The sequence below is a fragment of the Paenibacillus eucommiae genome, from assembly GCF_017874215.1.
GTDB classification, from domain to species: Bacteria; Bacillota; Bacilli; order Paenibacillales; family NBRC-103111; genus Paenibacillus_AI; species Paenibacillus_AI eucommiae.
Map to the genome: position 1 here is coordinate 229,975 of NZ_JAGGLB010000002.1, position 115,343 is coordinate 345,317.

General features: G+C 46.1%; 90 protein-coding genes, 1 tRNA gene and 1 other annotated feature (1 of these 92 running past the window's edge). Of the genes, 30 read left to right on the forward strand and 61 right to left on the reverse strand.

Going from position 1 to position 115,343, the window contains the following annotated elements; genetic code table 11:
* The 5 genes from alr to J2Z66_RS03500 all read left to right on the forward strand — a co-directional run.
* Positions 1-450, forward strand: partial view of an alanine racemase gene (gene alr / locus J2Z66_RS03480; RefSeq protein ID WP_209969964.1) — the end only. 720 nt of this gene lie to the left of the window's left edge; the window shows 450 of its 1,170 coding nt (coding positions 721-1,170); the start codon falls outside the window, past its left edge; it ends in the stop codon at positions 448-450.
* Positions 451-574: 124 nt separating this feature from the next.
* Positions 575-1,702 carry an alanine dehydrogenase gene (ald, locus tag J2Z66_RS03485; protein WP_209969965.1) on the forward strand — a complete coding sequence of 376 codons (1,128 nt, stop codon included), beginning with the start codon at positions 575-577 and terminating at the stop codon, positions 1,700-1,702.
* Between the two features lie 662 nt (positions 1,703-2,364).
* Positions 2,365-2,535, forward strand: a complete 171-nt coding sequence (locus tag J2Z66_RS03490; RefSeq protein WP_209969966.1) for a hypothetical protein — start codon at positions 2,365-2,367, stop codon at positions 2,533-2,535.
* Between the two features lie 266 nt (positions 2,536-2,801).
* Positions 2,802-3,374 carry a glycerol-3-phosphate acyltransferase gene (locus tag J2Z66_RS03495; protein WP_209969967.1) on the forward strand — a complete coding sequence of 191 codons (573 nt, stop codon included), beginning with the start codon at positions 2,802-2,804 and terminating at the stop codon, positions 3,372-3,374.
* On the forward strand, positions 3,371-4,954 hold the full coding sequence (locus J2Z66_RS03500; protein ID WP_209969968.1) for an aminotransferase class V-fold PLP-dependent enzyme: 1,584 nt from the start codon (positions 3,371-3,373) through the stop codon (positions 4,952-4,954). The genes J2Z66_RS03495 and J2Z66_RS03500 overlap by 4 nt, the downstream gene beginning before the upstream one ends.
* Positions 4,955-5,040: 86 nt before the next feature.
* Here J2Z66_RS03500 and J2Z66_RS03505 read toward each other — a convergent pair whose 3' ends face one another.
* The 14 genes from J2Z66_RS03505 to J2Z66_RS03570 all read right to left on the reverse strand — a co-directional run bounded on the left by J2Z66_RS03505 (position 5,041) and on the right by J2Z66_RS03570 (position 24,208).
* The gene (locus J2Z66_RS03505) at positions 5,041-5,727 is read right to left on the reverse strand and encodes a GntR family transcriptional regulator (RefSeq protein WP_209969969.1); all 687 of its coding nucleotides are present in this window, start codon (positions 5,725-5,727) and stop codon (positions 5,041-5,043) included.
* Between the two features lie 90 nt (positions 5,728-5,817).
* Positions 5,818-7,092, reverse strand: coding sequence for a nickel pincer cofactor-dependent isomerase, group 22 (locus J2Z66_RS03510; protein ID WP_209969970.1), 1,275 nt, complete (start codon positions 7,090-7,092; stop codon positions 5,818-5,820).
* Positions 7,089-8,411, reverse strand: a complete 1,323-nt coding sequence (locus J2Z66_RS03515) for an AGE family epimerase/isomerase (protein ID WP_209969971.1) — start codon at positions 8,409-8,411, stop codon at positions 7,089-7,091. Before J2Z66_RS03515 ends, J2Z66_RS03510 begins: the two co-directional genes overlap by 4 nt.
* Positions 8,412-8,423: 12 nt before the next feature.
* Positions 8,424-9,335: an NAD(P)-dependent oxidoreductase gene (locus J2Z66_RS03520; protein ID WP_281068786.1), complete on the reverse strand. Its 912-nt coding sequence runs from the start codon at positions 9,333-9,335 to the stop codon at positions 8,424-8,426.
* A gap of 27 nt (positions 9,336-9,362) precedes the next feature.
* On the reverse strand, positions 9,363-10,694 hold the full coding sequence (locus J2Z66_RS03525; protein ID WP_209969973.1) for an ABC transporter substrate-binding protein: 1,332 nt from the start codon (positions 10,692-10,694) through the stop codon (positions 9,363-9,365).
* 88 nt (positions 10,695-10,782) lie between these two features.
* Positions 10,783-11,646, reverse strand: a complete 864-nt coding sequence (locus tag J2Z66_RS03530) for a carbohydrate ABC transporter permease (protein ID WP_245375252.1) — start codon at positions 11,644-11,646, stop codon at positions 10,783-10,785.
* The gene (locus J2Z66_RS03535; protein WP_209969974.1) at positions 11,643-12,524 is read right to left on the reverse strand and encodes a carbohydrate ABC transporter permease; all 882 of its coding nucleotides are present in this window, start codon (positions 12,522-12,524) and stop codon (positions 11,643-11,645) included. Before J2Z66_RS03535 ends, J2Z66_RS03530 begins: the two co-directional genes overlap by 4 nt.
* Positions 12,525-13,274: 750 nt before the next feature.
* Positions 13,275-15,572 carry an NHL repeat-containing protein gene (locus J2Z66_RS03540; RefSeq protein WP_209969975.1) on the reverse strand — a complete coding sequence of 766 codons (2,298 nt, stop codon included), beginning with the start codon at positions 15,570-15,572 and terminating at the stop codon, positions 13,275-13,277.
* On the reverse strand, positions 15,569-17,947 hold the full coding sequence (locus J2Z66_RS03545) for an FAD-dependent oxidoreductase (RefSeq protein ID WP_245375253.1): 2,379 nt from the start codon (positions 17,945-17,947) through the stop codon (positions 15,569-15,571). The genes J2Z66_RS03540 and J2Z66_RS03545 overlap by 4 nt, the downstream gene beginning before the upstream one ends.
* 14 nt (positions 17,948-17,961) lie before the next feature.
* Entirely contained in the window at positions 17,962-19,491 is a 1,530-nt protein-coding gene (locus J2Z66_RS03550; RefSeq protein ID WP_209969977.1) for an extracellular solute-binding protein, read from the reverse strand.
* 35 nt (positions 19,492-19,526) lie between these two features.
* The gene (locus J2Z66_RS03555; protein ID WP_209969978.1) at positions 19,527-20,393 is read right to left on the reverse strand and encodes a carbohydrate ABC transporter permease; all 867 of its coding nucleotides are present in this window, start codon (positions 20,391-20,393) and stop codon (positions 19,527-19,529) included.
* On the reverse strand, positions 20,387-21,247 hold the full coding sequence (locus tag J2Z66_RS03560; RefSeq protein ID WP_209970318.1) for an ABC transporter permease: 861 nt from the start codon (positions 21,245-21,247) through the stop codon (positions 20,387-20,389). The genes J2Z66_RS03555 and J2Z66_RS03560 overlap by 7 nt, the downstream gene beginning before the upstream one ends.
* Positions 21,248-21,741: 494 nt before the next feature.
* Positions 21,742-23,493 (reverse strand): cache domain-containing sensor histidine kinase, encoded by a 1,752-nt coding sequence (locus tag J2Z66_RS03565; RefSeq protein ID WP_209969979.1) that lies wholly within the window; start codon positions 23,491-23,493, stop codon positions 21,742-21,744.
* Positions 23,486-24,208: a response regulator transcription factor gene (locus J2Z66_RS03570; RefSeq protein ID WP_209969980.1), complete on the reverse strand. Its 723-nt coding sequence runs from the start codon at positions 24,206-24,208 to the stop codon at positions 23,486-23,488. The genes J2Z66_RS03565 and J2Z66_RS03570 overlap by 8 nt, the downstream gene beginning before the upstream one ends.
* A 158-nt stretch (positions 24,209-24,366) precedes the next feature.
* Here J2Z66_RS03570 and J2Z66_RS03575 point away from each other — a divergent pair, with 158 nt between their 5' ends.
* Positions 24,367-24,702 (forward strand): right-handed parallel beta-helix repeat-containing protein, encoded by a 336-nt coding sequence (locus J2Z66_RS03575; RefSeq protein ID WP_209969981.1) that lies wholly within the window; start codon positions 24,367-24,369, stop codon positions 24,700-24,702.
* Positions 24,703-24,946: 244 nt separating this feature from the next.
* On the opposite strand, the gene J2Z66_RS03580 is transcribed toward J2Z66_RS03575, so the two are convergent.
* Complete coding sequence (locus tag J2Z66_RS03580; protein WP_209969982.1) at positions 24,947-25,165, reverse strand: ABC transporter substrate-binding protein; 219 nt, start codon at positions 25,163-25,165, stop codon at positions 24,947-24,949.
* Positions 25,166-25,344: 179 nt separating this feature from the next.
* Positions 25,345-25,605: a binding site (T-box leader), on the forward strand.
* A gap of 79 nt (positions 25,606-25,684) precedes the next feature.
* On the opposite strand from J2Z66_RS03580, the gene metG reads away from it, so the two are divergent.
* From metG to J2Z66_RS03595, 3 genes are all read left to right on the forward strand, one after another.
* Positions 25,685-27,310, forward strand: a complete 1,626-nt coding sequence (gene metG / locus J2Z66_RS03585) for a methionine--tRNA ligase (RefSeq protein ID WP_209969983.1) — start codon at positions 25,685-25,687, stop codon at positions 27,308-27,310.
* A 133-nt stretch (positions 27,311-27,443) separates the two neighbouring features.
* Positions 27,444-28,973 carry a MutS-related protein gene (locus J2Z66_RS03590; RefSeq protein WP_209969984.1) on the forward strand — a complete coding sequence of 510 codons (1,530 nt, stop codon included), beginning with the start codon at positions 27,444-27,446 and terminating at the stop codon, positions 28,971-28,973.
* Entirely contained in the window at positions 28,970-30,463 is a 1,494-nt protein-coding gene (locus J2Z66_RS03595) for a MutS-related protein (RefSeq protein WP_209969985.1), read from the forward strand. The genes J2Z66_RS03590 and J2Z66_RS03595 overlap by 4 nt, the downstream gene beginning before the upstream one ends.
* A 172-nt stretch (positions 30,464-30,635) precedes the next feature.
* Here J2Z66_RS03595 and J2Z66_RS03600 read toward each other — a convergent pair whose 3' ends face one another.
* The 6 genes from J2Z66_RS03600 to lipM form a co-directional block, all read right to left on the reverse strand.
* Positions 30,636-31,106, reverse strand: a complete 471-nt coding sequence (locus J2Z66_RS03600) for a GNAT family N-acetyltransferase (RefSeq protein WP_209969986.1) — start codon at positions 31,104-31,106, stop codon at positions 30,636-30,638.
* A 324-nt stretch (positions 31,107-31,430) separates the two neighbouring features.
* Entirely contained in the window at positions 31,431-32,333 is a 903-nt protein-coding gene (locus tag J2Z66_RS03605) for a peptidylprolyl isomerase (protein ID WP_209969987.1), read from the reverse strand.
* Between the two features lie 140 nt (positions 32,334-32,473).
* Entirely contained in the window at positions 32,474-34,390 is a 1,917-nt protein-coding gene (locus J2Z66_RS03610) for an SGNH/GDSL hydrolase family protein (protein WP_209969988.1), read from the reverse strand.
* 432 nt (positions 34,391-34,822) lie between these two features.
* Positions 34,823-42,301: an S-layer homology domain-containing protein gene (locus J2Z66_RS03615; RefSeq protein ID WP_209969989.1), complete on the reverse strand. Its 7,479-nt coding sequence runs from the start codon at positions 42,299-42,301 to the stop codon at positions 34,823-34,825.
* 560 nt (positions 42,302-42,861) lie between these two features.
* Complete coding sequence (locus J2Z66_RS03620; RefSeq protein WP_209969990.1) at positions 42,862-45,582, reverse strand: adenosylcobalamin-dependent ribonucleoside-diphosphate reductase; 2,721 nt, start codon at positions 45,580-45,582, stop codon at positions 42,862-42,864.
* 278 nt (positions 45,583-45,860) lie between these two features.
* Positions 45,861-46,700: an octanoyltransferase LipM gene (lipM, locus tag J2Z66_RS03625; RefSeq protein ID WP_209969991.1), complete on the reverse strand. Its 840-nt coding sequence runs from the start codon at positions 46,698-46,700 to the stop codon at positions 45,861-45,863.
* Positions 46,701-46,930: 230 nt separating this feature from the next.
* On the opposite strand from lipM, the gene J2Z66_RS03630 reads away from it, so the two are divergent.
* The 3 genes from J2Z66_RS03630 (at position 46,931) to J2Z66_RS03640 (ending at position 50,815) form a co-directional block, all read left to right on the forward strand.
* Positions 46,931-48,706, forward strand: a complete 1,776-nt coding sequence (locus tag J2Z66_RS03630) for a DEAD/DEAH box helicase (protein ID WP_209969992.1) — start codon at positions 46,931-46,933, stop codon at positions 48,704-48,706.
* A complete protein-coding gene (locus tag J2Z66_RS03635) occupies positions 48,703-49,788 on the forward strand; it encodes a YqhG family protein (protein ID WP_209969993.1) in 1,086 nt (361 codons plus the stop codon). Before J2Z66_RS03630 ends, J2Z66_RS03635 begins: the two co-directional genes overlap by 4 nt.
* A gap of 130 nt (positions 49,789-49,918) precedes the next feature.
* Positions 49,919-50,815: a hypothetical protein gene (locus J2Z66_RS03640; RefSeq protein WP_209969994.1), complete on the forward strand. Its 897-nt coding sequence runs from the start codon at positions 49,919-49,921 to the stop codon at positions 50,813-50,815.
* Between the two features lie 152 nt (positions 50,816-50,967).
* On the opposite strand, the gene J2Z66_RS03645 is transcribed toward J2Z66_RS03640, so the two are convergent.
* From J2Z66_RS03645 to J2Z66_RS03665, 5 genes are all read right to left on the reverse strand, one after another.
* Positions 50,968-51,981, reverse strand: coding sequence for a DUF3231 family protein (locus J2Z66_RS03645; protein ID WP_209969995.1), 1,014 nt, complete (start codon positions 51,979-51,981; stop codon positions 50,968-50,970).
* Positions 51,982-52,643: 662 nt separating this feature from the next.
* Positions 52,644-52,850: a YqzE family protein gene (locus J2Z66_RS03650; protein ID WP_209969996.1), complete on the reverse strand. Its 207-nt coding sequence runs from the start codon at positions 52,848-52,850 to the stop codon at positions 52,644-52,646.
* A 102-nt stretch (positions 52,851-52,952) separates the two neighbouring features.
* Positions 52,953-53,231, reverse strand: coding sequence for a hypothetical protein (locus J2Z66_RS03655; protein ID WP_209969997.1), 279 nt, complete (start codon positions 53,229-53,231; stop codon positions 52,953-52,955).
* 98 nt (positions 53,232-53,329) lie between these two features.
* Complete coding sequence (locus J2Z66_RS03660) at positions 53,330-54,766, reverse strand: PAS domain-containing sensor histidine kinase (RefSeq protein WP_209969998.1); 1,437 nt, start codon at positions 54,764-54,766, stop codon at positions 53,330-53,332.
* 163 nt (positions 54,767-54,929) lie between these two features.
* Entirely contained in the window at positions 54,930-55,802 is an 873-nt protein-coding gene (locus J2Z66_RS03665) for a DUF695 domain-containing protein (RefSeq protein ID WP_209969999.1), read from the reverse strand.
* 231 nt (positions 55,803-56,033) lie between these two features.
* Here J2Z66_RS03665 and J2Z66_RS03670 point away from each other — a divergent pair, with 231 nt between their 5' ends.
* Together J2Z66_RS03670 and J2Z66_RS03675 are read left to right on the forward strand one after the other, a co-directional pair.
* Positions 56,034-56,564 carry a C40 family peptidase gene (locus J2Z66_RS03670; RefSeq protein ID WP_209970000.1) on the forward strand — a complete coding sequence of 177 codons (531 nt, stop codon included), beginning with the start codon at positions 56,034-56,036 and terminating at the stop codon, positions 56,562-56,564.
* Between the two features lie 52 nt (positions 56,565-56,616).
* Positions 56,617-57,543: a S66 peptidase family protein gene (locus J2Z66_RS03675; protein ID WP_209970001.1), complete on the forward strand. Its 927-nt coding sequence runs from the start codon at positions 56,617-56,619 to the stop codon at positions 57,541-57,543.
* Here the strand turns inward: J2Z66_RS03675 and J2Z66_RS03680 are convergent.
* The 6 genes from J2Z66_RS03680 to J2Z66_RS03705 form a co-directional block, all read right to left on the reverse strand.
* Positions 57,540-59,054, reverse strand: coding sequence for a hypothetical protein (locus J2Z66_RS03680; RefSeq protein ID WP_209970002.1), 1,515 nt, complete (start codon positions 59,052-59,054; stop codon positions 57,540-57,542). The genes J2Z66_RS03675 and J2Z66_RS03680 overlap by 4 nt on opposite strands.
* On the reverse strand, positions 59,051-59,374 hold the full coding sequence (locus J2Z66_RS03685; protein WP_209970003.1) for a hypothetical protein: 324 nt from the start codon (positions 59,372-59,374) through the stop codon (positions 59,051-59,053). Before J2Z66_RS03685 ends, J2Z66_RS03680 begins: the two co-directional genes overlap by 4 nt.
* Positions 59,367-59,909, reverse strand: a complete 543-nt coding sequence (locus J2Z66_RS03690; protein ID WP_209970004.1) for an RNA polymerase sigma factor — start codon at positions 59,907-59,909, stop codon at positions 59,367-59,369. Before J2Z66_RS03690 ends, J2Z66_RS03685 begins: the two co-directional genes overlap by 8 nt.
* A gap of 1,158 nt (positions 59,910-61,067) precedes the next feature.
* A complete protein-coding gene (locus J2Z66_RS03695) occupies positions 61,068-62,615 on the reverse strand; it encodes an S-layer homology domain-containing protein (protein ID WP_209970005.1) in 1,548 nt (515 codons plus the stop codon).
* 74 nt (positions 62,616-62,689) lie between these two features.
* Positions 62,690-63,436 carry a stalk domain-containing protein gene (locus tag J2Z66_RS03700; protein ID WP_209970006.1) on the reverse strand — a complete coding sequence of 249 codons (747 nt, stop codon included), beginning with the start codon at positions 63,434-63,436 and terminating at the stop codon, positions 62,690-62,692.
* A gap of 217 nt (positions 63,437-63,653) precedes the next feature.
* Entirely contained in the window at positions 63,654-65,696 is a 2,043-nt protein-coding gene (locus J2Z66_RS03705; RefSeq protein WP_209970007.1) for a helix-turn-helix transcriptional regulator, read from the reverse strand.
* 292 nt (positions 65,697-65,988) lie between these two features.
* Between J2Z66_RS03705 and J2Z66_RS03710 the strand changes: the two genes are divergently transcribed.
* Positions 65,989-67,344: a YheC/YheD family endospore coat-associated protein gene (locus tag J2Z66_RS03710; protein ID WP_209970008.1), complete on the forward strand. Its 1,356-nt coding sequence runs from the start codon at positions 65,989-65,991 to the stop codon at positions 67,342-67,344.
* A gap of 7 nt (positions 67,345-67,351) precedes the next feature.
* Complete coding sequence (locus J2Z66_RS03715; protein WP_209970009.1) at positions 67,352-68,704, forward strand: YheC/YheD family endospore coat-associated protein; 1,353 nt, start codon at positions 67,352-67,354, stop codon at positions 68,702-68,704.
* A gap of 118 nt (positions 68,705-68,822) precedes the next feature.
* On the opposite strand, the gene J2Z66_RS03720 is transcribed toward J2Z66_RS03715, so the two are convergent.
* A complete protein-coding gene (locus J2Z66_RS03720; protein ID WP_209970010.1) occupies positions 68,823-69,914 on the reverse strand; it encodes a UDP-N-acetylmuramoyl-tripeptide--D-alanyl-D-alanine ligase in 1,092 nt (363 codons plus the stop codon).
* A gap of 190 nt (positions 69,915-70,104) precedes the next feature.
* Between J2Z66_RS03720 and J2Z66_RS03725 the strand changes: the two genes are divergently transcribed.
* Positions 70,105-70,605: a cell wall hydrolase gene (locus tag J2Z66_RS03725; protein WP_209970011.1), complete on the forward strand. Its 501-nt coding sequence runs from the start codon at positions 70,105-70,107 to the stop codon at positions 70,603-70,605.
* A 14-nt stretch (positions 70,606-70,619) separates the two neighbouring features.
* On the opposite strand, the gene J2Z66_RS03730 is transcribed toward J2Z66_RS03725, so the two are convergent.
* From J2Z66_RS03730 to J2Z66_RS03755, 6 genes are read right to left on the reverse strand one after another with little or no spacing between them, the layout of a single operon-like run.
* Positions 70,620-71,333: a glycosyltransferase family 2 protein gene (locus tag J2Z66_RS03730; RefSeq protein WP_209970012.1), complete on the reverse strand. Its 714-nt coding sequence runs from the start codon at positions 71,331-71,333 to the stop codon at positions 70,620-70,622.
* 22 nt (positions 71,334-71,355) lie between these two features.
* A complete protein-coding gene (locus tag J2Z66_RS03735; RefSeq protein WP_209970013.1) occupies positions 71,356-72,000 on the reverse strand; it encodes a polysaccharide deacetylase family protein in 645 nt (214 codons plus the stop codon).
* A 40-nt stretch (positions 72,001-72,040) separates the two neighbouring features.
* Positions 72,041-73,018 (reverse strand): CgeB family protein, encoded by a 978-nt coding sequence (locus J2Z66_RS03740; protein ID WP_209970014.1) that lies wholly within the window; start codon positions 73,016-73,018, stop codon positions 72,041-72,043.
* Between the two features lie 13 nt (positions 73,019-73,031).
* Entirely contained in the window at positions 73,032-73,685 is a 654-nt protein-coding gene (locus J2Z66_RS03745; RefSeq protein ID WP_209970015.1) for a polysaccharide deacetylase family protein, read from the reverse strand.
* A 13-nt stretch (positions 73,686-73,698) separates the two neighbouring features.
* Entirely contained in the window at positions 73,699-74,694 is a 996-nt protein-coding gene (locus J2Z66_RS03750; RefSeq protein WP_209970016.1) for a CgeB family protein, read from the reverse strand.
* Positions 74,691-75,692, reverse strand: a complete 1,002-nt coding sequence (locus J2Z66_RS03755) for a CgeB family protein (protein ID WP_209970017.1) — start codon at positions 75,690-75,692, stop codon at positions 74,691-74,693. The genes J2Z66_RS03750 and J2Z66_RS03755 overlap by 4 nt, the downstream gene beginning before the upstream one ends.
* An 89-nt stretch (positions 75,693-75,781) precedes the next feature.
* On the opposite strand from J2Z66_RS03755, the gene J2Z66_RS03760 reads away from it, so the two are divergent.
* On the forward strand, positions 75,782-76,402 hold the full coding sequence (locus tag J2Z66_RS03760) for a polysaccharide deacetylase family protein (protein WP_209970018.1): 621 nt from the start codon (positions 75,782-75,784) through the stop codon (positions 76,400-76,402).
* 538 nt (positions 76,403-76,940) lie between these two features.
* Here the strand turns inward: J2Z66_RS03760 and J2Z66_RS03765 are convergent.
* Both J2Z66_RS03765 and J2Z66_RS03770 read right to left on the reverse strand, forming a co-directional pair.
* Positions 76,941-78,074: an SGNH/GDSL hydrolase family protein gene (locus J2Z66_RS03765; RefSeq protein WP_209970019.1), complete on the reverse strand. Its 1,134-nt coding sequence runs from the start codon at positions 78,072-78,074 to the stop codon at positions 76,941-76,943.
* Positions 78,075-78,275: 201 nt separating this feature from the next.
* The gene (locus tag J2Z66_RS03770; RefSeq protein WP_209970020.1) at positions 78,276-79,703 is read right to left on the reverse strand and encodes an MFS transporter; all 1,428 of its coding nucleotides are present in this window, start codon (positions 79,701-79,703) and stop codon (positions 78,276-78,278) included.
* Between the two features lie 124 nt (positions 79,704-79,827).
* Between J2Z66_RS03770 and J2Z66_RS03775 the strand changes: the two genes are divergently transcribed.
* Both J2Z66_RS03775 and J2Z66_RS03780 read left to right on the forward strand, forming a co-directional pair.
* Positions 79,828-80,712, forward strand: a complete 885-nt coding sequence (locus J2Z66_RS03775; protein WP_209970021.1) for a LysR family transcriptional regulator — start codon at positions 79,828-79,830, stop codon at positions 80,710-80,712.
* A 238-nt stretch (positions 80,713-80,950) separates the two neighbouring features.
* Positions 80,951-81,880, forward strand: a complete 930-nt coding sequence (locus J2Z66_RS03780; protein WP_376774359.1) for an MBL fold metallo-hydrolase — start codon at positions 80,951-80,953, stop codon at positions 81,878-81,880.
* A gap of 126 nt (positions 81,881-82,006) precedes the next feature.
* On the opposite strand, the gene J2Z66_RS03785 is transcribed toward J2Z66_RS03780, so the two are convergent.
* Positions 82,007-88,546 carry an Ig-like domain-containing protein gene (locus tag J2Z66_RS03785; RefSeq protein ID WP_209970023.1) on the reverse strand — a complete coding sequence of 2,180 codons (6,540 nt, stop codon included), beginning with the start codon at positions 88,544-88,546 and terminating at the stop codon, positions 82,007-82,009.
* A gap of 38 nt (positions 88,547-88,584) precedes the next feature.
* Positions 88,585-89,589 (reverse strand): Gfo/Idh/MocA family protein, encoded by a 1,005-nt coding sequence (locus J2Z66_RS03790; protein WP_209970024.1) that lies wholly within the window; start codon positions 89,587-89,589, stop codon positions 88,585-88,587.
* A 684-nt stretch (positions 89,590-90,273) separates the two neighbouring features.
* Here J2Z66_RS03790 and J2Z66_RS03795 point away from each other — a divergent pair.
* Both J2Z66_RS03795 and J2Z66_RS03800 read left to right on the forward strand, forming a co-directional pair.
* On the forward strand, positions 90,274-90,636 hold the full coding sequence (locus J2Z66_RS03795; RefSeq protein ID WP_209970025.1) for a hypothetical protein: 363 nt from the start codon (positions 90,274-90,276) through the stop codon (positions 90,634-90,636).
* Positions 90,637-91,013: 377 nt separating this feature from the next.
* Positions 91,014-91,337 (forward strand): hypothetical protein, encoded by a 324-nt coding sequence (locus J2Z66_RS03800; protein WP_209970026.1) that lies wholly within the window; start codon positions 91,014-91,016, stop codon positions 91,335-91,337.
* 831 nt (positions 91,338-92,168) lie between these two features.
* On the opposite strand, the gene J2Z66_RS03805 is transcribed toward J2Z66_RS03800, so the two are convergent.
* The 4 genes from J2Z66_RS03805 to J2Z66_RS03820 all read right to left on the reverse strand — a co-directional run bounded on the left by J2Z66_RS03805 (position 92,169) and on the right by J2Z66_RS03820 (position 94,469).
* The gene (locus tag J2Z66_RS03805) at positions 92,169-92,435 is read right to left on the reverse strand and encodes a hypothetical protein (RefSeq protein WP_209970027.1); all 267 of its coding nucleotides are present in this window, start codon (positions 92,433-92,435) and stop codon (positions 92,169-92,171) included.
* A 382-nt stretch (positions 92,436-92,817) separates the two neighbouring features.
* A complete protein-coding gene (locus tag J2Z66_RS03810; protein ID WP_209970028.1) occupies positions 92,818-93,321 on the reverse strand; it encodes a MarR family transcriptional regulator in 504 nt (167 codons plus the stop codon).
* A 48-nt stretch (positions 93,322-93,369) separates the two neighbouring features.
* On the reverse strand, positions 93,370-93,849 hold the full coding sequence (locus J2Z66_RS03815) for a nitroreductase family protein (protein ID WP_209970029.1): 480 nt from the start codon (positions 93,847-93,849) through the stop codon (positions 93,370-93,372).
* A 47-nt stretch (positions 93,850-93,896) separates the two neighbouring features.
* Positions 93,897-94,469 carry a nitroreductase family protein gene (locus tag J2Z66_RS03820; protein WP_209970030.1) on the reverse strand — a complete coding sequence of 191 codons (573 nt, stop codon included), beginning with the start codon at positions 94,467-94,469 and terminating at the stop codon, positions 93,897-93,899.
* A 291-nt stretch (positions 94,470-94,760) separates the two neighbouring features.
* On the opposite strand from J2Z66_RS03820, the gene J2Z66_RS03825 reads away from it, so the two are divergent.
* Positions 94,761-96,251, forward strand: a complete 1,491-nt coding sequence (locus J2Z66_RS03825) for an MDR family MFS transporter (protein WP_209970031.1) — start codon at positions 94,761-94,763, stop codon at positions 96,249-96,251.
* Between the two features lie 235 nt (positions 96,252-96,486).
* Here the strand turns inward: J2Z66_RS03825 and J2Z66_RS03830 are convergent, their stop codons facing one another.
* Positions 96,487-96,726 (reverse strand): hypothetical protein, encoded by a 240-nt coding sequence (locus J2Z66_RS03830; RefSeq protein WP_209970340.1) that lies wholly within the window; start codon positions 96,724-96,726, stop codon positions 96,487-96,489.
* Between J2Z66_RS03830 and J2Z66_RS43980 the strand changes: the two genes are divergently transcribed.
* Together J2Z66_RS43980 and J2Z66_RS03840 are read left to right on the forward strand one after the other, a co-directional pair.
* A complete protein-coding gene (locus J2Z66_RS43980) occupies positions 96,619-96,936 on the forward strand; it encodes a tyrosine-type recombinase/integrase (RefSeq protein WP_376774360.1) in 318 nt (105 codons plus the stop codon). The two genes, J2Z66_RS03830 and J2Z66_RS43980, sit on opposite strands and share 108 nt — an antisense overlap.
* On the forward strand, positions 96,933-97,265 hold the full coding sequence (locus J2Z66_RS03840) for a hypothetical protein (protein ID WP_209970033.1): 333 nt from the start codon (positions 96,933-96,935) through the stop codon (positions 97,263-97,265). The genes J2Z66_RS43980 and J2Z66_RS03840 overlap by 4 nt, the downstream gene beginning before the upstream one ends.
* 8 nt (positions 97,266-97,273) lie before the next feature.
* On the opposite strand, the gene J2Z66_RS03845 is transcribed toward J2Z66_RS03840, so the two are convergent.
* The 3 genes from J2Z66_RS03845 to J2Z66_RS03855 all read right to left on the reverse strand — a co-directional run bounded on the left by J2Z66_RS03845 (position 97,274) and on the right by J2Z66_RS03855 (position 98,916).
* A tRNA-Leu gene (locus J2Z66_RS03845) sits at positions 97,274-97,357 on the reverse strand.
* 238 nt (positions 97,358-97,595) lie between these two features.
* On the reverse strand, positions 97,596-98,519 hold the full coding sequence (locus J2Z66_RS03850) for an AEC family transporter (protein WP_209970034.1): 924 nt from the start codon (positions 98,517-98,519) through the stop codon (positions 97,596-97,598).
* Between the two features lie 157 nt (positions 98,520-98,676).
* Entirely contained in the window at positions 98,677-98,916 is a 240-nt protein-coding gene (locus J2Z66_RS03855) for a hypothetical protein (RefSeq protein WP_209970035.1), read from the reverse strand.
* A 163-nt stretch (positions 98,917-99,079) separates the two neighbouring features.
* Here J2Z66_RS03855 and J2Z66_RS03860 point away from each other — a divergent pair, with 163 nt between their 5' ends.
* Positions 99,080-99,397, forward strand: a complete 318-nt coding sequence (locus tag J2Z66_RS03860) for a hypothetical protein (protein ID WP_209970036.1) — start codon at positions 99,080-99,082, stop codon at positions 99,395-99,397.
* A 117-nt stretch (positions 99,398-99,514) separates the two neighbouring features.
* Here the strand turns inward: J2Z66_RS03860 and J2Z66_RS03865 are convergent, their stop codons facing one another.
* Together J2Z66_RS03865 and J2Z66_RS03870 are read right to left on the reverse strand one after the other, a co-directional pair.
* The gene (locus tag J2Z66_RS03865) at positions 99,515-99,841 is read right to left on the reverse strand and encodes a hypothetical protein (RefSeq protein WP_209970037.1); all 327 of its coding nucleotides are present in this window, start codon (positions 99,839-99,841) and stop codon (positions 99,515-99,517) included.
* An 89-nt stretch (positions 99,842-99,930) separates the two neighbouring features.
* On the reverse strand, positions 99,931-100,500 hold the full coding sequence (locus tag J2Z66_RS03870; protein ID WP_209970038.1) for a xanthine phosphoribosyltransferase: 570 nt from the start codon (positions 100,498-100,500) through the stop codon (positions 99,931-99,933).
* A 373-nt stretch (positions 100,501-100,873) separates the two neighbouring features.
* Between J2Z66_RS03870 and J2Z66_RS03875 the strand changes: the two genes are divergently transcribed.
* Entirely contained in the window at positions 100,874-101,599 is a 726-nt protein-coding gene (locus J2Z66_RS03875; protein WP_209970039.1) for an SPOR domain-containing protein, read from the forward strand.
* Between the two features lie 35 nt (positions 101,600-101,634).
* Here the strand turns inward: J2Z66_RS03875 and J2Z66_RS03880 are convergent, their stop codons facing one another.
* Positions 101,635-102,240, reverse strand: a complete 606-nt coding sequence (locus J2Z66_RS03880; RefSeq protein ID WP_245375254.1) for a DedA family protein — start codon at positions 102,238-102,240, stop codon at positions 101,635-101,637.
* Between the two features lie 145 nt (positions 102,241-102,385).
* On the opposite strand from J2Z66_RS03880, the gene J2Z66_RS03885 reads away from it, so the two are divergent.
* A complete protein-coding gene (locus tag J2Z66_RS03885; RefSeq protein WP_209970040.1) occupies positions 102,386-103,420 on the forward strand; it encodes a YkvI family membrane protein in 1,035 nt (344 codons plus the stop codon).
* On the opposite strand, the gene J2Z66_RS03890 is transcribed toward J2Z66_RS03885, so the two are convergent.
* Genes J2Z66_RS03890 through J2Z66_RS03910 form a run of 5 tightly spaced genes read right to left on the reverse strand, consistent with a single transcriptional unit; the run spans position 103,358 to position 109,935 of the window.
* Positions 103,358-103,807, reverse strand: a complete 450-nt coding sequence (locus J2Z66_RS03890) for a hypothetical protein (protein WP_209970041.1) — start codon at positions 103,805-103,807, stop codon at positions 103,358-103,360. The genes J2Z66_RS03885 and J2Z66_RS03890 overlap by 63 nt on opposite strands.
* Positions 103,808-103,849: 42 nt before the next feature.
* Positions 103,850-104,128, reverse strand: a complete 279-nt coding sequence (locus J2Z66_RS03895) for a hypothetical protein (protein ID WP_209970042.1) — start codon at positions 104,126-104,128, stop codon at positions 103,850-103,852.
* Between the two features lie 48 nt (positions 104,129-104,176).
* Positions 104,177-107,470, reverse strand: coding sequence for an AAA family ATPase (locus J2Z66_RS03900; protein ID WP_209970043.1), 3,294 nt, complete (start codon positions 107,468-107,470; stop codon positions 104,177-104,179).
* On the reverse strand, positions 107,467-108,789 hold the full coding sequence (locus J2Z66_RS03905) for a metallophosphoesterase family protein (RefSeq protein WP_209970044.1): 1,323 nt from the start codon (positions 108,787-108,789) through the stop codon (positions 107,467-107,469). The genes J2Z66_RS03900 and J2Z66_RS03905 overlap by 4 nt, the downstream gene beginning before the upstream one ends.
* Positions 108,790-108,801: 12 nt before the next feature.
* Entirely contained in the window at positions 108,802-109,935 is a 1,134-nt protein-coding gene (locus J2Z66_RS03910) for a glycosyltransferase family 4 protein (protein ID WP_209970045.1), read from the reverse strand.
* A gap of 140 nt (positions 109,936-110,075) precedes the next feature.
* Here J2Z66_RS03910 and J2Z66_RS03915 point away from each other — a divergent pair, with 140 nt between their 5' ends.
* Complete coding sequence (locus J2Z66_RS03915; protein WP_209970046.1) at positions 110,076-111,218, forward strand: GGDEF domain-containing protein; 1,143 nt, start codon at positions 110,076-110,078, stop codon at positions 111,216-111,218.
* A gap of 52 nt (positions 111,219-111,270) precedes the next feature.
* On the opposite strand, the gene J2Z66_RS03920 is transcribed toward J2Z66_RS03915, so the two are convergent.
* Positions 111,271-112,161, reverse strand: coding sequence for an AraC family transcriptional regulator (locus tag J2Z66_RS03920; RefSeq protein ID WP_209970047.1), 891 nt, complete (start codon positions 112,159-112,161; stop codon positions 111,271-111,273).
* Positions 112,162-112,291: 130 nt separating this feature from the next.
* On the opposite strand from J2Z66_RS03920, the gene J2Z66_RS03925 reads away from it, so the two are divergent.
* Positions 112,292-114,982 (forward strand): family 78 glycoside hydrolase catalytic domain, encoded by a 2,691-nt coding sequence (locus J2Z66_RS03925; protein WP_209970048.1) that lies wholly within the window; start codon positions 112,292-112,294, stop codon positions 114,980-114,982.
* Positions 114,983-115,095: 113 nt separating this feature from the next.
* On the opposite strand, the gene J2Z66_RS03930 is transcribed toward J2Z66_RS03925, so the two are convergent.
* The gene (locus J2Z66_RS03930) at positions 115,096-115,305 is read right to left on the reverse strand and encodes a helix-turn-helix domain-containing protein (RefSeq protein WP_209970049.1); all 210 of its coding nucleotides are present in this window, start codon (positions 115,303-115,305) and stop codon (positions 115,096-115,098) included.
* Between the last annotated feature and the right edge of the window lie 38 nt (positions 115,306-115,343).

The following is a 115,343-nucleotide window of genomic DNA, read 5'->3' on the forward strand; positions in this document are numbered from 1 at the left end:
CCAGCTTATCCGCTCCAACCCGCAATGAGCTTGAAATCGGAGATTTCTTCTATTAGAAGTGTTGCAAAGCAGCAATCTGTCAGCTACGGCCGTACCTTTCAGACTATGAAAACCAGCCAGATTGCCACCCTGCCTATCGGCTATGCTGATGGAGTCCCACGCCTGCTTTCCAACATCGGCTCTGTTCTGATTCGTGGACAAAGGGTACCGATTGCCGGCAGAATTTGTATGGATCAAATGATGCTTGATGTAACCGGGCTCCCCGACGTACAGATAGGTGATGAAGTTACATTAATCGGCCGCTGCGGTGAGCTATCTATCTCCAGCAATGAAATTGCTGCGTTAACTCATTCCATCAACTATGAAGTTGTTTGTTCTATTGGTAAAAGGGTGCCCCGGGTCTACACTCAAAATGGACATCCCATGAAAATCAAAGGGCATCTCATTTAAGGCTGATCGTATTTGTTCAAATCCACAAAAACAATGTCGTTTTTTCTCAATTCCTAACAAACCAAACTTCCGTTTAATTCCTTATACTTGGTAAAGAGTATAAATTGAAGGAGAATGATCTGCTATGTTAATCGGAATACCAAAAGAGATAAAGAACAATGAAAACCGTGTTGCCCTTACTCCTGCTGGCGTCGTATCCTTTGTGAAGGCTGGTCATCAGGTCATATTGGAAAATCAGGCCGGAATCGGCAGCGGATTTACGAATGAAGATTATCTGCAGGCTGGAGCGCAAATATTGGACCGTGCTGCTGATGTTTGGTCACGTGCGGATTTAATTATGAAGGTCAAAGAACCTGTAGCATCGGAATATCCTTTTTTCCGCAAAGACCTAATTTTGTTTATGTATTTGCACTTAGCGGCAGAACCTGAGTTAACCCGTGCTCTTAAAGAACAAGGTGTAACTGCCATTGCCTATGAAACTGTAGAATTAAACCGTTCCCTACCATTGCTTACCCCTATGAGCGAGGTAGCTGGACGGATGAGCGTACAGATTGGTGCGCAATTATTGGAAAAGCCTCATGGTGGAAAGGGGATTCTGCTTGGCGGGGTCCCGGGGGTAAAGCGTGGAAAGGTCACTATTATCGGCGGTGGAGTAGTAGGTACGAATGCGGCTAAGATTGCTCTTGGACTTGGCGCTGATGTTACTATTATTGACTCCAATGCAGATCGTCTTCGCCAGTTGGATGATATTTTCGGTGCAGCGCTTCAAACCTTGATGTCTAACCCGTTTGATATTGCTGCTGCCGTCGCTGAATCAGATTTAGCGATAGGAGCCGTACTAATTCCAGGAGCAAAAGCGCCAAAATTAGTCAGTGAGGACATGGTTAAAGCCATGAAACCAGGCTCTGTGGTCATTGATGTTGCAATTGACCAGGGTGGCATATTTGCTACAGCAGACCGGATTACTACCCATGATAATCCTACCTATGTCAAGCACGGCGTCGTCCACTATGCAGTTGCTAATATGCCTGGTGCCGTACCACGCACCTCTACTCTTGCTTTGACAAATGTAACTCTGCCCTATGCCTTGCAAATTGCAAATAAGGGCTTGAGACAAGCCATTCAAGATAATCCTTCGCTTAGACTTGGTGTGAATGTAGCTGCAGGTTCAATCACCTATGAAGCGGTGGCCAAAGCTCTTGGTGAGGAATACGTCCCTGTTGAGCAAGCTTTCCTTGCAGTTCGGGCTTAAGTTGAGCTTAAGTCAGGCTTTTGTCGGGCATGAGCATACTTCGGTTATGAACCTCTTCAAGGTTGTTATGGCTGTCTGTCCTTGTCGTATATGATCCGAACCATAGTAACAATAATAGCAACAAACAATGATAATCCTATAAGTGTCCATGTTAAACCTAACATAACCATCGTCCTTTCTTGAAAAGCCGGGCCGCCTCATATGGTTCTTTAGACCCGGGTTTGCAACCTGTATTCTTGACCAGTTTGCGCTATTCAGATTAAGGAAATGTGTCTTTATAACTATTTATATCATAAAATTTTTCCATATATTTGTCAACAAAATACGACATTTTATTTCTTTTATTTTACTGTTTCTCAGTAAGACGATTTTCTTTTATAAACCAAACCAGGGCTGCGCTTTAGCAAAGCTCTGGTTTTTTGCTTTTTCATTTCATCTTTGCGATTAGCAATTGCGATAAATAGTCCTGAAACTCAGTGATCAAACCTGGATTTCAGCCCAGTAAAAAAAATGGGATCAAACGTTCTATTTTTTATTGATCTTGTCATTGATCCTTGGTATAATTAGACATAAGGGAAAATTGAGAGAGTCATTAAACATGGTTCATAAACCGTTAAATCAACGATAACTATACTCAGACAAACACAGTGGAGATGGGTTAAATGAACGATAATTTCTATGAAGAGCTGCACAACCTGAAGCATGAGGACGAAATGAGACCTAAAGTTCTTATGCAAGGCATCAAACGCATACTTGAAGAAAAGAAGGAAGAAAGCTTGCTCAAAAGATGGCTTCAGAGAAAGAAGAAGATTGAGCCCAGCCGCTGGAAGTAGCGAAGCCATCCATTTTTAATTGACTCTCTATTGTTTTTCTCTCTTATCCAAGTATTGAACCGGCTTCCCTCAGTGGTCCTCTAACCCGTCTTATGATTATTTGAATCGAACCCTCCATTCATGTAAATAAACTCAAATACAATATTAACTATCCAATTCATATACTTAGGTAGCGGTACTACCTAAACATAGTACTAGTTTTAATCGCAAACAGCTTTATAATCAAACATAAACAAGATTATTCCTGAATGGGGTGAGGTTATTCCATGCTCCAGACAGCTGTTCTCATCCTGGCTTATATAGTCGGCTGCTTTTCAACCGCTTATTTCCTCGTCAAGCTTCAATATGGTCAAGATATCCGTACGCTTGGAAGCAGGAATGTTGGAGCCAGGAATGCAGGGAGAATGTACGGCTCGAAAGCTTTTCTTATTACTTTTATAGGCGACACTTCCAAAGCTGCATTGGTGGTTTATGCAGCCGGGAAGGTCACATCATCCTTGACTTACCTGCTGCTAGCTCTGCTGGCAGTCATTATTGGACACATTTATCCAGTGTTTTTAGGCTTCAAGGGCGGCAAAGGAATGTCCCCTTTTGCTGGTGGCGCGCTTATCCTGGATTGGAGAATTTTTCTTCTTATGCTTGCCCTCGCTCTGGTGTTTCTGATACTTTCCCGACGATTTTCACCAGCTGGTCTTACTGCTATTCTCACCTTTCCTCTGCTTATTTTCCATTTCCAGCATTCATGGACTAACGCTCTAATCGGACTACTTGCCGTATTTCTTATCCTCTATGCGCACAGGAGCAACATCATGGAAATTGTTAGGAGTTGGACTACATGAGTTTAGTTTATAAAATTGCTTCGACCTCTATGGAGATGGAACAAATTCATAGACTGAATTATATGACGTTTGTTGAAGAAATTCCGCAGCATGCACCGAATGATACAGGAAAGCGGGTTGACCGTTTTCATAATGAAAATATTTATTTAATCGGCAAGAAACGTGAGAAGCTTGTCGCCATGCTAGCTATACGAAATCAACGCCCATTTTCATTAGACGAGAAGCTTCCGCCGCTTGATGCCTATTTGCCCTTTGTTCCCCAGCACATGGTAGAAATCAGACTGTTATCTGTAGAAAAGGAACATCGGACAGGTCAGGTTTTTTATGGATTGGCGAAGTATTTGAAACGATACCTATGGGACAATAACGTAGAATTAGCCATTATGTCTGGAACGACCCGTCAGCTTAAGCTTTATCGCAGGCTTGGCTTCATTCCATTTGCCCATCTCGTCGGTAATAAAGACGCAGTCTTCCAGCCTATGTATATGACCAAGCAATCCTTCGAAAGCTCAGATGCGGCTAAGCTGTTTGAACCGCCTGCATCCCAAACTGAGCCCGTAACCTTTTATGCTGGACCCGTACCTATTGAAGAAGATGTTGCCAATGTGATGAAGCAACAGCCCCTATCGCATCGCTCTTCGGCCTTTATGGATACAATGAGTAACGTGCAAATGCTGTTAAAAGAAATGACACAAGCCAATCATGTAAAGGTTCTCTTGGGCTCAGGGACATTGGCGAATGATGCAATTGCGGGTCAGCTATCCCTATTGGATGGAAGGGGTCTCATTCTAGTAAACGGAGAGTTCGGACATCGGCTGGTGGATCATGCAGAGCGCATGGAATTAAAGTTTGATGTTCTGGAGGAGACTTGGGGGAAACCGTTTAGTTTCGAAGACATTGAGCCTTACATGCGGGAAGGCTCTTATAGTTGGTTATGGGTTGTACATGGCGAAACCTCGACAGGCATGTTAAACGATGTTGAGGGTATACAGCAGCTTTGTCACGCATATCAAATCAAGCTATGTTTAGACTGTGTGAGCTCAATTGGTGCAGTTCGTGTGAATCTGGCACATGTTTATTTGGCCAGCGGTGTTAGTGGGAAAGCCATTGGCGGCTATACCGGACTTACTTTTGTCTTTCATCAGGAAGAACTTGAGCCTTCTTCCAAGCTGCCGCGTTATCTCGATCTGGGCATGTACGCAGCAAAGAACAGTGTTCCCTTCTCACACTCATCAAATTTACTCGATGCATGTTCCCAGGCGCTTCAGAAATATTGTACTGACGATCCGTATGAACGGTTAATAGAAGTGTATGAATTATTAATTACAGAATTACAGCGTGCAGGCCTAACTACTATGACTGAAAAGAAGCATGCTGCCCCTTTTATAGTGACGATTCCATTGGCAAAACCGCTTTCTTCCCAAACAATTGGGGATACTCTGGCGAAGGAAGGCTTTTTTGTCCAATATGAAAGCGACTATTTGCTGCACAATAATGTGTTTCAAATTGCGACGATAGGCATTACGGCTGCCAATGTGCTGGATTTAATCCGCTGCCTGGAAGCCTGTTTGTCCTCCTAAAATATCAAAAGAAAGCCGGGTCGAAGTCAGAACGTTGTCTGAATTCGGCTCGGCTTTGTATGGAAACCTCTTTCGTATTCTTCTATTTATCCTCTCTGCTGAAGAAAGAAATTGGGATATTTTTGAAGAAGGGCATCTTTCTCAAAACGGGATTTCACATGTACTCTGAGTTCCTTCTCGGCTAATTCAAAGTTATGTTCACGAATATATTGGACGATCCAGGTATGCTGCTGTATAATGATTTCCCAATCAAAATAAACGGCTAACAGCAGGTTTCTAAACCGTTTATAGTGGGAAAGCATTTGCTGAATAAGGACCCAGATTCTATTTTTACCACATTTAATGAAAATTGTTCTATGGAACTCTTCATCAAGCTCGTGCAGCTTTTCGTAATTTTTGTGCTCGCTGTAAATTTTTTGCTGTGAAATAAGCACTTCCAAATCGATTAAGTCATTTTCGGTAAATATGTCACAGGCTATTTTAAGGATGGCAACCTCCATAGTCTCTCTTACAAACCTGGCCTCTTCCACCTGATCCATATCAATCAAAGAAACGAAGGATCCCTTCTGCGGGTAAATCACGATCAGGCCTTCTTCGGCCAATTTAATAAAGGCTTCCCGGGTAGGTGTACGGCTGACCTCCAGCTTTTCGGCTATGTCCTTCTCGGAAATCATGATGCCAGGCTCGAACTTTAAGGTCAGTATATTTTGTTTGACAATGTCATATACATAATCGCGATTCAACCCTTTTCCCAGCTTACTTTGCTTTTGCAACTTCCATCTTCTCCCTACCAACATTATATTAATATACTAGTTATACTAGCATAAGACCCAAAAACTTACAACTAATATCTATATTCCTGCTTACTTCTTGCTGAGATTTCCGTTCTCGTCAAAAATGAATGAATAAGGATCGGATAAAAGCTCAATATCGGAGTGGCTTCGCGCCTCTTCCAGCATACTAAGCGAAATTTCTATCTCTCCCAGATGCAGCGTGTCTCTAATACGCACTAGTCTGCACTGGTTGTAGTCTAATATATTGCATGTTTTAACCGCAGCCTTTATGGCATAGAAATCATTGTCCAATGTTGTGGAAATGTTGCAAGGCAAGCATACGGTTGAGGTCAGTCCATTGGCATAGGTGGCATCGGCGTTCATTTTTTCCACCAGGAGCCGGGTAGTGAAGTCGGATAATCCGATTCCCGCTGCATTTCCTTTCGATTCCTTGGTCAAATCCAGTGCAACAATTTTAGTTACTTCTGGTCCCCCATATGCATACGGAGTCGGAAAGCGGCCTGTTACGTTCGGGTCCATGCCATCACCGCTAATGTTTTTACCAATGTAATCAATTACGAGCACATCAAACTCAGGCATTAAAAATTTCGGCAGACGCTCCTTCGCTTCCACCAGCAGCCCAATCTCCCGCTGTTCGATTTGTTCCGTCGGGATCGCCTCAATCCGGTACGTTTGATCATAGGCATTCTCGACAATCGCCACGCCAAAAAGAATCGGCAGCTTTCGGATCATGCAGCGGGCAGCGGCGGGCATATTGTCCGCCATGTGCTTAAAGCCAAGCTGATGAATCGCCTCAGCACCCTTTTGTTTGCCAAGACCGATGGCAATCATCTTTAACAAACCGCTTTCGTAAGGTCCGCGGAAAGCCGTGTGCGGCTTAATCCGGTTAATAACTACGATAGCATCTGCTTCCAACGCATATTTGTCGACATATACGGCTACTCCATTGTCCAATCTGTCTAACTCCACCACTTCCATCGATGCCAGAATCGGCGTATCCATGGCAGCTTCCGTTATGCCAAGCTGCTTCAGTATTTCAAGCTGCCCTTCCGCAGTTGCTCCCCCATGACTGCCCATGCAGGGTACAATAAAAGGATGCGCGCCAACCGCTTTGATTTCATCAAGCAAAGCTCTCGTCATGATGGCCAAGTTGTTAATCCCTCTGCTGCCAACCGCTACAGCTACGCGCTGTCCTTCCCGAATGCGGTCGAGTGTTCCAGGCGTTGTAAGCTCCTGCTTCATCTTGGCTGGAATATCCTTGATATGGCTGCTGTCAAACTTTTGCCTGATGCGCACAACAGGTGGAATCGGAATGGGCTCAAGCAGCTTTTTGACCATACTCATAGGAGTCCCTCCTTCATACCGTGCTGCTCCATAGACAAACCGTCAAGCAATTCGATAACATAGATGAAATTCCGGATAATATGAAAGGGATCCTTGACCGGAAGAGCAACCACCTTATGAATCGGTTCCCCATTACGCTTGCGGATCTGAATCCATTCCCCAATTTCCTTATCCGGATTCGGAAAGGTTAGGAACGTATAGTCATGAACCTTGCCATACATATCCATAAAAGCTTCATCCTGAGTCAGCTTATAACAAAGCAGTGAAGTGTACAAAGCTTCCGAATGAGGCCACCACAGCTTGTTATCCCAGTTTTGCTCTATTTGCTGCACCATGGGCGTTAGCTCATGGCCGTTCTTATCCCCTGTAGGCTTGCCGCCCTCTCGATCAACAAACAGCAGCAATCCGCCATACTCAGAGTCCCATCCCAGCTCAAACATTTTTTTAGTAATTTTTGCAGCAGGCTTTACATAGGTTTGATCCTTGATTTTGAGTGAAGCATGAATCACAAACCACATATCCTCAATGACATGCCCAGGGTTGCAATACCGGCCCAGTAAGGAATCTAGCCGGCTGTTATCCATCCCGATCATTTCATTCAAGACACCTTGATCATCTGCAAAATGTACCATAATTTCATCCATAAGCTGCTTGAGATTTTTCCGGTAGTGCCCCGTTTCCGCATCCCCAGCCCCTAGAGCCTCTTCCGCCTCCAGCAGTTCCTGGGTCAGATTGAGCATTATCATCGGAATATTATGAGATTTATAGCCTTCTGGTGTTGGATAAGGGGCCATATGATAGCTGCCCTTTTGATACCTCTTAAGGATAGAATCATAGATCTTTCTGGCAAAATCTAAGCTATCTGCATCCTTCGCCACAGCAGCATACTTCGCGAGCCCGGCAGCAGCAAAACAATCCGCAAAAATACTGGAATCATAGGGAACCTCATCCGATGCTCTCTTGGGATTACCTTTCTTGTCCATCAGAAACGTACAGTTCCCATTCTCTAACAGACTATGGTCCATCAGAAAGCGGGCGCCATGAGCTGCTAAATTCAGAAACTGCTTCTGCTCCCCTTCAGCAAAAACGCCACCCTCAAGCGATGCGAGCTTAGCATAGATCCAAACAAATCTGCCTTGTGACCAAGTATACTTATCATCACTAACAAGTGTGCTGCCTGAATTATCGTAACAGTTATAATAGCCTCCATCTTCCCAGTCAACCGAACGAAGCCAGAAAGGTAGTAACACGGTTTGCAAATGATCGATATAAAATTCCCGCAATGATTGCAATGATTGACTACTGCTTGGACGGTTCATCCTGCTTAGCTCCTATTCATGCTCCATAAGTTCTCTGGTCACCCGGGCCATTTCCGACAAGTCATTAGATCCATAGCCTTTGAGATGTCCAAGACGAAGCAGGTTTAATCCTCCATCCAGAACGAAGGAAGGCATTTGCTGCTCATCAAACAGCCTTTTCACATACGTAATATCTTTGAGTGCAAAATCCAGGGAAAAAGAAGGATCATACGTTTTATTCACAATTTTGGCTCCATTGCTCTGATACATCGGGCAGCTCACCCCGCTTTGTCCGATAATTTCGAACAGCTTCTGCGTATCAAAACCCAGCTTCTCAGCCAGCGGAAATATTTCAGCATACAGCGCAACATACATAATGGACAAATAGTTATTGGCAAGCTTGGCGATATTCCCTGCCCCTGGGCCTCCAATATAATGAACACCTCTAGAAGCAAACGTGCTGATTATGGGCAAACAATCCTCGTAGGTTTCCATGTCTCCACCAACTGTGACGATTAATGCCCCTTGTTCTGCATGTGTGGGAGTTCCCGTTAAAGAGGCATCAGCGAAAAACCCTCCTGCAGCTGTAACTTTATGATAAAGCTCTTTCGAAGATAACGGATAGCTTGTGCTTAAATCGATAATAGTTTTACCTGAAATTCCATAGGAAATAAATTCATGCACCGTTTCTTCCACTTGAACAGATCCGGGCAAAGACAGAAAAATCACATCGCTGCTTTCCAGAAGCTCCTTTTTATCCGCGGCAATTGTCGCAATCTGGGCAAAAGCTTGAAGATTCGTTGCGTTGATGTCAAATACAGCAGTTGAATACCCTTTGGATATTAATTGATGGCAAATTCCACTGCCCATACGGCCGAGTCCGATAAAACCTATTCTTTTCATATGATGTTCCTTCTCTCCAGTTTGTAGGGGGAAGAGCAACATAGTTGCACTGCTGCCCTCCCGCTTTTTTTATTGAGCTTGCTTCTCTTTGTCAATCAGTGCCTGGAAATCCTTCTGAGCTTTGTCGGCAGCAGCTTGAATATCTTTACCTTCAATCGCAGCACTCATCGGTCCGCTAATAATATCTCTCGCCTCGGCTACACCTATAACTTGCGGACGGTCGATCCCCACACCAATTTTAGTCGTTTCATTAATAACCGTTACCAAATCAGCCGGATAATCCTTGGTGGACTCCGCATTGCTCCAAACCGATTGTCTCGCACCCGGGTTACCGGCTGTTTGAGTTTTCAATACAGTCTCCTTGCTGGTCGCCCACTTCACAAACTCAGCAGCCGCTTCTTTGTTTTTGGAGAATTGGCTGATAGCCAGCGCACCGGAGCTGACATTATAAGGCTTGGCTCCTGCCGGACCTGCCGGGAACATGGCATAACCGACCTTGTCGCTTACCGTAGATTTGGATGGATCCGCGACGTTCAGATAAATTGCGTCCGCATCCGTGAATAGTGCTACTTTACCTTGAGCAAACGCTGCAGCCGCTTCGGTCCAATGCATATTAATCGCTCCCGGAGGACCAAATTTATTGAGCATATCTCCGTAATATTTAAAAGCAGCCAATGCCTCTGGTGTATTTATTGTCGCTTGATCGCCATCGTGGAACTGTCCGCCGAAGCTGTAAAGGAACCCGGAAAACTGGGTAACAGCAACCACTTTTCTGCCCCGGGCAACAAACCCGTACATCCCTTTATCAGGATCATGAAGCTTTTCCGCTGCTTGCATCAATTCATCCATCGTAGTTGGAACAGCAATATTGTTTTGCTCCAGCAAGTCTTTCCGGTAGTACAGAATTTCCCGCTCTGTCGTTATGGGAATACCAATTAATTGATTATCATAAGTAGAAGTATCCAATGAGGACTGAATGAAATCCTTTACATCGTATTCTTGATCATTGTCCACATACTTTCCAAGCGGCTCTACCCAGCCATTTTTGGAGAAAAGCTTCGTTTCATCCAGCGGACGAATAAACATTACATCCAGTGAAGAAGTTTTGGCATTTAGTTCCACAGCCATTTTGTTGCTTGTCTGCTCTTGACTGAAGGATTCCACTTTCACTTTAATACCGGTTTTTTGCTCAAATTCTGGCAGCATCGTCTTAATTGCATCCAGCCAAGGATGCACGGCCATCACGAACCGGATCTCTGTTCCGGCATAAGGCTTGTCACTCGGCGTTGAAGCTCCGCCATCTGGCGTTGCGGCACCTTCATTATTGTTGGAACCACAACCTGTTAAAATCATCACAGATGCAAGCAGCAAGAGAGAAGACTTTTTCCAAAAGCTTTTCATTTTTTTAAACCCTCCCATAATCGATGTTTTCTTTAAGCTTTGATTACTCTAAATAATGTAAGCGGATTTAGGATTCCCCCTTTCATAGTCACCCCTTTACGGCCCCGGCTGTCAGACCCTGCATAATAAATCGTTGAGACGTTAATGACAGGATCAGAATCGGGATGGTGATCAAGACCGCGGCAGCCATCAAAGCGCCCCAATCAATAGCTGCATACGAAATAAAATTGAAAATGGCTAGCGGAAGTGTTTGCGTCTTCCCTCCGGCAAGTGCCATTGAAAACACGAGATTATTCCAGGAAAAAATAAAAGAAAGCAGGGACGCGGTAATAATGCCAGGAACAGAAAGCGGCACGATAATCCGCAGAAACAGCCCGACAATCGAGGAGCCGTCAACAATAGCAGCCTCTTCCAGCTCTTTGGGCAAGGAATCAAAATAAGGAATCATGATCCAGATAATGAAGGGCAAATTAATAAGCAGATGGCTCAACGACAGCGCGAAATGTGTATCCACAAGCCCCATTTTGGAAAAAATAATGTACCATGGAATTAAAAAAGTAATGCCGGGAATAAAACGAACCATCAATATAATAAGACCCAGCATGTTTTGTTTGTATCGGGAAATCGCATAGGCTGCAGGCAGCCCCAGCAATATAGCCAGGAGCGTGGATGCAACACCGATGATCAGACTGTTCATAATCGGTTTGACAAATTCATATTGACCGAATACGGTTTGATAATTATTCAGGATCGGACTGAACACAAACAATTGATCCATGGACATAATTTGCACCTGTGTTTTTAACGAAGCCAGGATCATCCAAAGGAAGGGAAAGCAAATGACCCCTAGAATAAGCAGCAGTCCTACATAGAATGTGACCGAGCTGATAGCTTTGCGTGAAAACCTCGCTGATTTCGGCTTCGCCTGATTCGGGTAAGCTGCATGCATCATTGATCAACCCCTGCCTTTTTTCTTACGTAGACAAAAAACAAACTAACCATCGCTACAAGCAGCAAAAACAGCATAATTAGAGCTGAAGCTAGTCCCACCTTGAAAAAACTGAATCCGAGCACATACCCATAAGTATTCAAGGTCTCGGAAGAATTCCCAGGGCCGCCTTGCGTGGTCGCATAAATTAAATCAAACGTTTTCAAAGCATCGATCATTCTCAGCAGCATAGCGACTACGATCGTTGGAAGCAGCAATGGAAAAGTAATTTTCCAAAATATTTGCCATCTGTTCGCTCCATCGACTACTGCCGATTCATAAGGTTCCGACTGCAGGGTTGTCATCCCGCCAAGCACGATGAGCGTGATCATAGGCGTCCATTCCCAAATATCCACAAGCATCAAAGAATGAAGCACCGTGCTGGAGGAAGCCAGCCATAACTGCGGATCAATGCCGAACTTCCCGAGCAGAAAGTTGGCAAAGCCGACTGTTGGCTCATAGATCAGCATCCATACCATGGCGATCGCAACTGGAGTTGAGACCATAGGAAGCAGGAAAAGCGTCTTGACCAAATTTTTAAATTTAAAGCTCCGGTTGAGCAGCAGCGCAATAAGTACGCCAAGCAAAGTTTCTGCAACCACTACACCGAAAGAGAAATACAGTGTCCGTCCGGTAGCTTCCCAGAACCTCGTATCTTTGATGAGAGCAAGATAGTTTTCCAGTCCTACCCATTTGGGAGCTTCAGTTCCTGACATGCTCCATTCGTGAAAGCTAAGCCAACCCGTATAAGCAAGTGGGAAAACTACCATTAGAGCAACAAACAACACAGCCGGAAGTGAAAATATATAGCGGACATTTTTGTCAACCCATTTAGAAACCACAACGTCACCTTTCCTTGTTTTCAACTTGATACAGATGACAATACGTTACATAACCCTCTTCACTTGAAGCAATTGAAGCAATTGAAGCACTTGAAACCCATTGAACCCCAATGAACCCCTTCTGATTAATATTCACCTAAGATGGAACACATATTCGCCAATGAAATCGCTTCCTTCATATCTAGCACTCAAACCCCACCTTCACTCCTTTAATTGTTTCTTTCATTCATATTCAACTACCATACTAGTTATACTACCATTTCATGTTTTAAAAATCAATAGGAAAAAACACCTTGCGTTTTTCCTTTAAGGAGGGTGCTCATACGTTAGTGCAAGGAGAAAGGAACGGACTGTGGGCTCCAACCGCTGTTAAAGATTTGTTCCCTTGAATGGAATGGATGTGGAGGTTGGAACAAATCTTTAAATGCGGACGCTATCGCTTTTCCACCCACAGCCCTTCCCTCTCTCAGCTACAAAGTGCCGAACACGCCACGCTCAAACGGACTGCCAGCAGACGTCTCTTTCCTGACCGAAAGGACAAATACTTTTAGTGATATAAAACATCACTAAAGAGCCGGCCGTACGCGAAAAGCTGCCTTTAGCAATGAAAAACATCGTTAAAATTCAAAAAATCAGCCAAAAGAGGCCCTCCCTAAGTCATTGGTTGACTTTCGGAATAGCCTCTTCTCATTTTCCCTCACTTTTGCTTACAATAACGCTAACGCTTTGCTATAATTTTCTACAACCCAATTAGCTTGGGGTAACCGCGTTTTTGTATCTAATAACGGTGTCATAGCCTTCGGCCGAAGCTGCACATAGCAGATCGCTTTCTGCACAATAAGCCAGACAGGAAATATGCAGTATGCTTGCCCATTCTGAATCAATGTTAACTAATTGGCTGTTGTCCTTAATCACTCTCGGACGGCCCAGATCAACGAAGCCTTTTTCCTCCGAAAAATAAAACACATGCCCGGCATCCATGGCATCGCCATATACGCCTACGATCGCATTACCCTTAAAGGAGACGAAATCCCGCAAGCCTCCTGTAGAATACAGTCTGCCGTAACTTTTGATCTTTACAAGATCTGGAGTTATATGAGCGAACAGACCGTCTTTGGTACCTATAGCGATGGAGCCGTCGTTCATAACGATACCGCCAGTTACAGCAGCTTGAAATGCTCTGCCTCTGACCGAAGGCGCAGTAATACTCAGCACATCCGTCTCCTGCGTTGCAATATGGTAAACCAGCAGCTGATCGCCACTTCCCGATAACAAAAGACGTCCATGATCCAGGGCGATAACGTGGGCATTGGCTGACGCTAAACAAATATCCGGCAGCAAGGACAGGCTCCCACCTTCTGCGATTCGAAGCTTTGATAATCTGTCATCCGTATCACTAATCAAAAGGGTCTTGTCATCCAGTTTGCATACGATCCGCTCAGCCTGAATATTTTGCAGCTTAATTGCAGCTTGAATTGTAGTATCTATAAGATTGGCTACAAGAAGGACATTGTCAGATGTCAGAATCGCCGTCTCATGGTGAGTCAGAGAGATACTGGACAAAGGCTTACCGTGCTCGTGCAGGACTACAAGCGTCTCAAGACCTTCACTATCTTCTTCGGCAATGATAAGGTAGACAGCGTCACTTCCTGTAATGCATCTGACCTTTCCTTCCGATACACGCATATAGTTAACAGCAGAATTTTTCCAATCTATGTGTCTATGCAGCGCCAATGTGCGGATTCTCTCAGCTTCAATATGCATAAAATAGTGTTTATTTTCATTCATATGCATGCTCTGTTCGATAGAAAGCGCACTCTCAAGCACAGGTAAATGAGACAGCGGCATTTCTTGCTCAGCTACCCCATTATTCTCCTCAGGTGCAGGCGGCTGCAGCTTCTTAACATCAGCAACCAGAATGTAAGGGGAATACTCGCCACACACATCTACGATATGCAGCAAGCCGTCGTCATCAAATAACATTTCGCATACATAATGGGATTGCTTTCCGCCAGGAGCTATAAGACCCAGATTTTCAGGTTCTCCTCCATTTAGAATATCCCATCTGACCAGCCGCATAATATCCTTGCCGTGATAGGTTTCCAAGCCATAATACAACACGAAATTCTCGTCAGCTGCAAGGCCTCCAATAGCGTAGCCGACAATCGGGTTCCTCGGCTGCTCCGGACGTAGATGTATAAATCCATGCCTCGTCACTTCAAGGGTTTCCGGATTAAGCTCGATCATCTCTCCATCCACATTATTGGTTAGAAACAATGTCCCCCTGGAAGATTTCAAGCCATAAATGAACTGCCTGCGGTATTTCGTTCCATGAGGCGATTCGAAGTAAATTTTCAGATCCTCAATCTCGTCCTTGGCAGGGTCCAGCCTCCACAGACTTCCCGTATAGGAACCGCCATATAGGATTCCTTTGTCATCTTTGATCAACCGGCAGCTGGAATATTCCGACACCTTGCCATAATCCTTCAGTTCATTTGTTGTCAAGTCCAATCTGTAGAAATGACCCTTCATATAGCCCAGAAAATAATAATAATTTGGATCATTCCCTAGCATGCCGCCATAAATACTTTCCCTCGGAACAGGAATGCCTCTTACATTTACATCATTGGTATCTGGATCAACAATAATCAGAATCGATCCTGGATAGCCTTCCCAAGTGTGCTCATAATGCTGCTCGTAAGACCATCGTTTATGTCCAGGGGCAGGAGCGGTATTATGCGTTGTCATGATCAATTTACCGTCAGGCAAAAAATCGATGCTCGTATGAATTTTACTAGGAGGCATCTGAGTCGGTGTTACGATCCAGGATTTTTCCAAATCAAAAATAAGCCTTGTATCTCCGGTCTTCGGATCATATTCGTACAAAAGCGCCGACAATGGCTTCTCGTCTTCACCGCAAATACTCAAATAAAACCGGCCATCCGGGGATCGTATGAAATCCCATACGGAGTTATGGCCTTTCTCATTAGGCAGCGGTACAAATCTGGTATGTTCTTCGGCCATCGGCGCTAACAAATTATGCTTCATTTCCCTACCTCCAACATATTCTTGCTTGCCTGGGAATAACAGCGGATTTCGTAGATGGCTGCTGCCGGATCACCGTTTGTGGCTTGCACTGTAACGCGAATCCTGCCTGTACGAATGGATTTTTCTGTTTCGGCCGTTTCGCTTATATCGCCTGGATGGTCCTTATGCTCACATTGACCCGTAAACTCCGGAACGATAGACCGTCGGCGTTGGTAATTGCCTTCAATCGAACCGATTCCCACCCAGTTTCCTTCTACGAAAGCTTCGACAGTAATGTCCTTCGGACACTGCGGGTCATGGTACAAAGCAGGATACGAACGATAGTCCCGCAGCAGATGACCTGGAAACGTCAGTTCAATCAGACCTATCTCAACAGGCTGCTCCCATGATAGCTCCAGCCACTGCGGCATCGGCTGCGCCTGGTCGGAACGCCATAGATTGGTAGACCGATATGGTCGGGTAACACCGCTAATCACCTGGTCCGCCCCATAGCAAGATTGGGCAGGCTCGACGCGAAAGCTCTGTGTCACGCCAGTGCCAAGCCGCCGCATCCGTCCTGTCCCCAGATCATAAGCGCTGACATGGCCCGGTTCGACGGCTTCTGCCTGGCGCCATCGTACATGCGGCTGCTCGCATAGATCCAGCCTCACATATTTCCCTTTATATGCCGATACGTCGAGTCCAAGCTGCCATTCCACCCATTGCTCGCAGCCCGGCTCTACAGTCAGCATGGCCGTAGCGAGAGCTGAACCAGGTTCGACTCTATAATCCCAAATATGATCCACTGCATACAGCCTTGCTTCAACGAATTGTACGCTTTCCATTTCGCTGCTGAGACACACAGACAGCTTCTCTAAGCGATCGCTACCAACGGCGATCCATTGCCCTCGTCTTTGCCTCAACAGCTCATTTGGCGATGCTGCCCCAGAGGTGCAGTCGGCGGGCTCCGCTCCGCTCAGCTTCGCTTCACTGCTTGCACGGATGGCAGCTGACTGAGCCAGATCATCCGCGTCTTCGTTCACCGCATTAGGCAGAAAGCATCCGTCACGAAGCAGCGCCTGCTGCACATTCCGTACGCTCTGTTCCGATAATTCTAGCATGGAGCTGCCTTCACGAACGGCAAAAGCTGCCGCTGTCCCTGCGGCCTGGCCCATTACAGCCGTTGTGCCCATGACACGGACCGTGCCAAGTGCAGCATGGGTGACGCTGACGTTCCTGCCAGCCATCAGCAGATTGTTCATATTGTGTGCTATTAAAATCCGCAGCGGAATTCCATAAGGTCCGACATAGCTTTTGGCCGTATAGGCGCTGTCATGACCCTCGATGGCAGATCTCTCGCTGAAAGGAGCAAGCAGCCCTCCCGGCTCGTGCAGATCAATAAACCAGCCGCCATAAGCGATTTCATCCGGAAACACCGTACGTTCCAGCGGATCATGCTCCGTCATGAAATATTGACCGAGGATTCGCCGGCTTTCCCGCTTTCCAGGCACCTGACCCATCCAATCTATCGCATAATTGGCGGCAGCTTCCTTCAGCTCAGGGTCCCTGTTTTTAATCCAGTCCCAGACGCCTAGAACATGACGGGTTAATTCATGGCGCAGCCGTTCGTTATCATATATGGTATGCCAGGGGACGGACAATTCAATCCACCAGTAACCGCCGCGCAGCTCGCCTGGCCATCTCCCCTGTTTATAGAAAAAATCAGGATTCTCATAAGTAACGGCCCAGGCAGGAGCCTTGAATGGCACAGGACGTCCGGTATCCTTCGCTTTGAAATGGATGGAGCTGCCCATAACAGCTTCACTCCCCTGAACAGGAGCATGAGGTTCGCCGAACTCGTCCCTTCCTTCCGTACCCATTCGCCACTCGCAGCCGGCAAGAGCAGCCACCATGCCATCTCCGGTACAATCGATAAACATATCTGCACACAGCTTCAGTTCCGTCTCCGCGTGATTCACTAGACCGATAACAGCCTCCACTGTCTTATCATCCGCCAGCAGCACTTCCGTAATAGCAGTGTTCAAGTGGAACGACAGGTTAGGCGTAGCCATAACCAAATCGTATTGCACCATATCCCAAACACTGTTAATCCAGCCATTGTCATGTGTCGGCTCCTCATGATTGCGCGCCCGCTCCTCGATCAGCAGCTCGGACACAATGCCTGTTTCCCTGGCATAAGCATGAAAACTCGCAGCCCCCTGAGGGGGCACGCGAATTTCCGACGAGCTGTTGCCGCCAAACACCGGCCGGTCCTGCACAAGGCATACCTTCGCCCCGTGCCGGGCCGCGGAGACAGCGGCACAGAGTCCCGCTAGTCCCCCACCGCACACGACGACGTCGTAACGCTCTTCAATCTGACGCCAATTCGTCCTCATGCTGCTTACTCCACTCATTTCACATAACCTAATGCTTTCAGCTCTGATTCAGCTTTCTGTGTGCGTTCAGGTAAATAGAAGGTCGAATTCAGCTTCTCCACATAGGCGTCAAATTCTGCAAGCGGTCTTTTATCATACATAAACTTAATAAGCTCTTCATATTCATAGCGCTCATCGGCAATAACTTGTTCAGGAAGGGAAACAAAGGAACTGTACACATTAATGCGCGGTAAATTCTTGGCGAAATCAATCTCAGTCTCCTGATCCGGGAATTTAGCTTTCAAATAATCCATCTCATTGCGGCCAGTCAGCTGTACTTGCCAAGCATAGGCTGTTTCCGTAATCGCTGGCAGTACTTTGACTTTACCGTCTACCATTTCAAAATGCTTGCCTTCAATACCGTAGTTGACAGTCAATTGTCCCTTGCCCGGATCGGTAATGTAGTTCAGGTATTCGAGCACTTTATCGAGTTTTTCCGGTTCTTTCTCCAGTGCTTTGGACAGTACAATCATCGGGCCGCTGCTGCCGACATCCCAAATACTGAAATACTTGCCGCCTGGACCGGTCAAAGCGTCAAGCTGTATCCACTCAGCGTTCGCATTAATATCCTTATAAGTCTTCTTCGCTGCTTCTGTAGCAATGGCAGACCAATTGATTGCGATCACGCCTGCCTGACCTTTGAATGCCTTATCCAGCGGATTTTGGTTCGTTACAATTTCAGGATCCACAACCCCTGATTTGATCAGACCGGCAATAAAGCCAAGCGCGTCTTTCGTAATCGGATCTGTCGTAGAATAAACGACTTTATTGTCTCTAATCATCCAATGTCCGGGAGGGGCAATGCCAAATGTAGAGAAAATCCCGTTGAATGCCGGGAGATCTGCACCCGTCAGCCCGTAAGTATCCTTCTTGTTGTTTCCGTCCGGATCCTTTTCCGTAAATGCGACGAGTACCTCTTTAAACTCTTCCAGCGTTGTTGGCACTTTCATGTCCAGCTTTTTTAACCAATCAGCGCGAATCCAATAGGAGTCCATCGGAATCGAAGGCCGTTTCGCTAAAGCATACATTTTTCCATTAAACATCCCTTTTTTCAGATCTGTCTCGGTATATGCGTTTTTAATGTTCGGGAGCTTATCGAGATAATTGCCAATATCCAGCAAAAGATCCTGTTCCACAAACGTCTTCAGCGTGCCTTGGGTAACCCCAAACACATCAGGTGGCGTACCCCCGGCAATTCTTGCTGTAAGCACTTGATGATACTCCGTAATCCCGATATTAAAGTCCATTTCCATGTTCAAATCCTTGTTCAGCTGCTGCAAAATCGGATCTTCCTCCTGTGGAGGATTTCCGCCGCTGCCGGCAATAAATACGCTAAATTTGACAGGCTCCGCTGGTTTTGCCGTTTCCTTAGCACCTTGATCAGTCTGTTCAGGGGTTGGGGATGTGCTTCCAGCTGGTTCTTTTTTCTTGTCTGCCGCGCAAGCAGTGAGTACTAATCCAACACATAATAACAGCACGATGAAGCCACTTTTCCAATTTTGCATATAAACGACCGCCTCTCTCTTCATATCATTGAATGTCAGCCCTTAACTGAACCCAGAAGAACACCTTTGGTGAAATACTTTTGAATAAACGGATACACCATCACGATGGGCAGTGCCGTTAGCACAACCGCGGCCATTTGCAGAGATACCGTAGGCAGCGTTTCCTCCACGTTGAGTTCCGCCGAGCCTTGCGTAGATCTCAATATGGTCTGCAAAATAACCTGCAGGGGATGCAGCTTGCGATCACTAATGTAAATAATAGCGGAGAAAAACTCATTCCAGTGCCCTACCGCATAAAAAAGTCCAACAGTTGCCATGATCGGCAGTGACAAAGGAAGCACAATACGAATCATAATATTCGTTTCTCCCGCACCATCGATTCGGGCCGCCTCATCCAAGCTTTCCGGCAAATTTTCATAGAACGCTTTCATTACCAAAAGATTGAATGAGCCTATCGCACTGGGAATAATCATAGCCCAAACTGAATCGAGCAGGCCAGTCGCTTTTACAATTAAATAGGTTGGAATCATGCCCCCGCCGAATAATGTAGTAAATACAATCAGCAGCAGGAAGAAATTGCGTCCGGGTAAATACTTTTTAGTCAGCGGGTAGGCCATCATAGACGTTAGCAACAGATTAATAAATGTACCTACAACCGTGATAAAAATAGTAACGGAATAAGCATGTGGTATCATACTGTCACTTAGAAATGCCCGGTACGCTGCCAGTGTTATTTTTTTCGGAAAAACCAGAAAGCCCCCTTGCTTCAATACTTCACTGTAAGGGGTAAGCGAGACGCTGACCACATACATAAGCGGAAAAAGAATAATGATGCAAAGAGCTGCCAGGGAAGCGTATACAAAGAACATATATATTTTATCTTTCCATGATTCTGTTACCATATGGACCCCTCCCAACGTCTGGCCAGCTTATTGGCACCAACGACCAGAACAATGCCGATCAGGGTTTTAAACAAGCCTACAGCAGTTGCCAAACTGAAATCCATCTGCTCAAGCCCAACGCGAAATACCCAAGTATCAATAATATCTGCGACTGGATATACATGTACATTATAGAAAATGTAAATCTGTTCAAAACCGGCGTCTAGAATATGTCCCAGTCTTAGAACCAGCAGCAAAAGAATCACATTGCGGATGCCTGGAAGCGTGATATGCCAAATCATTCGAAACCTGCCTGCCCCATCAGATCGTGCCGCTTCATACAGCGATGGGTCAATCCCCGATATGGCCGCCAAATAAATGATTGCGCTCCAGCCCACGTTCTGCCAAAGTCCTGATGCTACCAGCATGCTGCGGAACCAGTCCGTTGAAGTCAGGAAAGGGATCGTTGGACCGCCAAAAGCTTTGATCCACTGGTTAATCAATCCGTCGGTTTGTGATAATAAAGCAATTAATAAGCCGTAAATGATGACCGTAGATAAAAAATGCGGTAAGTAGCTGATGGTTTGAACGACGCGCTTGAATGCCTTATTGCGCACTTCATTTAGCATAATAGCCAGTATAATGCCAGGCGGCATCCCCCAGACCAATTTGTACAAACTAATCAAGAGCGTGTTTCTTAAAATTTGAAAAAAGTACGGTGAATCATAAAACGCTTTGAAATGTTTGTACCATGGATCTGCGAATGGACTTGCCGTTATCCCCTTAATGAAGTTGTAATCTTTAAAAGCAATAATGACACCATACATTGGACCGTATACGTAAATCGCATAGTAGAGCAGACCAGGTATGAGCATCAAGTAGAGCGCACGGTACTTCCACAGCTTGTTCCACCATTTTTTTCTTTGGCGCGGTACGGACAATTTCCCGACGTTTGGAGATGTCTGTACGTCCACCAAGCTTCCCCCCTTTATGTATCAAGCTGTTTACAAGCTTTATTATAACGGGGATTCTATGGGTAAAATATGCAGATCAGACACGAAAATGTCAGTAGATTAACGAGAAGGACGCCTGGCGGCGTCCTTTGAGGTGCATGTTCATGACGTTGGTGCGGGGGAGAGAGTCAGCTATGGGATTCCACCGCTGTTCAAGATGTGTTCCCTTCAATCGATCAGGGGGTAGGAACACATCTTGAAAGGCGGACGCTAGCGCTCTCCATCCCATAGCTGACTCTCTCTGGCACACGCAGTGCGCATGAACACCTAGGCCTCAAACGGACAGCCATCCAGGGTTCCTTCCTGAGACTAAGGGATAATGAACATATAAATTTCGCGCTTCACATAGGCTCAGCTTACGGAAGTGGAAGCGAAATGACGACCTCTGTCCAGAGGCCAGGCTCGGAACGAATTTCCAGGCCATACTCCTGGCCGTAATGAATGCGAATGCGCTCCTGCACATTGGACAAGCCTATTCCCTGACGCACTCCGGCGGGCAGATTCGAAAGATCCGTTTGCTCTGAAGGCGCAAGCGCCATAAGTGTCTGCTTAATCTGCGTGTCCGTCATGCCTTGACCATCATCTCTAACTGTAAGTAGAAGCTTGCCTTCCTCGGCTCTTGCTCGAATCCAGACAGTGCCTTCGCCTTTGACGGCCAATCCATGAAATATAGAGTTTTCCAGCAGCGGCTGCAGAATCAGCTTGGGCACAGTAATCTGAGCGAACTCTGCTCCCAGTTCCTCCACATAGTTAAAAGCTTCACCATATCTAATCTTTTGAATTTGTACATAAGAACGAAGCGCCAGGAACTCCTCTTCCAAGGTGGCATTATCCGTTTTGCCAATGCTGTAGGAAAGAAGCTGGATCAAGGAACGTATGGTTTCCTCTACTTCCTGGACCCTGTGCTGCTTCGCCAAGCTTCCAATGCAGGCTAACGTATTATAAAGAAAATGAGGACGAATTTGATTGATCAGCAGCAGCAGTTCGATTTCTTTTTTACGTTCTTCATTTTCCTTTACTGTCTGCAGCAATTCTTGAATGCGTCCCATCATGGTGTAGAAGCTAAGCGAAAGCCTGCCTATTTCATCCTTGCGTTCGATTTGCCGCGGTGGAACGGCTAGGCGTTCACCACGAACCCGGTCCATTTGCAGGGCAAGACGATTGATGGGGATCGTAAAATAACGGCTGATACCAAGCGTCAATACAATGAGCAAAGAAAACCAAAGCGCTCCGATCGTAAGAAAACGAACGACGAGGCTTTGCCCTGCTTCATTGAATTTACGTTCATCGGTGAGCGTGACCAAATACCAGCCTAGCTCATAACGCTTGCTTTTCACAGCCATAAGCGGGCCATCCGCACCTTCAATGCGGCTTACGCCATTAGGTAGTTGGGTCAGCGCGTTGGTGAAGCTGTCCTCCATTTCAGGAGGCAATGTTGCGTGTTTGTAGGGTACTATGCTGCTATAGGGGTTGTAGGAAACGATATGACCTTGATTCGTAAACAAAGTGAATCCCTGCCCGGAGCTGTACAGCATCTCATTAAGCCGTTTAGTCAACTGATTTGTATTAATCTCAACCAGAAGGATGCCATCGCCACCCTTAAGCGCCAGTGCAAAAGCTATCGTCTGCCCTACCTGGAGCGGTGTATAATAGGGCTCACTCCAGTTGACAAGCCCGCGGTTCTCATGAGCGATACGGGCAATTTTGGGCAGCTCCGGGTGACCGACTACATCATATATCAGCTGGTTGCTGGAAACGACCGAACCGTCCTCCCGCAATACGAACATATGTGAGATGATGGAACTGTTCTGTTCGATATTTCCTCTTAGCATGTTCTCGAGCTTCTTGGGATCCTTCAGTAAGGTATCGTCAATATCAGCTGATGCATTGATTAATATATTGCGGATGTTCTGCAAATAAAGCTCCAGATATTGCCCCGTCCGCTCGATAAAAATAGTCATATCTGCCGATTTTTGCTTACTGAGTGCTTCCCGTGAACTGCTAAGCGCACTATATAGCAGGCCAGAGAAAACAAGCAGACTCGCCAATGCAAGGGTTAGAAAAAGCCTCACGAACATACTGTTGAACACTTTGCGCGAATTAATCATCCGATCCTCTATATTGCCTCGGACATTTGCCATACTGCCGGCGAAATACGTCCGTAAAATAACGATAATTGGGAAACCCCGTCTCCGCGGCAACCTCGTAAACCTTCATTGGACTGTGACGCAGCAAATAACCAGCCTTCTCAAGTCTGATTCTTTTCACATAGTCTTGAAAGGCTTCTCCTGTTTCGTTGCGAAACAGAGCACCGAAATAACTCGTGCTAAGGCCAACATGCTTTGCAACTTCCGGAATGCCAAAGGACTCCTTTAAATGCTCATTTACGTAAGAAACCGCACTTCGAATTTCATAGCGCTTTTCAGGCACATCACTCTCTTTTTTGGACATAAGCCCCTTTGCCTTATTCAAAGACGCGAGCAGCTCATGGTCCCGATAAGTGCCTTTCAATAAATAGTCACAAGCGCCCAGCACCAATGCCTCTCTGGCGTAGCTAAAGTCACTGTGACAAGTCAGTAAAATAACCTGAACCTCTGGTCTCCATTCTTTGATATGACGGGTTAGACTCAGGCCATCCATGACAGGCATAACTATATCCGTCAAGATGATATCAGGCTCCCTACTTCGACATAATGCCAAAGCCTCCTGTCCATGACGTGCCTCACCTACCAGAGCAAAATTATGCTGAGCCCAGGAAAACATACGCAGATTCTCACGAATTGGCACTTCATCATCAACGACCAGTACCTTGGTTAGATCCACCAAAGCCCCCTCCATCCTGTTACAAACATCTATGATTTCCTCTTATTATATAATGAGCTGAGCACCGGAAATAGGCACTCAAATCGGCGAAATGTCAGAAAATTAACGATTTTGCGAAGCGCTTACATGATGTTTACTGCTAAATCGATGATTTAACCATGTTTATTGTACCACATAAGCAAAAATTCCCGCAGGACTTAATAAAGCGCCCCACTGAATCATTTTGTCCCAAATTGGGAAATGCTTCAGCCATCCATATCAATGCCGCCAAAAAAGCAACGATCGAAAACAACACCATAACGGCCAATAATATCACTAGTGCCAGCACAGAAATTATCAAATTCAATAGCATTTGGGACAAGGATAAACCCTTTGATATCTACAGCACTTCTGTCATTGGAAATAACATTACAACCAACATGGCAGCAAAAGGAATCTCAACGCTATACGCAGGCATAGGCGCTCCAAAATATGAGATTAAAACAACAAATTAATCAATGCAACCTTACAATTAAAAGCAGGCGAAACCCAAATTAACAACCAGGAGTTAACAAAATAAATCCAAAACATAGTCTGAGCTGCTGTCTCCTTTGGGCATCCTCTCATTCCAATTGTTCCTTTTTCCTCAAGATGAAAGAACCCGGAGATGATTCAGATCAAGGCTTGGCCTTGGTAGGATCATTTCCGGGTTCTTTGCTTAAGGTCATATATTCAGCTGCGGATTTTCAATGCTAATATTTACTTCACGATAGCTTGCAAGACATCATCGATCTTCTTCGTATTGGCTATTGCTCCGCTTGCCATCCAATAGTTGCTTGGCACTTTAAACACTTGTCCGGCTTGGACCGCAGGAAGGTTTCTCCACAATGCGCTCTGCTGGAACTCTTCCATAAGCGGCCTCGAAGCTTCACCCTGAATCAATACAAAGATATAATCGGCAGCAGGATGTAGAGTCAAGAGTCATCACCTTATTTAAAAAAAATTATTGATAATCATTTTCATTAATTGTAATGGAAAACCGTCCCCGCTTCAACAAGTTATGAATGAGTATACAATACATAAAACAAAAAAATATTTTCCTCAGATCTTGAATTCCAGGTATTTCCTGTTTATAATTGGATATTAAATGAAATATACAACAAGCAATGATGAGAAAGAGTAATTAGACAAAAGCTTTGTACAGAGAACTCCGGTAGCTGAGAAGGAGTAAAGAAACGTCTAATGAACATGGTCTCAGAGCTGTACATCGAACCCTCATTAGGAAGTAGAATGTACCGGGTGCTCCCGTTATTGAGCTAGGGTATAACCACTTATTGGTGGCGTACCTGAAGAGGTCAATGTTGTGAGATATTGATAAAATTAGGTGGTAACACGTGAGTATAGCTCTCGTCCTTTATGGGATGGGAGTTTTTTTGTTGTCTGTATGTTATTTCTAGGCTTTTTTTGAAAAAAAAAACACAGAAGGGATGGATACAAATGAGCATTTTTATTGGTGGTGCATGGCCCTATGCTAACGGCTCCTTGCATTTAGGGCGCGTAGCCAGCTTGCTGCCTGGAGATATTTTGTCTCGATATTTCAGGCTGAAGGGTGAAGATGTCCTCTACGTTTCGGGAAGTGATTGCCATGGAACACCCATTTCAATTCAAGCTAACCAAGAAGGAGTAACACCTAGGGAGATTGCAGAACGTTATCACAACGAATTTGTTGAATGCTTCCAGAAGCTCGGATTTTCGTATGATTTATACACCCGAACAGATGATGCTTTTCATCATAAGGTAGTACAACACTTGTTTCTTAAATTACTGGAGAATGACTATATGTACAAAAAAAGTGTGGAACAAACATATTGCCTAGCTTGCGATCAGTTCCTGCCAGACCGTTATGTTGAAGGAACATGTCCGCATTGTCGTCAAATTGCCAGGGGGGATCAATGCGATTTTTGCTCTGCATTGCTGGACCCATCAGAGCTGCTTGATGTCAAATGTAAATTATGTAAAAGCATCCCTTCCGTTCGCTACACTGATCACTATTTCCTTGCCCTGTCTAAATTTCAAGCTGAGCTGGAAACATACGTCGGGCGAGCGACTGGGTGGAGAGAAAACGCGATTCAACTAACGAAGAGATATTTGAAGGAAGGCCTTCATGACCGCGCTGCAACGAGAGATTTACCCTGGGGTGTCAATGTGCCCATTCAAGGATTTGAGGGCAAAAAAATATACGTTTGGATCGAAGCGGTATGCGGATATTTGTCCGCGAGTATGAAGTGGGCTGAGATTCATCAGACCCAATGGGAACCCTTTTGGTCTGATGACACGAAGGCTTATTACGTACACGGAAAGGATAATATCCCCTTTCACTCTCTGATCCTCCCTGCCATATTGCTTGGAACAGGCGATCTGCATTTGCCTGATGCCATCATTTCGAGTGAGTATTTAACTTTAGAGGGCAAGAAATTTTCGACAAGTAAGAACTGGGCAGTATGGGTGCCTTATATGCTAGAGCATTATAACCCGGACTCACTCAGATATTTCTTGATCATTAACGGTCCGGAAAACAGAGATACTGATTTTTCCTGGAGAGAATTTATTTATAGTCATAACGGTGAGCTTATTGGCGCTTTCGGAAACTTCGTTAACCGGAATTTGATGTTTATTGTGAAGTCATTTGAAGGTGCTGTACCTGAATCGCAAATGGACGAAAGCATAAAGGAGCAAATCTTGGAGCTTTATGATCAAGCTGGGGAGCTAATAGAAGCAGGTAAGTTCAAAGCGGCGCTTGAGGCCATCTTTACCTTTATCCGCAGTTCAAATAAATTTTTTGATGAGCGAAAGCCGTGGGCGCAATGGAAAGAAAATCCGGAGGCATGTAAAGCTACTTTATATACCTGCGTGCAAATCATAGCCAATTTATCCAATTTGCTTGAACCCTTTTTACCTTTTGCTTGTAACAAAATCAGGACCTTCCTGGCTATTTCACAGCCTGCTTGGAGTTATTCGGAAGTAAAGCCAGGGCAATCGCTCCAGGCTCCTGAAATTCTGTTTGAACGGATTGACATCAGCAGGATTCAAGAAGAAGAAAGCAAGCTGCTTGGTTCGCCTTAAGCTGCCAGCAGGCCGGGGGTAGCATTCTAATTAGATTTTCCGCCCCCTCTTCTCTATTGTTGGATTGGAATATATTTGTAATAATATTAGTAACTCCAGCCAAAATATTTGTGAAAGGAGTCTCGAACTACACATGGAATATACAAGTATCTTATTCGAACCCTGTTCTCCGTCGAAAACGATGAAGGAGAGCTCCAGACCTGATTTTTTTCATGATATTCATATGGACAGCATTATCCGGGAGCTGTTAACGGGAAAAGAAGAATATGAGCTCACAGCTCTTTTTTATGAAAAGCTGCCCAATAGAAACGCCATTCAATATCGCATCGCAGTGATGAAAGATATGGAATACGGTCGTTTAATAGAACCTTTGGCCGTTTTCTCGCAAAACATGCGGAAGACGCGTCAATATGCTGCCTACAGTGAGTCTTTTAAAGACAAGGAGCAGCAGGACAAATGGCTGGCAGACGGGGCCCTGCTTTATTGTCAATCCATTAGGGACTTACATCATATCTTGACTTCTGCCAAGCTGCATTCGGCGGGGATGCGCTTTGTTTACAACTGGTTAACAGCATTTATAGATGGTGCCTATTTCTCTGCACTTTATGAGGAAGTCAATGAGCTGCAGCAAAGTTTTGAACGCATTCAGTACAGCATGCTCATTGCTGACAGGAAGATTACGATCTTTCCTCATGATAATGAAATGGACTATTGCCAATCGTTAAGCGAAACCTTCCAGACTGAAAAGAACATGGACGAAGATTTTACGATTCGCTTTTTTACAGGACTTCAGCTTTCAGGGCTAGAAGCAGATGTATTGAACATTCTCAGAAAGCAGCAGCCTGAACCCTTCCGCGCACTCAAAACCTTTGGCTCCAAGTATAAGGGATTTATCGATCCGGCGATCCTTACCTTTGCAAGGGAATTACAATTTTATCTGGCTTGTCTCCAGTATTTTCAAGGCTTACAGCGGCAGGGCCTGCATTACTGCTATCCTACTCTTTCCGATTCCAAAGAATTGCATATCATGGCCGGCTACGATCTTTCCTTAGCTTCCTCCCTTCTGAATACAGGAAAACAGGTGATCTGCAATGATTTTGATGTACATACCCATGAAAGCATTTTTGTATTGACAGGCCCCAATCAGGGGGGCAAGACCACTTTTGCCAGATCACTCGGTCAAATTCTGCATCTGGCTTCGATCGGCTGTCCGGTACCCTGCCAGCAGGCAGAGCTCTTTGCGTTAGATCAGCTTTTTACGCATTTCCCCTCCAAGGAGCATCTGGAAGCAAATACAGGACAATTACAAGATGAGCTTCTTAGACTTAAGCCTATTTTGAATAAGGCCACGGGGTATAGTGTTATTATTTTGAATGAAATTTTTGCCACAACATCAACCTTAGACGCCCATACGATGAGCAAGAAACTCTTAGATAAGCTAAGGCTTCAAGGTACAATCTGTTTATTCGTCACCCACCTCTTGGAAATCGCCACTTCACATAAAAATACGGTTAGTCTTGTCGCTGCTGCTGATCCTAATGATCCGGCTAAACGGACCTTCCTGATCTCAAGAAAAGTAGCCGATGGTCTGGTGTACGCCTCCTCAATCGCCTCTAAATACGGCCTGACACCGGCTAGAATGAAGGAGAGGATCCAGGCATGAAACCAGCCTTGCTATATGATCATCAGGATCCTTACTATCTTCCCCTGGTTTATGACCAGGAACTAATCCAGGACTTGCAGCTGCCTCCGCTCCTGGAGAGGATGGCCCGTCAGGACACTTATATGTACAACAGCTCGAAGCAGGTTATTATGCACAGTGAAATGTCCGTAGACACGCTTAAGTACAGACAGCAAATCTTAAAGGATGGTATGAATCATCCTGCCCTTATCAAAAGCATATACGCTGCTGCAGCTGACATCGCCGAACAAGCGGATGCTTACAGGTCGCAAATGAAACCTAATTACTCGAGAAATATACCTGTCAGAGAAAAATTGAAAACAGCCGTATCGCTGCTGGAAGTTATCCTTATCAACCTCAAGAAGCTGCGGGACTTAGGACTGTTGCACAAAGCGCACTATCGTTCGGGCGGATTGGCCGCTTTCTTCAACAGGCTTGATCTTAGATACCCCGATAGCTTTTTGTCTGGAGCGAATCAGCATCTCAGACTTCTTCAGCAAGCGATCCGGGGAACCCGGCTGGTGATCGGAGCAAGAATTGGTGAAGGTTTAAAGGGAATCCGGTATACCCTCCGGGAGGTATATGCCGAACAGTCGTTTTTATCGGCAAAAAAAATAGGGAAAGCTTCGACGCTTGTTCATTTTGAACATAACTTTAGTGAAATCGAAGAAACTGTCCAGAATCATATCCTAAAAATATTAAAGCGGTTTATCGACGAGACTTTAAGCTTTGCAGATTTGCTGCGTTTTGAGAGCAGCTTCTATGTAGGATGCTTACATTTGCATGAGGAGCTTGTAAATCTCGGCTGTGAAATATCCTTTCCCTTGCCCCTTGGCCCCGGTTCGAGGAGCCTCACCTTTCGAGGCTTGTACGAGCCGGTTTTAGCCATGATCAGCAGGCAGCAGCCGGTCACGAATGGTTTGCGGGCAGAGGACAAAACCGTATTCATCGTTACAGGGGCAAATCAAGGAGGCAAAACGACCTTTTTGCGAAGTATTGGGTTGGCACAGCTTATGATGCAGTGCGGCATGTTCGTTCCAGCCGCTTTCTATGAGTCGAATCTCTGTGACCGCATTTTTTCTCATTTCACTCGTGAAGAGGATCGAACTTTGAACAGCGGCAAGCTGGATGAAGAGCTTTCAAGGCTAAATGCATTCATCGATCATCTGACTCCGGGTTCGCTGCTATTAATGAACGAGCCATTTGCTTCCACAACAGAAAAGGAAGGCTCGCTTATCGCCAAAGATCTGCTTTCCGTCTGCCATGAATTGAAGCTTAAGGTATTTATCGTTACGCATTTCTATGAATTGGCGGAATGGGCATACACGGGAGGGCTAGAACAGGCGGTGTTTTTAGCGCCGGAACGAAACGATAGGGGAACAAGGTCCTTTAAATTAAGCGCCGGGGTCCCTCAGCCTACAAGCTATGGTGAAGATTTGTACCGTGCTATCATTGAACATACCGGACATTGAGTTGGGCTTTGAGCTTGAAGCGGCCCCCTTTCGGCACGAAGCCATTACCCATGCAGGTAACGGCCTCAGACAACTACTTATTCCTTTGGCTATGTTAAACTTGCCTGTTGATTTTCATACAAAAGTTAACCGCCCACTGAAAGGCGGTTAACTTAATCCAAGGGCTATTCATCTATAAATGCTTTTCATAAAATACCATTGTCATTTTGTCGTTTATTACTTTTGTTGCACCCGTTTTTTTATAGCCTATCTTTTCATACAAATAACAGTTTCCTTTCTCTTGTAAGATGGTACCCAATTTCCATGACTTTGCATTATCGTATATCTGCTCAACCATTGTAAAGACTTTTTGAGCAATTCCTTTTCCTTGATGTTCTGGCAGTATAAAAATTGGGCTAATACTATAAATTTGATTATCTTTTTTCACAACTCTAATTCCACCAACAGCAACCTCAAGATGATGAATTATGAAATAATCTGTAAAAGATTGATTGATTTGAATAATAATTCTTTCTACGGTTTCATTGGCGGGGCTTGTTTCAAAATCCTGATATTTTTCCAATATGGGCATAAACGCTTTGACTTTCATTTCATGAATGGTCACTGCATCTTTTAAATCTGCTTTACATAATGAAACCTCCATTAAATATGTACCTCCTATTGAGACGCTTTCTAAAAATACGATTTATAGTACATGCTCTGTTAACTTAGTACCAAGAAAGATGTTCGTCTAAGTTTAAAACCTAGCCCGCGTATCAAATTCTACGCAAAAGGACCTCCATTCCACTACTCAAGTGGTGATGGAGGCCAATGTGTAAAGCCAGGATATATGCCATTTGCTCCCAGGCTCTGCACATAATCCGAACGACATAATCAGAGAAGCAAAATGTTCTTCACAACTTGATTTATAGGCTGAAAGCAGCAGCTGCGCGGCGGTTCAACAAGTCAAAAGGCGGAATCTATATTATTATCCTTCCAATAAATTCACGATGGTAGCTTTGGATTGCTGCTCCTCCATCCATGTCTGGGATAAAGCAGAGATTTTCTCGGTCGTTAAAGACGCCCGAATTTCTTCCTTCTTCTCCTCTAATGCTGGAGTAATAGCATCTTTACGGTCTGTTAGCTTATAAATATGGAATCCGTCAGTGGCCTGGACGACTCCGCTTAGTTCACCAACCTTCAGTCCGAAAACAGCAGTTTCTATTGCGGCTTCTTTATCTCCTTTGGCAAATAGCTCTAGCTCTCCCCCACTATCCTTGGTTGCCGCGTCCGTTGATTTCTCTTTAGCCTTAGCAGCAAAATCATCACCATTTTTCAGTCCTGCCAAGACAGCCTCAGCTTCTTCTTTCGTTGCGACCAGGATATGGGACGTTTTAACTTGCTCAGGTATGATAAAAGTATCTTTTTTCTCGTTATAATAAGCCGTGATATCTTCATCAGTAATCGTTACTTGAGGTTCTAAAATCTTGCGAAGCTGCGCTTGTATGACCATATCCTTCTTCAATCCTTCGACGGTCATTCCGTACATGGCTAGCGTTGACTGGAACTCTTCGTCCGTTGCATAATCTTTGCGAATGCCATCCAATTCCTTCTCGAGATCTGCATCCGTTACGGCTATACCTTCCTTTTCTGCAGCTTGACGAACAAGCTCATTGGCAATCAATTTTTCCATGGTTTGCTGTCCACCCGCTTCATAGAGCGCATCGTAAAGCTTGTCCTTACTAATATTGACCCCGTTCACAGTTGCGACCGAGATACTATCTGCCTTCGCTTGCTTACCCGGTGGGTAGACTACGATATAAACAATAAGAATAGCAGCTAAAACAACTGAAATGTACACCCACAACCGACCTTGAACTGATTTTGACAATCAAATAACACCCCTTCATTTTGCTGATCTAAGATCTTTCAGCTTTAGTTTATATCGCAAGTATGAAGGGGAAACCTGAAATTAGATTGAAGATAACATTAAAACTAGCTGAAATTTGCCCATAAATTGTGTAATATTAATTAAGCGTATGACGGCTTAACAACACCAAATGGTACTTTGATCATCGCCGCTACATAGCTGGGTCTGGCTGATGACGATGCGTTTGCATAAACAGTCAAGCTCCCGGTAGGAGAGACCGTTATTATATCCGATTTTCCCGAAGCATCAGGCAGAGATACGAAATTACCGGACAAAAGCGTGATACCATTGTTCGCAAGGTACGGAATATAAGCAATTATAGTCCCAGAAGCAACCGTGTTTATGTTGACAAGTATTTCAACTGAATCACCGTAAACACGATATTTACTAATGCCTTCAAAGCTATTCAGCATATTAACGGCAGGGGATTCGAGAACTAAAGGTTTCCATCTGGGATTGTTGGATATGTTGTCTCTTTTGAATGCCTCGACCCCCAGCGCTTCACCTAATGCTTCAGCCACTATCCGGTGCCCTATTGCACTGAGGTGTACCCCATCATAAGTAAAGTTTATCGTGTTAATAAGATAATTGGAATCTTTAACTTGTCCATCAATGCTCGCCAAATTGGGGAATGGGATATACGTGGCTCCTGGTACTGTTTTAACAAGCCTTTTCAATTCCGCTCTAATGGGGTGATCATCAACGTTCAGAAAAAGAAAATCAGGCACTATAAGTCTTGTCCCATACAAATTGCAGTAGTATATTAACCAATCTATACGCTGTTTGTATGCCGCTAAGTCAGCTCCGGTTGAACTCCTATCATTTGCGGCAAGCGCCCAGATTAAAGACAAGCATCCCTGAGCCATTTCTTTTATCACATTCTCGGTAACAAACCGCCCTCCTCGCCCATCACGCGAAAAGTTATTAAATTGAAACTCTAATCCTGTGGCATCATTAAGATAACTAATCCCTGTGACACGTACCTTTCCGCTTAGGACATGCACCCTAATTTCAGTAGCACCTATTTGGGTAGGGATACAGGCAAACGCTGAAGTTGACTCAAGCCCTGTGCCACCCCCATTTGTAGTGATAGTCTCAACATCCGTTGAGCCGTTCAGTACAACCTTAAACGAACCCGTTACGCTCCCGTCGTACCATATTTTAATGAGCTTAGATACCGCACCTTGTGGAATAAAATTAAACCACGCGCCTGCTACTACAGATTCTACGGCATAGCCGGCTGGGGTATGTCCGGCTGCCGCGTCTGTCAGATGGTTCCAAGAACCAGTCGTGGTAATGCTATGGATCTCTCTCCCGGTTCCATTGTTATCGTAAGGGGAAACGAAGCCGTATGAATCCGTGCTAAATTGCTTATTAAGTGCATTAGAGAGGATTCTGACATAAGAGTTTTCAGGGATTCCTGCTCCTACAGTCATCCCTGCACCCGCCCCATAGGATATACTATCCCCTAGAAGATTTATTTTTCTCCCCTTGATTTGTCCTTCATTTGCACGCCAAGAATTTATAGTGTTTAGTGTCACGGGAGACTTTACTGCAATTTTGTTTATGTCATTTTGAATCCTTTGATACACACTGAAACCTGAAGCACTGATCCAATTATTCTCCCCTATCGGGGTAGGTTGGCTTTCGGCTGTTACAACAAGACCGCCTCCAGGAATTGCACCACCCCACACATAACATTGTGCTCCGTCTTTATGCCAAATAGCATCACTGGAGTTAGTGATAGTGCCGCCCTCTTCAAAACTGCCGTTAACAAGACTTAAACCAGCCTCGGCCAGGCTGCGCTTCCACAGTTCACGGGTGTTGTTCAAAGTTCCTGGGTTATCGTCCATTTTGCCATACACTTTGGTCACTGCACCGTTAACAATCCCCGTTGTAGCAAGCGCAGCCCCTGCCATTCCCAGAGACGCAAGCATCTTCCTTCTGCTAATGAAGCTTTTCCCCTTTCCCTGATCCTGCTGGTCTTGCTCACCTTCTTGGCTTTCCGACAGTTCCAACTCTTTTCACCCCCTGCAGATTTTAAAGCGCTTTCACATTCATTGTAACAAGCCCCTACTTGCGAGGAAATGGTACAATTTCACTGTTTGGTACCATGAAATCTACCATTTTTGCTTCTCAACAGATAAGAACACAGGCACTCATCACCGTGATATCATTGTAGTCACACACGCAGATTGCCCAAATAAGCACTTTTTAGTTTTTTTGCCCGCTCCTTATGTAAATTAGCCTTGCTGAGTGCAAAATTTGAACAATTCATCCTCTATTTCTATGCCATAGCTCTGATAGTTTGTCCGAGAAAGGGCTAACGATAATCTATGCTCTAACCCCAGTTTAGTGACTGTCTCTCTAGGAAACCGTCAGGTGCTGTTATAAAGTTCAGGTCCCCGGCACAAGTACCGGGGACCTGACTTTAAAGAGCGGATGAAGCTTTAATTGCCGGCAAGCTCGAGCACTCTAAGCAGAATGACTGCCGCTTGCGCCCTCGTTGCCGTTTGGTTCGGCGCAAATTTGTTATCACCGACGCCCTGAACGATGCCTTTCTCGACCGTTGCCGATACTGCCGCTTCCGCCCACGCCGGGATGTCGGCATGATCCGCAAAAGCAGTTGCCGCATTGGCTTCTGCGGTCAGACCCTGCGCATTCGCGATCATCGTCACCATCTCGGCGCGGCTGATCATCGCGTTCGGCCTGAAGCTGCCGTCGCTGTACCCTTTCACGAAGCCGGCTTGCAAGGCCTGTGCGATGCCTTGCTTCGCCCAGTCGCCGATGCTTTCCTTATCTGTAAACGTCAGTGCAGCTCCATTGCCTTCCAGCTTCAGAGCACGGGCCAGCATCACCGCGAATTGGGCGCGGGTTATTTCGCCGTTCGGCTTGAATGTGCCGTCAGCATAACCGTCTACGATGGCTTTCGCAGCCGCTTTCTTGATGCTTGCTTCCGCCCAGTGGCCTGTTACGTCGCTGAACGTTGCGCCTGCACCTGTGTTTTCTTCAAGCTCGTTCTCCGGTTTTTCCTCCGGTTTTTCTTCCGCTTTCTTCGCTACGGCGAATATCGCAAACTTCGTGAAGTGATCGACTTCCGCCGTAATCCGGTTGCCGCTAACCGTCCCACCGATTTCCAACCAAACCTTCTTCACCTCATCGTAATAGAAGAGAGAAGCGATTTGATTCGCACCGACTGTTGCCGAATCGAACGTTAACGTGATCGTAATCGGTTTCGAGAAGTTTTCTGTAAAGTTTTTCAGAATCTCATAGACCGGGCTAAGAAGAATGTCCTTGTTCGTTACGAGCTGCGAGGTTTGGAGCACCTTCTCCACCGTAATCGTCAATTGCTTCTCCGATGCTCCGGCAGGAACTGTAATGGTGACGGCATTTTTTTCGAACTGGACCGTCCCCCCGGTGCCGGCAGGCAGTGTTTGTTTGCTATCAGTTGCTGGTGCGGTCGTTCCTCCTCCGCCTGTCGAGGCGGCGGCACGTTGTACGGTAATCGTGTATACTTTCTTCGTCGCTCCGTCTTCTGCCGTTACGGTTACCGTTACGGCGTTGTCGCCGACAACGAGGCTGTTGCCGCCTGCGACAGCAACAGTTGCCTTCGAGTCAGATGCATATACCGCTACCGTTACGGAAGTTTGACCGTTTGGCACATTCAGCGTGTAGTTCAACGTATTGGCGTTAAATCCGTTTATTGTCGTGCCGTCCACTTTCAAATCGCTCAGTTCGGCATTGGAAGATAGCCCCGCTGCCTCGCGTTTTACGATTACGGTATAGACCTTCGTTGTTTCTCCGTCTTCCGCCGTAACGGTAACCGTTATCGTGTTGTCTCCAACAACCAGGTTGCTGCCGCCTGCGACAGCGACAGTTGCCTTCGAGTCAGATGCATATACCGCTACCGTCACGGAAGTTTTTACGTTCGGCACATTCAGCGTGTAGTTCAGCGTATTCGCATTAAATCCACTTATTGTCGTGCCGTCCACCGTAAGATCACTCAAATCCGCGCTTGTCATCGGTACATTTTCAAATTCTGCCGTCAATGAAACCGGGTTTGCCGGCATCGTAAATGTCAGTGGATTTGTGGTATTGCTTTCATATGCAAGCCCTGTCGCAGTCCATTTTACAAAGCGTTGTCCGCTTGGAACAGCCGCAGCTACTTTAACCATCGAGCCTTCCTCAACCTGTGCAGAACTTCCTGCGGCTGCTCCGTCTACTTCAACCGTACCACCGGCAACAGTTAGAGCAGAGATTGTTCCTTCTCCTCCGCCGCCTTCCCCGTCTTCCACTAACACAGGCATAGTGGCAACAGTGTTGCTCATGTCTGCAAAGATGATTTCCAGAAGATAATTTCCTGGAACTAACTTAGCATATTCGTCCGTTTTATTCTCAAGGTCGTCATAACAAATTTCAAGCACATTTTCGGCTAAGCCATAGCCTGAACCTGGGAACCAGAAGCTTGCAACGGCATCAAGGACCAATGTGCCATCCAGCTTCTTGAATTTGACGCTTTTTACCGCATCTTCCCGGTCTTGCATTGGAATTCCGAGTGCTCCGTTTCCGAAATCCACCTCTACATGAATATGCTTTTTCGCAGATTTGTTATAATACGCGATTGTTGAAATTATGCTTGGAGCTTTACCAGAGACGTCTTCTGAAAGCTTGAAGGTGATTTCAATCGTGTGTACGGCGGTAACATTATTAAAGGTATACTCTCTTGCCGCCGCAGCCTCTGCGTTCTCCACTCCGTCAATTGTAACCGTGTTGACTTCATAATAGTTATTTGGAGTAAACGTAAACTTCTGGCTCAGTCCGCGCTCGACCAAAACATTGCCAGTTGGAGAAATTATCCCGCCCGCTCCTGCAGATGCAATAATGGTTACGAAGTTATCTTCTTCTTCTTCACCAAGATCAAGCGCTCGAGGCACCGGAATGTTGTTCGATGCATCCCAATCCCATACGTTCGTGAAGTCCCATCCCAAAGTTTCGAAGGTTGCTTGCTGCGCAAAATCAGCAGCCGACTTAGATACAAATGCTGGGATAATCACTGAAGGCAATCCATTAGTGCTTAAACGCGCGCCGTCATAGTAATTGATTTTATTGGAGTCTACGATTGGCCTGCTGCTGGACCAATATCCCCCGATTGGACCAGGAGCAGTCCCATTAATTGCATTGGCTACCACATTGCCATTTAAGGTTTGGAGCAGATTGCCTGCAGAACCGCCCATATCCCCAACCAGGGCACCGGAGTATGTGCCAAGCTTATTAAACGTTCCACCTACATAGTTATTCAGAATTACGGTTGGCGAAGACTCATATCGAACGGGAATAGGCGAACCTGCACCGTTCCAATTTGTACCGCCAATCAAGCCTCCAACTGTAGTTCCACTCACTTCTGCAGATACGAAGGAATTTAGCAAAGTGGCTGCATGGAGTGTACCTACAATACCGCCAGTATTGCTTCCACCGGTTACTTTACCATACACATAGCTGTTTTCAATCGTGCCCATGGAAGTTCCTGCAATGGCTCCTGTGCTATTACCACCGGTGATATCAACATTCGCCAATTTCAGATTGACGACTTTGCCTCCATTGCCGATGTATGCAAAGAAGCCTGTACTGTTGCTGTTGCTCGAAATTTTCAGATTACTTATCGTATAACTTTTTCCGTTGAACGTGCCTATAAATGGATTTGAAGTGTCGTTTCCACCAATCGCTGCAAACTCCACATCCTTCATATCGATATTCGCCGATAGCACGTAGTTTCCATCAATCGGATATTCAGGCGTGCCAAATTTCTGCGACAATGCAACCAAATCGCTTGCTGTTTTGATTTTTATTTTTGCTGAGCCGCCGCCAAGATCAAGAACGCGAGGCACGGGTACGTTTTTCGTTGCATCCCATTTCCAACTGACCGTAAAGTCCCATCCCAAAGCCACGTAAGTTGCTTGCTGTGCAAAATCAGCTGCCGACTTCGCTACAAAAACAGGGACGGTTCCCGAAGGTATGCCGCTTGTGTTTAACTTGGCGCTGTCATAGTAGTTCACTTGATTGGAGTCGACGATCGGCCTGCTGCCTGACCAATAGCCTGCGAGCAGCTTTGTAGGATTTCCAATAATTTCGGATGAGACTGCATTACCATTAAAGGTTTGAAGCACGCTACCCGAACCGCCACCCATATCACCAACGATACCACCGGTATATTGAGTTTCACCGATCCTTGTAACCGTACCTCTCACATCATTATTCATAATTACATTTCCAACTGTTTGTTGAATAAGTGACCAACCAGAACCGTTGTAATTGGTGCCTCCAATTAAGCCACCTACTGTGGTCCCGCTAACATCTGCGTTCATGACAGTGTTTTGCAAAGTACCCGCATATAACAACCCTACTATACCGCCTGTATAACCGGTGCCGGTTACTTTGCCGTCCACATAGCTGTTTTCAATCGTGCCACTGGATACCCCTGCAATGACCCCAGTTCTATTCAACCCGGATATGTCTACATTTTCCAAATTGAGATTTACGACTTTGCCGCCAGTTCCGATATAAGCAAAGAAGCCTGTGCTGGTATCTGTGGACGAAATTTTGAGATTGTGTATTGTATAACCATTTCCGTTAAATGTTCCAATAAATTGTTGCGGAACTATAGCTCTACCGATCGATGTAAACTCCACATCTTTCATATCCATATTCGACGTTAGCTCATAATTTCCATCTATCGGATATTCTGTTGAGCCAAATTTCTGCGACAGTGCAACCAAATCGCTTGCTGTTTTGATTTTTATTTTTGCTGAGCCGCTGCCGGCAAGCGGAGTGACCTTAGCTGTGGCGGTGCTAGTTACGACACCGTTATAAAAACCTGTACCCGTTGCAACGGCTCGAAAATATGAACCTACGTCCGCCGCTTTGATCACATAACTAGCAGAAGTTGCTCCTGCAATAGCCGTCCACGCCGTACCGTCCTTCGAGCTTTCCCACTTGAAGGTTGCAGTAGCGCTCGCTGGCGTAATCGAGGCATTCAAGGTTTGTCCTTCTTTGGCAATCCCGTTAACGGCAATATTCGTGATCGTAAACTCATTGACTTCCTGCGGAACCGCTGGATAAGTCCAGGCCTGCAAATCATAAGTGCGCGGCTTGTTGGTAACCAGCACGTCGACATCTCCGGTTTGCAGTTCATCGTTCTTATCGAAACCTTTGCTTGTCACTCTAATTTGATCAGGCGAAATGGAAATATTGGCAAATCCACGTCCGACTTCTCTTATATCGATGTACGCAATGGCAGGATTCCCGGGGTCTGTTTTGTATAACGCTCCGCGGTTGTCCTTATTTGCAGAGTAGTTCGTCAGATAGGTTGTTCCGTCGCCGTACTCCGCAACGACTTTGCCGCTCGCGAAAAGCTTGGTGCGGGCATAAATATGGTCATGTCCCATCAGCACCACATCAATTCCCGCTTCATCAAAAGCGTCCGTCCAGGAAGCAACAGGAGTGGCCATCCGATATCCGAACAGCGTTTTGTGGAACATTCCAACACGCCATTTGGTCGGATTTTGCTTCACGACGGCTTTCATCCAGTCTTGCTGTGCTTTGATCTGTGCGGCGGTGCTTTGATCCTGGTAATCCATTACCAAGAACAACGTGTCGCCATATACAAAATAGTAGTTGCTGGACTCGATCTGCAATTTCGTCAAACCTGAAACCATGCGTTCAGTGCCGTCGCCGCCGCCGTAGAAGGATGCGCCATTTTTAGGCGGATTGTGGCGGCCCAAAAAGTTCTGAAGCGTGGGGTCCACAGGCGTCCAGCTGTTGTTTGCCCAGCTGTTACCCGCTCCGTCAAACTCATGATTACCCGTCGCCATGTAGAGCGGCACTCTCGAGAACAAATCCTGGTTGGCCTCGAAGAAAGCATCCCATTCCCATGTGTCGAAGCCAAAGTTGACCTGGTCGCCCGAGCTCAGGACGAACGCCGCATCCGGAAAATCTGTAAAGGCTTGTGTTAGCGCTTTTTTGCTCATTTTATTATAACTATCGAGCGTTGCTGCATAACCTTTAGTATCGTTTGCTTGGGCGTCGGAAATCCAGTTGAAGTTAAACGAATTGATATTGCTGGCAGGTGTCTTGAAGCTGGCCGGCGCTGTAACGCTCGTCACGTTTTGGACGCCGTCGCCTACGCTGTACACATATTCAGTACCCGGCTCGAGAATGGCCGTTTCTGCCTTATGGCTTTGGACCGGATCAACAGAGTATTGCGTCCCTGCGCCCGTATACTTCGCATTCTCAATGTTGCTCCTCAAGTCTACCGTGAAATTGGTTCCCACTACGAAATCGGTGAACTTGCCATTTTTGTCAAATTCTGATTTTTTTGCATAAAAGAGTTGTGTCGACTTCGTTGTTATTGGAGTTACCCAGTTAAAGCGGGCAATGTACTTGTCTTTTTCCGGCTTTCGTGTTTGTTCATTAAAGCTGTCGAACATGAATGTCACCGAGGTAGGCTCTTTACCGCCACCTGTCGGCTGGGTGATGCTGCTCCCCGATTTGGTAATGGTGAATTCATCGATGACTCGGAACGGTTTGTCAGAGCCTGTCGCTTTATAATACGTTTTATAAATGATTGCATTGCTTGTAACCTCAGCTCTGCTGTATACACCTGGTGAATAGATGGATCCGCCACCTGGATTTGTTTTGTTGATACGAAGGTCATAGAAGAAGTCGTTCCACGAAGTGTCTTTGGTAGCATTCAAGCTGTACGCATAATTGTACACTGATCCGCCGATGACATAGGTGGGCGCTTCGCCAAACTTCGCTTTTTGAATGCTTCCTGTGCCCGACGCAGTTGAGGTTGTCTTTAATGTGGTTCTGGCATAGGCATGCTCGTGACCCGCGAGAACTAAATCGATGCCGGCATCGGTAAACTTTTTACCGATCACGTTGTCGACTGCGTAGTGGCTTGAACCCGGGTCATAAGGCGAAGCATGAAGATTTACGACCTTCCACTTTTTAGTCGATGCTGCCGCCTCATCAGCCAGGAATTTCCACTGAATGGCGTCATCACTGGAATTAAGACCAAAAGAATTAAGAGAGATAAACAAAGCGTCTCCATATTCAAAGGAATATACGGTTCCAACAGTAGCCGAAGACAGACCGCTTGGTCTCTTCAAAGATGAATAATTAAATCTGTTCGTATACTGAATGGAATCTTTGTCATAGATTGAATTGTCATGATTACCAGGGGTAGCCATGATCGGCATCGTACTTGAAAGGTTTTGAGCGGCATCAAAGAAATACTGCCAGTGGTCTGAAAAACTCGCATCCTCTACTACGTCGCCATTATGGACGAGAAATGCAGCATCCGGATGGTTTGCTTTGATATAATCGTATAAATCCGCAGTGTTTTGATATGTGCTTGGTGATGTTCCCTGCGTATCAGGAGTAATTACGAAAGAAAACGGTTTCTTGGCCGCTGGATCTGCAGGTGCGGTAAAGCTGGAGATCGCGGAATAACCGTTTGTCGCGTTTCCTACTTTGTAATAGTACTTGGCTTCTGGTGTCAGATCCTGAACTACTACACGATATGTACGTAGCTCTTTAACATTAACCAGCTTGTTGTCCGGAATGCTGCCAGTCACAGTTGAAGCATTGACTGTGGCAACTCCGGCGCTTTTTGTTGTACTGCCGGCCAGGTCAGCAGAAGTGCCGTATACGATTTCTGATGTGTTAACCGTCGTATCAGCAACCCAGTTGAAAGACATAGCCGTTTTACCATCGGCTGCGCCTCCGCCTATAGCCAACGTGATTTGCGACGGAATGGCCGCGGGCGGAGCTGCTTGAGCCGGCATAGGCGTTGCAATTCCGGTGGCAGCTACCAGCAAAACCAACATTGCCGCCATCCACCTTGACATTTTTTTTCGTACTTTACTCATTCAAATCAAATCCCCTTTCGACAAATTATGTTTACTATAACAAAGAGTTGTTAAATCTAATCGCGTGCTTCTTTAATCTTTCGTAAAGAGTAAACATGACTTATGCAGTTCGTTCCATTTGATTGGAAACCCATAGATTCGAAAAATTGTTAAATAAATGGGCGATAAACGCTTGACTTTTCCAAATTTCCGAAAAAAATCCTCTAAGATATACCTTGCATAAAGGGTATATCTTAGAGGATTTTTTAGGTGATTCTTGTGAAGGAAACACTTGAACAACCGTGGTTTCGCAAACTAAATAAGGGTCATGTTGGGGCTGCTCCCATTTAAAGATATTTTTATTTTTTTATTCAAAACTCTAACCCCCATTTGATTGGAAATTAACATAAAAAAAGACAGACGATTTAACATTATCGTCTGTCTTTTTGTGTCTTTATTCATAATTATGCATAAATACTAAAATCTAAGGAATTCTGCAACAAATCGTCTAACGAATTGTGGAACAATTCTAATTAATTATGGAATTTCACAGACACTTGCGATTTGACATGAATCTGCCCTTAACTACACTTACTATAACCACAATTCACGCAAGTCTTACAACCCTCGCTATTAATCAAGGAAGCTGAGCCGCAAGATGGACAAAGATCCTTCGATGCAACACCAACTGGTGGCGTAGTATGTCCAGAATCATCCACTAGACTAGATGACTTCGAAGGCACAGCTGCTGCTGACCCCAAAGAGCTCACAGATGCTTCTACGACCTCACTCGTAGCGGTTATGAAATCTTCCGCATCGCTAATGTCACTCATGACCTCTGCATGCTGCTCCAGAGCTTTAGCCACAGCATCGGCGATTGACTCAACCCGATTGCTGCCGAAGCCGATGGCGCCTGAGCCGCCAATGCCCTTAAGGTGCTTGACCAGTAGGCGGACCTTGTCTCCATGATCGCCATAGCGCAGGAACAAAGAACAAACCCGGCCAAGCGCTTCCGACATGGCGAATACATCGGAGCCTGCTTTTCCAACGTTCAGGAATATCTCGCTAGGCGTGCCATCCATATCATTTATGGTAATGTAGGCCATGCCAAATGGCGTATTTACTTTGTAAGTTGCGCCGCGGAGTATTTGCGGACGGCGTTTGTACTGTTTATCGAAGACCTGCTCAGCTTCGGCTTTAATTAACTTCTCAGAGTTAACTGTCGCTACTGGAGCAGAACGAACCGTATCTGCCTTCGTAACAGCTTTTTCTGCACTTGCTTTTTCTGCATTATTTTCAGCATTAGCTTCTTCCGTACTAACTGGTTCAGCAGCAGCCGTCACATCGGCCTCTTCCTTCTTCGCATCCTTGTTCTCAGTGCTCAGCACCTGCACATCACGGCTGCCATCACGGTATATCGTTACACCTTTGCAGCCTAGATCGAAGGCAAGCTCGTACAGATTTTTCGTCTCTTCGACTGTGAAATCTGCCGGGCAGTTGGCTGTTTTGGAAATGGAACTGTCCACCCAGGTCTGGATAGCCGCCTGCGCCCTAATATGATCCTCTGCACTCAAGGACATCGAGGTCACAAAGTAATCCGGCAGCTCCTCATTCGGGTGCTTGTCCTTATAGTCTTGGGCAATTGGGACGTATTGCTTGTCATAACCAAGCCGGCTTTGACGATAATATTCGAAAGCAAAGTACGGTTCAATCCCCGTTGAAGTGCCAACCATTGTCCCCGTGCTTCCTGTTGGAGCCTGTGTGATGACGGTCACATTACGCATCCCTTTTTGCTGAATGGCCGTACCCACCTCTGGAAATACGCTCGTCATATTTTTCATAAAACCGCTTTGCAGGAACTTGTCGGCAATAAAATGCTCGAACGAGCCCTTCTCCGCAGCAATATCCGCTGATGCCAAATAAGCTTCTCTAGCCATAAAAGCATAAATTTTATCCAAAAACTCAAGTGATTCTGGACTTCCATAGCGAATTTTCAGCTTGATCATAAGCTCTGCAAGACCCATTGAGCCTAACCCAACTCTGCGTTCACCCTGCTGATTGATGCGGTTTTCCTCGAAATGATAAGGTGTCTTATCAATGACATTATCGAGAAAACGGGTCGAATAACGGACAACCATCCCAAGCTCGTCCCAAGCCACATCATGCGACTGCTCATCGTAAAATTTGGAGAGGTTAATAGCTGAAAGATTACATACACCCCATGCAGGAAGACCTTGTTCACCGCAAGGATTCGTGCAAATAATTGGGTTGAAGTACCAGCTGTTCGACATTTGGTTGTAGTATTCCATGAACACGACACCTGGTTCTGCGGATTTCCATGCCGACTCGATAATCGTATGCCACACATCACGAGCTCTCACGGTGCGATAGGGCTTTACCACTTTACCAAGCTGCTTCCAAGCCTCCAGATTGCCATCCCATTTATCGTTATAATCAGGGTCAGTCGTATCCGGGAACACAAGCTCCCAGTCCAGATCTTCCTTTACGGCTTTCATAAATCCATTGCTTACACACACGGAAAGATTTGCGTTGGTAATTTGGCCCATCGTCGATTTAACTGTAATGAAATCCAGCAAATCGGGATGCCAATCGTTGATCATCAGCATAAGCGCTCCGCGGCGGCTGCCTCCCTGCTCAATCAGGCCGGTTGTATAACTGAACAAACCACCCCAGGATACAGCACCGCTGGAAGAACCGTTAACGCCCTTCACTACCGCGCGGCGCGGACGAAGAGACGATAAATTAATGCCTACGCCGCCGCCGCGGGCCATGATTTCGGTCATTTCACTTAAAGTGGACATAATGCCGCCACGGCTATCTCGAGGAGACGGAACTACATAGCAATTGAAAAGCGTCAATTCATCGCTTGCATCCGCTCCCGCAGCAATCCGTCCACCGGGAACGAGCTTCCAGTCGTCTAGAATATATCTGAATTTGTCTGTCCATTCTTTCTTTTTTTCGGGTGTTGCTTCAACAGAGGCCATTGCTGCAGCAAGACGATCCCACATTTCTTCGGGTGTTTTTTCTATATTGAGTGTCAGCTTCTCCACCAAGGAATCGACAACTTCTCCGCTGCGGGTTCTAACCGTAACGGTTTCACCTTCACGGCTGATAATTTCGCCTACTTCTTTGGCCGGAAATTTCGGATCATCCTTAGTAAGGACCAGTACGGTATCTCCCACCTTGGCCCCACTCGTATCGGCATTTTTCAGCGCGTATCGATCCAAAAAAATCTTCTCGCTTAAACCATCCAGCTTCTGTTTTGACTGCAAAGTTTTCAAGCTCCAACACCCTCTCAAATAAGCTGCATTAACCGAACTAAAAGTGAATTAATCATGTAATAATTTCGTTTGAATCTTTATTATACCTTACTGAATATGGGTCAACTACTAACGCGATGGCAGAATTCAGCAATTAGTATAGGTAGATATCGTCTAAACTATTATTTTCATGCAATCTCTATCTTTCTTAACGATGTTATTCATCACTAAAAGAGGTAATCCAAGATATACCAGCGTTTTAGTGATGTTTTGTATTGTTAAAGGTCATTCTTTCCTCATTATCTGCGAAAATTCCAAGCTTCACTACCATACTTCTCAAGGACAAGCTGCCGGGTTAGCTCATTCTCATAAGCAGTAAGCTCCGCCTCTTCAAACTGAACGCCCAGACTTAAAGCAATCTCCCTGCGAAACGCTTCCTCCACCTGTCCGATGCCAACCTCCGCTTTCCCCTGAAAACGCAGCAGCTCGTTAATCGCCACCGCTTTTTTCGTAAAGCTTTGCTTCATCCGTTCCCCCACCCTCTCATTGGAGAACTTCAGCATGCGGAAGAGCTGCTCTGTATCCATATCAAGAAGAATCGAGCCGTGTTGAAGCACCACATCCTTCTGCCGAACCTGAGCGCTGCCTGCAACCTTACGACCTTCTACGACAAGCTCGTACCAGGACGGAGAATCGAAGCAAGCTGCAGAGCCGGCAGATGCGTACTTCTCCTTCTCCTCATCAGAAGCAAGCTGTACCATCTCAGCTGCAAGCCCAAGCGCCCGGAAGCCCTGCAGGAGCCCCTCGCTGAGTACACGATATGCCTCTGTCACGTTGCGCGGAATGCCTGGATAAGTCTCTGAGACAATGATGCTGTAGGTTAGCTCCTTGTCATGCAGAACCGCTCTTCCTCCCGTCGGTCTACGGACGAAGCCAATGCCTTCCCGCTGCAGCGCTTCCCCGTCTACCTCCTGTGCCTTTTGAAAATAGCCGATCGATAGCGTCGCCGGATTCCAGCCATAAAAGCGAACCGTAGGGGGTACCAGTCCCTCGCTGTGGGCTGTCAGGATCGCTTCATCTATAGCCATATTTTCTGCGGGTGAACGGGCACCTGTATGGATAAATCGCCAAGCTGTCATTATGATGTCATCTCCTCAAAATTTTGCCTAAGCTAAACTCATTTCGTAAGTATAAGCACTTGCACGTTTCGTTGGAAGCTTCCTTCGCAAGCCTTACCGAACAGTTCATCCCATTAGCTTATCATACCTCAATTCAGAGGAAAAGTTATGAAAGCTGTTACTTTAGAGCATACTGTAGATTACTTCTATCTCTCAACCGTCTCAACAAACAATAGCCTAGAGGAGGCACTATGCAACCACAGCGGCCCCAACAATTTATTCGACCTATTCATGAACATTTGCATATGCATTTCGACAGAGAGTGGCTGGCCGATTTCGACGCCCGTCTGAGCGGTGGCGGACCCTGGGACGATTGGACTCTGTATCAGCTCGCCTATGAAGCGGAACAATCCCGCTTGGTTCCTAGCTTTGAAGAGCTGCAATGCCTGAATCATCTTGAACAGCTTGCACCCATGCCCCATCAAATAGACACCGCCAAAAAAGTGCTCAATGAAATGCGCGGACGCGCTATTCTTGCCGATGAAGTGGGACTCGGAAAAACGATTGAAGCGGGCCTGATCCTTAAGGAGTATATGGTAAGAGGACTTGTCCGCAAAACATTGATCCTTGTGCCTGCCTCCCTGGTCCTGCAATGGGTACGGGAGCTTAACCAAAAATTCGGCATTCAGGCGGCAGCTCAGAAAAAAGCCTACATGTGGAAAAGCACCGACGTGATCGTCGCTTCCATGGACACCGCCAAACGCGATCCACATCGCGAAATCGTCATGGGACAGGAATACGATATGGTGATCGTCGATGAGGCCCACAAGCTGAAAAATAAAAAAACTACCAACTACCAATTCGTTAACGAGCTTCGTAAAAAATACTGTCTGCTGCTAACCGCCACACCTGTTCAGAATGATCTCAAAGAGCTTTATAACCTGATAACCTTACTGAAACCAGGACAGCTCGGCGGTCAAAGTCAATTTAAAGCCAACTTCGTTATGGGCAAAAGAACACCAAAAAACGAAGGCAAGCTTCAGCATGAGCTATCTAAGGTAATGATCCGCAACCGCCGCGGCGATGGAGGCCTCGAATTTACCAAGCGCGTGGTCAAAAACATTCCGATCACCCTCTCTCCGGAGGAGCAGGCGCTGTATGAGGGTGTAACCAGCTTTGTACGCACCCGTTATGAAGAGAGCAAAGGCGATCTCTCCAGTATGCTATCGCTGATCACCTTGCAGCGTGAGGTATGCAGCTCCCGTGATGCCGTCTTTATTACGCTGGTCAATTTATTCAAAAAAACCGCTGAGGACTCTCCGGTCAGACCGCGGATCTGGGAGCTGGTCGAGCTAATTCGCAGCATTGGAGCGAACACTAAGGCAGATAAGGCTATAGAGCTCGTGCAGCAAATAGGTGAGAAGGTGATCATTTTCACCGAATACCGCGCGTCGCAGGAATATTTATTAACTTATTTGAAACAGCATAAAATCAGTGCCGTTCCTTATCGGGGAGGCATGAATCGCGGCAAAAAGGACTGGATGATGGATTTATTCCGCAACCGGGCGCAGGTGCTTGTCGCTACAGAGGCTGGCGGAGAAGGAATCAATCTGCAGTTTTGTCACAATATGATCAATTTCGATCTTCCTTGGAATCCCATGCGTGTAGAACAGAGAATTGGGCGCGTGCACAGACTGGGGCAAACCCATGATGTGAATATATATAACTTTTCCACAAGAAATACGATCGAAGAGCATATCCTATCCCTGCTGCATGAAAAAATCAATATGTTCGAGCGGGTAATCGGGCAGTTAGACACTATTTTGGAACGGTTTGAGAAAAAGAAATCGCTTGAAACCTCCCTATTCAGGCTCGTTATGGAATCGGGCTCCGAAGCAGAGATTCGCAGCAAGCTAGATGAGTTCGGAAATGCCTTCTCCGACATTCAGTCGGAAGTGGAAACGACGAATCCCCTAAATGCTATTCTGGATGCAGTAGAAGGCGAAAGGATTGAATTGATACCATGAACAAGCGCCATATTCAAGCATTTGTCATGCGCTTCCTGGAAGTGTTTGGCTGCAGCATCATTGAGAAAACACCCGAATATGTCACAGTCAAGCTTTCACCTGATGCCGATAAGGAATTGACCGGGCGCTCCTATTATTGGAGCTTTGTAGAGCGTACGGGAGCTCCTGCAGAGACGATGACCTACACCTTCGTCTTTGATCCCGAGCGCATTAAAGCCGAGCTCAAGCAAGGCCAGCAAACCATCGCCCGTTCGAACCCTGGCGCACAGCAAGCTCTATCACCACCTGCTCAGTCACAACAAAGATCAAATGCACATGCACCAAATGCAACACATGCAACACATGGGCCACAAACAGGTCAAACAACTCCAGCTGGAAGGGGACCCGCTCCCGCTGTTAACAACCAAGCATCTGACGTCCCGCAGGATAACAGCATTCTTGGCCGTTATTTTGGCTTCGTGCCGACAACTGTTGTGAGCCGCATTCCAAGAGATGAAATCAACTATGGGAGCCGCAGGCTTGAGCAGCTATTCGATATCGTTCAGAACAAAGGACGCTTCGTTTACTTATTTGAGGAGCCCTTCTCTATTCAACCCGTTCAGCAGGCTCAACGGATTTACGATACATGGTTTACTATCAACTATAAAGTCGAGCTTGTCTGTGATATGAAACGCAGCGAAATCCATTCATTGGCCATCAAGCTGAATTCTGGAGAAATCCGTGACCAATTTCATAAAAAACTGCTAACCAAAAACCTGTCACCCCGTCTACCAGCAAACCTGCACATTCTTCCTGCCACGATTCCGCTGCCTAAAGCTATGAACGCTTTGGAGCTGGCGCTGGAGCATACGGTAAGCCGTTACGATCACCGCTGGGCGGATGAAGCGAATGAGCGTCATCATGACGAGGCACATAGGATCGACGATTATTATCTAGGTCTGATCGGGTCTGCGGAAGCTGAGCAGAAAGCCGATGTAGAAGCTCAGTATGTGAACCGCCGCGCAGAAATAGATTGGCAGTATAAGCCGCGCATCCTTGTTTCCGTCATCAATTGCGGAATATTTCATTTAAGCGCGGAATAACGGTAGGAAATTGACTGCAATCGATAAAAGCTATCAATTAATGCCGCGCATTCCAACAATATTTTTAAGGCATTAAGCTTACAATGTAAGCATAAGCTAGTAGGTTAAAGATATAGGCGGTGAAGCAAATTTGAAAAAATATGTCATAGGGCTGCTTGTTACCTTATTTTTAGGAGTCCAGCTATCGGCCCCTCCCCCTTCTTCAGCCGGGCAGACAAACAAGATAGCAAGCTCAACAGCCCCCTTACTGGAAGAAGCAGTGGAAACCTGGAAACAGCTTCTTGCCAAGAAACAAGGCTTTGAAAGCTGGCAGAAAGCTTCCTCCATCATTGAGCCATTAGGTCCCGGCACACATGGTTGGGTAGTCATCCTCACGAAAGATGGACAAGAAGTCGGTTACATGATCGTTCACGCAGTGGAAGATGGAAGCTTTCGCCTCACGGAGTATGGGACTGGCAGTAACCCGCTTTATAGCATGAGCACGCTGTATCAATCCTTGATACGGCTCGAACTTTTACCGGACACATATTCTTTATCCGATTTGATGAAAGATCAGAGCATTTCTATACAAAGATGGTACACTGACGCCCTGCATGCGGTTTGGAAAATCAAGCTGAATCAAACAACCTTGATCATGGACGCCAAAACCGGCGAACAGCTGCCCATTGAGGAAGCGGAGCTGGGGACAACTCTATTTGCAAAACTGCCTGCCTCGACTACACTAACAGGAAAGCTCGATGAGAAGCAGATTTCCGCCTTTGACCCCTATGAAACCATGCCTTGGGTCACTGGCATCCCCTTGCAGATTCAGAGCCTGACGGATCTGAAAGCCTCCATGCAAAAGTATAACAAACTTACTTATACGGCAGAGCTATACAACAGTAAAGCGAGCTTCGCTTTTGCCGTTCTAGGCTACAGCAAATGGGGAAATGATGATGCCTACTTGATTGTGGATCAGAACGGTCCTAAATATTTGCTGTTGGAACTGGCGGTTCAACAAGGGCATTTTTTCAAAACTCGTACTTAATGACAATGAAAATAGTTAAAATAAAAAGGAAAAGGACCTTAGGGATATTCCCTGATGGTCCTTTTTATTTTGGAAATCATTACTCCACCTGTCTCCACCCTGAGTGGTGGATTCAATTTTACTACTTTATCACTTTATTCTTTATTACTCTATTACTTTATCGCGTTAGCAAGTGCTTTTCGATCCGGAGCATGGGGCGGCTCCTCCATCCACTGGCGCTCGATCAGCATCTCCATGCCCTGCTTGCCATTCTGAAGAATTTCCAACAAAATTTGCATATATTCAGCTGCCAAATCAACTCTTGACGCCATTGAAATAGCATGACCTGTATATAAAATGCCTTGAGTGTTAGTCAAACTAATCAATCCAAGGATTAACCTGTCTGAAAAAGGTGAGACCGTAGAAGCTGTTACAGCTGTATTCACCATGATATTCCCTAATAAATCTTCCTCACTTAACGTTTTATTCATAAATTCAATCTGTTTTTCAGCGAGTTTTTTTCCTTTTAATAAATATTGCTTGATTTCATTGTCTTTAACGACCTGAATAAAACCCGTTAACAAAATAACTCCAAAGTAGTTTCGTTCAATGTTAAAGAACATATCGGATAACTCCAGAACATTAAGCGAACGCTGCGGCTCGAACCATTTGGATATGAAGGTTTCTTTTTTCTTCAGAAACTCGATATGCTCCGGGTAAGGGATGTAAGCAGGACGATCATAGATTCCTTTTGACAGCATCAATTCGACGCATTGGTTGTACAGCTTAAGTGAAGACGTTAGACATTTCGAGAAAAAAGCTCTCAAATCTTCACGGGCTACACTAGATGTAAGCAAGCCATATGATACCATCCCCAGACGACTTAGTCCGTACGCATAGCTTAAAGGAAAAAGATTAAAAAACAACGGAGGTGCCGACAGATTTATATCTTCATCTGTATACCCCCTAGGTATAGGAAACTCTTCCTGTGTGAAAAGCCGGGTAATTTCCTTCACAAAGCCTTCAGATTCAGTTAAAGACTCCGATAACAAAGCCTTTACCTCTTGGTCATCTGTATTTGTCAGTAGAACCTTAGTTAAACAAACAGTCATGCTCTCACTCATATATGTCGACCATAAAGCAGCAACTTCTGTTGATGTTAGTCCAACCGATCGCTTGTGATTCATTGCATGTTTTCCCCTTCCAAAAAAAACTCCACCTTTATTATGCACGATCCATTTGGTTGCTATACATATTATGAGAAAGAAACCTTGTGGTGTCCTTTGAGGAGCGTGTTCGTGACGCTTGTGCTTGGGGGAGGAAAGGGGTATGGGATCCAGCCGCTGTTAAAGATTTGTTCTCTGAATTGAATGTAAAGGTTGGAACAAAAATCTTTAAATGCGGACGCTATCACTCTTCCACCCACACCCCTTTCCTCTCTCAGCTACAATCGCCCGAACATCCCACGCTCAAACGGACAACCAGCAAGGTTTTTTCTCTTGACTGGAGGAGATTTCCTAGCGGGCAAAGGGGCTGGGGAAGAAGAATACCCGCCTCCCGCACCAGTGCAAGCAGTTGAAAAGGATCTGCTACTTTAACGATGAAAATCATCATTAAAGTGGATGATTAACCTGGTAACACTTATTTTAACGATGATTTTCATCGTTAAGTGAAGCACTCGCTCATTTCGGGGGAGACAAGCTGTTTAACATCGCACATCCGGAATGCCAGCAGAGGTTGCTCTCCTGAGGGAACGGGATAGTGGCGATATGGAATAAAGGAGCTTCCTTTCCGCTCCTGGAGTATTAATTGTAAATCAAAATAATAAAAAAACACCTCCTGCAGGCATTTAGCCTTTGGGAGATGTCGCTTTGCTTCGGACCTGCTTCGTCAGCATTCGAATAGCTAATGGCACCATGCCAAACCAGCGCACCTGCCAATCCTCTTTCTCCTGCTTGTGAATTTGCTTAATTTGCTTTCGAACTTCTTTGGGTGTATCCATGTAGGTAACAACCTGCTCTGTGATGTACCTGACCAAATCGTCTCCACTAGCCATAAGCATCCACCGCCCTCTACTTCCAGTGTTGCCTGCTAACCCTGCCCCTATACGAAGGAATACTAGGAATACGAAGGACATCGTAGACATCGCTATACATTGTTACACTTTTCCGCCGCTCTCTATAATGATTTTATCAGCGAATGACTTGATAGTCGGACAGCCCACCAGCATGGGCTTAGATTCACACTGCAGCAACAGGATCGCACGTTTCACATCCCAGGCATACTGAAAAGCAACATTAAATCCAGCTACAGTGATATTGAACCTGCCTGAAGCAGCATTGGGTATTGAGAAGCCTTGTTTTCTGCCTAAGTTTTGCAGAGCCTTAAATACTGGTGCCGTTATATGATGATAAGTCCACGTTGAACAAGCTGCCATAAATGAACGCCTCCAATGCACATATTTTCAATATTTGTATGTGCGTGGAGGGGGATTAGTTCCCGTTAATCAAGCCTATGTATTGGTTTTCCCTAATTTTAGGTGAGCGGCAGGATCACACTTACTGTTGTTCCTTTGTTTACTTTACTTTTAATATCCAGGCGCCCCTTGTGTGCTTCAATGATTCTTTGCGTTACCATAAGACCTAAGCCTGTACCTTTTTCCTTCGTTGAATAAAAAGGCTCTCCGATCTTGCTCACGAAATTTTCCGGAATCCCACAGCCTTCGTCAAAAACTTGAATTCGCACATGCTGCTGGTCCTTTTTAATCGAAACTCTGATGATGCCCCCGCTGGACATGGCTTCAATGCCATTTTTAATAATATTAATAAATACCTGCTTCAATTGATTTTCCTCGCAATGCAACAGCGGAATGCCTTCATCGAAAGCAGCGATAATCTGAACCGAATTAATATTTGCCTGCGACTCCAACAGTGAAATAACATCACTCATAATAAAGCAGACGTCCTTTTGCTGAAAAACCGTCATCTGCGGCTTAGCCAGAACCAGGAGCTCACTGGAAATCAATTCAATTCTCGACAGTTCACTCAGCATGATTTCGATATAGTGAGATTTGGCTTCGGGATAAGTATGCTTAAGCAGCTGTATAAATCCTTTTAAAGAAGTTAATGGATTGCGGATTTCATGGGCAACAGCAGCAGCAAGCTGACCGACCGCAGATAGCTTGTCTGACTTTCGGAGCAGCTCCTCAGTTCTTTGCAAATCGGTAATATCTTTTACCGTCCCGAATATCTCTACCAGCTGTCCATTGATGTAAATTGGTATGTTATGTATTCTCACTTCAACCCGGTGCCCCTGCTTATGGCGAATTCCTGTATCAAACGAATGTGAGGCTTGGGTTTCATTGATCATTATCCACTCTTTGCTAAGCTGTTCCCTGTCATCCTCAAATGTAAGGTCCTTCATGGCTATAGTTAGCAGCTCTTCTTTCGAATAGCCGGTGATTTGTTCATATGCAGGATTAACTTCCGTAAAATTCCCATTTAAATCTATAGCCCTTACCCCGTCCGGGTTATATGTGATAAAGGATTCATATCTTTGATAGATTTCAATAAGAGACTGCTCCAGCTTCTTTCTTTCACCCTGCTCTTGAATGATCGCTGGTTTTTCTGTATTTTTTTGCGCGGTTATGTCTTTGGCAATGATGAATGATCCTACAGCGTTCCCCTCAGCATCAGCATCTATTGCTATATGTTGGACCTGCAGTTCTGTAACAAAGCCTAGCATATTACAAATACTAATTTCATAATCCTGTTTATCTGCCACAACTAGAAGCGAATACAGATCTATGGCAGAAAGCTCTTCGGACGTGCAGCCCAGTAATCTCTCAGCAGCAGGATTGGCATGGGTAAGCTTACCTTTTAGATCAAAAAAACATACAGCATCAGGATTTTGCAAAAAAAACGATCTGAAGATCAGCTCGTTGCCAGTCTTATTGATTTGATTGGGGTCCATCCGCCCATCTCCCTTAAGAGCTTTATTTGATCTAATTACCTAACATTATAGGATATGGCCGCTGCAATGTAAAAATACCCAATTCCAAGTGAAAGAGGGACAACCCTGCGGTTTTCCCTCGCAAATTAATCTTTAAATTGGGGATACAATCCAAAAACAATCTTCATATAAACCGCCAAACAACAGCCCCAATCACGAGCAACGTTAAGATGCCTAAAGTCAGCCTCACATAGAGCGGCCTTTTGATCAGACGGTTGAATGTAAAACGGAGTTTTGCGGGAAATTTCAGCTTTAAGCGGGTGCCCCAGCCATCATAAGTCCCCCCTGCTTCCGCCGCTAATGTAAACAGCTCCTTCGTCACGATATTGACAGTCGCCAGGTCCAGTGCGTGCTTCTTGCGAAGCTGCAGTACATAGGGATTGACGGGACGCGAAGCATCCAACTCCGCCTGCATAATCATATAACCAAGCAAACCAGCCTTCCCCTTCACTTCATCCATACTGATTTTACTGGCAAAATGCAGCCAATGCTCTACTTCTCTCACAATTTCCGCTTTATCTCCATGCCGGTTGAGAGCATAGGAAATCTTGGCGTTGCGCATCCACTGTTCTTCCAGCGCCGTAGGGTACATCTCTTGCAAATAAAAGGACCAATCCTCATCCTGTCTAATCGAAGAATAATAGCGAAAAGAAGGAAAGTCCGCCATAATTTGTGCTGCCTTGGATTCCCATTCCTCCGATTCAGCTGCATAGAAGTAAAGCTCCATCTTATTTTGCACAGAAATTCTTCCGACATAAATAGCCTGCTCGGATTCCTGCATACGCTGCATCAGCTTATCTTCAAGGGTATAAAATAAATCCTGGGCACGTTTGCTGGAGCTTCCTGCTGAGTCCCACAGACTGTACATATTAAAAATAACAGAGACTAACCGGCTTAGTCCCTGAATGGGGGCCTTTTCCTTTAAATCTGTATTCATAAATATCATCATCGGCTCCGTGCCGCTGTTTCGTTCGAATAAGTTCCAATCTTCAGGCATGGTTACGGCCTCCTTGTATGCGCTGCGAGGCATCTATATGATCCAACTCTCTATACTTCGATTATAGCGGTGTTTTTATAACTTTCAACCTTTTATTACCACATAAACAAGTTTATCTTGACTATAGATCCAAATAGTTCCATTTATTGGACATATTTGATGGTTACTCTCCTAAGAGCAAAAATGATATACTACCCCTGAAAGACAAATAACAACAACTAGGAGGATTTTATGTCCAAGCACAATGTTTGTAAACAAACAATCATCGGGTTAGGTTGTCTCTCGCTTCTTTGGAGCTCTGCCCTGTTAACACAGCCGACTACAACCGCTGCCGCTGCCAGCCAAACGCAAGTTCAAGCTCAGGCTTCCAGTCTATCATCCGCTCAAAAGGCCACTAAAATCGTCAATTTAGCCCAATCCCTTAAAGGCAAAGTTACATATAAGTACGGCGTCAATAATAGCGTTAAATATATATTTGACTGCTCCTCTTTCACCAAATATTTATTTGCTTCACAAGGGATTACGCTCAAATGGGGATCTAACTTACAAAGCAAACAAGGGACTTATGTGGCCAAGAAAAATTTAAAAAAAGGCGATCTGGTTTTCTTCGGCACCAGCTTATCCAACCTTACACATGTGGGCGTTTATATGGGGAACGGGAAATACATTCACAACACCATCGGTAAAAATATTAACGGCGTCCTCATCAGTGATCTGAGTGCCAGCAAGAAATATATTACGGCTAGAAGAGTTCTTAATTAGCCTCTCGTGAGCATACACTTCAGAGTAGACTGAAGTTTCGGGAGGAATGACCATGCCCACCTATCCGCGTATTTTAAGACGTGGGGATACTATTGGAATTGTGACATTAGGAAGCCCGCTTCCTGCTCCCACTATCAATAATGGTATCGCTTTTTTGCAAAAACTGGGCTTTAAAGTTGTTTTGGGCAAATATGTATATGATGAGGATGGCTTTCTTGCAGCTACCGCCGCTGAAAGAGCGTCCGATCTGATGAATATGTTTACGGATCCAAATGTCAGGATGATCCTGCCTACTAGAGGCGGTGTGGGAGTTGCCGGAATTCTCCCTTACCTTGATTATCAAGTCATTGCCAAAAATCCAAAAATTCTTTCCGGATACAGCGATATATCCGTACTCATGAATGTGTTATATCAACGAAGCAGGCTGGTGACATTCTCCAGCTTGCTTTTGATTGATTTCAGGGCGGATACGCCAGCGTATAATTTTAATCAATTTTTTGAAGCTACTTCTACGATTCATGCTCCAAGGCCTATAACAAACCCACCAGGAACCCTGCTTATCAGTAAGGTTCCTGGTGATGTGACTGGGCCTGTTGTCGGCGGAAATCTGACTTCAATTATCGACACACTGGGTACCCCCTTCGAAATCGATACGAAGGGGAACATTTTATTCCTCGAAGAAACCCATGAACACATTAACAAAGTATATCGGATGCTTAATCATCTTAAACTTGCCGGTAAATTCAATGATTGCATTGGCATCGTAATGGGACAATGTACACTTTGTCAAACCTCATACGGTAAGACATACGATGATTTAATTGATGAATTCATCATTCCTCTAGGCAAGCCTCTTATAACCAATCTCTCGGCTGCACATGGCATGTACAAAGCAGCCGTACCGATTGGAGCCTCCATCAATCTTGACGCTTCCAACAATCTGATTACTGTTCTAGAGCCTACAGTTACGGTGGATTAGGGCTCTTTGCGTATTCGCTTAGCCTCATCATGATCTCCAAGCGCCTCATAGGCTGATGCCATCATCTGCAGATCGAAGCTGGATGGATACGCTAGCTTTTTATAATAATAGAGTGCTTTGGCCTTGTCCCCCTCATCGTCCTTACTGCTGCCATTCAGCCACAGCAGGGCAAGTGCACGCAATGCGTAAGGCTCATCCAGTTGCTGCTCATAAGCTTGCTTCGCGCCTTCATAATCATACTCCATCACCAGCCGATCCCCTTCCAACTGGTTTTCACCGTCTAAAGAGAAGAACGGAACCATGCTATCTATCTTCGTATAGTATCCTTTCGAACTGCTGATTCGTTTCCCCTTCTCATCAAAAGCATCTACACTCCAAACGAAGTCACCACCTGGATAAACAATCCCCAGAATCCCCGGTGTAGACAGCCAAAATTGAGTATCCGAAAAAGATTTACCCACACCACGCGGATAATTGCGCAGCTCCTCCACGGAATAACCGGCTTTTGTATCCGTCCACTTCTCGTCAAGCCAACTGCTGAAGGTTCCGCTAGGAAGCCCTTTGGCATCATGCTCCATTGCCGTGATAGTCAATTGATAGTAAGCTGCTCCAGGGTAGGGCTCCCACGAGAATTGAAGCTCTTCACCCGAAATTTTGGTCATGTCAATGGGGCTGAGCACTTTCACCTGCTGTACAAAGTGGATGTCTGAAGTCGCAGACTTTCCGTCCAGGACCGTGACTTCACTTCCCTCAACTTCTGATCTATACATGCCTTGCAGTCTATCAGCGGAAATGCCTACGCCAACCTCGTATTGATCCGGATTCACCTTATATAGGCGATATACGCCGTCCTGGTCCGTAATTGCCATCGGATAGTTGCCTACAGGCTGCCCTTGCCATGTATGATCATTTTTGCGGTGCAACATCACAAGCACATTTTCGGCGGGCTTGCCGTCGATCATAACCCTTCCTGTGACTGAAGCCTGTTGATCCGGCTGAGCTGAACGCGTTGCGAGAAGTTCAAGAAAGCTTTTGGCTTCTTTGCCATACTGTAAATATTGATTTTTCCGTTTGGAAAGTTCAGGCGAAGGTTCGGCAAGCTCTCTGAAATACCGTTCCGCCTCTGTCCAGCGGTTAGCTTGAAAATAATAATGGGCAAGCTTCCAACGTGCTTCCCCAGCAAAACGATAATCAGGATAATTCGTTAAGAGCTCTTCTAGCTTGCCTATTGCATAGTCTACAACCTTTGTGCTGCCTCTGGCTGACGTAATGGTCGACGACGGGAAAATATAAATGAGATCATTCGAATCAGATAAAAGATCAGGAAAGGAATCCTCTGCCGCCCAATAAAGTGCATCTGCTGCAACGCGGCTTTTTGGAAAATAAGTATCAATCTCATCATATCGCTTCATCTTATATAGAATATCTGGAAGAGCAACGTATAGAGCGGCTGCGGCAATGATGAATATGCATATGGCAGCTGCTAGAGTTTTGACTTTCACAGTAATCATCGTTCAACCTCCTCAAGAAGTCGGTCTACCCTAAAGACACTGTTATCCAGCACTATATAATCAGATTGGGCAGGCATAGACGAGTCTTCTGGCCAAACCATAAACAATCCAATGCCAATGAGCAACACCAATGGAAGAAATGCCAGGGTCAGGGGGATCCGGACTTCTCTTTCCCATATAGACGGTTTGGCCTGCTCCTGTACACGCCTTCTGATCTTCTCGTCCAAAGTGAGAGGTTCCAACTCCTTATCCAACTCCCGCTTGATCAGCTTATTGAACTTATCCTCATTCTGATTGGGATCATTCAATGGATTACTCATGCTGCCATCCCCCCTTCGTCAATTGTTCCTTCAGTATCGCTCTTCCCCTTAGCAGCTTGCTTTTCACCGTATTTACCTTATCACCCAACAGCGCACTAATTTCAAGCACAGACAAATCCTGATAATAATGAAGAACCAATACTTCCCTGTACTTGTAAGGCAGGTTTCCGATATACTCACTTAGCGCTTCACGATCGGCCGCTTGCTCGAGTCCTGGCTCTGTAACCGAAAGCTCATGTTCTTTAATTTCACGCACAAACATTCTTTTCCATGAAGCCCGCCTCATATTAGACCTGCATGCATTCACCGTAATGCGAAGCAGCCAGCCCCGCAAGCTGCCCTCACCACGAAACTGGAGGATTTTGCGAAAAGCGATCAAAAAAACGTCTTGGCTCAAATCCTCAGCCAAATGGCGATCCTTCAGCAGCAGGAAGGCGGTTCTGTAGATTTGGTCCCCGTAACACCGCATCAATGGCTCCAAAGCTGATCCGTCGCCTTGCTGCAGCCGGGCTACCCACTCCTGCTCATCATACATGCCTTGTTTCACCCCTCTATGTAAGGATACACCTTCCCCCCTTGCAGGTTGCATTTTAACATAAAAAAAATGCCTTGTGGTGTCCTTTGAGGCGCATGTTCGTGACGTAGGTGGTTGTGGAGGGAGTGGCTGTGGGCTCCAGCCGCTGTTAAAGATTTGTTCCCTTGAATGGAAATGAATGTAGGGTGGAACAAATCTTTAAATGCGGACGCTATCGCTCTTCCACCCACAGCCACTCCCTCTCCTAGCTACAATCGCACGAATCATACGAACACCAGGAACGGACAGCCAGCAAGGTTTTTCTCTCCTTCATGGAATAATTTCCCTGGAAGTCACGTTCGCTGGGTGATGAAGAGCTGTGAAGAGTTGGGATCTGCCGCTTAGCGATGTTTTCGAGGCTGTCGATTAAACTACTGCAATCGATCAAAACTCGCCTCTCAGCAGCCTTGGAGGCCAAAGCCTTGGACTCTGCCCATAGTAAATCCTGCAAAAGTGCAGGATTTTTCACCTGAAATCGGGTATTGGCCGGGAATTCCTGCAAAAGCGAAAGTGCAGGAAAATAGTCACTTGGAGCGCTCAAACGGACAAGAGACACCTAAAATCCTGCAGATTTGCAGTAATTTCCTTTTATAGGTGCATTCGGGTCCAAAAATGATGTTCTTATGCATCTTTGTCCCCTATGGTTGGTTCTTATTGGAATGTACTCTATAGGTAGGGAAAGAGAGTAGTGGAAAGAGAGTAGTGGAAATAAACATGTATGTTAGTCAACAGGGCTTGGCACATCTTTTTTGTCCACAGTTAATCGACCGCCACATTTCATCGTTAAAAGCATCAGTTCCTCTCCACGTCCTTACTTTAAACCACCCAGAGAGGCTATCCGTCCTCTTTTAACAATAAAAAACATCATTAACTTGACGAATGACCTGAAAACACTTGCTTTAACGATCAAAAACACCGTTAAGTGATGCACACGAACACGCTCCATTCTTGGTAAGCGGGCAACCACTGGGCTGCTTCCAGGATACTACCAGGACACTACCAAGCAGCTACCTGGCTGCTCTAATAATAAAACCAAAAAAAACTGCTGTCACCCTCCCGCTTCTAATTCCGGTTGGGTGACAGCAGCTTCAAATGAAGCTTTTTGTATGATCATTCGTACTACTTAAATGCCTCGTAGGCTCGCTTCACGAGCACGATTGCTTGCTCCCGCGTCGTCTTGCCTAGCGGATCGATACGATTCTCGCCAATGCCATTCATGACTTTGTAATTTGATGCGAAGCGCACCGCCTCAATCGCCCATGGCGCGACCATATCTTCATCTGCCATATCCGATTTCTTGCTCGAATCGAGCATTGTGGCAGGCTTCGCCGATTTTATCGCCCGCATGAGCATCACGGCTATTTCCTGCCTGGTGATCGTGGCGTCTGGAGCGAATTTGTCCGCTGCAATTCCGGTTACAATTCCCGCATTACTCGCTTTCAGCACATCATCGCTAGTTGTATCTTTGAACGGGTTCGGCGATATTTTCTCTGCTTTTGTACCACTTAGCGATTCGTACAGTTTAACGGCAATCCCGGCAAAATGCTCCCGTGTAATAGACTGCTGATAACTGCCGATAACCGAGCCTGTTGTTAGCAGCAGCGTGATCGCTTGCTTCAGCTCAGGCTTAGCCCAGTCGCTGGAGCCCTTCACAAGCTCTTCCAAAAGCGCGTCATTCATCGGAGTGCCTTCTTTTGGCGCTTCACCTCCTGCTGCCGAACCTCCATTCGAACCTGCATTCGAACCGCCAGCATCTCCATTAGTACCTGCAGCAGCTCCCCCGCCACCACCCTCCAATCCCGGAATCTTCAATTTAGGTGAAATGACCTTCTCAGGGTCAATTAGATCAGGCAATGTTTTCAGAATTGAACCTTTATCGACTTTGATGTAGCTCGTCGGCAGTTTCGCTGCAATACTATCAATGATGTCAGACTTTTTCAGCATATCTTTAATTTTCAAAATACCTGATTTTGCCTTGATGAACACTATCGCGGTTTCTGCGCCGGGCTTGACATCGTCCTGCAGAGGGAATTGATCGATTATGGGAAATACGGTATAACAGTAAAGCACATCTTCTTCATTGCTTGTCTCTTTATCCTCATAAGTGAGCGGTCCGATATGATCCATTGTGTTTTTTACGAAAAAGGTTTTATCGCCATCCTTGCCTCCGACGCGATTGATCTGGTAGTAGGATTCCATGTTAGAATTGTCGTTCCACGTTAAAGTAACTGATCCGTCGGTATTAGCCGCGGCTGTAACATCGCTCGCCGAGCCGGGCTGCATGATCTTGAACGGCCCCACATCGACAGTTGGATAACTATCACTACCGATTATGGGTGCGAAATGGGTGGATAAACGCAACCTTGCTGACGTAATACTAGCATCGATCGGAAGACGAAAGATTCCATACACTCCGAAACCATGATATTCATCTAACTTGAGATCAGGTACAGGTATCCAGTTCAATCCATTGTCTGTGGAATAGGATACTCGCACATACTCCAGTGAAGTGCCTATCGCCCGGTCGTCACCGAAGCTGAAACGGATGGTTTCCCCTCCTACCAAGTAGGGTTTCTTGCCGCTTTGAATAAAAAACCCCGTAAGACTAACCTCAGCATGGGCACGCGAAATGGGCAGGAACGTAACAATGAACAAAAAGAATGTCATGATACATATTCCTATCTTAAAAATCCTAATCCTACGCATCTTAATCCTGGTCACGGTCAAACCCTCCATATCGCTCATCTTATTTCTGGCATTTCAAGACCCGTTGGATTGGTTGTCTCGTTCGTCACATAGCTGTCTTTCAAAATGTATATAAGCGGAAATTGATCGGAAGGCAGCGAACTATCAGCGCCATAGCCATAAATCACTGCTTGCTGGCTTCCCTGCAGGTCGATATCGACTTCCTTAACCTCGCCTTTAACCAGATTCATTTCTTCCGACAGCTGCTGTTTATTGCCGTTAAACACTTTAAACTTCAGATTTTCTTTGCCTACGAGAACAAGATGAAGCGTGTTGAATTTCTCGCCGAAATCAAGCTTCACATTATAACTCTCAAATAAGTAGGACTGAAATGCATACGCGCCGTTGTACTGCTTGCCTCCGAATACCAGCTGCTTTTTGTCGATAACATCGTAGAACTTCCCACTGTTAGACTCTGCTTTAACTTGCTCCGCATAGAGGTTGATCCCCTTGCTGGAAGAACCTAGAAGGACCGTTTTGGACTTCTCGTCATACGATACCGGAACATTGAAGCCGTTCGCAAATACTCGTAGAGGCAGATAGGTCGTTCCATCATAAGTGATTGGCAGTACCTCATTGCCTTTGTCATCAGTGGGGCGCCAGCTCGTGCCATTCTTGATAAACTTGATGTCCCCGTTCAAATAAGCTTTAATCACGGTTAAATTGCTTGCGGCATAAGCACCACCTGCCGTAGAGAATAGCGCTGTAATGATAAGCAGAACGACGATTTTGGACCCTTTCATGATACTCCTCCTTGTATTAGGGATGAATTCGTGCCTTCTGCACAATGCTTTCATCGTACCATCGCTTCAGTTTTGTAGATATTGTCCGAGGGTAGTATTAGAGTAGTATATAAGTAGTATTATGAATGCAAAAAAAAAAACCATCAGAGACCCTGACGATTCTTACTAGCGTTAGCGTGTTATCCGCTTTAGGAGGGTGTTAGGATGGAGTATCCAATCATTTGGTTTGCTTGTTTATCAGCTGCATCCGATTTTTGACATCCAGCTTCCTATAAATATGGGTTATGTGTTTTTTCACTGTTGTTTCACTAAGGTACAGATTTTTGGCAATCTCCAGGTTGGAACAGCCTTGCATGACCAGCTCAGCCACATTCTTTTCCCTTTTCGTCAGCCGGTTGAGTGCATCATTCGCATCATCTTCTTCAAGGCCGTCCACAATTCCAAAGGAATCGACCATTCTATTCAAGTAGTCATGAAGCTTATTTCCTCTAGTATCAATAAAAAATAACGGCGTTGGCGTCCTACCGTCATAATCATAGTGCACAACATCCTTGACCTTCTCGCACCCCAGGCTTTGCAGGATCGCATGAGAAAGCGGCAGCGGTGGCGGAGCAGCTACAACGTAACCAGCAAGCATCATATGGTTGATAAATGCTAATCCTGATGCCTGCATCATCGATATATCGCCAAAATCATACACGTCAAGCGTTTTCACAAAATAACCCGCTACCGATGGCTTTGGAACCCTAAGCTCCTTCATCTTGGCTTCCGGCAAATGGGAGAAATACGCAGAGGATAGCGGCTTGGTTAGCAAATAATCCAATGTATGAGCCTGAATAGGAATAATTGCTGTTAAGCCACACACGGCTCCCTGGTCATTTCGGATCAGCTTCACGATACTAGGATCCAGATCGTATAATTCCTGTAGATCTATATGCTTCAATCCGTAGAGGTTTTCTTCGACTGTGATCACGTATTCAATCGACTCGTTCGTATCCCGGTTCGTATGCACTATCCGCGTTTCCTTCGCGGTAAGGAGTCGATTATGCATATATTGCTCAGCTTCCACCCAGTTCATAGCATTCAAAGGCTCCGAGCTGTACAAGAAAAACTTAGGGTAGAAAAGGGATCTGATCAGCTGATTTGCGATATAGTAAACCCATTCTGTACTCTCTCTGAAGGCAGATTTCTCCTTAACTGATTGTTTGATCATCCGGTAATAGTGCAGTATGCACCTTTTCCACAGCCGGTCGAAGTATTCAGGCGCACGCATTTGCATCTCATTGCCAATCGCATCCCGCAGTAGATCATGAAGCAGCCAACCACGATCAACCCGCTGAACAAAAGAATATCGGGTCAGCTTCAGAAATTGATCTGTAGTTACCTGTTTCTCCAAAACAAAGCTCAGCAGCTCCTGATTAAAATGCCGCAATACAGCCGCACCTTCAACCAATTCCCGCATATCGGGATCAGGAACCTCTTTCAACCACGTATTTACAACCTGTGCAAAAACCTCACCTTCATCCGTTTTTGCCGATTTCTGCAATGCTTGCTTCAATGTAGTCGACACTAGCAAAGATAAAGTCAGTGGATGCCCTTTCGTTTGACTCCATATATGATGGATCATCTCTTGCCGCTCTATCCCTGAGCGCAGCAGATATTGCTTGACCGCATCATATTCCAGCTCGGCAAGCGGCAAGCGATGAATGAACTGCCTCCATGCAGGTGAGGATCGCCATGTCCCCTGTAAAGGAAATCTCCCGGAAATAATGACAAGAATATCGGAATTCAGATATGCTAGAATTTCATCCCGTAACCAGTGCTCCAATTCCCCAATCTCCTCAAACGTATCAAACGCTAGTACTACCTTTCCCTGAGCAGTTGTCTTCTGTAGCGCCTCAAGGCAAATCTCCGTCAGTATACCTATCTGCATCTGTTTTTTACCTAAACGATGCACAGGATAACGCAATGCACGCAGAAGATGCAGGCAAAATTCAGGTGGATTTCGCGGAGTGACACGGCAGTCCACCAATAAAAAAGATATATGTGCATGAACCGCAAGGCGACGAAATTCGCCGAGCAGGAAGCTCTTTCCTACTCCTCCGGTACCATAGATATTAACTATTCGTGCTTCGGAGGGCTGTTCAGCCTTTAATCGTTCCAGGAAAAATAACACTTCCTTCTCCCGTCCTACGAGAAAGTGCTGTTCGAGATGATCAATCTCGCTGGCTAACCTTGAATGAGGGTCAACTGTAGACATGACGGGTGTGTCACTCCTCCATATATTGAGGTAATAATAGTAAAGCATAGCAATTATTATATTTTGCGTCAATGATAACATAATTGCTATCTTTGCCACAAACGTCTCCCTTTTTCCTTTCCAAACTCCTTGGTCTCGCTGGCAATTTTCCTGCTATCCCTACATCATATGATCATTTTTTTTGTACAGACCCAGCGCCCAATAATGTACATTAGCTGCACAACGATCAAAAATATTAATAGACTAAAGTTGAGGTGATTTATTCAATCTTGAATATGGAAGGAAAAAGCTTATGATGATCAAGTTGCGGGGCAGTGCTTCCATTCGAAAAGAGGCTATGCAAATCCCAAAAGAACTAGTAAAAAAATGGTGCCTTGCAAACGAACAAACCATGATGCTCAAATTTGGCACCTCAACTATCCCCATCAAAACCCAAGCTTCCAGGATCTTGATGTCCAACGAGATCATCATTTCCAATATAGCTTTGCAAAAATTGAAAGTACCAGCAGAGTGCGCTTTCCAGCTAAAAAAAGTAAAAAACACGCTCATCATAGGCCCTTACATTGGTCTGTTAGTAGATAGGAAAAAAGGTAACATTCCTCTTCAGGATTTGATTCATTACTCGCAGCAATATGGACCCATCGGCGGTGCCATTTTAGCCTTTTCCCCAGAAAATGTAGATACGAATAACAAAACGATTACCGGCTTTATGTTCAAACCTTTGGCTCGCTCCTGGAAACATGGGCAGTTCCGCTATCCCTCCTCTATTTTTAATAAATCATCAGCAAAGAAGCCTCTGATCGATCATTTTAATCAGGTGCTTGGTAAAAACGTTTTTAATGACTACCGTTGTGATAAGTGGATGATGTATAAGCTGCTATCGCAAAAAGCGGCTTTGCGGGAATTTTTGCCCAAAACAGCATTATTTGAACAAACCCGAGATGTCATGCAAATGTTAAAGCATTGCCCAGTGCTGTATTTGAAGCCTATTAATGGATCAGGTGGTCAACACATACTTAAATTGGCTGCAGCAAGTAACAAGTTTATTGTGACTTATAAAGAGGCAAGAAAGGGTTATGTGAACAAACATTTTGCGAAGCCTCAGCAGTTGGTCCATTTCTTGAACAAGCAAGCTCCCCGGAAAAAATACCTGCTTCAAGAACGTATTAAACTCATTTCAAGCAAGGGAAGACTGATCGATTTCCGGATGATCGTAGTGAAGGACGAGATAGGAAAGTGGAGGGATATGGGGCTTCTGTCCAAGTATGGCCAAAAAAATCACATTGTCAGTAATATTACAGCAGGCGGCTTTGCCGAAGAGGGGAACCGGACACTTAGAAAGGTACTCCAGCTTGGCAATAAGGAAATTCGCAGTATTCGCAATAAAATGCAAAGCTGTGCCCTAGAGATAGCCAGGCAGCTAGAAGCATCCGGCTTCCATCTAGGCAATCTTGGAATTGACTTTGCTATAGATACGAATAAAAAGCTGTGGATTATCGAGGTTAATCATAACGATCCTAACCATACCATCGCTCTGGATGCAGGCGAACACAAGATGTTTGCGAGAACAATTAAAGCCAACCTTCTATATGCCAAAAAGCTTGCCGGCTTCGCAAGAAGCAGTCGCTTGGCAACAAAACGGAGATGATGGATAGATGTTTATAAAAAAAATGGAGCATGCAGGAAGCGATTGTTTTTTTGTGGGGGAAGACTTCATCCGTCAATTCCCCAAGCCTCCTAAGCGGTTGAAAGTCCATTTCGGTTCCTGGAGCAAGGAGCTCAGGGTTGTGCGGAATACCAGCTTACCCTATGACTCCGCTCGTATCTCCGCTCAAGCCCTCAAAGGCATAACACTGCCTCATTTGAATTATAAATTGATAATCGACGGTCATCATGTTCATATCGGCCCTGTTCTTGGTCTCGTAGGCTTCAAGTCAGGCGAACGCATCACGACATCCAAATTAAATCAATTTCATGATTACTTGCGTGAATACGATCGAATCAAAGGCTTAGTCTACGTTTGCGGTGCTGATGGAATTCACACCAAGGAAAAGAAGATCAGTGGATATTCCTATAACCCCCTTGGAGCAGCAAAGTCTGGCCAACGTTGGCAATTTGGCACCTTTCCATATCCCGGAGTCCTTTACAGAAGGACGGCACTGAAACCGGAAACGTATCGCGCTGTATCTCAGGCTTTGGGACGTAAGCTGTTTAACGGATACTTCAAGGGAGAGCATTTTAACAAGTGGGATTTATGGAAATGGCTTTCTCCCCATCCTGCGATCCGGCAGCACCTTCCCGAAACGAAGCAATTACGCAATCATGCAGATCTGGATGAGATGCTCAAACGTTACGGTACCGTTTATCTCAAGCCTACCATGGATCAAATGTCCAGGGGAATCATTAAAGTGACGAAATCCTCCGGACACTATGCGTTTATTTTTCCAGAAAATAATAAAAAACAAAATGCTGTTACAATAAAACAGATGAATTCAAGTACAGTTGTACCGTTCATACACAGCCTTATCCGAAAACAAGAGTATATTGTACAGCAGGCTATAACGATGAAGAGATACAACCAAAGAGGAATCGACTTTAGGGTCATCATGCAAAAAAATGAACAGCTCCAGTGGTCTTGTACCGCTGTCATCGCCCGTTTCGGCAAAAAAAACAGCATCGTCACCAACTTCACTTCCTCCGGCTATGCCATGGATGGGAGCCTTGCCTTGCAGAAGGCCTTTCATTTAGGGAAAAGTCAGAGCCAAACCAAGCTAAACCAAATGATTGGGGTTTGCACCAAAGCGTGCAAAGTATTTGAAGTGCGGGGCGGAAATTATGCCGATTTGGGCGTAGATGTGATGGTTGATCCAAATGGACGAATCTGGATGCTTGAAATCAATATCCTTCCTGATCATAAACTTGCCCTTTACGCCAAAAAGAAACCATTATATTTAAAACAAGTCGCAAAGCCGTTGCTTTATGCCAAAGCACTTGCAGGCTTCAAGTGACATAAATAGACGCGCAAGCTAATTACCTCTTAGGGGCGATTATAACTTGTGCTTCTTAAACGTACGTGAAGAATGGACGCCTCATTATGAACGGCGCCCTTTTTCAGTACGTTTAAGATTAGCCTTTAGCTCTCACAATAGCTTCAACTACATGTATGAGCAGTACTTTATTCCCCCCTGTTGAGCCTTTAAATAAAAGTGTGGTTCCCGGCCGCAATTCGCCCATAAGCTTCTTTCTCAACCTGGACATGTTTTTTTCGCTGCTCACCTTCTGAGATGAGAAGCCTGCAGCAATCGCTCCGAGACCAATTTGCTTGGCGTGAGATCCGAATGTATACAAATAATCAATTCTTTTGTCCGCCAGCTGCTTCCCTACTTCTCTATGCATATGCTTCCGGTAAACACCCATATCCTGTATCATCCCTAGTACGGCAACCTTTCTTCCCTTGCCTCCCACATGAGTTAATACATCCAGGGCTGCATCCAGCTCCGGCTTTGTATTGAAGCTATCATTGATTAATATACTCCCGTTGCGAAGCCGATGAACCGTGAGCCGCGCATAAGGTTGTTCATAATTCAGCAGCCCGCTTCGTATCTGTTGGACCGGGCAGCCAAGTCGATGTGCTGCGGCGACGGCAAATAGTGCATTGTATACATTGCAAGTCCCAAAAGCTTTTATGAAAAAGGAGTGCAGCTTCCCCCTTAATCGAACCTCGAAATTCATTCCCTGGTTGGTATAACGAATGTTTTGTGCCTGGTAATTCGCTTTATGTTTAGCACCTATCGTAACCACTTGCCCTTTAAATCGACCATAAGACAATAAATTGGAATGAACGTCATCCTTATTTATAAAAAGCATGCCATTTGCGTTCATATGCTGTATCAATTCGGATTTGGCAGCGGCGATCCCCGTAATTCCCCGATTAAAATGGCCCATATGTGCTTTTCCCACATTCGTAACAATGCCAATGTCAGGTCTAATGAGCTGGCAGTGACGCCGGATGTCGCCCGCATGCTTCATCCCATATTCCAAGACTACCGCCCGATGGGAAGCATTTATTTGCTTCGTATACTGCGTTGTAAACCACACATCATTCCCATTCTGAAAAGACTTAAACGTCTTCCATCTTCTTTGCAGGATCGATGCCAGCATCTCTTTGGTCGTCGTCTTGCCAGCGCTTCCTGTTATGGCAATAATCGGCCTGTTCATACTTATCATAACCTCCTCTCTTTAGCATGCCAATATCGCATCATTCTAGCAGCATTCATCTAGTAGCATCCATCTAGCAGCTTCTATGAAAAATAGGTAGATTAACAGAAGTCTGAATCATCCTCTCTGCATAAGATAATGCTATAAAGTTGTCGGAACCCTTCAGGGTTCCGATTTGGAGGCTAACATAATGACGTTACTTGGCCGTTTGCGTATTCTGGGGTATAAGCAACCGCGTTTGGAGGAAGCCTTGCAAGCTTTTCAGCATGATTTCCGGATCAAGGAAGCTTCTCCTTCTGATCAACAGATAATAATTAAAAGATTGAAACAGTTAACTTCAGGCAATCCAGACATGGAGCTTCTCGCGAGAGTCATTTATTCGGAAGCGCGGGGCGAACCATACAGAGGAAAAGTTGCCGTCGGTGCAGTGGTGTTGAACCGCTACCGTTCCCCGGATTTTCCTAATACCCTTAGGGGTGTTATCACTCAGCCGCTTGCTTTTTCAGTTATTGCCGACGGAAGCTTCTGGCTGCAGCCAAATCGGCAAGCTTATAACGCAGCCAGAGAAGCTCTGCAAGGCACTGATCCGACCGGCAACTGCTGCTATTTTTTTAATCCGCAAACAGCAACAAGCCCGTGGATTCGCAAGCTGCGTCCCAAAATGCGCATTGGACGACATGTATTCGCCTAACGTGCCTGGCATAATTAAAGGCATACGAATTCATGAAAGCTATAGCCTTTGTTGTTAACCCTTCTACTTTGCGATATTAATTTTTTGTCACTTATCATCCAGGTGTGGCTGCGCTTGTTTTTCCTTCTTCTAACGAAGAAATGAGCACAGCTTGTCGCATATACCTTGTAGCCTCTGGCAAGGCTTCTCCGCAGTAATCCTACTGTTTCACCTACTGTCCTGTCGTTAAAACGCACCTTGCTAAACAATTTCTTTCTGCAGACAAGCGTTGCTCCGGCAACCTGTTTGACAAACCGGTTTTGTTCCTTCGGATAGCGGAGAATAAGCTTCTTGCTCGCTTCCAAATAAACGAAGCAGGCCCGTTTGCCCACAATATCTGCTCCAGACTGCTTTAATCCTTCTATTTGGGTCTCTAGATATTTAGGACCGTAATAATCATCGTCATCAAATCTCGCGATATAAGGGTATCTGGCCTTCGAAATCGCGTAGTTGAGACAACGGCCAAGCGAAGTTTTTTCGGGCAGCTTATGAACGTGGATGCAGCTGTATTTATGGATCTGCCTTTGATGCTTCAAAAGCGACATCGTATCCTTATTTAGAATAATAACAAGCTCTTTGGGTTTATAGGTTTGCCTCATGAAATTTGCGACACATCTATTGAAATAGTGCGGCCGGTTCGTACTCACAATAACGGTCACGCCTCTGGCTCTCCTATGGGTATCCTTCATTGTGTAACCTCCTGTCCCCGATCTACCCTTTTCTGTACCGAGAAAGTCCGGGCTCAGCTTCGGTCAACAATTGACTTACGGTGACGAAATTGTAGCCTTTATGTTTCAGACCGTTCACAATCAAAGGCAGAGCTGTTAGCGATTGTGTCCACGGGTCGCACGCATGAAGCAGAATGATAGCGCCAGGATGCGCTTTGGGAACGACTCGACTGACAATGGTAGGGATGTGCTTATATTTCCAATCAAGTGAGTCCGTGTCCCAATGAACAATGGTTTGCTTTAGTCTCAGCAGCTTCCTCACAACCCGGGCATCAAGATCGCCGCTTGGCGTGCGAAGCATCTGCGTCCATACGCCCGTAGCCTTGTGTATCGCCTTCCTCGCTGCGTAGACCTCCTTCTCGATCCACTTGTTGGAATGTTCTGTATAATTTTGATGCTGGTGTCCATGGCTCGCAATCTCGTACCCCATCCTTCGAATTCTGCGGGCAATAGCGGGATGCGCTCTGACCCACATTCCCGTCAGGAAAAAGGTCGCTTGGGTGATCCCAAGCTGGCGCAGCAGCGAAAGCATGCGGATAGGAACACGGCTGCCATTGGCTATATTAAAAGTTAAAGCCACAACCCTTTTCCTCGTATTAATCTTCTCTATAACCGGGGGATGGCTCAAAGGATCCTGCTCCTCCTTGAGGCAGCCAAATTTCCGCCTCTTATATGATTTTTCGTTTTTTTAAGATGCGAAGCATCTGCGCGGCACGATATTTATAGGCGTGCTTAGCCACGGCGCGGTAACCAGCCTGGCGAATCTTTTCTCTCTCTTCAGGGTGCACCAGGTAGTATCTGGCTAGCCGAACCGTTTCTTCCGGAGAGCGGGATACGACAAGATGTTTTCCCGGAGTAAATAATCGCCGGATTTCCGGGGTATCACTTGTTAGCAGGAATCCTCCGGAACCTAATATTTCATAGGTTCTTTGCGTCACCTGCTTTAGCTGATTTTGGAGTCCAATAACAATTTTGGCGGAGTTGTATACTTTCCGTGCCTCAGGATATTGCAGGTATCCGTGAATCGAGCTGCCGGGAATTCTGGAACCTAATACTGGCTTCATCTCCTCCCATTGCCTTCCCCAGAAATCAACCTTGATCTTATTCTGGACTAGCGGACGAAGCAGTGTATGCAGAGAACGAATCCGGAAATGGTCAGGATACTTTTTCAAAATTCTCGAGTAACCGTTAGCTACTACAGCAATTTGGCTGCGAAATCTGGAATGTCCCTGGCCTTTGCGATGAACCGCGCGATGGAAGCCAAAATCCAGATGCGCTGCAGAAATGCCCATTTTTTGATAAGCCTTCACTTGATCCCGGCAAATCGTAAACACGAAATCGGGTTTGGTTGTTTGTACATACGGAAGCGTGAATGATTGATGATGTGTTGGATCTTCTGTCGCCCAATACACATGAGGTATACCCGAGCTTCCTACATACTGCCGTATCCATTTTTGCTTGTATCCTTCATGTTCAGTTGTCCAGCCCAAAGTAATAATCAAATGAGGCTTGAAGCTGGATAGCAGCCGTGGCAATTTGTTCCGGGTCAATATACCCGACACTTTCACTTCATGCCCCAAATCGCGAAAGCCGTTCGGAAGCCCGTGAATCCACATCGGATGACTTTCTAAAAATAAAACTCTCAATCAGCTGCCCCCTTCATAATGGCATCTGGAAGTTATATGAACGTTTGGACAAAACGCCAAATCGATAACCCCGTCTCCTTAATTTCCGAATCACGCTCGGTAAGGCAACCAAAGTCGGGTTGCTAAAATCATGAAACAATATAATAATTCGAGATTGATGGATGCTCTCTGCAACAATTTTTGTTACGATTTGTTTTGGACTTGGAAATGGAGGCTGAGAATCCCCCGAATCGATGTTCCAATCGAAATATACATAGCCTCTGCCCGATAATTCCTTCGCAATCGATTTCATGACCCTCCTGCTGCAAAACACATTATTGCTTCCTCCGGGAAATCGGAGGAGCTGTGTGCGTTTGCCCAGCAATCTCCAAAGCAATCGTTCCATCTTGTAAAGGTCTCGCAGAAAGACAGCCTTGGACACATAAATTTGTGACATCTTGTGCGAATAGGTATGATTTCCGATGGAGTGACCTTGAGCAGCAATAAGTTTGTAGAGCCTCTTTGCCATAGGGCTCTCATTTCCAATAACAAAGAAAGTGGCCTTAACCCGATGTTTGTTCAACAGCTGAAGTAGCTTTTTCGAGTTATTCAAGGGTCCATCGTCGAACGTTAGATAAGCGACTTTATGAGAATGAGCAGCTGGATTCAATTTACGATCAGGCTTCATGAATCTCCCCCTGCTATACAGAAAGGATACCCTGAGACTTTAAAGTCTCAAGCACGTAACGGGCCCTGCTTGCATAGCTATGCAATTTTGCCGCGCGAACGGCATTGCGTCGAATTCGTCCGCATTCAGCAGGCAGCTTGCTATATTTATCGATTAAGGCCTTTGTTTGCTGTTCAGAAGAGGTAACCAGCAGATCTTCTCCTGGACGGAACCACTTCCTGACTTCTGGTGTATCATCCGTAATCAGCAGCCCTCCTGAGGCAAGAATCTCGTAAGTGCGCTGTGTAAGCCGATCCTCCGCATTTTGCGGACCGAGCACGAATTGGACTGAGCTGTAAACCTTCACCGCTTCGTTGTAGGGCAAATACCCATGAATTTCGCTGCTGTTAACCGGTTTAGCCAAAATCTTGCGCATTCGCTTCCAGTCTCTGCCGTAAATATCCACCTTCAAATTTTTGTGAAGAAAAGGATTAACCAGCCGGCGAACCGACTTGAAGCGGTAATGGTCTGGTTTCTTGCCGTAGAGCTTTGCGTAACCATTGGCTACAAGTGCCGCTGCTGCCTTATATTTGGAGGCAGGCGCCACGGGTCTATGAACGGCAGGATCGCTCCCGAAGTCAAGATGCGCTGCCCGGATAGCGCGTTTATTAAATAATCGGACTGTCGGCCGATGAATCGTAAATACAAAATCGGGTTTCATCCTTCGAATGAGAGGTAAAGAAAATTCTTCTGTATAACCAGGGTCTTCCGTTGACCAATGCACATGCAGGGTACCCGAATGGCGTACCAGTTCAGCAATCAGCCGCTGCTTTTCCGGCGTACTGTTCGCAGGGGTCCACCCGATTGTAATGATCATATCCGGCTTAAACCGCTTGAGCATTCCTCTTAGCCTGAGCTCTGGCTGGCAGGTTATCACCCGGTGTCCCAGTCTGCGAAAGCCATTTGGCAGTCCGTCTTTCCACATCGGGTGACTCTCCAGGAATACGATACGCAGTCTGCGTTTTTTCATAACCGGCCTCCCTTTGCTTTTATAAACAAACCTTGTTTGTGAAGAGTAGACAGCATGGTCTGGGCCCGATTTTTATAATGATGTGGATCGATTGCTTTTCTTCCCTGCTTCTGAATCTCTTCTCTTGCCTGTTGATTCTCCAAATAATAGCGAACCTTAAGTACTGTTTGTTGAGGAGTGGAGCTTACAGCAATTTCCCTTCCAGGCTTCAACAACCGGTGGATCGCTGGCGTGTCACAAGTTAGCATAAAACCTCTTGAGCCTAACACTTCATACGTGCGTTGCGTAACCATGTCCTTATAGTTCTGCAAACCCAATATGATTTTAGCTGAGCTGTACACTTTATGTGCATCCTTGTAAGCAATCGGCCCATGCAGCCACTTTTTAGGGATTGCTGCACCCAGGAAGGGCGCCATCCGATGCCAATCACGTCCATAAAAATCGATCCGCAAGCCATGCTTCAATAGCGGACGAATAAGGATTTCCAGCGCTTTGCGGCGAAAAAGAAGGGGATATTTACGAAGCACATCAGGATAAGCATTGGCTACAACGGCAATATCACTGCGGTATTTGGCTATTGGCTTCGTAGACTGATGAACGTTTCTGTGATAGGCAAAGTCCAGATGAGCGGACCGGTAACCCATTTTACGGAATCTGGCTGCTGTCTTTGATGAAATAGTAAAAACGAAATCCGGATTCATTGTTTGGAGTAAAGGGATCGTAAAAGCCTGAGTGAAATTGGGATCCTCCGTTGACCAATAAACCAGAGGAATTTTGTATTGTGTGGCAAGCTTGCGCACTAATTGTTGCTTTGGCCTTGTATGATCGGGTCCCCATCCAACCGAAATAAGAAGATCCGGCTTGAAGACATTTAGATGCTTGGCAACATTAGAGCTTGTGACAGGACCCGACATTCGTACCATATGGCCTAGCTCCCTAAATCCGTCCGGCAGGCCATAGGACCAGAGCTTACCGCGTTCAAGAAACAAGATTCTCATAAATCCCTCCGGTGCTTACCAGACATGAGTCAGTCATACAATCCATTCATTTTTGATGGCATATAATTTAGTAGAGAGGAGGAAGTTCATTGGCTGGAGATGATGCGATTTACCGTGTAGATATTCCGAAAAAATGGGTGGCTTTAACATTCGATATTGGCTGGGGTGGAAAGGTGGCTCCCCGGGTAATCAGGGTGCTTCGCAGGTATAACGTGAACAAGGCAACCTTTTTTCTGTCCGGCCCTGTGGCACAGCTGAGAACAAATATAGTCAAACTCATTCAAAGGAATGGTTTTGAAATTGGATCTCACGGCTATTTGCATGAAAATTATACTTCCCAAAGCAAGAGTTGGATTCGCAAAGAAGTTCGCAAAGCTGAGCGGGTTATTTTCTCGGCAACCGGTATAAGGCCTAGATTAATCAGAACGCCTAATGGAGATATGAATCCTGCAGTCATCCGTCAGCTCAGCACCCTAGGCTACCGGACCATTCATTGGAGTGTTGACTCCCTAGATTGGAAAAACCCAGGCGTCAAAGCCATTATCAGAAATACCACTCACAAAACACACGCTGGTGATATCATCCTGCTGCATGCCAGTGATTCTGCTAAACAAACGGCCCAGGCGCTCCCATACATTATTCAATTATTAAGAGCCAAAGGTTTTTCATTCGTTAGCGTAACTGAGCTATTGAACAGTAAAAAAACTTAAGTCTCGCTAGGCTTCTACCATCATATTCGAAAGAATTCCAGGGGAACTGGGCAACAAACCAAATTTAGAAGCTGGAGATAATTTAACACCTCCGCTTAAGATTTTCCATACGCCTTGCTGCTTCCTTTGAGGTATGTAATTGGGGAAAGCTAACCTCCACTTGCATGTTAACCTGATAACTTTAGCTGGCGCGCTGCTACTTTAGCGATGTTTTTCATCACTAAAAGCCCGGGTTCATCCCCACATACTACTTTAACAATGAAAAACATCATTAAAATCCCTTTCCCCCCAGGAAGATGATGTCATCCGTCCTCTTTTAGTGATGAAAATCATCATTAAAGTGCTGATGGACCTGAAAACAATTACTTTAGCGATCAAAAACATCGTTAAGTGAAGCACTTGAACTTTCTGGCTAATACAACCATGAAATGTACAACAGCTCCTCATCGTAATTCGATGGGAGCTGTTGTATATTTCACAGAAAACATCGTGCTCAATCTCTTCGTTCAATTATATTCGTTCAATTATACTTGTTCATCTATTCTAGAATGAAGCCTTTAAAGTCTGCCTTCGATGACGCTCCTGTGAATACTTGCAGGAAATACAGCCCTTGATCCAAGTGATCGATAACTGTTTCAGCACCAATCAGGCTTTTGATAACGCCATTTAGTTTGACATAGGTATCAGGCGAGATCGTTTTATAAGCCTTCAATGTTAGCTTCCGCTTGGCATTAAGAAACACCCATGCTGACATGATCATCATGTCCGTTGAGTCCGCCTTCGCACAATCAACATAAACTTTGAAGCTGTCCGTCAGCACTTCCGGCATAGACAACCAGTCATCAGGTACACTGTTCTTGATTTTTTGACTGGAATAATCAATTTTGGTATAACCATCTACTACGATTGTACGGGGGGACAGGCAGGAGAAGAGTACACCCGCTTCATACCTATGGCCAATGTCTCCAAAGTGCAGCCGATCTGAAATAATTCGTTGAGCACTGATAGAGGAATACTGCAAAAACCTTTCCGTATATTCGTTCATGTCAATGATCTGAAGTCCATACGCTTCCGCCAGCTCTTTCTTTACTTCGTTGGCTATGCAAGCGATATGTTCGCTCGTTCTCATCGGGTAGTCAGCTGCATATTCAGTGTTTGCTCCCGGTTCAACGATTGCTTGGGTCGTCAGTAGAAACGGTTGAATGTTCTTGGAGTAGCACCAATTAATAATCTTCTCGATTGACCCTTTAAATCCGTCCCGGTAAGCTTTTTCGTTGGGATACAGAAGCCGGTCATTGATTCCAAAGCCGATTCCAATCATTTGTGCATCCTGATAAGCGGATCCTCCTCCGAACTGTTCCTCTAAGATGGTTACCGCCCAGCTTGCATTCGTTCCGCTAAAACCCGAGTTGTAAATGCGCAAAATGCTATTTTGCGTAGCTTCTCGAAGCAATTCCTCCAGATTTTTCGAAAATGTGTTCGGAGAAGTGCTGTCCATTCCAATGGTATTAGCCACCCAGCCCGTCGTATTCACACCATCGACTGTGCTATCTCCAAAAAAAGCAATGGGAAACTTGCTTCCTTGCAGCCACTGTGTCCATGCATCGTTGAACGCACATATTTTTTGTGGTATTAGTGCTTTATTTGAATCATTTTTCTGATTTGTGTGCAAATCTGCACCTCCTATAATTGGTAAAGGAAAAGTTGTTATGTAAGCTTCATAAGCCTAAATTAACATCTATAAGAGTGCTACTTAACGAGCATAATGTCAGATGTCAATTCCACTGTTGTTCTATCATTATACTAGCAGTAAATAGATTCAATACCAATGAACTGGATTAAGATTTGCACATAAATAAATCATAATATTAAATTAACGTTTTCGCTCTCCTCTAACCAAATGAACAACAATTAATACTACCATTACCGCTGCGAATCCATATATGGCGGGCGTCAACCCGACACCCCGGGCAACGAATCCCAGACCAAGTATAGGTATGCTTAGACCCATGTAAGAGACTGCATAGAAAAGGCTCATGACACTGGTTCTGGAACGATCCGGTGTATGCGCATTGAGAACGAGCAGACTACCGCTATAGAGCGGGCCATGGCCGATTCCGATTAAACAGCTCATAAGTACTAGCAATATCAACGACTTTGTAACGAGCATCGCAACTACCGCGGCTAATCCGAGGAGCATAGCTATACATCCAATTTGCGCCGCTCTTCTAGTGGGTAGTTTTCGTAGGAGCAGCTGGCTTAGAGCAGACATTCCGAGCACCAGGGAAACCATGCCACCCGAGAGCAACAAATTTGACCTCCCAACGATATCGTTCATATAAGAAGGGATAACGGATAACAGCAATCCCAAAATCGTCCACGCCAGGAAAGTCGCTGTTGAGCAGTGAAAGAAAATTCCTCTCATCTCTTTGGGAACCTGGAGTTTAAGTAATGGTGATTTCAATAGGGATGGATTATGCGTCTCTGGCACAAAAAATGCAATCCCGAAAAGACACAATAAAGCCAGCGCAGCATGGATAGCAAAACTAAGCACCAGCGGCGCGGGCGCATATTGCCCTAATCCGCCCCCGACCAAAGGGGCAGCAGCATTCGCACTTGTCGTGGCAATTGCCAGGACAACAGCGGCTTTGCCTAACTTTTCGCGGGGAAGGAATGCCATTAATGCTGATACCGCAATTCCGCTGAACATACCTACCGACAAGCCCTGTAGAACGCGAGCCGCCAATAATTCACCGATTCCCTCCGCAAACATGAATAAGAATGATGCCGTGAAGGAGCAGAAGACTGCAGGAACTAGCAGACTTTTCCTTCCCCACCGATCTGAGATTTGACCAACAATGACTATAGTGGGGATGACAACCAGTGCATAAGAAGCAAATAGAAGTGTCATGATCACGGGAGAGAGATTCCACTTCATTCGGTAAAGCGCATAGAGCGGAGTTGGCAGGTTGGCTCCGAGAATGGCGATGAATAAGCTAAAGGCAATGAACCAGAAAGAGGTTTGGGCTCGGAATTGTATGCCCGTTAACGAGATTCGTTTCCTTTGTGTCGATACCACCTGGATGACATCCGCCAGGGCCGTGAGCTGACTCATGATCCGCTGAAGGTGCTCTTCGCCGATGCTCGTGTCGATCCTCATGCGAGAAATAGCTGGACTGCCGACCATCCCAGCGTGTATCCTATCAATATTGTAACCGTTCCGGCTGAAAAGCTCCGTAACTCGTGCTAAGGCGCCAGGTTGATTGTGAACCGTCATCGTAAGTCTTTGCAAAGTAATCATTCATTCGTCCGTCCCCTCATCAACTTATTTAAGTCGATGGTAGCATGGAAAGAGAAGCAAGTGTAATACCCGTTTTGTCGGTAGCACCATCCTTTAAAGTATGTATCCGAAGGAGTGAATCATCATGGATATTAGGCAGCTTCGGTACTTTCTTGAGATCGCTAAGGAAAGGCAAATTACCCGTGCCGCCAAGAAGCTGAACATGGAGCAACCTCCTTTGAGCCGGCAGTTAAAGCTAATGGAACAAGAGCTTGGTGTTGTTCTGTTCGACCGCAGTGGAAAAGAGTTGGAGCTGACGCAGGCGGGTCTTGTATTGCGGCGGGAAGCAGAGGAGATTATTAGGCGTTTAAATGAAGCTGTCGTGGAAATCAAGGAGCTAGATACCGGAATCAGCGGAATGTTGTCTATTGGATCTGCTGTTACCTGCAGCTCCTTAGTATCGCAGCAGATGATGAATTTCAGCAGTGCCTATCCCAACATCACCTACAAAGTGCTGGAAGGTGACCATACTGCGTTGGCCAATTACTTACATCAAAGAAGCGTTGAGCTTGCGATCACCCGTCTGCCCTTCGAATCAAAGGAGGATGCGAATCAATATGCCGTCCGCAGCCTGATTTCCGACCCTCTCGTTGCCGTGGTCCATGAGAGCCTATGTGTGGCCAGCATTTCGGTAACGCTCGAGGAAATTGCCGGCCTGCCCCTGCTGGTTCTGAAATCGGACAGGACAATCGGGCTTTATGATAAAATTATGATGGAATACAGGATGAGAGGGTTAGTCCCAAATGTACGCTGCGAGTGCTCTAGCGTTGCGATTACTATTTCCCTGATCATGGCCGGAATGGGCGTAGCTGTGATGCCTGCATCGGTCGTCTCTTCTTTCCCCTTTCAAGGGCTGGTCATACTGCCGATTCGGGATATGGAATTGCACTCTGACGTTGGTGTTGTATGGTTAAAGGACCGGTATCTGTCCAAATCAGCGGAAGTTTTTATTCGGTTGTTGCTGGAGTGATATATCCTCTACACAAGCGTATGTATACAACTGGTATTCCATCGCAAACTATAGTAAAAAAAGGAGAAATACTTGGATGATTTACTTAATTTTAGTGGCTTCTATTATTGTCTTGGTTTATCTAGTTCTCAACTTTTATCCAGTGCTCGGCGGGAAAAAGTCACAGGAAAGTCTGAGAAGAATTAACGATTCCAATAATTTTGTCAATAGTAAGTTCCGCAACCAAATCCCTACACCTATGGATATGAACTTTAAAGACACCATTAAGATGTTCCGGCAGATGATAAAAGGGAATCCGCTTAGTAAACCAAAGGGCGGTATTACTGTAGAAAGCATGGACCCCAAATTCATTAAAGAAAACGAGGCAGATCAAATTACATGGTTTGGGCATTCGGCATTATTACTTAAAATAGCTGGGCTAACCTTGCTATTAGATCCTATGTTTGGGAAATCCCCATCGCCTTTCCCGGTTTTTGGTCCTAAGCGATATAGTACGAAGCTGCCCATAGAGATTGAGGAGTTGCCAGCAATTGATGCCGTGATTTTTTCCCATGATCACTATGACCACCTGGATTACGGCTCTATTCAAAAGCTGAAAGGAAAAGTCAAACAATTCATTGTTCCGCTGGGTGTCGCAGGACATCTGGTACGGTGGGGTGTAGATCCGCAAATCATTCAAGAGCATGATTGGTGGGACGAGTTTACATTTAGAGGACTCACCCTGGCTAGCACACCAGCAAGGCATTTCTCAGGTCGGGGACTTGGTGGCCGAGATACCTCTTTATGGTGTTCTTGGGTCATTATTAGCGATAAGACAAGGGTATTTTTTAGTGGGGATAGTGGATATGGCCCTCATTTCAAAGAAATTGGCAGTAAATATGGACCATTTGATCTAACTTTAATGGAATGCGGTCAATATAATGAACAATGGGCTGGCATCCATATGATGCCTGAGGAAACTTTGCAGGCACAGATGGACGTGCAAGGGAAGCTGATGATTCCTATTCACTGGGGGGCCTTCACATTAGCGGTACATAGCTGGACTGACCCCGTTGAACGAGCAATAAAGGCTGCCAAGCAGCTAGGTGCAGCTATAGCGACGCCCAGAATTGGAGAAACCGTCTATATTGGAGCTGAGGTATATCCAAATTCGACATGGTGGAAATAATGGTATAAAATCCCACAACAACATTCCCTGCCTCGGCACACCAAATAGAGGGTAATGCCAATTGGCTTCACCCTCTATTTGGTGTGTATTACTACCAGGATCGGCAGCCCCTCTAGTTCTTATCCTTTAAGGAAGCTGAAACACAATAACAGGAGTTGTTGCCGTATTCTCCGATTGCTGCATATAGATACCCGCGTAAGTCATGCGGAAGGTGTATGGGCCCGGCAGCAATTCCTTCGCGGCCTCGCCTCCGGCCGTAGTGCCGAACGTTCTCCAGCTCCCGGCATAGTACGTCACCGCACCGCCATCCACGGTAGTACCGAGGCTATCCTTCAACTGCACCTTGACGTTCACGGTGTTGAAGCCGACTACCGGATCATTCCCGGTGTCCTGCTCTTGTTGTGCATAGCCCCCTTCATACGTCATACCGAAGGCGTAAGTTCCTGGCAGCAATTCCTTGCTGGCTTCCCCGCCGACCGTCGTGCCGAAGGTTCTCCAGCCGCTGGCGTAGTACTTCACGACGCCGCCGTCGATCGCAGCTCCGTGGCTATCCTTCAACTGCACCTTGACCTTCACGGTGTTGAAGACGACTTCCGGATCATTCCCAGTGTCAGTGTCCTGCTCTTGTTGCGCATAGCCCCCTTCATACGTCATACCGAAGGCGTAAGTTCCTGGCAGCAATTCCTTGCTGGCTTCCCCGCCGACCGTCGTGCCGAAGGTTCTCCAGCCGCCGGCATAGTACTTCACGATACCGCCGTCGATCCCGGCTCCATGGCTATCCTTCAATTGTGTTCTGACCTTCACGGTGTTGAACTCGACGATCGGGTCATCCGAAGTATTCTTCACTTGCTTCTGATACGTACCTTCATAGCTCACCGCGAACGTATAAGTGCCTTTCGACAAAGATTTGCTTGCCGTCCCCGACGTGTCCGTTACGCCAAAGTCTTTCCAGCCGCCATCGTAGTAGGTAACAATACCGCCACTCAAGGCATTCCCGTTGCTATCCTTCAGCCGAACCCTTACGTTATCGTCGACCGTTATTCGGGTTGCCGCGGTGAGTCCGCCCGTTGCCGTCGTTGCCGTAATGACAGCTGCCCCGGCGGAGATGCCCGTGATGTGTCCGGTATCGTCTACGGTCGCCACGCTTTGATCATTCGTGCTCCACAGGACGGTCTGGTCCGCTCCCGTAGTTGGAAGGATCGTGGCGACTAGCGTCTCAGACTCTCCTGCGGGTAAGAAAACATCCGTCTCGTTCAGTTCGATCCCCGTTGGAGCGGCTGCTCCCGTCGACCGGCTCAATTGAATGGAATTGAAGTACACTTCGTTGGTTCCCGATTGCCAATCCAACGGGATATTGTAGATCAGCAGCCCATCTACGCCAGCCGGGATGGGTCTTCCCATTCCAGCGTGCTCGACCAATTTGACTCCATCCAACCATAAGGAAAGGGTCTGTTCGCCGTCAAAGGCAATTTCCCAATCGTGGAAGGTTGACGAGTCCGGCATGGTCAGCCGGTCTTGCATATTGCCGGAAATCCCCTGGAACATCACCCTGTTGTCGTCGTTGAAGGTGATGCTGAAATGCTTCTGATTCGCCGTGATCTTGAAGATGACTCCTCGGTTAATTGTATTCTGGGACGGGGTCATCAAGTCCACGAAGCGTGCGTTCAGCTTCAAGCTCCATGCTCCGGAACCTATTGTAAAGTTTTTGTTCATGGTCACATAGTTCGTTCCCGCATCCTGATCCCCATAGAATAAATACTGGCCTGCATCGACCGGTTTCATGCCGACTCCATTGGGATTCCCTTTGGATTGGACGGAATCCGTAATATACACGCCCGTCTTTGGCGTTGAACTTAAGCTCCAAGCTGCGCTTGTCAGATTAGTCGCCTGATCGTCCAAGAGCAGACTGTTGGGGGTACCCGTCGTCTTCACCAACCCGTTGACCCATGAAGTCGGGTAGGCCAGGTTGTACCACTTCTCCACCTTAACTTTATCGCCCAGCAGCCCTAATGCATTGGTTCCGGTAATGTTATTGAACAGGTAGATCCCGTCATAGCCCGCTTCATAGAACTGATGGGCACGCAGAAGATACTGCTCCTTCGTGACGCTAGTTCGGGATAAGTTGCTGGCCACCCCGCGTTTCAGCAGATCCTCCTCCTGTTTGGTCAAATCTATGCCTGCGAGATTGTAATTGATGCCGCCATACAACATCACGTCAGTTCCTCTCACCAGATCGGCAAATTCGCTGAGATTGTTCCAGAACTTCTCGCTGTTCACAGAGGAGGGAACCAGAATGTCGATCAAACCTTCCGCAATCCAAGTTTGAACATCGAACCCGCTCTTGAAGTAATCATGATCCGGTACGCGAACGGAAATGGTCGTACCCGGCAAGGCCAGACGCAGCTCCCGCAGAAATTCCGTCATGAAATCCGCCCGATATTTGACCCACCTCCCCATGCCTTGCAGGGTATTCTCCAGCTTCGGATCTATGCCGTACAACGCCGTATACCCGTTCGTAATTACGGGCTCCCAGCCCAATACATACGGATTGCGATTGAAATCCAGCTCGATCCCCTTCACACCTTGGAAGGACACAGCTTCCTGCAGCAAATCTTCGATAAAAGCACGAACCTCCGGATACCCGTAACTCATGTTATTGCCGAGCGGTGCTCCGTAATAGGTCACATAACGATAGGACTCGTATTGCGGATACAGGTTCCCATTCAGCCACGGGTACTGATTCGTTGGGTAGAGCGCGTTCACCCTTAACGATGCAAACGTATCGATCCCTATTTCTTGTGACCTTTGAGCGACAATCTGCAATGGATTTTTTCCGTCCGCCACGAATTGTAGCGTGACATCGCGTATTTTTTTGTCCACGTCCCGCATGAGCGCTTCCTGATCCGGCGTCATGCTTGCATACGGAGTGCCGGCGACGGCGCTGTCGTAAAAGGTGAGGAACGTCGTTCCAGTAGCGTAATAAATCTTGCCTACGTCCTGATTGGCGTAAATATCAACATCGTTCGCTTTCAGCGTGGCTTCATTCGTTACTCTCCCGGTGGCGAAATCAGTATTGGCATCGTTGTTGTAGATGACGCGTTTGCCACCCGCTCCTTCGTCCACTTTGGTTGCGATCGCGAGCTCGGCATCCGTTAAGCTTTTGAACTTAATGTAAGCAATTCTGGCCTGTTGGCCCGAAGCCGGAGCAAGCTGGACCGTGCCGCCGTCAAAATAGGCCGCCATGGCGAACGATTCAGAAACCGCCTTGTCGCCGTAGGCGTTGGCGGGATCGAATTTGGCGCCGTCGATCTTGATCGTCTGTGCGTACACGCCATCCGTCACCGTAAACCCTTGCGTACCGGAGATATACCCGACATAGACGCCAAACCATCCATGAAGGCTCATCGGCACCTGCAAAGGCGATGATTCGCTTTGACTCTCCAGGAAGACGCCCCCTTCCTGGGAACCGTCATACTGGTAATGGGATTGTTTCCATCCCGCATCGAGTGGGGTGTCCCCAAAGGCATTTGTCATCTCGTACATTTGCGTAAACAAGAACACGTCGTCATCGAGTGCATATATGGATTGATCCGCGTATACCAAGCTGACGGTGGACCGTACCTCTACGTTCTGGGTGAGGGTACTAATTTCGTAATTGCCCCTCATCAGCTTCATAACCAATTGCATGCGTCCCGATTGACCTCGCGGATCGAGCTGAACCGGTATATTGGAGCCTGTAACGACCTTGTTGGACGTCGCGAGGATCGCGTTCTCCCGATACAAGGCAGTTTGCAATGTAACGCTCTGATCTGCCAGCCATAATGGATCGAGATCGACGGTCGAGACAACGGCATCCACCAAGAGGGAGTCTGAGTTCGGCAATACGGTAACGCCGGCGAGATATGGTTTATACCAGAGAGAATGATTTCCAGCTACCATCCTAACCTGGTCCAGATAGACCTCGGTGGAGCCCCCTGCCGTTCCGACGGAATCCTGAATGATACTGATCCGATCCGGTTCTGATACTACAAGCCCGGTTTGCTCGAATACCCCGAGCTTGACCCCGTCCAGACCTACGAAAACGCGGCCTGTTTCGTCGCGGCCGAACTTCCAATTATGGAAGTTCGCATCGGCCGGCAATGCGATTGTCCGTTCTTCATATGTGTCGAGCGCGTTCTTCAACACATACAGCCGATTCTTATCGTTCAAAGTGAATTTATATTTCTTGTGATCGGCTACAATTTCAAAGCTTAATCCCTTGGTAGCACTGCTGCCGGAAGGTGTGATCAGACTCGCGATTCTAGCATCAAATTCCAATGTCCAGGATGAATCTCTTACCTCCAGGGGCTGATAAACAATCGTCGTCACCGTGGCTTGATTGTCGCCATAGATTAGGTATCTGCCTTCGTCCGCGGCCTTCATGCCTGCCAGTGTGCCATTGGACTTGGCATGGTCGGTTACATAGGTGCCTGCCATCGGTGCGTCCGCGTGCCAGCCGCCGGCAGCGAGCATGGAAGCGTCATCTCGAACAATCACATTGTTCGCGGTTTTCATAAGCTTAATATGATCCAGGTAGAATTCGTTCGTTCCTGACTTTAGCTCTAGCGGGAAATTCGTAATGGTGATCCCGTCTACCTTGGTTGAGGCTAATCCGAGCCCTTCATATTCGGCTAGCTTGACGTGATCCCGCCGCAGAGTTAGTGTCCCTAACCCATCGAACGCGATCTCCCATTTGTGCAAGCTATTATCCGTTAGACCGGCCACCTGTTTCGTATAATACGTGCCTCCCGCGTCCTTTTGCAAAACGATCTTGTCTTGCTCGTTAAAGGTCACCCGGTATAGTTTCTTATTCGCCACGATATCGAAGTTGATGCCCATCTGGGCTTGGGTATCGAGCGGGGTGATCAAATCCGCGATCTTGGCGTCGAACTCCAAATTCCAAGCGCCGGGCCCGATGGGCACGTTTTTGGTAATGGAGGAGTACGTGCGATTGTCGTTAGCGATTTTATCACCATAGAACAAATACTGACCAGGCGGCACCGGCTTGAGGGGCACCTGATTCGGATTGCCCGAGGAAACGCTGGAATCGATCGTGTAGGCATTGGGGACGGGAACCGCGACAGGGCCCGTGGTCCACCCCGCCGTTTGCAAATTCGAGGCGTCATCCTCGAACAGCACCCCGACTTCCGTCTGCACTTGCACGTTCGCGTGGGCTTGATAGCCACCGTCATACGTAGCTGCCGTTACCGTAACATCGCCAACAGTGACGGCCGTAACGGTGCCGTCCGGCCCAACCGCAGCAATGCCCGGATTGCTGCTGCTCCACAGTACCGTTTTATCCGTGGCCAGTGCCGGTAGAACCGTCGCTACCAATTTCTCACTCCCACCAACGGTAATGGCGGTTTTGAATTTATTCAACATGATCCCGCTTGCAGGCAGCGGCTTTACCGCAAGGATAGTGTTTGCCGTGAACCCGCCGTCCGCCGTTGTTGCCGTCACAGTCACAAGTCCAGGCGAAACGCCGGTCACGATCCCTTGAGCATCCACCGTTGCCACCCCAGGATTGCCGCTCGACCATTGCACCTGTTTGTTGCTTGCATTACTCGGATAGACATTCGCCGTTACTGTTAGATGATCCCCCACTACAAGCTCGGCTTCCGTCGGGTTCACCGTAATGCCTGAAACGGCTGCAGTGCCTTGGACAACTGTTATGGCGGTTTGAGCCGTAAACCCGCTATCGGCCGTAGTCGCTTTAATTGTAGCGCTGCCCAGGGCAAGGGCGGTTACAACCCCGCTGTTGTCCACCGTGGCCACACTTGTGTCCGCGCTGGACCATACCACGTTCTCGCCTGCGTTGGTTGGCGTGACGGTCGGGATCAAGGCTGCATTCGAGCCTATTGTCATCTCCAGGCTGTTGGGCTCAATCGCAATGCCGGTTGCCGGACGGTATAGCTTCATGTAGTCCAGATACACTTCGTTCGTGCCGGATTGCCAATCCAGGGGAATGTTGTACAGGATCATGCCGTCCGTAGTGCCCGGCAGCGACCTGCCCATTCCGGCATGCTCGGCCACCTTGACGCCATCCAGCCAAAGCGATATCGTCTGAACGCCGTCAAAGTTGATGCTCCAATCATGGATGGAGTTATCGGTCGGCATGTTTAGTGTATATTGGTAAGTCCCCGCCGTTCCTAGGAACAATACTTTGTTCTGGTCGTTGAAGGTCAGGCTGTATTGCTTCTCGTTCGCGTTCACCCTGAATATGACGCCGCGGTTGACCTGGTTTTGGAAAGGCGTCATAAGATCGGCGAATCGCGCGCCGAATTTCAATTTCCATGCTCCGGCTCCAATGGAAAAGTTTTTGGCCATCGTTACATAATTGGTACCGGCCGCTTGATCACCGTACAGCAAATATTGTCCAGCCGATACCGGCTTCATCGCGATTCCGTTGGGGTTTCCTTTGGAATTGCTAGAGTCGGTTGTATAGATGCCATTCTTAGGCGGAGCGCTCATAACCCATCCGGCTGTCGTTAAGCTGTTCATGTTGTCTTCGAAGAAAACGCCGTTCGTTTCGCCATAAGCACTACCGGTTTGAAAAAACGGAATCATATTAACGATCATGATCACGGCTAAATACTTGCTGATTCGACTAAACCATTGCTTGATCATCACTAACACCTCCTAATGGAACTGTGGACGGTCTTCCCTTACAACCCTTGATTACGAATCATCACTGCGTGTTCATCCGCTTCAACGGCAGCTCGGCATGCGAACAGCAGGTCCTTATGCGTGATTTCATGAGGAAGCCCTTCTATTCTGCGAATAAAGTCGTCCGCGAGGGAATAAGGGACCTGCTGTAGGGGGATCTTGGCAAAGGGCTGATCATGCATGACGGTGAACAACAATTCCTCTTGGCCGACGGACGGATCCCCGGTTAAGCGTATTTCTGCACTGCCCCGCGTTCCCGTGACGAATATGCGAAGATCCCCAAAGCTCCAGCATTTCTCCGGTGTGTGCCAGTCAGCGTGCAGTTGGGCTACAGTGCCGCCCGTCATGGTTAATTGCACGACAGCTGTATCGTAAAAATCCGGATATTGCGGCAAAATCGACTTGACTAATACAGCCGATGCAGTAGCGATTTCCTGTCCGGTCAACCAACCAAGGATGTCGAAATCGTGGATGAGCAGATCCATAATAATTCCGCCGTTTTGCCGTTTGGAGAAATGCCAGGCTGGGCGGCTGGCCGGCACCAGCTTATGCGGCTTGCGCATCGTAATGGAGACGATATTCCCCAGCTCCTCCGCATCAATCATTCCCTTCAACGTATAGATCGAGCGCTGCTTCCTAGAAGAAAGCAGCAGCCCGACTTGAATCCGTCCCCGGTCTATGACCGCTTCCAACCGATTCAATCCGTCGCGGCAGGTAACGATTGGTTTGTCGAGCATGACATGCTTGCCGTATTCGCAGCAGGCTTCTACGATTCCGATTTTCTCGTCATTGATGGCGGAAGTACCGATGATCGTTGCCGGTGAATTCCAAATTTCACTTGCGTCCCGCAGCAGCGGAATGTTGTATCGTTCGGCCATCGCCGCTGCCAGGACCGACGGATCATTATCGTAAATCCCGATACAACGATGTCCGGACTTGAACATCTCCTCGATAAACATCGAGATATGGTTATGCTGGCATCCTATGATGGCAAAAGTATGCATCTTTGACCCTCCTCCTAAGCGAAATGAATTTCTTGCTTCGATCTTGACGATTCATATGTGCCCCAGATGAACGCGAGCCCGGACCTCACATCTTCTCCGGAAATGATCGGTTCCCTGTTGTCCCTGATGGCGTGCACCATATCTAAAGGAAAGCCGACGAATATGGACAAATGCCCAGCACCAACGTATTTCGAATGATTTCTAACGACTGCGGGTTGTCGAATACCATGCGAAAATGCTTCACATGACGAACAAAGGAATGTTCTTGCGCAATCTTACTCCCACTTCTTGATTCTCCTCTCTGCGATGCGAATGTTATCGTTTACATTTCAAACAATACGGACAACAGAGCCTCCGCTCAATAGATATAATTCTTACGGATAGACCATATTCCGTTGGAAACGTCAAAAATCCGCTTCCTGTCGAAGCGGATCACGGTTTTTGCGTTATTTCAGGCATCTCGTACAGGCTCAAAATAGATCAAAATCTCGGATAGACGATTCTCATCCGCCACTATCTTTAATGGACTTTTTGGCCATATTTCTTTATTAAATTTTTCAATTTCTCTTCTCGTGTTAATTATAATAAAACTACCCAATCAAATCCCATTTTCTATCCCTCCCGCTGAATTTAAGGAAGGATTTTCCTCTTTTATGTCGAATTTTGTTTTTGGAGGTGTATTTTATGGTAGTCAACATGATGAATGGTATCAAAAGCGGTGCCGAACCAGAGTCTGCATGGCCTTGGATTATTGCATTTTTTATACTAGGTGCTATAATTTTATTCATTTCTTGGATTTTTGATAATTTGAATGCACTCAGCGATAACGGTGAAAAGAGTTTACCTTTGTACAAGCCGGGATTCATCCTATCGACGGATGCCCAATTCAAAGAAGCCATAAATAACCGCTCAAATGTGATCGTATACCAGTCAGGCGAGATCCTCGACTATGGTGGACCAATCGAATCACAAACTGAAATTGCCGTGACCATAGCCGGTAACCACTACCTTAAAACCATCTGCGAGTTTAGGATTCGCTACTGGTAGTACGATATCGTTGGAAAGGTATAAGGCCTGTTCGCGAACTGCAAACGGCCTTCTTGATAGTCTATTTCGTCTAGCAGATCTATGAGCTGCCTGCAGATGCCGATTCTTTTGAATCAAGCTGCAGTGTCAAGCCTCTCCTTCATTTTATTCACATCCTGCGTGAAAAAGGATTCACTCCAAACACTCATGCTATCCCTCCACTCATTTAATTCCCTGCTCCACAGCTGCAAATCCTTCGTGTATAAATGATTCGATTTTTGTCTTGTCCATAGCCAATTCCCTCCTATCTTCCAGAACAAATCGGAACTTAGGTTCCTTTCCCCACAAAGAGGGTCCAAAAGAAGTAGTTATATTAATAAAATGAAAGGGGAATATTTATGAAAATGAAACAAATTAATTTAGCTAATAGAAAAGAATATATCGAGCAGCTCAAAAAGGAAATTGAGCATCAAGAACATGTAATTAAAATGATTGAATCTTACGAGCCCACTAACTTAGATCAAGAGATTATTCTTGAATACGCAATACAAGGCGCTGTCAAAGCGGTAACCGATAAATTGAATAGTGATGGTCATAGGTTCGAAGGTCGGAAATATCTTACTAATGATATCTCGGATGTAATTAGGAAAAAACCAGTAGGCGAGCTTCATGAAATCACTAAAAAAGCCTTTGAACACAACAGCAAAGGTTTTCGTTACTAATTCCAGCAGTCCTGACAACGAATTAGCGATCAGTTATATCAAAGTGAACTACAGATTGAACATCAAAGAAACCTTACAACAGTATGGCTTCAGGGGTTCTATCAGGCAGGCTATGAACACCTAAATGAACATCCAATAACAGGATAAATAAAGAAACTGTAGCAGTGAAAAAAAACTTTTGTACAACAAAAAAAGCCATATGTATCAAGGCTTTCCCGATCTTACATATAATGCGGCCAAGAGGACTCGAACCTCCACGGCTGTTACACCACTAGAACCTGAATCTTGCTCGGCAAAGGGAACCGAGCGGAAATCATGTCCTTTTAGCGGAACCAAAAAACCGAAAAAAGCCTATAAAATCAAGGGGTTTCGGCGTTTCACGCCCCCTTTCCCTAGTGCCGCAAGGCGTCACGGGAATTCATCAAAAAATGAGCAAAATTGGACGTTTGAGAGAACTCGGAGAGAACGACACTCGAATCAGCCCTGCTCCACTACCATCGACAAATTTTAACTGAGCAAACAACTTGTAATCGTTCTATCAAGTCAACCCTGCGACATGACGTGGCAATTCGCTGATTCGTCCCTTGAAATCAGGAGCACTACACGAATCATCGACAACCGCCGAAAGCTTTGTCCTGACTTACCCCGCGGCGGTTTGTTCATCTGCAGACTGGCGAAGCCGAGACTTCATACGTTTTGAGTAGTTGATGAAAAAACCGCTCACGTTCGTAGCGGCAGCTAAGTCACCGACTAAGTACGTGTGAGTGATCAGTTCTTCCAAACATCCTAAAATCCATATAGTTTACGATTATCTTGGGATAAAATAAAATATTACTTTTCACTTTCTGACCCAAACTTTCGAAATGCTTTATTGGGGACTTTGATTAAATTGTATTTATCTTCTGACAATTTACTTATCGCTTGGCGTGTATCGCTGTCTTTCACTGTAATTCCAACAATGACCTGGCTCTTATTTAGTTTGATAATACTATTGAAAAATTGCTCCATATCATTAATAACGATGCTATGCTGTGCAGGCTCATCAAAGATTAATACGCCTGGGTGATTTCCAGCTTTTTCATTAGATGTTTGGAGCAACTCTAATATAAACCTCCAGATTGCTCGTATATTATCACTGGTAGATATGATTCCAAAGAGATGTCTACCTGATTTAAGTTAAGAACACTCTTATAACCAAACTGCCTTAGATTAGTTATAAAACTGTTGCGTAGCGTCTTGATCTTTTCTTCATCCAATTCTGTGAATTTTTTGTTTGGCAATCCGGATTTTTCCGTTAGATATTGTTTCCATTCATCCGATAATTCTTTAAGTTTAATTTTCTTATCTACCAAATAATCAAAACAGAACAATCCTTCACAATGGAACTTGTATGTTGACTTCCTCTCCGCAATGTCCGAAATGGCAATAATTTATACTATCGGACCTTCTACATCGGACTTTGTTTTGAGTTATACCCCTGTCATGCTCTTTTGTCCCCCTTCACGATGTTGTCCATTTGATCGATCAATGCTTGTAAGAATTTCAATGATGCCTGCAGTTCCGATTCCGAAAATGAATCCAATACACTGATAAACCTGTGTTCTATGGCTTCATGCATCATGTCGTGCACTTCGAAGACCTGCCTTCCTTTTGACGAAAGGCTGAAATACACTTCTTTCTTATTGTCGTTCATCTGGCTTCGCTTAATGCAGCCTTCTTTAAGTAGCTTGGTGCTGATTTTCGTAATATTCGCCTTGGACATATTCAATTTTTCCGCAATAGCCGTGTTGTTAATTGGTTCGTTTTTGCCGATGCAATCAATGACATGAATGCTTGTCATATTGGTCGGAACTGTGGTGATACCCAGTTCCAGTGCGAGATCTGCAAACTCATCAATCTGAGTTGTCATCGTTTGTTCGAATAAGTGCAAGTAGTGGTTAAGGCGGCTGTGCAACAATCGCTTGAGTCCCTCGGATGGGTTCATTATGAGAGGCCCCCCTTTTTTTTACTAAATTGTTTTTTATACTATCTTCTATTGTAGCCAACTCACGTTCAAAGTCGATGGCGTTGTGAGCGACGTCTCTAGGATATCAGAATAAAAGGCCAAGTCGAGAACTGCTGCAACTTTCTCCTTGTCGGGTATACCAAGTCTACGGCAATACTCTTGGACATACATCCACTCATGGAATGTAACGTTTACTCCTAGTCGTCTTTCCCATGCGAGCAGCTTGAAATTTTGAATGAGGCAAAACACTGCAGCCAAATCCTCGTTTTGTCTGTTCGTACTGTTGTCACTTTTAAGCGTAACCACTAGTTGTGCGGGCACCTTTTTATCAAACCAATCCGGCTTCCCGCTGTAGGGGATATAAATAAATCGCCAAGGCTCTCTTAGTTTATGGTTCGGTGCCCAAACGGCATGATTTAACAATTCGAGCACGAGTTCTTTAGGAACTGGACGCATTTCAAACGCATGATTATTGTGCCGCGGGATCGTCATGTCCGTCAGCTTCATCGGATAAGATCCCCTCCTGTCTTTGGATGATTGCTTATCTTCTCCACTCATTTTGTAGCGAATTCAGTCAAAAAGTATTCGGCAGAAGTCCGTTCACTCCCTTTTGGAGCTTTATCAAAATATCCGATTTGCAGCAGACCGACAAACCGTTCATCCTCTTGCAGTCCGATTTGATTATAGAACACGTCATTCTGAATAATAGGCTCCGACGTAATCCAAACCATCCCAAGCCGTTGCTCCCATGCAAGCAGTTGAAAGCTCTGCAGAATACGACATAAGGTTCCATAGGCTTCATCGTGTTTGACGGGGTCAAGATCCGTCTTGACAATGGTAATGAGGTTAGCCGGCACCTTTATTATCCATTTACGAAGGCGATTAATCACCGTTCCCAAGGCAATCTTCGCCAGACTGTTCCCCAGTATCTTTGCGCTAATACAGTCGGCAAGACGTTCTCGCTCTTCGAATGTGCCCGCATATAAATATCGCCACCTGACATCGCCATTATAAGCGCACAACTGATCCGCCTTTTGCAGCAGATTCATAACTACCTCCTGTGAAACGGGTTCGTCGTTAAATTTCCGAATGCTTCTCCGTTCCCTGATCAACGTCCTCAAACTCATTGTTCTCCTCCTCGTGAAGTATTTCCTAGACCCGACGTCAACACGCCTGTATACATCCATTTATTATTCACTTGGAAATAATATATCACATTCATCTTAAATAATCAATTTCTAAACACACATTCAAAATTCGACCGAAAATCATTATTAATGTATCGTTTTTCGGCATCCTTTTCGATTGACACCTCACTTCAACATGATAATGAATCTCAAAAATCAATTGACAGAGTTACGCATTACAATATATAGTTTACTCGAAAACAAAAATAACGAAGGAAGTAGGAATCACATATGGCCAGTTCACAAAACTTCAAGCTAGAGCAGCAATCAGAGGCTTTCACCATCAGGAGCATTCTTCCTCAGCTGCTTGCCCTTGTCTTCGGGGCGTTCATGGTTCTTCTCGACAGTACAGTCATTAATGTCGCTATTCCAAAGCTGGTTGATTATTTTGACACCAATCTGAAAATGATCCAGTGGACAGTCACCGGTTACACGCTGGCTTTGTCCGCAGTCATTCCAATGGCTGGCTGGCTGAGCGACCGTTTCGGTTTCAAACGAATTTTTGCCACAACGGTCGCTTTGTTTACGATCGGTTCGGTGCTTTGTTCTCTAGCTCAAACAACGGAGCAGCTCATTTTGTTTCGTGTCATACAAGGGCTTGGAGGCGGAATGGTTATGCCGCTCGTTATGTCAATGGGATTCAAGCTTGCACCCGCAAACAAGAGAGGAACGGTTATGGCCATGATCGGCATCCCTTTATTGATGGGCCCAGCACTTGGTCCTGTCGTTTCGGGCTGGTTGATCGAATATGCAAGCTGGCACTGGATTTTTCTAATCAACTTACCGATCGGAATACTTGCCATCTTTTTCAGCTTGAGATTTTTGCCAGCTTCCGAACGGGGTGAGCCACCGCATTTCGACTATCTCGGAATTATTCTCGCACCCGTTGCTTTTTCAATGCTTGTATACGGTGTAAGTGAAGGAGGAACGAGTTGGACTTCTACCGGAGCACTTGTCGGACTTGGCGTCGGTGGCACAGCTCTCATTCTGTTTATAATCGTGGAGTTGATGCAAAAGCAGCCGTTGCTGGAGCTTCGTGCATTTCGCTCATCCGACTTCACGCGGGGCATTTTGCTCAATTGGATTTTCTTCGTCGTTAACTACGGAGCGATCATTATGCTTCCGTTGTATTTACAAAGCGTCAAGGGTCTCTCACCGCTTCATACGGGACTACTTCAAATGCCAATGGCGCTTATCACTGGAATTGCGATGCCGATCGCCGGCAAGCTGTTCGACAAGATCGGAGCGCGGCCACTAGCCATGGCCGGGATGACGTTTTATGCTGCAGGGCTATTCATACTCTCTGGAATTCATTCGGATTCGAGCTTGGGGCTTTTATATGCACCGCTTATCCTGATGGGTCTCGGCGCCGGTTTTACGCTAATGCCGCTTAATACGCATGTGCTCAACTCAGCTCCTCCACATCTGATGAATCGGGTCACTCCACTCGCTTCCTCGGCCCAACAGATCGTCATTTCGTTTGCAGTTACAAGCTTGGTTGGTTATATGACCTCACAAACAACGGATCATATGCTGAAACTTGGTCAAGCAGGGCACGCAAATCTTTTGACGGCGATGGCTGATGCCTTCGGTGACACGTTTTTCCTGATCGCATGGTTTGCGGTTACTGGAGTCTTGCTAAGTTTGATTCTCCGTAAGCCTAAGAAAAGCCATGGCACCGGAGAAAGAGCATCTGAATCTCCCACGATGATAGGCCACTGAAATCATCTTTTCACTTTCGTCCGGTATAGCCATCCTTTTCAGTTGTCACAATCTTAATTATCTTACTCTTCGGCGAGTCATCTTTAGGAAGAATTACAGATACATCATCAGAACGAAGCTTCTCGTATATATTTGCTTTGTACATTGTAATGTGTGATTTTTACTTATCTTCATGCCATGTTCCAAAATCACTATCGATGGATAATAATATCTCACGAAATATTTCATTTCTAATCTATAAAATGTTCCCGTTACTCTTGTCTGTCCAAGCTAAAATGTTTGGGTTCTCGATTTTCTCTTCAAAATGAGGTAATGGCCTCGGTAACAAATCAAACAACATTTCAAGAAAGACCATGTGTTCATCTTTTTGCGGCCTGACGGAGCGCCGCTCAAATCGGAATACTTGAATCACCGTTTCAAGAAGATTCTCAGCGACAATAATCTTCCTCCAATACGCTTTCACGATCTGAGACATTCTGCGGGTAGCTATCTCCTCAAGCATGGGATGAGTCTTCGTGAAATTCAGGGTTGGCTAGGACACGCAGATATAGGTACGACTGCAAATATCTATACTCATATCGATACTGAGATGAAAAACAACACCGCTCAGAAAATAAGCGATATCTTCTCCAAAAATAAAGAACACGACTCATACAGGAATAAAAGTGAGGACGAGAACAATTGAACAAGAATCTATGGGCATTGCTGGAGGACAACGAGACGGATAGAATGCTCGTAGTAGTAATCGTCCAAAGGCATGTAAAGCTTGTAGCCGAATACAACCATAGGACGACTTGTCTTGAGCGCAGAGAGGCGATACAAGCGGAAATAGCGCTACTGAGGGAAGAGTTTAAGCAAATCATTGAACGAGGAGAAAACAACGAGCGAAATACACATATTCAACCGCATGAGAACATCGGGAATCTCGATTCCATTGTTCCGACCCATACAACGAACAATCAAACTCAGACAAAAAGAAAAGAAGCCTTGCTCAGCAAGGCTTCTTGGGTTTAAAACGATAATGCGGCCAAGAGGACTCGAACCTCCACGGCTGTTACACCACTAGAACCTGAATCTAGCGCGTCTGCCAATTCCGCCATGGCCGCAAATGAAGTCAAGTGCTGCAATGTTTTGCTACCTGTAATAGTCGATAACCTGTATGTTTATACCCCATTATGGAGTCAAAAGGCTGACGATTCATTACCGTTCAAGACATGTACAACTCTTAACTGCGAGATTTATAATACCATGCAAAAGGGAATGAAGTCAAGCAATTGGCCAAATATTTTTTTAACAAATCAAATCAAAAAAAATGCACTACGCATTTCCAATAAAAAACCGTCTCTACTCTATGAACTGCAGCAAGTAAATAACCATAGTTACTGTAAAAATACTAAAAATAGTAGAAGCAAGAATCGCTTGGGAAGCAAATTCGGGCTCATTGTCAAATTCCACAGCCAGCAGCACACTATTGAGTGAGGTTGGAACCGCCGAGGATAGGATAAGAGCCTTGGCCATCAGGCCATCTATACCCAGCATCAAAACGACCAGAAAACCAATTATAGGGCCAATGAGAAGCCTCAGAAAGTTAGAAATCAGTACATCCGGGAATTTAATTTTCCATTTCATCCCTCCAAGCTGCACACCAAGTGTTATCAATGCAGTAGCAATAAACGCATCCGTGACGTAATCAAGGGAAATATAAATGGGCTGCGGTATCGGGATTGCAAATCCCCTAAGTAAAAAAGCAAGCGGAATGGCATAGATCGTAGGCATGGAAAAAATCGTTCGAAGTGTCGATCTAAGACTCCCCTTATGAGCATTGACGCTATAAATCCCATAGGTGTTCGGCAGCAGACTTTGCATCATCATAATAATAATCTGAATGGACATCGTAAATGCATCCCCAACAAAAACGAGCTGGTTCAACGGAATCGCATAATTGGCGCTGTTATAGAAAATTACGCTGTTCCGCATAGCACTCCTCATTCCAGCCTTATACCGCCGAATCCGCATTGTTATTTCAATAACGACGACAAGCAGCGCCATAGACACAAAGAAATAAAGCAGTACCTGCATCAGCACAGACCCTGAAATTATGGATTCATACAGCATTTTAAATACAAGCGCCGGAGAAAATATATAAAAATTTAATTTGGATAAGGTTTTGATATCTAAATCGAAGGCCCTTCTCAACACTGCCCCTATCAGAATCATCGTACAAAGCGGAATTACATTGGAATAGAGAATGTGAAAAAAATAACTCATCTTGCGCCACCCTAGCGTTCATTTTTTTGTGTTGACATTGTTGAGATAGGTATCAGACTCTTGCTTCTTCACATTGAAAGGACCCTACTCTGCTACCAGTAAGGTCCTCTCCATCCTATGATACCACCGCTGCTTTACAGGTCTTCATTTACAATGCCTAGGCTTCCACTTCATCAGGGGGCAATGTAAACTCAGAAGGCCGCTCTGCCTTCGATGGTTGGTATATATAATTACGGTCAAGTGTTACCACACGCCGGTTTGGTCTGCGGATCAATACACTGGTATCATCCCATGCGACAACAATTCCTCTAATGTCATTTTCCGGATTCACATCCCGAATCACACGTACTTTGGTACCTTGCACCCGATACTCATCCAATTGTTCATCGGAAATCATCGTTGTCCTCCTTCGAGCTTTGCCAATGTGGCAATCTGAATTTTCTTCTTAAGCATACACGAATTCCGCTCACAAGGAAACTCATCGTTTCAAGGAAAATTAGCCTGCTTTTACATAATGGAAAGGAACTTGGGAGACTGTAAGCAAAGGGAGGTTGATATCAGTGGATAAAAAAAGCTATTACATAGCTGTAGGTGCCAGTGGCATTATGGAAAGTCAGGGTGATGCAGCATACGAATTTGAAATTGTAGCAACTGAAGAGGATATCCTCAAGCTCAGGGAGCTTTTCGAAGAGCGTGAGGATGCCGACCAGGAAGGATATGTCCACGCTCATGTTCCTTGGATGTACACCTACGACGGTCCTAATGACAAAAATGATTATTACTTAAGCCAGGTATATGGCATGCTCCACGAGTTAGGTACTGAAGAAACGAGAAAGCATATTGAGAAAATGAACGTGCTGCCTCAAGCTGATGAGTAACTCAAGAGGATAATCAAGCTCTAGTTAGTCAAAGACTAATCAAGGACTAATCGAGGACAAAAAAAGACCTGCGATCTGAAATCAGAAACGTAGGTCTTATTCCTATAATAGCTGTAATCAGCTCACATGCTCTTTGGAATCATTCGTTTCAAACCAGAAATCGAGGACTTTGCTCGACATCACGCGACTCTTGATATACGTGATTTGCTGCTGGGAAAACTGCTGTTCCCATTCCATCGATAGTTCTGTGCAAAGCTTAACGACTGTTAATAACTCTGACCATGCTACATATCTTTTGTACCAGAAAAATTGTGGGTGTTCAATCATATACGGATACAGATCATCGAATTCTGTATGTTTGCAATCAAGCGCACGTTCAAAATGATTCTTGGCTTCGGATAACTTGGTTACAAAATACTCTGCGGATACATTGTCGTTTCCCATAAGATTCAGCCTCCTCTCATACCTTACGGTCTATTATAAATGAAAAATCGCTTTCAGGGAAGGCGTAATGCAGATGAAAAATAAGGGCATCACACAAATTCAATGCGTCCGTTCGCCAGCGAAGAGATTCTGGCTAATGACTCCACACGGATGCCTCGTTCCCTCAGGGAAGATCCACCGATCTGAAACGCCTTTTCTACTGCGATGCCTACACCTACCAGCTCAGCTTCAGCCTTTTCAATAATACGGATTAAGCCGCGGGCTGCGTCGCCGTTAGCAATAAAATCATCTATAAGCAGCACCCGCTCGCCTTTCTTTAAATAATGAGTGGAAACTACAATATCCGTCACAATGCCCTTGGTAAAGGATGGGACACGTTCACTGTACGTATCTTGATCCATCATTGGCGTCTTTTTGCGTCTGGCGAACACCATAGGCACTCCAAGCTCGTAAGCGGTAGCGAAAGCCATAGCAATCCCCGACGATTCAACCGTCATAACTTTATCCGGCTTTGTCTCAACGAATAACCGGGCAAATTCTTTTCCCATTTCAGTTACCAGTACCGGGTCTACTTGATGGTTCAGAATAGCGTCCAACTTTAACACTTGATCAGATACGACCACACCCACTTCCTGGATGCGCTTTTTTAATAACTCCATATAATAACCTCCACTACGTCCATACAGGATGAGCATTTTTATTTTGTAGTATCTCATATTTTTCAAATTTTACATAGTCCATTTTTGCTTCCTGTTCATAATGCTTAAGATTTCCTAGGTACTAAGTCCCAATTTGACAAAATACGTAAGTTCTATGCAACTTATAGGGTTCAGATACTGTCTATAAGGGTATAAGACTATGAAAGAACTGTTATACCCTTGATTGAGGGCTCCTGAAAAGATAAAAGCTTATTTTTCCTTCAAATATGCCTTGATTTAGCCATCTTTCCTTATTGTGATGATGCGCCATAAGCTTTATTATTAATTAATGTGTTTCTAAGCCCAGAGCATGGAATCGGAAAGGACCTACTAAATGATGAATAAACCTTGGAAGCTTATTGGTTCAGGAATACTCCCCCTAGCGCTCATAACATTGATTGCTTCAGGATGTGAAGATAAGCCGCTTGCTGTTGTAGAGCCACCAACGGAGACTACAGCACCGCTTCAGCCGCAGCACTCATCACAGCCTAAAGAAAATGAACCTATCGCGGCGGCCTCAACTCCCAGCAGTATTCCGACAGCTACTCCTACTATCAATCATGAAGCGCATGTTTCTGCTAACGAGACATCTCCGGAGGATAAAGCCGCCAAGCCATCTGGCACAGCGACACCTAAACCAGCTGCTAAACCCAAGGTAGACGAAAAGGATGCATACCAGGAGCAAAAACCGACATTGATGGGCTTACAGCTGGGCAGTGATAAAGCAGCTGTACTCAAAAGATTCGGTGAAGCTAAAAACCAGTTTGTTATGGATGAAGATGCGGACGCGATTACAGTGTTTGAATATGCAGATTTCTCCGTAGGCTTCAATGTAAGCAACAAATTGGAATTCGTAGATATTCATACTACGGAAATTGATCCTGGCCTAAGAGGACTGCGACTCGGTCAAAAATCAGAAGACGCCATTTCCATCCTCGGCAAGCCTGATACAAATACTACCTACGTGCTTTCTTACAAAGCTCAGGGCACTGTTCTAAAGCTCGATATCGATCCAAAGGAAAATACCATTCAATCGATCAAGCTGTTTGCAAGCCACTAAACAAGCAGCTGTACATAGAAGAACGGCCCTTTCTGTTAAAGGGCCGTTCTTTTGCGTGATCGAAGATAAATGGAGACGGCAACTAAAGCTGCTAATACAAGCACTAAAATACTGACTCCCAGATAGTGATGAATCATTTCATACAATTTATTGAAATGAGTACCAATATAATGCCCAAGTGTAAGAAATGTGCCACACCACAGAACAGCACCAACAGCGGAATAAACTAAGTATTTAACAAACCCAACCCCGCTAACTCCGGCGAAATAGCAAGTAAAGTGCCTGACCCCTGGCAGAAAAAAGCCAAATAAAACAGCCCACAAGCCATAACGCTTAAACCAACGCTCCGCCCGATCAATACGAACAGGCGTCAGCTTGATCCATTTACCATACCGATATAGAAAAGGCTTGCCTACGCGGTAGCCTAATATATAGCTAATAATCATCCCTGTCATTGAACCTGCTACTAATACAAGCAGCAGTCCCACGAATGTAAACGGGCTACCTGAAAGCGTCAATGAGCCTGCGAAAGCCATCAATGTCTCTCCCGGAACCGGAAGCCCAACTATTCCTACTAACATGAGCAAATATAACGCGGGGTACCCTAATTGATAAACAATATCTGTAATTGCCTGATTCAAACAGAAAAACTCCTTAAGCCTTTGTTTTCAGCGTAGTTTATTTTATATCCGATCAAATACCAGGCTTATCCCAACTTCTTGTCATGGCTAACTCCGTTCAAACATACCTTGTACAATATACCCGCAGAGAAAGGAGAGGTCTTGGGTGCGTACAGGGTCACAAATTATTCGAGTGGCGTTTACATATATGGGTACAATTGTCGGAGCCGGCTTTGCTTCTGGACAAGAAATTTTGCAATTTTTTACACGTTATGGTGGTGTAGCTGTCCTCACGATTGTTCTTTCCACTGCAATGTTTATCGGATTTGGCATGAAGCTGATGCTCATGGCTCACGACCTTAAAGCAGAATCCTACGAGGATTTAAACAAAGCATTGTTTGGCAATAAAATAGGAAATGGAATCAGCTTATTTACTATGGTCGTCTTATTCGGCATCACAACGGTTATGTTAGCCGGCGGGGGGACCGTATTCCATGAACAGCTTCATTTCTCTTATCAAACCGGGCTGCTTGTTACCCTATTTCTGGCCTATATCGTACTTTCCAAAGGTATACAAGCTATTATGACCGTAAATACTGTCGTCGTGCCCATTATGCTGCTCTTTACACTCGTAATTGTGATCTATACCTGGAATTTGCCAAGCTCCGGAATCTGGTTAACACAAACTTCAGATGATTCTGTCGCAAAAATATGGACAGCTCCATTCCTGTATACAGCTTTTAATCTGGCCACGGCTCAAGCTGTGCTTGTCCCCATGGGCTCTGCAATCCGCAACCGGTCTGTTCTTTACTGGGGCGGGCTGCTCGGCGGGGTAGGAATCGGGCTGCTGCTGTTAGCGGCTCACTATGCTTTGTCCGCACAAATGCCAGGTATAGCCCAGTTCGAGATTCCTATGGGCAACATTATTACTAAACTCGGTATGGCTGCACAAATCGCTTATTTGCTAGTCATTTATGGAGAGATTTTCACCACATTTATTGCCGATGCCTATGGCTTGTGCTTACAATTGCAGCAGCGGACGAAGCTCCCTCGTCAATGGATCCTTATCTTTGTACTGCTCTCCAGCTACCTGGTCAGTCAAATTGGTTTTAAAGTGCTGCTTTCCGCCTTGTACCCGCTATTCGGCATGGTCAGCGTCGTCTGGCTTGTTATGCTGCTTTGGAGAAATCGGGCTTTGTGAAGAGCTCCCCTTAGCCTTGGCTATTCCAATGACAAGCAGCAGGCGGGCGAATAACATTAGCATACCCAGCACCGAAAAGATGATACCACATAGCAAATAGGCAAAATGATAAGAGTGTACAAGACCGCTGGTTCTGTCCCGCATAATGGCCATCAAATCAGCCATAAGAAAGAGTACACCGATGACGGAAACTCCCAGCACGCCATAATCCAGAGTGGTCCATCTGGATAAATAACGCGCAGCAATTTCTGTTACGCTGAAGGCTCTCGGGGAAGCTGCTTGCTGGCTCCACAGCTGATGAATCACCCAAGCTGTATATATAGCGATTCCGGTTATCAGCAGTCCTGCTATCCCGCCAAAAATCGCTAAAGCTAAACCCCAATTCATGGTACTGTCCCCTCACTTATTGTTTTTTAGCTGAGTTTTTTGTTAGCTGTTGATGAGTAAATAAACTAGAAGAATGGTAAGTAAAAAACTGATAGCCGGAAGCAGGTACAAAATGGGCAGCAGCAGCGCCTGGGGCAGCTCAGGGGCCTGTTTCCAAAGGAAAAGCAGCTTAGCATGCTCGCGGTCAGCAGTTTTACTTTTAGCTGATTCCGCCAGCGGAGCCCCTTTCCCCTCCTTCGCTCCCCTCTCTATTTTGCCCTTTTTTCGACCTACCTGGTAAGTAAGTTCCCTCTGCTTCGCCCGCTTATCTTCCTTACTCAAGGTCAAACCTCCCAACACTATCATGAAATGTCTTTGTTTCCTGACTACCTAGAGCTCAATCAGTCTCTGCTGTGGAATCAGGCGTACTGCCGCATCGCGAACATGGGCATGACAAGTGAACAAGAGAATTTGATGCTTCTTGCTCAGCTCGCTTAGCACCAGCAAACAGCTTTCCATACGCCGCTCGTCGAAATTCACCAGAATATCGTCCATCACTAATGGCAGCACCGCCTTGCCTGCATACTCCTCTGCCAAGGCTAAACGCATAGCCAAGTAAAGCTGCTCTGAGGTTCCTCTACTGAGTGAGCCCGTGTCAAGCGTTTGCCCATCCTCACGAATGGCTACAAGCCGCTGTTCGCCAAACGGCGCCTTGATTTGCTTATACTTTCCTTGCGTCATCTGTTCAAAGTAAGCAGACGCGCGTATAAGCACCCCTGGCTGTCTGTCCCGCTCATAGGCCTCTCTGGCTTTCTTCATCAATAGGGATGCAAAGGAAGCAACCGCATATTGATCTATCATTTGCTCCAAGGATGCTCTATGTACTTCCGCCTTTTGGAGCTTGTCTGTATGTTCGACTCCAAGCTCCAGCTTGCCTATTTCGCTAGTCAGCTTCCCGAGCAGCTCCCTCAGTCCATTCGCCTCTTCCTCGGCCAGCTTGATCCGCTGCTCCAGATTTTGGCTTCTACGCTTGAGCTCCTCCTCGCCGATTTCGTCTAATAATACTTGCAGCCGCGGCACGTATGTTGTTCCGGCTAAAGTCTCCATAGTACCGCTGAGCATTCTCTGCTCCTCAAGCAGCTTCGCCCGCCGCTCTTGCTTGTTTTGATTTTGCCTTAACTGCTCACCATTCAAAGCTGCTGCTTCCTGCAGCAAACTCTCAAGCTTTACAGATGCACGTCTATGCCGTTCTACAAGTAGCTGACTTTCCTGTACAACAAGCACAAGCTGCTGCCTTATACGCTCACACTCATCTTGTAACTCCAGCTCATGCTTCTCTGCTTCCTTCCAGCGTTTGAGTGCAAGTACAGCGTCAGATCCTGCAGCCGAACCAAGGTACATTGCAGTATCTCGCTCGAAGCTGCTTCTCTGTTCCCTAATCAATTGGACCTTGGATTTCAGCCTTCCTTGACGCCTTATCAGCTCATGGCCGAGCTCAACAAGCTGCAAGCTTTCCAGCACGGCATCTGGCGACAGCGAATCAGCAAGTCCAAGCGACCGCAACCATAAGCCCCATTCTTCCTGAAGCTTATCCCCTTCTTGCGTTAGCATCTCTAGTTCAACAGCAAGTTGATCATCCTGACGGACCAAGGTCAGCAGAGTTTGCTGGGCATCTGATAGCTTGTCCAGCTTGCGCTGGAGTTCCCCTTGACGATGGCTATCCTTCTCGACCTCCTGCTGAAGCTCCACCAAAGATGTATTCAGCCAGTGAAGCACTGCAGACCAGCGGTTTTGATCCTCCGAGTGGGAATTTGAATAAGAATTCAAATTCCTTTCAGGTTTTTCACCAGCCGCGGCCGTCTCCTGCTGAGTGAACCATTTGCCTACCTGACGCTCCAGGCTTTCCTTGTAATGATAGAGCTGCTCCTCTAGACTCCGCAGCTTTTCGTCACCAGTCGGCGGAACTTCAGATCCATTATTGCCAGCAGCCTGTCCACGTTTACTACGCAGAGCATTGCTGCCTGAGACAGATCGGGTCCCTGTCAAAAAAAGAAAGAGGAACACAACAATCCCTATTCCCATCAAAACCCCTGACAAAACTCCTTCGCCCTTCCATAACAGAAAGGCTGAGAGAATCAGGGCGATTCCAAGGACGGTAAAGCCCAGACTTCGTCTTCGCTGACTGGCTAGCAGACGCTCCCGTGCAGCGGCCTCCTGCAGCTCCTCACGATAACGCTGTCTGTCCAACTCCCGCTCGCGAACGTGATCATGCTCACTGTGCAGTTGACGCCACTGCGAGAAATCCTTCGCTATGCGGCTCAGTGCCGGCGCGGGATCCTGTCCCTCCATAAGCATCCCATGAAGCATAGAACCTGCAGCTGAACGAGCAGCTGAAGATTTCAGCTCCTGCTCCTGAGTCTTCACCGCTGCTTCCAGCCTCTCTGTCTGCAGGACCAAATGATGCCGTTCAGCCTGCAAGCGGCCGCTTCGTTCCTGCTGCACAGAGAATCGTTCACGATAATCGCGAATCCGCTCCCGGAGTGAGATCGACACAGGAAAAGCAGCAAGCGTGCTTGCCTCCCAGCTTCCGCCTAACTGACCAAGCAGGCGATCCAGCTCAAGATCAAGCTGGGAAAGTTCCGCCTCAGCCTCCAGCATAGCGCGCTCACTCTCCTGATAGACAGGAGCCTGCTCCAGCAGAGCATTCAGCTCTACTTTATATGTAAGAAGCCCTTCATTAGGCTTCAAAAGCATTAAATTGGCTTTCAGGCTTTCTTCCTTGTTAGCCAAGCGCAAGCCTTCCTCGCTGTAACGCTCAAGTTCTTCTTCCAGAGCCTCATATCTGGCTGTAGCTTGCTCCGGAAACTGTTCCAAATGTGGAAGCTCATCAAGCTCGGCAGCAATTTGATTCAGACGAATCCAAGAGACCCTTGCTTTCTTCGCAAGAGAAAGCTCATCAAGCTCAGCGCGGAGCTCCTGCTTCCCCAGCTCCAAAGCAGCGATCTGCTGCTCACTTGCGCGGCATTTCTCCTGCAGAATGTCATATTCGCCTACACGCTCTTTACTTTGACGCAGGCTTTGATTGAGCTCATCCAGCTCCTTGAGCAGCTTATTGATTTCCTGATTGCGCCCGCGCGGCCTGTACAGCGTCTCCGCCTGCAGCGCCAGCTTGCGCTCGGCATCCATAATGACCGAGCCGCTGACGCCAAGGCCGGCACTATATAAGTAGCCGCTGATCTCATCCGTCTGCAGGGTGCGCAGCTCCTGCAGCTCGCTTAAGCCAAAGGCAAACAAGCTGCGGAAAAGGTCGGCCGACAGGCCGCCCAGCAGCGCGTGCAGCAGCTCCTCCCCGCCGGTGGTGCCGTCACCGAGCGTGACCTTGACGATCCCGGCGGAGGATCGTCTGGCACCGGCCGAGCCGCTGTAGCGCTCGACGCGGATGCGCTGACCCTGCCCATCCAGCAGGGTCAAGGCTCCTCCATGGGCGCCGCCCATCGGCGGTTCGTAGCGCTCCGCCCGGCTGCCGCGGGACGGGAAGCCGAACAGAACCGCGCGGACGAAGCCCATGAGTGTGCTTTTGCCCGCTTCGTTGGCTCCATAGAGCAGCACTAGCGGGCTGTCCGTGAGAAGTGTCCGCTCCCTGAGGACACCGAAGCCCTGCACCTCGATGGATACGATTCTCATCCATCCCACCCCCTGCCCGCGGCCAGCAGGTCCGCGGCGAGCTCTTCAGCGGCGTGCAGCCACTGCTGCAGCCGTTCCTGCTCCAGCGCGGGCGGGCCTCCGGCCGCCTGCGGCAGAGCCTGCAGCGCGGCGAGCGCCTCGCCCGCGAAAGCCTGCAGCGCAGCTTCGTCGAGCTGCAGGCTCTGCGAGAGCCGCAGCAGATCGCCAGCGAAGCTCTTCTGCTGCAGCAGCAAAGCACGGTCGATTTCGCTCCCTGAGCGGTCCTCCATCGACTCGATCCAAACAAAACCAGCCTGAGACAGCGGGTTTAGATCCAAACCTCTTGCAGCTCCACCAATACGCGCAGCTTCCTCCTCGCGTAAATCGGCCATGAGCTCTGCAAGCGCACGACCCTTGCGAAGCAGCTCGTGTACAGGCCCCCGGCCTTCAAGAATCACGCGGACGATGCTGTCACGGCCTTCTGCCGCGAAGCGGATAACGTCCATATGCTCTTCCAGCATACTGCGCAGCTCCTGCTCCGTGCGAATATCACGAATCGACAGCTTCACCACATGCCAGCGGAGGCAATCCAGCTCCTGAAAGCTCAGCTCCGCTGCTCCATCTTCATCGACATTTACAAGGTAGCAGCCGCGGGGCCCCGTTTCACGAATGCTTCTGCCCTGCAGATTGCCTGGATATACAATAGCCGGTGAATCATTCAGCACCTTTCTTGTATGTACATGACCAAGTGCCCAGTAATGCATTCCCCTGCGCAGTAAATCCTGCTTGGAGCATGGTGCATAATTATCATGGCCAGCATCTCCATCCACATTTGTATGGAGCAGCCCGATCTGATAGATTGCAGAATCTAAGGCCCGAAACTGCAGAGCCAGATTCTCAGTTACTGCAGCGGTTTTATAAGAAATGCCATGAATATGCGCAATCACACCGCGGCCGGGCTTCTCCACTTCAATAGTCTCCACCTGGTCGCAAGCAAAAAAATGGACCGCTGCTGGCCAAGTCAGCCGGGCCGCGCGTCCATCCTCCGGGTCATGATTGCCATGTATGATATAGGTTGGAATATTATGATCCGCCAGCTGCTGCACAGCCTTCTGAAAACGGAGCTGCGCACGCAGTGAACGATCAGCAAGATCATAGACATCCCCACCAATAAGAACGAAGTCTACCTGCTCCCGGATAGCAAGCGCCACCAATTGTCTCAGGGCCTCGAAGGTGGACTCCCTCACTTGTTCACGCAGCTGCGGCGGAAGCTCAGTCATTCCTTTAAATGGACTGTCCAAATGCAGATCAGCCGCATGGATAAAGCGTAGTCGTTGCATAAAGGACCCTCCCTACTCCGATGTTGCCTGATACACTTCATATACACCCTTCAGCTGCTGAATTACCCTGTTGAGTGAATAGGTTTTTTTCGCCTTGTCCCAAGCCCCTCTGGCCAGAGCATGACGAAAGGTCGGATCAATGATCAGTTTCTCCATGGCCAGACTTAGTGCATGATAGTCGCCTACTGGAACGAGCAGACCATTGCTGCCATGATCGATTTGTTCGGCGATGCCGCCTACTTCCGTCCCGATCAGAGCGAGCCAGCAGAGTGCTGCCTCAGCAAATACGGAGCCAAAAGCTTCTGCTCTTGAGGGCAGCACAAAAATATCAAAAAACGGCATGAACTCCTCAGGATGGAGCATATAGCCGTAAAATATCGTCTCCTCGTAAATGTTTTGGCTGACTGCCAATTGCTCCAGCTCATGCCGGCTCGGTCCATCTCCAATAATGTGGAGCACAAAGGGATGCCCCCGCCTCTTGAGCTCGCCGCAGGCTAGCAGCAGCGTATCAAGCCCTTTCGCCGGAACAAGTCTGCAAACCGTGATGAACTGTGTCACTTGATTGTCATGTGAAACCGGACGAAAACGTTTTTCGTCAAATCCGTTCGGAATTACACCGATCCGCTCTACATCCTGCACATATTCACCCATGTAATATTTGAAAGAATTCGAGACTGTAATAATCTGGTCGACCGAAGCTTCTATTTCCCTATATAATGAGATGAGGAACAAATGCTCAGGGCCGTTCTCCTCTATTTTCCCATTGAGTATCAGCTCACGCTCAAAGCTGGAGTGTATGGTCATAATAACAGGCGTTTCCGGGTACAGCTGCTTCATCGCCAAGGCGGCAATCGGATGATGGGCATGAATCAAATCATAGCTTTTGTTCAGCCGGAGCTTGGTCCACCATATATAATCCTTATAAGTTTGAATATATTTATCGACGATTGAGTTGCCAGCATATATACGCCAATCAAAGGTTGAGAACTTGACTTCTTCCGTTCCTTTGCCGCGGATTCTTCTAGGGATGGAGAACAGATCCATCTCCCAGCCTCTTTTCTTGAAACGTTCCAGAATATAAGGAACCATCGATGACACCCCACCCGGCTGCTCCGGGGGAAAAAATAAAGCTTGCAGTATGTTCATTCCATAAGCCCCTCTCCAAGCTGTGCTCCATTCTATTGTAACTGCTCCCGTAAGAATAGAAAAGAGAACAGCGCCAATTGGCGAATTTTCATATATAATAGTAAAGCTCACGCATGACCTCACCCATTTCGGAGGAACCTATGAAGCCGTCAGATTATATTTTCGGTGCTTCGGCACCCGTGTTCTCACATGCAATCGTGCTTGTTATTCTTGTCATGATGTTTATAGTTTCCCTCCGCTTGTACGTTGACCGCCGCAAAAAAGGTTATTTGTCCATGACGATTTCCTTGTGCTTTCAAATTAGCTATTATGTACTGCTGATTTACTTTCATCTATATGATCTCAAAAGCAGTCTTGCCACCTATACGACGATAATGTTGAATATTGTTTCTTTTACTTTGCTGAACATGGGAATCTACCAGCTGTACAATCCTACCAAATTGAAACAATATTCATTATTTTACAGCCTAATTACATTTGGCTTCATTGTTTCTCTGCTGTATTTCTACTTGCCTGCCTGGTATCAGGGCACAGAGGTGCAAATGATTCTGCTGCAGGATATCGGCCTTCGGCTCTATTTATTTATTCTTATTTTTGTTTTCTTCTATTTCATTGCTCCCTATATCGGTCAACGTGGGAAATATCAATTCGCTTTAACCGTCTATTTTGCCGATCAGATCGCCCGTATGATCAATTTATATATTTTTGACAACAATCTACCCTTCTTATCCTTAATTGAGCATGCGCTGCCGATTCTCTTTTATTTCCTGTTATTTTTGCTGCTGTTTGAGCGCGTTGTCGAAGTGATGCAGGCTATTTACAATTCAGCGATTACAGATAGCTTGACACAGCTTTATAACCGTCATTTTTTCTGCAACAAAGTTGAACAATATGTCCGGCATAAGGTCCCTGTCTCTGTCCTATTCTGCGATATCGATAATTTCAAAAAATTGAATGACACCAAGGGCCATCACACAGGAGACCAAATGCTGCGGCTCGTTGCCAAAATCGTCAAAGAAGAAAGCGAAGATCACGGGATAGCAGGTCGTTACGGCGGCGAGGAGATTGTGGTGCTAACTACAGATTCCGCCCTCAAAATGAGAGTATTCGCTGAGCGAATCCGCAAACGGGTCGAAGTAGAAACCAGCGTGACGCTAAGCCTCGGGTATAGCAAGTATAAGAGTGGAATAACTGCAGCGCAGCTTATCAAACAAGCAGATGAAGCCATGTACCGCGCTAAAAAAAGTGGAAAAAACAAGGTGGTATCCTATGATCAAAAGTGAGCTAACTCAGCGATATCAAGGAAACCGTACGTCCTGGATGTTCAGCACTGCTCTATGGCATTTTTTTGGCAGCAAGCCGAAATTGATGCGGAGTTGTGCCTGTTTTCCTTTTGAACAACGCATGGAAAAATTTCAGATCCTGGTAGCCGACTAATTCGGCAATATGATGAATTTGATAAGAGGTTTCCCTCAGCAGCTGGCAGCTGTGCTCGATACGCAAGTTTTGAATAAATGCAACGAAGGACACGCCATTGTGGAGCTTAAACAGCTTCTGGAAGCGGCCCGTTTCGATACCCATTTTTTTGGCCAGCTCTTTTGCGCTAAGCTTGGAGTCGTGATAGTGGAGCTTGATTTCCTGCATAATTTCCTCGAATAAGGGCTCGCGATACGGCTGATCTTGAGTATCCTCCACATGTATGCGAAACAGCATGCCTAATATAGCCTGGCTTAACCCACTCATAATCGCCGTATAGCCTGCTCTTTTATGGGTATATTCCTGAGCAAGGTTCATAAATAGCTTATGAAAATCTCCGGTATGATCCTCTGTGCGCAGCCATTTAATAGCTGTTGGCCCATTTTGCAAGCATAGATCGATAAAGGGAGCAAACTCATCAGGAAACGAATCGAGAGACTTCCATTCTAACAACGCTTCGGGCCGGATCAAACAATTGTAAATGACAAAAGGCTGCTTAGGATCTGTGGAAGAGGGACGAAAAATGTGGGAAGTGCCAACAGGCAGCATAAACACATCACCTTTGCGGGATGAAATCCGCTCTTCCTCCAAATAATGAGCCCCCCTGCCCTCAGCCACATAATTTATTTCCAGAAAATCATGCGTATGCTGACTTTGTTGAAAGGATTCTACAACGCGATTGACATAAACGGCTTCATGCGGGTTAAAAAATAACTCTCCCTTTAAATGCACAGTGGCAAATTTTTTCATCTTCAACCCCCTCCGCTCCCTGATTTCATTTTGTCCCCATTAATAATACACCTATAAAATTACCTGATTCAACCTATTTTTTTACTTACAAATTCAATTACACTAGAACTAATTCTGGAGGTGTTGATAAGTGAGTCATCTTTCTGTTGAAAATTTACGTTGTGAATATTTGAATAATCCGTTAGGTATAGGTGTGACCCGCCCAAGGCTTAGCTGGCAGTTAGCTGCTGAAGGAAAAGGTGTGAACCAGGCGGCTTATCAAATTCAGGTTTCCAAGGCTGATGAAACGTTTGCCAGCTTGCATTGGGATAGCGGCAAGGTTTCTTCCAATCAATCCATTCACATTACTTATGAAGGACCAGCCACAGAATCCCGTACCCGGTATTATTATCGCGTTAAGGTGTGGGAACAGGGCGGCAGCTTGTCTGACTGGAGCGAAACTGCTTATTGGGAGACAGGCATCATTAAGCCCGAAGAATGGACTGCTGACTGGATTACCTGCGATTTGGCCGCTCACGACCGGCTGCCGGACGCATCCCATATGCTGCGCAGAAGTTTTGTACTATCAAGTAACATAAAATCTGCAAGAATATATGCCACTGCGCTGGGCTTATATGAGCTTGAGCTCAATGGAACACGCGTTGGTGACGAACAGTTTGCCCCAGGCTGGACAAGCTACAAGACGCGGCTGCAGACGCAAACCTATGATGTAACCTCCCAGCTTCACGAAGGTGAGAATGCATTAGGTGCGCTGCTCGGAAATGGTTGGTACAAGGGCAATCTCGCTTGGGAAAATCAGCACGATTATTATGGAAAGGAACGCGCCCTGCTGGTAGAGCTCCATGTTTGCTATGAAAACGGTGAATCCACAGTTATACGCAGCGACGAAGCGTGGAAAGCGGAAACAGGTCCAATCCTGATGTCGGAAATCTATCATGGTGAAACGTACGATGCACGGTTGGAACGCAAAGACTGGAGTACAGCCGGATACAAGGATTCAGCATGGCTGCCAGTATCCTTGCTGGACAAGGATAAAAGCAACCTGCTTCCACAAGAGAATGTACCTGTGCGAATATTGCACGAATTGTCACCGGTCGAGCTCATTCATACGCCAGCAGGAGAAACCGTACTTGATTTTGGGCAAAACATGGTCGGTTGGGTTGCCTTTCGAATTCGGGGCGCTGAGGGCAGCGAGGTAAGCTTGCAGCATGCCGAAGTGCTTGATCATGAAGGCAATTTCTATATCGAGAACCTGCGGGCAGCCAAACAGACAAATCGCTACACGTTAAGCGGAAATGGCGAGGAAAGCTATGAGCCCCGTTTTACATTCCAAGGCTTTCGTTATGTTAAGCTGGAGGGCTTCCCGGAGGATCTGTCCTTGGATGATTTCACCGGCAAGGTCATTTATAGCGATATGGAGAACACCGGGCATTTCGAGTGCTCCGATGAAAGAATTAATCAACTGCAGCGCAACATAGTTTGGGGACAAAGAGGCAATTTCCTGGACGTTCCGACGGATTGTCCGCAAAGAGATGAGAGGCTCGGCTGGACAGGAGATGCGCAGGTGTTTATTCGCACTGCCAGCTTCAATATGAATAGTGCCTCCTTCTTTACGAAATGGCTGCGGGATTTACAAGCCGACCAGTTTCCGGATGGGGGAGTTCCATCTGTAGTTCCCGATGTGCTGCCGAATTCTGAAGCTGCCAACTCATCTGCCTGGGGAGATGCAGCTGTGATTTGCCCATGGACGATTTATTTGTGCTATGGGGATGTTCGCATTCTTGAGGATCAATATGAAAGCATGAAAGCCTGGGTTGAATATATCCGCAGCCAAGGCAGTAACGAATATTTGTGGAACACAGGGTTTCATTATGGAGATTGGCTGGGTCTTGACGCCAAAGAAGGCAGCTATATCGGGGCAACGCCTTCTGATTTCATCGCTACCTCATTCTTTGCTTATTCGGCACATTTGCTTTCCCGTGCAGCTGAAGTACTAGGCTTTGAGCAGGATGCCATTCATTATCAACAGCTGTCGAAACGGGTTGCAGAGGAATTAAACCGGGAATTTATTACGCCTAGCGGAAGATTGGCAGCACCCAACCAAACAGCGCATGCCCTCGCCCTGCAATTTAACTTAGTAGAAGGCGCTGTTAAGGAAAGAGTATCTGCTACTTTGGCGCAAATGGTGGCCGATAATGGCTTCCATCTGACAACCGGCTTTGTAGGCACCCCTTATCTATGCCATGCTTTAACGCAAAACGGTTATAATGAAACAGCTTACCGCCTTGTGCTTCAAGAGGAATATCCATCCTGGTTATACTCCGTATCCAAAGGAGCAACCACAATCTGGGAGCATTGGGACGGCATCAAGCCGGATGGATCATTCTGGAGTAAAGATATGAACTCCTTTAACCATTATGCCTATGGAGCTGTAGGCGACTGGCTGTATCAGGTTGTCGCCGGCATTGATTTGGATGAAGCTAATCCAGGCTACAAGCACAGCATTATTCATCCGCGGCCGACAGATGGGATTAGCTTTGCAAAGGCTTCGCTTGAGACTCTTTATGGCGAGCTGTCAACAGATTGGAAGATTGAGGATGGCCGCTTCAAACTTGCGGTTCGCATCCCACACAATACTACTGCTACCGTTATATTAAATGGCGCCAGCTTCAGCGAATTGACTGAGCAGGGCCAAGCTGCCGATCAATTAGATGGAGTTATCGATCGTAAGGAACATGCCGAAGGAGTTACGCTTCATCTCCAATCAGGGACTTATAGCTTTGAATATCCTTGGCAACAGCAGATTAAAACGCAAGCTTAATAGAATAGATTTATACTCGAAAGCAGCAAGCCCCAGACAACATCATTATGATGTTGTCTGGGGCTTACTTCCTTATAGTCCCGCTAAGCAATGCTGCATATTTATTATCCTCTTCATTGCTCTATGCTGAACAGCTCCTCAAGATCCTTGTCTAGAAGATCGCTCAGCTTCTTAGCCGTGCCAGGTCCCACTGGTTTAAGGGACCTCTCCAATAAGCTAATAAACGCGTGGCTTAATCCGGATTGCTTCGCCAAATCCCTCTGTGAATAGCCCTTGAGAATTCTAGCTTTGATGAATACCTCGGACCGCGCAACGATTTTCACCCGCACCCCACCTTGTTCTCATTCCGTTCCCCTGGCTT

Excerpts from the sequence above, each read along its gene's own strand:
- ald (WP_209969965.1), top strand. The coding sequence starts at position 575 with ATGTTAATCGGAATACCAAAAGAGATAAAGAACAATGAAAACCGTGTT.
- J2Z66_RS03490 (WP_209969966.1), top strand. The coding sequence starts at position 2,365 with ATGAACGATAATTTCTATGAAGAGCTGCACAACCTGAAGCATGAGGAC.
- J2Z66_RS03495 (WP_209969967.1), top strand. The coding sequence starts at position 2,802 with ATGCTCCAGACAGCTGTTCTCATCCTGGCTTATATAGTCGGCTGCTTT.
- J2Z66_RS03500 (WP_209969968.1), top strand. The coding sequence starts at position 3,371 with ATGAGTTTAGTTTATAAAATTGCTTCGACCTCTATGGAGATGGAACAA.
- J2Z66_RS03510 (WP_209969970.1), bottom strand. The coding sequence starts at position 7,092 with ATGAGTATGGTCAAAAAGCTGCTTGAGCCCATTCCGATTCCACCTGTT.
- J2Z66_RS03515 (WP_209969971.1), bottom strand. The coding sequence starts at position 8,411 with ATGAACCGTCCAAGCAGTAGTCAATCATTGCAATCATTGCGGGAATTT.
- J2Z66_RS03520 (WP_281068786.1), bottom strand. The coding sequence starts at position 9,335 with ATGTTGCTCTTCCCCCTACAAACTGGAGAGAAGGAACATCATATGAAA.
- J2Z66_RS03525 (WP_209969973.1), bottom strand. The coding sequence starts at position 10,694 with ATGAAAAGCTTTTGGAAAAAGTCTTCTCTCTTGCTGCTTGCATCTGTG.
- J2Z66_RS03530 (WP_245375252.1), bottom strand. The coding sequence starts at position 11,646 with ATGATGCATGCAGCTTACCCGAATCAGGCGAAGCCGAAATCAGCGAGG.
- J2Z66_RS03540 (WP_209969975.1), bottom strand. The coding sequence starts at position 15,572 with ATGAAGCATAATTTGTTAGCGCCGATGGCCGAAGAACATACCAGATTT.
- J2Z66_RS03545 (WP_245375253.1), bottom strand. The coding sequence starts at position 17,947 with ATGAGGACGAATTGGCGTCAGATTGAAGAGCGTTACGACGTCGTCGTG.
- J2Z66_RS03550 (WP_209969977.1), bottom strand. The coding sequence starts at position 19,491 with ATGCAAAATTGGAAAAGTGGCTTCATCGTGCTGTTATTATGTGTTGGA.
- J2Z66_RS03555 (WP_209969978.1), bottom strand. The coding sequence starts at position 20,393 with ATGGTAACAGAATCATGGAAAGATAAAATATATATGTTCTTTGTATAC.
- J2Z66_RS03560 (WP_209970318.1), bottom strand. The coding sequence starts at position 21,247 with ATGCTCATACCTGGTCTGCTCTACTATGCGATTTACGTATACGGTCCA.
- J2Z66_RS03565 (WP_209969979.1), bottom strand. The coding sequence starts at position 23,493 with ATGATTAATTCGCGCAAAGTGTTCAACAGTATGTTCGTGAGGCTTTTT.
- J2Z66_RS03575 (WP_209969981.1), top strand. The coding sequence starts at position 24,367 with ATGTTTATTGTACCACATAAGCAAAAATTCCCGCAGGACTTAATAAAG.
- metG (WP_209969983.1), top strand. The coding sequence starts at position 25,685 with ATGAGCATTTTTATTGGTGGTGCATGGCCCTATGCTAACGGCTCCTTG.
- J2Z66_RS03590 (WP_209969984.1), top strand. The coding sequence starts at position 27,444 with ATGGAATATACAAGTATCTTATTCGAACCCTGTTCTCCGTCGAAAACG.
- J2Z66_RS03595 (WP_209969985.1), top strand. The coding sequence starts at position 28,970 with ATGAAACCAGCCTTGCTATATGATCATCAGGATCCTTACTATCTTCCC.
- J2Z66_RS03600 (WP_209969986.1), bottom strand. The coding sequence starts at position 31,106 with ATGGAGGTTTCATTATGTAAAGCAGATTTAAAAGATGCAGTGACCATT.
- J2Z66_RS03615 (WP_209969989.1), bottom strand. The coding sequence starts at position 42,301 with ATGAGTAAAGTACGAAAAAAAATGTCAAGGTGGATGGCGGCAATGTTG.
- lipM (WP_209969991.1), bottom strand. The coding sequence starts at position 46,700 with ATGACAGCTTGGCGATTTATCCATACAGGTGCCCGTTCACCCGCAGAA.
- J2Z66_RS03630 (WP_209969992.1), top strand. The coding sequence starts at position 46,931 with ATGCAACCACAGCGGCCCCAACAATTTATTCGACCTATTCATGAACAT.
- J2Z66_RS03635 (WP_209969993.1), top strand. The coding sequence starts at position 48,703 with ATGAACAAGCGCCATATTCAAGCATTTGTCATGCGCTTCCTGGAAGTG.
- J2Z66_RS03645 (WP_209969995.1), bottom strand. The coding sequence starts at position 51,981 with ATGAATCACAAGCGATCGGTTGGACTAACATCAACAGAAGTTGCTGCT.
- J2Z66_RS03650 (WP_209969996.1), bottom strand. The coding sequence starts at position 52,850 with ATGGCTAGTGGAGACGATTTGGTCAGGTACATCACAGAGCAGGTTGTT.
- J2Z66_RS03655 (WP_209969997.1), bottom strand. The coding sequence starts at position 53,231 with ATGGCAGCTTGTTCAACGTGGACTTATCATCATATAACGGCACCAGTA.
- J2Z66_RS03660 (WP_209969998.1), bottom strand. The coding sequence starts at position 54,766 with ATGGACCCCAATCAAATCAATAAGACTGGCAACGAGCTGATCTTCAGA.
- J2Z66_RS03665 (WP_209969999.1), bottom strand. The coding sequence starts at position 55,802 with ATGCCTGAAGATTGGAACTTATTCGAACGAAACAGCGGCACGGAGCCG.
- J2Z66_RS03670 (WP_209970000.1), top strand. The coding sequence starts at position 56,034 with ATGTCCAAGCACAATGTTTGTAAACAAACAATCATCGGGTTAGGTTGT.
- J2Z66_RS03675 (WP_209970001.1), top strand. The coding sequence starts at position 56,617 with ATGCCCACCTATCCGCGTATTTTAAGACGTGGGGATACTATTGGAATT.
- J2Z66_RS03680 (WP_209970002.1), bottom strand. The coding sequence starts at position 59,054 with ATGATTACTGTGAAAGTCAAAACTCTAGCAGCTGCCATATGCATATTC.
- J2Z66_RS03685 (WP_209970003.1), bottom strand. The coding sequence starts at position 59,374 with ATGAGTAATCCATTGAATGATCCCAATCAGAATGAGGATAAGTTCAAT.
- J2Z66_RS03690 (WP_209970004.1), bottom strand. The coding sequence starts at position 59,909 with ATGTATGATGAGCAGGAGTGGGTAGCCCGGCTGCAGCAAGGCGACGGA.
- J2Z66_RS03695 (WP_209970005.1), bottom strand. The coding sequence starts at position 62,615 with ATGACATTCTTTTTGTTCATTGTTACGTTCCTGCCCATTTCGCGTGCC.
- J2Z66_RS03700 (WP_209970006.1), bottom strand. The coding sequence starts at position 63,436 with ATGAAAGGGTCCAAAATCGTCGTTCTGCTTATCATTACAGCGCTATTC.
- J2Z66_RS03705 (WP_209970007.1), bottom strand. The coding sequence starts at position 65,696 with ATGTCTACAGTTGACCCTCATTCAAGGTTAGCCAGCGAGATTGATCAT.
- J2Z66_RS03710 (WP_209970008.1), top strand. The coding sequence starts at position 65,989 with ATGATGATCAAGTTGCGGGGCAGTGCTTCCATTCGAAAAGAGGCTATG.
- J2Z66_RS03715 (WP_209970009.1), top strand. The coding sequence starts at position 67,352 with ATGTTTATAAAAAAAATGGAGCATGCAGGAAGCGATTGTTTTTTTGTG.
- J2Z66_RS03720 (WP_209970010.1), bottom strand. The coding sequence starts at position 69,914 with ATGAACAGGCCGATTATTGCCATAACAGGAAGCGCTGGCAAGACGACG.
- J2Z66_RS03725 (WP_209970011.1), top strand. The coding sequence starts at position 70,105 with ATGACGTTACTTGGCCGTTTGCGTATTCTGGGGTATAAGCAACCGCGT.
- J2Z66_RS03730 (WP_209970012.1), bottom strand. The coding sequence starts at position 71,333 with ATGAAGGATACCCATAGGAGAGCCAGAGGCGTGACCGTTATTGTGAGT.
- J2Z66_RS03745 (WP_209970015.1), bottom strand. The coding sequence starts at position 73,685 with ATGAAGCCTGATCGTAAATTGAATCCAGCTGCTCATTCTCATAAAGTC.
- J2Z66_RS03750 (WP_209970016.1), bottom strand. The coding sequence starts at position 74,694 with ATGAAAAAACGCAGACTGCGTATCGTATTCCTGGAGAGTCACCCGATG.
- J2Z66_RS03755 (WP_209970017.1), bottom strand. The coding sequence starts at position 75,692 with ATGAGAATCTTGTTTCTTGAACGCGGTAAGCTCTGGTCCTATGGCCTG.
- J2Z66_RS03770 (WP_209970020.1), bottom strand. The coding sequence starts at position 79,703 with ATGATTACTTTGCAAAGACTTACGATGACGGTTCACAATCAACCTGGC.
- J2Z66_RS03775 (WP_209970021.1), top strand. The coding sequence starts at position 79,828 with ATGGATATTAGGCAGCTTCGGTACTTTCTTGAGATCGCTAAGGAAAGG.
- J2Z66_RS03780 (WP_376774359.1), top strand. The coding sequence starts at position 80,951 with ATGGATATGAACTTTAAAGACACCATTAAGATGTTCCGGCAGATGATA.
- J2Z66_RS03785 (WP_209970023.1), bottom strand. The coding sequence starts at position 88,546 with ATGATCAAGCAATGGTTTAGTCGAATCAGCAAGTATTTAGCCGTGATC.
- J2Z66_RS03790 (WP_209970024.1), bottom strand. The coding sequence starts at position 89,589 with ATGCATACTTTTGCCATCATAGGATGCCAGCATAACCATATCTCGATG.
- J2Z66_RS03795 (WP_209970025.1), top strand. The coding sequence starts at position 90,274 with ATGGTAGTCAACATGATGAATGGTATCAAAAGCGGTGCCGAACCAGAG.
- J2Z66_RS03800 (WP_209970026.1), top strand. The coding sequence starts at position 91,014 with ATGAAAATGAAACAAATTAATTTAGCTAATAGAAAAGAATATATCGAG.
- J2Z66_RS03810 (WP_209970028.1), bottom strand. The coding sequence starts at position 93,321 with ATGAACCCATCCGAGGGACTCAAGCGATTGTTGCACAGCCGCCTTAAC.
- J2Z66_RS03815 (WP_209970029.1), bottom strand. The coding sequence starts at position 93,849 with ATGAAGCTGACGGACATGACGATCCCGCGGCACAATAATCATGCGTTT.
- J2Z66_RS03820 (WP_209970030.1), bottom strand. The coding sequence starts at position 94,469 with ATGAGTTTGAGGACGTTGATCAGGGAACGGAGAAGCATTCGGAAATTT.
- J2Z66_RS03825 (WP_209970031.1), top strand. The coding sequence starts at position 94,761 with ATGGCCAGTTCACAAAACTTCAAGCTAGAGCAGCAATCAGAGGCTTTC.
- J2Z66_RS03830 (WP_209970340.1), bottom strand. The coding sequence starts at position 96,726 with ATGTCTCAGATCGTGAAAGCGTATTGGAGGAAGATTATTGTCGCTGAG.
- J2Z66_RS03850 (WP_209970034.1), bottom strand. The coding sequence starts at position 98,519 with ATGAGTTATTTTTTTCACATTCTCTATTCCAATGTAATTCCGCTTTGT.
- J2Z66_RS03855 (WP_209970035.1), bottom strand. The coding sequence starts at position 98,916 with ATGATTTCCGATGAACAATTGGATGAGTATCGGGTGCAAGGTACCAAA.
- J2Z66_RS03865 (WP_209970037.1), bottom strand. The coding sequence starts at position 99,841 with ATGGGAAACGACAATGTATCCGCAGAGTATTTTGTAACCAAGTTATCC.
- J2Z66_RS03870 (WP_209970038.1), bottom strand. The coding sequence starts at position 100,500 with ATGGAGTTATTAAAAAAGCGCATCCAGGAAGTGGGTGTGGTCGTATCT.
- J2Z66_RS03875 (WP_209970039.1), top strand. The coding sequence starts at position 100,874 with ATGATGAATAAACCTTGGAAGCTTATTGGTTCAGGAATACTCCCCCTA.
- J2Z66_RS03890 (WP_209970041.1), bottom strand. The coding sequence starts at position 103,807 with ATGAATTGGGGTTTAGCTTTAGCGATTTTTGGCGGGATAGCAGGACTG.
- J2Z66_RS03900 (WP_209970043.1), bottom strand. The coding sequence starts at position 107,470 with ATGAGAATCGTATCCATCGAGGTGCAGGGCTTCGGTGTCCTCAGGGAG.
- J2Z66_RS03905 (WP_209970044.1), bottom strand. The coding sequence starts at position 108,789 with ATGCAACGACTACGCTTTATCCATGCGGCTGATCTGCATTTGGACAGT.
- J2Z66_RS03910 (WP_209970045.1), bottom strand. The coding sequence starts at position 109,935 with ATGAACATACTGCAAGCTTTATTTTTTCCCCCGGAGCAGCCGGGTGGG.
- J2Z66_RS03915 (WP_209970046.1), top strand. The coding sequence starts at position 110,076 with ATGAAGCCGTCAGATTATATTTTCGGTGCTTCGGCACCCGTGTTCTCA.
- J2Z66_RS03920 (WP_209970047.1), bottom strand. The coding sequence starts at position 112,161 with ATGAAAAAATTTGCCACTGTGCATTTAAAGGGAGAGTTATTTTTTAAC.